71 protein-coding genes, 1 pseudogene and 1 riboswitch are annotated in these 85403 nt (G+C 74.2%); of the genes and pseudogenes, 39 read left to right on the top strand and 33 right to left on the bottom strand.

Annotation, left to right across the window (positions count from 1 at the left end; translation table 11 throughout):
* Nucleotides 1-120: 120 nt before the first annotated feature.
* The 6 genes from AC068A_RS13155 to AC068A_RS13130 all read right to left on the bottom strand — a co-directional run bounded on the left by AC068A_RS13155 (nt 121) and on the right by AC068A_RS13130 (nt 6806).
* The gene (locus AC068A_RS13155) at nt 121-1353 is read right to left on the bottom strand and encodes a histidine kinase (protein ID WP_478584348.1); all 1233 of its coding nucleotides are present in this window, start codon (nt 1351-1353) and stop codon (nt 121-123) included.
* Entirely contained in the window at nt 1350-3128 is a 1779-nt protein-coding gene (locus tag AC068A_RS13150; RefSeq protein ID WP_478584346.1) for a sodium/solute symporter, read from the bottom strand. The genes AC068A_RS13155 and AC068A_RS13150 overlap by 4 nt, the downstream gene beginning before the upstream one ends.
* A 121-nt stretch (nt 3129-3249) precedes the next feature.
* Nucleotides 3250-3525: a hypothetical protein gene (locus AC068A_RS13145; protein ID WP_478584344.1), complete on the bottom strand. Its 276-nt coding sequence runs from the start codon at nt 3523-3525 to the stop codon at nt 3250-3252.
* Nucleotides 3526-3724: 199 nt separating this feature from the next.
* Complete coding sequence (locus AC068A_RS13140) at nt 3725-4561, bottom strand: LytR/AlgR family response regulator transcription factor (RefSeq protein ID WP_478584342.1); 837 nt, start codon at nt 4559-4561, stop codon at nt 3725-3727.
* 119 nt (nt 4562-4680) lie between these two features.
* Nucleotides 4681-5664, bottom strand: coding sequence for an SCO0930 family lipoprotein (locus AC068A_RS13135; RefSeq protein WP_478584489.1), 984 nt, complete (start codon nt 5662-5664; stop codon nt 4681-4683).
* A 125-nt stretch (nt 5665-5789) separates the two neighbouring features.
* The gene (locus tag AC068A_RS13130) at nt 5790-6806 is read right to left on the bottom strand and encodes a GDSL-type esterase/lipase family protein (RefSeq protein ID WP_478584340.1); all 1017 of its coding nucleotides are present in this window, start codon (nt 6804-6806) and stop codon (nt 5790-5792) included.
* A gap of 310 nt (nt 6807-7116) precedes the next feature.
* Between AC068A_RS13130 and AC068A_RS13125 the strand changes: the two genes are divergently transcribed.
* Both AC068A_RS13125 and AC068A_RS13120 read left to right on the top strand, forming a co-directional pair.
* A complete protein-coding gene (locus AC068A_RS13125; protein WP_478584339.1) occupies nt 7117-8571 on the top strand; it encodes an amino acid permease in 1455 nt (484 codons plus the stop codon).
* 10 nt (nt 8572-8581) lie between these two features.
* Nucleotides 8582-9037: an Lrp/AsnC family transcriptional regulator gene (locus AC068A_RS13120; protein WP_179177713.1), complete on the top strand. Its 456-nt coding sequence runs from the start codon at nt 8582-8584 to the stop codon at nt 9035-9037.
* Nucleotides 9038-9261: 224 nt separating this feature from the next.
* On the opposite strand, the gene AC068A_RS13115 is transcribed toward AC068A_RS13120, so the two are convergent.
* Nucleotides 9262-9588, bottom strand: coding sequence for a WhiB family transcriptional regulator (locus AC068A_RS13115; RefSeq protein ID WP_478584336.1), 327 nt, complete (start codon nt 9586-9588; stop codon nt 9262-9264).
* A 133-nt stretch (nt 9589-9721) separates the two neighbouring features.
* A complete protein-coding gene (locus AC068A_RS13110; RefSeq protein ID WP_478584334.1) occupies nt 9722-10444 on the bottom strand; it encodes a GNAT family N-acetyltransferase in 723 nt (240 codons plus the stop codon).
* Between the two features lie 419 nt (nt 10445-10863).
* Here AC068A_RS13110 and AC068A_RS13105 point away from each other — a divergent pair, with 419 nt between their 5' ends.
* Together AC068A_RS13105 and AC068A_RS13100 are read left to right on the top strand one after the other, a co-directional pair.
* Nucleotides 10864-11664, top strand: a complete 801-nt coding sequence (locus AC068A_RS13105; protein WP_478584332.1) for a carbon-nitrogen hydrolase family protein — start codon at nt 10864-10866, stop codon at nt 11662-11664.
* 73 nt (nt 11665-11737) lie between these two features.
* Nucleotides 11738-13435: a flavin monoamine oxidase family protein gene (locus tag AC068A_RS13100; protein ID WP_478584331.1), complete on the top strand. Its 1698-nt coding sequence runs from the start codon at nt 11738-11740 to the stop codon at nt 13433-13435.
* 258 nt (nt 13436-13693) lie between these two features.
* On the opposite strand, the gene AC068A_RS13095 is transcribed toward AC068A_RS13100, so the two are convergent.
* The 3 genes from AC068A_RS13095 to AC068A_RS13085 form a co-directional block, all read right to left on the bottom strand.
* Nucleotides 13694-14344, bottom strand: a complete 651-nt coding sequence (locus AC068A_RS13095; protein ID WP_478584487.1) for a DUF5995 family protein — start codon at nt 14342-14344, stop codon at nt 13694-13696.
* A gap of 66 nt (nt 14345-14410) precedes the next feature.
* Nucleotides 14411-15817 (bottom strand): uracil-xanthine permease family protein, encoded by a 1407-nt coding sequence (locus tag AC068A_RS13090; RefSeq protein WP_478584329.1) that lies wholly within the window; start codon nt 15815-15817, stop codon nt 14411-14413.
* A gap of 84 nt (nt 15818-15901) precedes the next feature.
* Complete coding sequence (locus AC068A_RS13085) at nt 15902-17110, bottom strand: MFS transporter (protein ID WP_478584327.1); 1209 nt, start codon at nt 17108-17110, stop codon at nt 15902-15904.
* A 59-nt stretch (nt 17111-17169) separates the two neighbouring features.
* Between AC068A_RS13085 and AC068A_RS13080 the strand changes: the two genes are divergently transcribed.
* Nucleotides 17170-18321, top strand: a complete 1152-nt coding sequence (locus AC068A_RS13080; RefSeq protein ID WP_478584325.1) for an ROK family transcriptional regulator — start codon at nt 17170-17172, stop codon at nt 18319-18321.
* Between the two features lie 245 nt (nt 18322-18566).
* Here the strand turns inward: AC068A_RS13080 and AC068A_RS13075 are convergent, their stop codons facing one another.
* The 3 genes from AC068A_RS13075 to AC068A_RS13065 all read right to left on the bottom strand — a co-directional run bounded on the left by AC068A_RS13075 (nt 18567) and on the right by AC068A_RS13065 (nt 22757).
* Nucleotides 18567-19313: an SDR family oxidoreductase gene (locus AC068A_RS13075; protein ID WP_478584324.1), complete on the bottom strand. Its 747-nt coding sequence runs from the start codon at nt 19311-19313 to the stop codon at nt 18567-18569.
* 58 nt (nt 19314-19371) lie between these two features.
* Nucleotides 19372-20289, bottom strand: coding sequence for an RNA polymerase sigma factor SigJ (gene sigJ / locus AC068A_RS13070; RefSeq protein WP_478584322.1), 918 nt, complete (start codon nt 20287-20289; stop codon nt 19372-19374).
* Between the two features lie 89 nt (nt 20290-20378).
* Nucleotides 20379-22757: a chitinase C-terminal domain-containing protein gene (locus AC068A_RS13065; protein WP_478584320.1), complete on the bottom strand. Its 2379-nt coding sequence runs from the start codon at nt 22755-22757 to the stop codon at nt 20379-20381.
* Between the two features lie 271 nt (nt 22758-23028).
* A riboswitch (FMN riboswitch) is annotated at nt 23029-23158 on the top strand.
* 151 nt (nt 23159-23309) lie between these two features.
* Between AC068A_RS13065 and ribD the strand changes: the two genes are divergently transcribed.
* From ribD to AC068A_RS13015, 10 genes are all read left to right on the top strand, one after another.
* The gene (ribD, locus tag AC068A_RS13060) at nt 23310-24461 is read left to right on the top strand and encodes a bifunctional diaminohydroxyphosphoribosylaminopyrimidine deaminase/5-amino-6-(5-phosphoribosylamino)uracil reductase RibD (protein WP_478584318.1); all 1152 of its coding nucleotides are present in this window, start codon (nt 23310-23312) and stop codon (nt 24459-24461) included.
* Nucleotides 24462-25100 (top strand): riboflavin synthase, encoded by a 639-nt coding sequence (locus AC068A_RS13055; RefSeq protein WP_478584316.1) that lies wholly within the window; start codon nt 24462-24464, stop codon nt 25098-25100.
* A complete protein-coding gene (locus tag AC068A_RS13050; RefSeq protein WP_478584314.1) occupies nt 25097-25750 on the top strand; it encodes a nicotinamide mononucleotide transporter family protein in 654 nt (217 codons plus the stop codon). The genes AC068A_RS13055 and AC068A_RS13050 overlap by 4 nt, the downstream gene beginning before the upstream one ends.
* Entirely contained in the window at nt 25747-27042 is a 1296-nt protein-coding gene (locus AC068A_RS13045) for a bifunctional 3,4-dihydroxy-2-butanone-4-phosphate synthase/GTP cyclohydrolase II (RefSeq protein ID WP_478584313.1), read from the top strand. Before AC068A_RS13050 ends, AC068A_RS13045 begins: the two co-directional genes overlap by 4 nt.
* An 84-nt stretch (nt 27043-27126) precedes the next feature.
* On the top strand, nt 27127-27612 hold the full coding sequence (ribH, locus tag AC068A_RS13040) for a 6,7-dimethyl-8-ribityllumazine synthase (RefSeq protein ID WP_478584311.1): 486 nt from the start codon (nt 27127-27129) through the stop codon (nt 27610-27612).
* A 35-nt stretch (nt 27613-27647) separates the two neighbouring features.
* The gene (locus AC068A_RS13035; RefSeq protein WP_478584309.1) at nt 27648-27929 is read left to right on the top strand and encodes a phosphoribosyl-ATP diphosphatase; all 282 of its coding nucleotides are present in this window, start codon (nt 27648-27650) and stop codon (nt 27927-27929) included.
* Between the two features lie 50 nt (nt 27930-27979).
* Nucleotides 27980-28828 (top strand): ATP phosphoribosyltransferase, encoded by an 849-nt coding sequence (hisG, locus tag AC068A_RS13030; RefSeq protein ID WP_478584307.1) that lies wholly within the window; start codon nt 27980-27982, stop codon nt 28826-28828.
* 78 nt (nt 28829-28906) lie between these two features.
* A complete protein-coding gene (locus AC068A_RS13025) occupies nt 28907-29371 on the top strand; it encodes a PH domain-containing protein (protein ID WP_478584305.1) in 465 nt (154 codons plus the stop codon).
* A 207-nt stretch (nt 29372-29578) separates the two neighbouring features.
* Nucleotides 29579-30931, top strand: coding sequence for a hemolysin family protein (locus AC068A_RS13020; protein WP_478584303.1), 1353 nt, complete (start codon nt 29579-29581; stop codon nt 30929-30931).
* Nucleotides 30928-32001: a hemolysin family protein gene (locus tag AC068A_RS13015; protein WP_478584302.1), complete on the top strand. Its 1074-nt coding sequence runs from the start codon at nt 30928-30930 to the stop codon at nt 31999-32001. The genes AC068A_RS13020 and AC068A_RS13015 overlap by 4 nt, the downstream gene beginning before the upstream one ends.
* A gap of 166 nt (nt 32002-32167) precedes the next feature.
* Here AC068A_RS13015 and AC068A_RS13010 read toward each other — a convergent pair whose 3' ends face one another.
* On the bottom strand, nt 32168-34120 hold the full coding sequence (locus AC068A_RS13010; protein ID WP_478584300.1) for an AAA family ATPase: 1953 nt from the start codon (nt 34118-34120) through the stop codon (nt 32168-32170).
* Between the two features lie 377 nt (nt 34121-34497).
* Nucleotides 34498-35133, bottom strand: coding sequence for a uridine kinase family protein (locus AC068A_RS13005; RefSeq protein WP_478584298.1), 636 nt, complete (start codon nt 35131-35133; stop codon nt 34498-34500).
* 134 nt (nt 35134-35267) lie between these two features.
* Between AC068A_RS13005 and AC068A_RS13000 the strand changes: the two genes are divergently transcribed.
* From AC068A_RS13000 to AC068A_RS12985, 4 genes are all read left to right on the top strand, one after another.
* Nucleotides 35268-36737 carry a peptidase C39 family protein gene (locus tag AC068A_RS13000; RefSeq protein ID WP_478584296.1) on the top strand — a complete coding sequence of 490 codons (1470 nt, stop codon included), beginning with the start codon at nt 35268-35270 and terminating at the stop codon, nt 36735-36737.
* Between the two features lie 105 nt (nt 36738-36842).
* Nucleotides 36843-37262, top strand: coding sequence for an SPW repeat protein (locus AC068A_RS12995; protein WP_478584294.1), 420 nt, complete (start codon nt 36843-36845; stop codon nt 37260-37262).
* 265 nt (nt 37263-37527) lie between these two features.
* Nucleotides 37528-37680 (top strand): SCO1431 family membrane protein, encoded by a 153-nt coding sequence (locus tag AC068A_RS12990; protein WP_478584292.1) that lies wholly within the window; start codon nt 37528-37530, stop codon nt 37678-37680.
* A 484-nt stretch (nt 37681-38164) separates the two neighbouring features.
* Nucleotides 38165-39337, top strand: coding sequence for an acyl-CoA dehydrogenase family protein (locus AC068A_RS12985; protein ID WP_478584290.1), 1173 nt, complete (start codon nt 38165-38167; stop codon nt 39335-39337).
* Nucleotides 39338-39509: 172 nt separating this feature from the next.
* On the opposite strand, the gene AC068A_RS12980 is transcribed toward AC068A_RS12985, so the two are convergent.
* Nucleotides 39510-39737: a hypothetical protein gene (locus AC068A_RS12980; protein WP_478584289.1), complete on the bottom strand. Its 228-nt coding sequence runs from the start codon at nt 39735-39737 to the stop codon at nt 39510-39512.
* A 218-nt stretch (nt 39738-39955) separates the two neighbouring features.
* Here AC068A_RS12980 and AC068A_RS12975 point away from each other — a divergent pair, with 218 nt between their 5' ends.
* Complete coding sequence (locus AC068A_RS12975; RefSeq protein WP_478584287.1) at nt 39956-41089, top strand: Rv3169 family protein; 1134 nt, start codon at nt 39956-39958, stop codon at nt 41087-41089.
* Between the two features lie 37 nt (nt 41090-41126).
* Complete coding sequence (locus tag AC068A_RS12970) at nt 41127-42224, top strand: phosphotransferase family protein (RefSeq protein WP_478584286.1); 1098 nt, start codon at nt 41127-41129, stop codon at nt 42222-42224.
* Between the two features lie 88 nt (nt 42225-42312).
* On the opposite strand, the gene AC068A_RS12965 is transcribed toward AC068A_RS12970, so the two are convergent.
* Nucleotides 42313-42753: a hypothetical protein gene (locus AC068A_RS12965; protein ID WP_478584285.1), complete on the bottom strand. Its 441-nt coding sequence runs from the start codon at nt 42751-42753 to the stop codon at nt 42313-42315.
* Between the two features lie 218 nt (nt 42754-42971).
* On the opposite strand from AC068A_RS12965, the gene AC068A_RS12960 reads away from it, so the two are divergent.
* The 4 genes from AC068A_RS12960 (at nt 42972) to fxsA (ending at nt 46985) form a co-directional block, all read left to right on the top strand.
* A complete protein-coding gene (locus AC068A_RS12960) occupies nt 42972-43412 on the top strand; it encodes an Lrp/AsnC family transcriptional regulator (RefSeq protein WP_179178588.1) in 441 nt (146 codons plus the stop codon).
* A 132-nt stretch (nt 43413-43544) separates the two neighbouring features.
* Entirely contained in the window at nt 43545-45194 is a 1650-nt protein-coding gene (locus tag AC068A_RS12955; protein WP_478584283.1) for an amidohydrolase, read from the top strand.
* 297 nt (nt 45195-45491) lie between these two features.
* Entirely contained in the window at nt 45492-46283 is a 792-nt protein-coding gene (locus AC068A_RS12950) for a polyprenol monophosphomannose synthase (RefSeq protein ID WP_478584281.1), read from the top strand.
* 117 nt (nt 46284-46400) lie between these two features.
* Nucleotides 46401-46985, top strand: a complete 585-nt coding sequence (gene fxsA, locus AC068A_RS12945) for an FxsA family membrane protein (protein WP_478584279.1) — start codon at nt 46401-46403, stop codon at nt 46983-46985.
* Between the two features lie 179 nt (nt 46986-47164).
* Here fxsA and AC068A_RS12940 read toward each other — a convergent pair whose 3' ends face one another.
* From AC068A_RS12940 to AC068A_RS12930, 3 genes are all read right to left on the bottom strand, one after another.
* Nucleotides 47165-47539 carry an RNA polymerase-binding protein RbpA gene (locus tag AC068A_RS12940; protein ID WP_007262928.1) on the bottom strand — a complete coding sequence of 125 codons (375 nt, stop codon included), beginning with the start codon at nt 47537-47539 and terminating at the stop codon, nt 47165-47167.
* A 343-nt stretch (nt 47540-47882) separates the two neighbouring features.
* Nucleotides 47883-49265 carry an MFS transporter gene (locus AC068A_RS12935; RefSeq protein WP_478584275.1) on the bottom strand — a complete coding sequence of 461 codons (1383 nt, stop codon included), beginning with the start codon at nt 49263-49265 and terminating at the stop codon, nt 47883-47885.
* Between the two features lie 67 nt (nt 49266-49332).
* A complete protein-coding gene (locus AC068A_RS12930) occupies nt 49333-50103 on the bottom strand; it encodes a glycerophosphodiester phosphodiesterase family protein (RefSeq protein ID WP_478584273.1) in 771 nt (256 codons plus the stop codon).
* A 236-nt stretch (nt 50104-50339) separates the two neighbouring features.
* Between AC068A_RS12930 and AC068A_RS12925 the strand changes: the two genes are divergently transcribed.
* Nucleotides 50340-51842, top strand: coding sequence for an SCO1417 family PLP biosynthesis transcription factor (locus tag AC068A_RS12925; RefSeq protein ID WP_478584271.1), 1503 nt, complete (start codon nt 50340-50342; stop codon nt 51840-51842).
* Between the two features lie 87 nt (nt 51843-51929).
* Here the strand turns inward: AC068A_RS12925 and AC068A_RS12920 are convergent, their stop codons facing one another.
* Together AC068A_RS12920 and AC068A_RS12915 are read right to left on the bottom strand one after the other, a co-directional pair.
* Nucleotides 51930-53579, bottom strand: a complete 1650-nt coding sequence (locus tag AC068A_RS12920; RefSeq protein ID WP_478584270.1) for a P-loop NTPase family protein — start codon at nt 53577-53579, stop codon at nt 51930-51932.
* Nucleotides 53580-53614: 35 nt separating this feature from the next.
* Nucleotides 53615-53809 carry a hypothetical protein gene (locus AC068A_RS12915; RefSeq protein WP_114056688.1) on the bottom strand — a complete coding sequence of 65 codons (195 nt, stop codon included), beginning with the start codon at nt 53807-53809 and terminating at the stop codon, nt 53615-53617.
* A gap of 397 nt (nt 53810-54206) precedes the next feature.
* On the opposite strand from AC068A_RS12915, the gene AC068A_RS12910 reads away from it, so the two are divergent.
* Together AC068A_RS12910 and AC068A_RS12905 are read left to right on the top strand one after the other, a co-directional pair.
* Nucleotides 54207-54629 (top strand): ankyrin repeat domain-containing protein, encoded by a 423-nt coding sequence (locus AC068A_RS12910; RefSeq protein WP_478584267.1) that lies wholly within the window; start codon nt 54207-54209, stop codon nt 54627-54629.
* 353 nt (nt 54630-54982) lie between these two features.
* Nucleotides 54983-56380 (top strand): HEAT repeat domain-containing protein, encoded by a 1398-nt coding sequence (locus tag AC068A_RS12905; RefSeq protein WP_478584265.1) that lies wholly within the window; start codon nt 54983-54985, stop codon nt 56378-56380.
* A 1620-nt stretch (nt 56381-58000) separates the two neighbouring features.
* Here AC068A_RS12905 and AC068A_RS12900 read toward each other — a convergent pair.
* The 3 genes from AC068A_RS12900 to AC068A_RS12890 are packed head-to-tail and all read right to left on the bottom strand — an operon-like array spanning nt 58001 to nt 60269.
* Nucleotides 58001-58885: a 5-oxoprolinase subunit C family protein gene (locus tag AC068A_RS12900; protein WP_478584264.1), complete on the bottom strand. Its 885-nt coding sequence runs from the start codon at nt 58883-58885 to the stop codon at nt 58001-58003.
* Nucleotides 58882-59499 (bottom strand): 5-oxoprolinase subunit B family protein, encoded by a 618-nt coding sequence (locus tag AC068A_RS12895; RefSeq protein WP_478584262.1) that lies wholly within the window; start codon nt 59497-59499, stop codon nt 58882-58884. Before AC068A_RS12895 ends, AC068A_RS12900 begins: the two co-directional genes overlap by 4 nt.
* Nucleotides 59496-60269 carry a LamB/YcsF family protein gene (locus tag AC068A_RS12890; RefSeq protein ID WP_478584486.1) on the bottom strand — a complete coding sequence of 258 codons (774 nt, stop codon included), beginning with the start codon at nt 60267-60269 and terminating at the stop codon, nt 59496-59498. The genes AC068A_RS12895 and AC068A_RS12890 overlap by 4 nt, the downstream gene beginning before the upstream one ends.
* Nucleotides 60270-60457: 188 nt before the next feature.
* Between AC068A_RS12890 and AC068A_RS12885 the strand changes: the two genes are divergently transcribed.
* From AC068A_RS12885 to AC068A_RS12870, 4 genes are all read left to right on the top strand, one after another.
* Nucleotides 60458-61963, top strand: coding sequence for a hypothetical protein (locus AC068A_RS12885; protein WP_478584261.1), 1506 nt, complete (start codon nt 60458-60460; stop codon nt 61961-61963).
* Nucleotides 61960-62121 carry a hypothetical protein gene (locus tag AC068A_RS12880; protein WP_478584259.1) on the top strand — a complete coding sequence of 54 codons (162 nt, stop codon included), beginning with the start codon at nt 61960-61962 and terminating at the stop codon, nt 62119-62121. Before AC068A_RS12885 ends, AC068A_RS12880 begins: the two co-directional genes overlap by 4 nt.
* On the top strand, nt 62118-63017 hold the full coding sequence (locus AC068A_RS12875; protein ID WP_478584257.1) for a hypothetical protein: 900 nt from the start codon (nt 62118-62120) through the stop codon (nt 63015-63017). Before AC068A_RS12880 ends, AC068A_RS12875 begins: the two co-directional genes overlap by 4 nt.
* Before the next feature lie 78 nt (nt 63018-63095).
* The gene (locus AC068A_RS12870; protein WP_478584256.1) at nt 63096-67775 is read left to right on the top strand and encodes a hypothetical protein; all 4680 of its coding nucleotides are present in this window, start codon (nt 63096-63098) and stop codon (nt 67773-67775) included.
* Nucleotides 67776-67902: 127 nt separating this feature from the next.
* Here AC068A_RS12870 and AC068A_RS12865 read toward each other — a convergent pair whose 3' ends face one another.
* Nucleotides 67903-68403 (bottom strand): hypothetical protein, encoded by a 501-nt coding sequence (locus AC068A_RS12865; protein WP_478584254.1) that lies wholly within the window; start codon nt 68401-68403, stop codon nt 67903-67905.
* Nucleotides 68404-68816: 413 nt separating this feature from the next.
* On the opposite strand from AC068A_RS12865, the gene AC068A_RS12860 reads away from it, so the two are divergent.
* The 4 genes from AC068A_RS12860 to AC068A_RS12845 are packed head-to-tail and all read left to right on the top strand — an operon-like array spanning nt 68817 to nt 73233.
* On the top strand, nt 68817-71633 hold the full coding sequence (locus AC068A_RS12860) for a sensor histidine kinase (RefSeq protein WP_478584253.1): 2817 nt from the start codon (nt 68817-68819) through the stop codon (nt 71631-71633).
* Nucleotides 71630-72067 carry a roadblock/LC7 domain-containing protein gene (locus tag AC068A_RS12855; RefSeq protein ID WP_404238755.1) on the top strand — a complete coding sequence of 146 codons (438 nt, stop codon included), beginning with the start codon at nt 71630-71632 and terminating at the stop codon, nt 72065-72067. The genes AC068A_RS12860 and AC068A_RS12855 overlap by 4 nt, the downstream gene beginning before the upstream one ends.
* 10 nt (nt 72068-72077) lie before the next feature.
* A complete protein-coding gene (locus AC068A_RS12850; RefSeq protein ID WP_478584252.1) occupies nt 72078-72626 on the top strand; it encodes a DUF742 domain-containing protein in 549 nt (182 codons plus the stop codon).
* Complete coding sequence (locus AC068A_RS12845; protein ID WP_478584250.1) at nt 72607-73233, top strand: GTP-binding protein; 627 nt, start codon at nt 72607-72609, stop codon at nt 73231-73233. Before AC068A_RS12850 ends, AC068A_RS12845 begins: the two co-directional genes overlap by 20 nt.
* A gap of 240 nt (nt 73234-73473) precedes the next feature.
* Here the strand turns inward: AC068A_RS12845 and AC068A_RS12840 are convergent, their stop codons facing one another.
* Genes AC068A_RS12840 through AC068A_RS12830 form a run of 3 tightly spaced genes read right to left on the bottom strand, consistent with a single transcriptional unit; the run spans nt 73474 to nt 75931 of the window.
* The gene (locus tag AC068A_RS12840) at nt 73474-74670 is read right to left on the bottom strand and encodes a lipid-transfer protein (protein ID WP_478584248.1); all 1197 of its coding nucleotides are present in this window, start codon (nt 74668-74670) and stop codon (nt 73474-73476) included.
* Nucleotides 74667-75209 carry a Zn-ribbon domain-containing OB-fold protein gene (locus AC068A_RS12835; RefSeq protein ID WP_478584247.1) on the bottom strand — a complete coding sequence of 181 codons (543 nt, stop codon included), beginning with the start codon at nt 75207-75209 and terminating at the stop codon, nt 74667-74669. The genes AC068A_RS12840 and AC068A_RS12835 overlap by 4 nt, the downstream gene beginning before the upstream one ends.
* A gap of 38 nt (nt 75210-75247) precedes the next feature.
* The gene (locus tag AC068A_RS12830; protein ID WP_478584245.1) at nt 75248-75931 is read right to left on the bottom strand and encodes a M15 family metallopeptidase; all 684 of its coding nucleotides are present in this window, start codon (nt 75929-75931) and stop codon (nt 75248-75250) included.
* 29 nt (nt 75932-75960) lie between these two features.
* Between AC068A_RS12830 and AC068A_RS12825 the strand changes: the two genes are divergently transcribed.
* Complete coding sequence (locus AC068A_RS12825; RefSeq protein WP_478584243.1) at nt 75961-76473, top strand: NUDIX domain-containing protein; 513 nt, start codon at nt 75961-75963, stop codon at nt 76471-76473.
* Between the two features lie 259 nt (nt 76474-76732).
* Here AC068A_RS12825 and AC068A_RS12820 read toward each other — a convergent pair.
* Nucleotides 76733-79174 (bottom strand): annotated as a pseudogene (locus tag AC068A_RS12820) (glycoside hydrolase family 31 protein); the annotation flags it as partial.
* 210 nt (nt 79175-79384) lie between these two features.
* Here AC068A_RS12820 and AC068A_RS12815 point away from each other — a divergent pair.
* Entirely contained in the window at nt 79385-81382 is a 1998-nt protein-coding gene (locus AC068A_RS12815) for an acetoacetate--CoA ligase (RefSeq protein WP_478584242.1), read from the top strand.
* A gap of 62 nt (nt 81383-81444) precedes the next feature.
* The gene (locus tag AC068A_RS12810; protein WP_478584240.1) at nt 81445-82416 is read left to right on the top strand and encodes a hypothetical protein; all 972 of its coding nucleotides are present in this window, start codon (nt 81445-81447) and stop codon (nt 82414-82416) included.
* A gap of 113 nt (nt 82417-82529) precedes the next feature.
* On the opposite strand, the gene ptsP is transcribed toward AC068A_RS12810, so the two are convergent.
* Nucleotides 82530-84200, bottom strand: a complete 1671-nt coding sequence (ptsP, locus tag AC068A_RS12805; RefSeq protein WP_478584239.1) for a phosphoenolpyruvate--protein phosphotransferase — start codon at nt 84198-84200, stop codon at nt 82530-82532.
* Nucleotides 84201-84391: 191 nt separating this feature from the next.
* Nucleotides 84392-84841 (bottom strand): PTS sugar transporter subunit IIA, encoded by a 450-nt coding sequence (locus AC068A_RS12800; protein ID WP_478584237.1) that lies wholly within the window; start codon nt 84839-84841, stop codon nt 84392-84394.
* Between the last annotated feature and the right edge of the window lie 562 nt (nt 84842-85403).

The following is an 85403-nucleotide window of genomic DNA, read 5'->3' as shown; positions in this document are numbered from 1 at the left end:
CGTCCCACCCCCCCCCCCCCCCCCCCCCCCCCCCCCCCCCCCCCCCCCCCCCCCCCCCCCCCCCCCCCCCCCCCCCCCCACCGGCGTCTGCGGGGCCCGGTCGCGGGGAGAACGGGCAGGTCAGGGGCGGGGGCGCGGCTCCCCGGGGACGGAGCTGTGCACACCCGCCCGGTACTTCGGGATCCGCAGGACGACCTTCATCCCCGCCCCGATCCCCGTCTCGATCACCGGCCCGTACGCGTCCCCGTACACCTGCCGGATCCGCTCGTCCACGTTCGTCAGCCCGATCCCGGACGAGGCCCCGGCCTGCTCCCCGGCCAGGATCCGCCGCAGCAGGGCCGGATCCATCCCGACCCCGTTGTCCTCGATGCTGATCACCGCCTCCGCCCCCGCGTCCCGGGCGGCGATCGTGATCAGGCACTCCCCGGCCGAGTTCTCCAGCCCGTGCTTGACCGCGTTCTCCACCAGCGGCTGGAGGCACAGGAACGGCAGCGCCACCGGCAGCACCTCCGGAGCCACCTGAAGGGTCACCTTCAGCCGGTCCCCGAACCGCGCCCCTGCCAGGGCCAGGTACTGCTCGATGGACCGCAGTTCCTCGGCCAGCGTGGTGAACTCCCCGTGCCGCCGGAAGGAGTAGCGGGTGAAGTCGGCGAACTCCAGCAGCAGGTCACGGGCCCGCTCCGGGTCGGTCCGGACGAACGAGGCGATCGCGGCCAGGGAGTTGAAGATGAAGTGCGGGGAAATCTGCGCCCGCAGCGCCTTGATCTCCGCCTCCATCAGCCGGGTCCGCGAGCGGTCCAGCTCCGCCAGCTCCAGCTGCACCGAGACCCACCGCGCCACCTCGGTCGCCGCCCGCACCAGCACCGCCGACTCCCGCGAGCCGTACGCCACCAGCGCCCCCAGCACCCCGTCCTCCCCGGTCAGCGGGGCGACCACCGCCCACTTCAGCGGGCAGTCGGGCCGCTGGCACCCGGTCCGCACGCTCTGACTGCGCCCCGAGTCCAGCATGACCGCGACCCGCGCCATCGCCCGCCGCTGGTGGTGGTCGGCCCCCGGCCCGTCCCACGCCAGCACCGACTCCCGGTCCGTCAGGCACAGCGCCTCCGTCCCCAGCAGTGAGCGCAGCCGCCGGGCCGCCTTGCGGGCGGCGTCCTCGGTCAGCCCGGCCCGCAGCGGGGGAGCGGCCAGCGACGCGGTGTACAGGGTGTGGAACGTGGCCCGCTCCACCGGGGTGCCCAGGTCCGGCCCGGCCGCCCGCTCGCCGCGCCGGGCGTGCCACCGCCCGCCCGCCCAGCCCAGGCCCAGCAGCACGGCCCCCGACACCGCCGAGGCGGCCAGCAGTGCCGCGGTCACCGCGCACCCCCGGCGCGGGCACCGCCCGCGAGGCCGTCGCCCGGACGGCCGCCGCCCCCGGGGAGGCCGCCGGCCACGGTTTCGGGCAGGTGCAGCCGGGCCAGGGTCGCCGCCGTCCCCGCCGGGACCCGCGACCGGGTCGCCAGCGACACCAGCACCATGGTCATGAAGCCCAGCGGCACCGACCAGGCCGCCGGCCAGGCCAGCAGCGCGTGCGCCCAGCCCTCCGGGGCCAGCCCCGCCCGGGTCGCCAGCACCGCGCCCAGCGCCGCCCCGCCGCCGGTGAGCATCCCGGCCACGGCCCCCGGCGGGGTCAGCCCCCGCCACCAGATCCCCAGCACCAGCAGCGGGCAGAACGAGGAGGCCGACACCGCGAACGCCAGCCCCACCGCGTCCGCCACCGGCACGTCGGCCAGCGCCACGCTCCCCGCCAGCGGCACCAGCACCGCCACCAGCACCGCGAGGCGGAAGGCCCGCACCCCCCGCCGCGCCAGCACGTCCTGGTGCAGCACCCCGGCCACCGCCATGGTCAGCCCCGACGCCGTCGACAGGAACGCCGCGAACGCGCCCCCGGCCAGCAGCGCCCCCAGGAGGTCGCCGAGCAGCCCGCCCAGCATCCGCTCCGGCAGCACCAGCACGGCCGCGTCCGCGTCCCCGGTCAGGGCCAGTTCGGGCACGTAGGTCCGGCCGAGGGCCCCGTACACCGGTGGCAGCAGGTAGAAGAAGCCGAGCAGGGCGAGCACCGCCAGCGTGGTGCGGCGCGCGGCCGGCCCGTTGGGGCTCGTGTAGAACCGCACGGCGACGTGCGGCAGCCCCATCGTGCCGAGGAAGGTGGCCAGGATCAGCCCGTACGTCGCGTACAGGCCGAACGCCGGCCGGTCCCCGGCCAGCGGCTCCGACCAGCGCGAGGCCCCGGCCCCGGCCGCCGGCCGGGACTGCGGCACGGGGGTGCCGGGCGTGAACTCCAGCCGTGCGCCGGCCCGTACGAGGTGCTCCCCGGCCCGGAGCGCCAGCGGGGCCGCCGTGTGCGTCCGTCCGTCCACCTGCCCGGTGACCGTCACCGCGAGCGGCGCGTCCAGGGTGAGGCGGACGTCCTCGGCGAGGGTGACCGCGGTGTGCTCGCGGAAGACCGCCGGGGCGTCGAAGGAGGCCCGCGGCGCGCCGTCCCCGGCCCAGGCGGCCAGCAGGAAGAAGGCGGGCACCAGCAGCGCGGTGAGCTTGAGCCAGTACTGGAAGGCCTGCACGAAGGTGATGCTCCGCATGCCGCCGGCGGCCACGGCCGCGGTCACCACGGAGGCGACGACCACCCCGCCCACCCAGTGCGGGGCCCCGGTCAGGATCTCCAGGGTCAGCCCCGCGCCCTGGAGCTGCGGCAGCAGGTACAGCCAGCCGACCCCGACGACGAACAGCACCGCGATGCGGCGCACCGCCTGCGACTGGAGGCGGGCCTCGGCGAAGTCGGGCAGCGTGTACGCCCCCGAGCGGCGCAGCGGGGCCGCCACGAGGGCCAGCAGCACCAGGTAGCCGGCGGTGTAGCCCAGCGGATACCAGAGCATGTCGGGCCCCTGGAGCATCACCAGCCCCGCAACCCCCAGGAAGGAGGCCGCGGAGAGGTACTCCCCGCTGATCGCGGCCGCGTTGAGACGGGGGCCCACGGTGCGCGAGGCGACGTAGAAGTCGGAGGTGGTACGGGATATCCGCAGGCCCAGCGCGCCGACCAGGACCGTCACCAGGACGACGACGGTGACCGCGGTCAGCGCGTACGTCTGGTTCACCGGGGGTCCTTCGGCCGGGGAGGGGGACGGCAGGGGTGACCGGAGTCTATGCAGCGCGACCGGGCCGCAACAGGCGTGATCCGGCGCGTTCCGGGGGGCCTGCCGTCGGCCATGCGGGAGCTCAGGGGGCCGGGTCGCGGTGCTCCGTGCAGTCCCGCAGCGCGATCTCCAGCTCCACGTACGAGTCCTCGGCGCGCCGGAACGCCAGCCGCAGCGCGGCCTCCGCCCGGGGCGGCAGCTGGAGGCGGACCCCCTCGTTCGCCGCGTACAGGACGTCGGCCCAGCGGGCGGCGGCGCTGCGCAGCCGGGCGAGGAGCACCTCGGCCTCGGCGGGACCGGCCGGCCGGGTCCGGGGCAGTCCGGCCACTGCGTCGAGCAGTGCCTGGATCTCGGCCATCGGCACCCCCTTCCCTGACGAGCTGCGGTTCCACGATAGGGGCGGCCGGGGGCTCGGGTGCATGCCGCCGCCGGCCCTGCGACCGGCGGCACGGGTGGGGCGCCGTACGCGCCGTGCGACGCGACGAACGGCCGGCCCGCGCGCCGGACGGCCGGTGCGCCGGCCCGTCGCCTGGCGCAGCAGCCGGTCACCTGGCGCGTCAGCCGGTCGCCTGGCGCATCAGCAGGTCCCGCAGCTGGCGCGCGTGCCGGCGGCTGACCTGGAGTTCGGCGGCGCCGACCCGGACGCTGGTGGTGCCGGCGTCCAGCCGGAGCTCGTCGATCCGGCGCAGCGCGACCAGGTGGCGGCGGTGGATGCGGACGAACCCGCGGGCCGCCCAGCGCTCCTCCAGGGTGGACAGCGGGATGCGCACGAGGTGGCTGCCCGCGTCGGTGTGGAGCCGGGCGTAGTCGCCCTGGGCCTCGACGTAGGCGATGTCGGCGATCGCGACGAACCGGGTGACCCCGCCCAGCTCGACGGCGATCAGGTCCTGGGCGCGGTCGGCGGCGGTCGCCGCGGCGGGGCGGTACTGCGCGGGGACGGCGGGCGGAACGGCGGCGGGGCCGGCCGGCCCGGCCGGGGAGGGCGTCTGCTGCGCGGCGCTGCGGCCGAGGTGGTCGCAGGCCCGCCGGACGGCCTCGGCCAGCCGCTCCGGCCGGACCGGCTTGAGGACGTAGTCCACGGCCTTCAGGTCGAAGGCCTGCACGGCGAAGCCCTCGTGGGCGGTGACGAACACGATCGGCGGCGGCTGCGCGAACCCGGCCAGCAGCCGGGCGATGTCGAGCCCGGTCAGCCCGGCCATGTGGATGTCCAGGAAGAGCACGTCGATGGCATCGGCCCCGTCGGGCCCGCTCTCCAGCGCCCGGGTGATCCGGCGCAGCGCCCCGGTGGCGTCGCAGGCGCCTTCGGCGCTCAGGACGCGGTCGTCGGACCGCAGCAGGTAGAGGAGTTCCTCGAGGAGCGGCTTCTCGTCGTCGACGGCCAGTACGCGCAGCATGCGACGAGAGTGTAGGGAGGGGCGCGCCCCGGCGGAACGGTGCGCGGCCCGCCCGCCGGGGGAGGGGGAGGCGGGGGGCCGCGCGGCTCGGAGGGCGGGGGGAGGGGGGAGGGGGGCGGTCAGGAGGTGGTGATGAGCTTGCCGTCGGGGGCGACGGCGTACCAGGTGCCGCCGACGCCCTGGCCGTTGATGTCACCGGGCTTCTTGTCGCCGGTGAAGGTGTAGATGGGCCAGCAGTCGACGCTCTGCTGCTTCGTGCCGTCGGGGCGGTCGAGCACCGAGAAGCCCTTCTCCGTGATGCCCTTGGCGTTGGCCTTGTCCACCGGGGGCACGACCGGCCACTTGGCCAGGCAGTCGCCGGTGCAGTTGGAGGCCATCGGCCAGGCGGTGTCCTTCTTGAAACGGTAGACCGTCATGCCGTTGCCGTCGACGATGTGGTCGCCGAGCTTGGGGTCCTTGGCCACGGACAGCGCCCCTTGGGCCGGGGCGGCACCGGAGCCCGAGCCGGAGCCCGAGCCGGAGCCCTGGCCGGATCCGGAGCCCGAGCCGGCCGCCGGCTTCGCGGCCTTCTTGCCGTCGGGGGCGAGCGCGAACCAGGTGCCGCCGACGCCCTGCCCGTTCAGCTCCCCGGCCTTGGTGTCCTTGGCGTAGCGGTACACCGGCCAGCCGCCGACCGTCAGCTGCTTGCTGCCGTCGCTGCGGGCCACCTCGCCGATCACGGACGCGTCCATGCCCGCGGCGGCGGTGGCGTCGCCGGCCGGGACCGGGGGCCAGGCCTTGGCGCAGTCGCCGTCGCAGTTCGACTTCGGCGGCTTCGCGGTGTCCTTGTCGAAGCGGTAGAGGGTGAAGCCGGCGCTGTCGGTGAGGACCTGGCCGAGCTGCTCGGTCTGCGCCACCGCCAGCTGCCCGCCTGCCTTGGTGCCCGCGCCCGCGCCCGCGTCGCCGCCCGAGCCGTAATCGGAGCCGTACTCGGATCCCGCCTGCGCGGCGGCCCCCGCCGGCTTGACCGCGCCGGCCTTGGTCTCGCCCTGGCCGCAGGCCGTCGCGGTCAGTGCGACGACGACCGCCACGGTGGCCAGGGTGGTTCCGCGCTTGATGCCCATCTCGTTCTCTCCCACGTGTGGTGTTCCCGTGTCCGGCGCCTGGTGTGCGGTGCGCCGGCAACTGTGCTCAGGACACGGCCTGGGGAGCCCGGTCTGTTCACGGCGGGCGGTGTGGGGTGTTTCACTCAGCCGCCGTCGAACCCGGCCCGGCCCAGAGCCGTGACCACAGCAAGGCCCAGGGCCCGGTGTCCGGCGTCGTTGGGGTGCAGTCCGTCCGCCAGGTGCTCGGGTCCGAGCACGTCCCGGCCGGGCAGCAGGGCCAGCCGGCCGTCCCCGGCGGCCATCCGGTCCCGGGCGGCCCGCTCCATCGCGTCGCGCAGGGCGCCCAGGGTGGCGCCCAGCCGGTTCGGGGTCCGCTCGGCGTCGGGCCGCAGCACCGGGGAGACCAGCAGCAGCGGGGTGTGCGGGTGTCCTTGGCGGACCAGGTCGAGGAAGGCCCGGGTGGTCTCGTACAGCAGGGGCGCCGAATGGGGGACGCGGGACCAGCAGTTGGTGCCGAAGGCGAGGGTGAGGACGTCGGCGGGGAGTGCGGCCAGCTGCTCGGCGGTGGCGAGTTCGCCGCGCGCGGCGCCCGCGTACCCGAGGTTGACGGTGTCCCAGCCGAGGACCCGTCCGGCGACGGCCGGCCAGCCGTGGGCGGGGCGGGTCGACCACCACCCCTCGGTGATCGAGTCGCCGTGCACCACCCAGCGCGGGGCGGCCGGGGCCGGGGCGACGGGCCCGCCGACCCCGCGCAGGCCCAGGATCCGCGGCGACTGCGCCTCGGGCGGGTGGACGGTGAAGGGGCCGGGCCCGCCGGGCAGGCCGATGCGGACGACGGCCTCGGGGGCCGGGTCGGTCCAGACCTCGCGGACCACCCCGTGGCGGTCCCACAGGGCGAAGCCGTGGGCGAGGTCGCGCAGGGCGTCGGTGGGGCCGGGGACCGTGGCCCGGTAGCGGATGTCCACGGCCTGTGCCCCGTCCCCCGCGGTGAACTCCAGCCGCACCCCGATCGGCAGCCTGGCCCGCTCGCGGGTGTCCCAGGGCAGCCGCAGGGTGTCGGCCGGATCGGCCCGGACCGGGCGGCCCCGATCGAGCCAGGCGACCCCGCGCAGGAAGGGCTGCGGATCGAGCCAGGCAGTGGCCGCGGTATCGGCATCCATGGCGGCACGCTGCGGCAACTCTGACGGGCTGTCAAGAAGGGCGGTTTGGGCGATTCACGCACTGATCGATCATCTGCGTGCAACAAAGGGCCATCCGGAACGGATCCGTGCAACGATCGTGCGCCAATGTGCAAGGATGGCGCATTACGGGCGGTATCTCTCAGCTCGTAGGCTCACTCGCTGTACGTGGAGTGGCGCGGACCGCCTGCTCGGCGGTCCGCCCCATGCCCAGACGCATGTCTGTGTCCTGCTCCGGATCGCTGCGGTCGATGCCTCAACCCCCCATCCGCAGTGTCAAAGGAGTCCCCTCGTGCTCGACCACGACCAGGCGCCGCCGCTCTCGAAGGAGTCGCGGGGGCCTGTGAACCCGCTGCTCCGCCGCAAGCCCGTGGAGCAGCTCGTCGCCGAGGGCGGCCAGGGTGAGGGCGGCGTCCTGCGGCGTTCGCTCACCATGTGGCAGCTGACGATGATCAGCATCGGCGCCACGCTGGGCACCGGCATCTTCGTGGTCCTCGGCGAGGCGGCCCCCGTGGCCGGCCCCGCCGTGACGATCTCCTTCATCATCGCGGGCCTCACCGCGCTCTTCTCGGCCCTCTCCTACGCGGAGCTGGCCGGCTCCGTGCCCGTCTCCGGCTCCTCGTACTCGTACGCGTACGCCACGATGGGCGAGTTCGTCGCCTGGGTCTGCGGCTGGTGCCTGGTCCTGGAGTACGCCGTCTCCGTCGCGGCCGTGGCCGTCGGCTGGGGCCAGTACCTCAACGAGCTCCTCGACGGGATATTCGGCTTCACCATCCCCCAGAGCCTCTCCGCCCCGCTGGGCGAGGGCGGCTTCATCAACCTGCCGTCGCTGGTCGTGGTCCTGCTCGCCATGGTGTTCCTGATGCGCGGCGCCAAGGAGAGCGCCCGCATCAACACGATCATGGTCGTCGTCAAGATCGTCACGCTGCTGCTCTTCATCGGCATCGGCGTCCTGGGCATCAAGGGCGGCAACTACGCCCCGCTGGCCCCGCTCGGCATCGCCGGCATCAGCACCGCCGCCTCCACCCTCTTCTTCTCCTACATCGGCTTCGACGCCGCCTCCACCGCCGGTGAGGAAGCCAAGAACCCGAAGAAGGACCTGCCGCGCGCGATCATGCTGTCGCTGGGCATCGTCACCGCCCTGTACTGCCTCGTCGCCTTCGTCGCCGTCGGCGCCATGCCCTGGCAGGACTTCGAGGGCACCGAGGCCGCGCTCGCCCAGATCATGACCGACGTCACCGGCCACTCCTTCTGGGGCGTCGTCCTCGCCGCGGGCGCCGTCGTCGCCATCGCCTCCGTCGTCTTCGCCGTCCTGTACGGCCAGACCCGCATCCTCTTCGCGATGTCCCGCGACGGCCTCGTCCCCAAGGTCTTCGCCAAGGTCGACGAGAAGACCGGCGCCCCGCGCGCCAACGTGGTCATCGTCTCCGTCTTCTGCGGCACCCTCGCGGCCTTCATCCCGCTGAGCCACCTGGCCGACGCCACCAGCATCGGCACCCTCTTCGCCTTCGCCCTGGTCAACGTCGCCGTGGTGATCCTGCGCCGCACCAGGCCCGACATGCCGCGCACCTTCAAGGTGGCCCTCTTCCCGGTCACCCCGATCCTCGGCTTCATCGCCTGCGCGTACATGATGTACAGCCTGCCGATGCCGACCTGGATCGCGTTCGGTCTCTGGATGGTCGTCGGTGTCGTGGTGTACTTCCTGTACGGCGTCCGCCGCTCCCGACTGGCCACAGCAGAAATGTGATCCACCCGCAGTGCGACTGAACGATCTCGACGAACGCATCGTGCACGCCCTCGCCGAGGATGCCCGCCGCTCCTACGCGGACATCGGCTCCGAGGTCGGCCTCTCGGCCCCGGCCGTCAAACGGCGCGTGGACCGGCTGCGGAGCGAGGGGGCCATCACCGGCTTCACCGTCCGCGTCGACCCCGCCGCCATGGGCTGGGAGACCGAGGGGTTCATCGAGATCTACTGCCGCCACAACACCTCCCCGGACGACATCCGGCGAGGACTGGAGCGGTACCCGGAGGTGGTGTCCGCCTCGACCGTGACCGGCGATGCGGACGCCCTCGTCCAGGTCTTCGCCTCCGACATGCGGCACTTCGAGCGGGTCCTGGAGCGCATCGCGGGCGAGCCCTTCGTGGAGCGCACCAAGTCGGTGCTCGTCCTCTCCCCGCTCCTGCGCCGCTTCACCTCCGGCGCCCCCGCGTAAGAGGGCGGGCCGCAGAACGGCCCCCGCCCGTCCACGCCGCCCGGACCGCAGCGGCAGGCCCACGACAGGTACGACCGAAGGCCCCGGCATCCCCGTGCCGGGGCCTTCGGTCGTACCTGCTGCGCCGCGCCATGAGGGGTCGGCCCGCCCCGGCGACCGGCTCGCCACACCGCGCCGGGCCGACCCGGCGGCCCGCCCGCTGCACCGCAGCGGCGGGGCGCGGCTCACCGGCCGCCGCGGGCCCCGGCGGAGAGCGCGCGGCCGGCCCCGACGGCCTCCCGGCGGGCCAGCAGCGCCCGTCGCTCCTCCTCCGTCAGCCCGCCCCACACCCCGAAGGGCTCGCGCGTGCGCAGCGCGTGCTCCAGGCACGCGGCCCGCACCGGGCAGACCGCGCACACCCGCTTCGCCGCCTCGTCGCGCTCCTCCCGCTCCGCACCCCGCTCGCCGGCCGGGTGGTAGAAGCGGCCGGGGCCCAGGTTCCGGCAGGCCGCCCGCAGCTGCCACTGCCAGTGGTGGTACGCGGCCCCCGGCAGCCGTGAGACGTCGTTCATGGCGGTGTACCTCCTGTCGTCGACGAGTCCGCGTGTGACCGCTCGGCGCCCCGCCAAACTTGCCGGCTGCCGCGAGGCGCGCCGGATGGCGCGATTCCGCCCCTGCCGGGCCGGGGACCGCCCCCGGAGCCGGTCAGCCCTGCGGCGCCGCCGGGGTCCGCAGGCCGATGAAGGACGGGCGGCGGCGCAGGGTGAAGCCCATCGACTCGTACAGGGCGATCGCTCCCGCGTTGTCCGCCGCGGCATGCAGGAACGGCCGCTCGCCGCGGGCCGCGACCTCCGCCGCCACCGCCCGGATCAGCCGCGCCGCGAGCCCCCGGCCCCGGTGGTCCGGGTGGGTGCACACCGCGCTGATCTCCGACCAGCCCGGCGGCCGCATCCGCTCGCCCGCCATCGCGACGAGCCGCCCCCCGCGCCGTATGCCCAGGTAGGTGCCCAGCTCGACGGTCCGGTCCAGGAACGGCCCCGGCTTCGTCAGCTCCACCAGCTCCAGCATCTCCGGCACGTCCGCCGGGCCCAGCCGCACCGCCTCCGGCGCGGGCTCGGCCCGTACCGCCGAGCCGTCGAGCTGCACCCCCTCGACCGACTGCACCCTCGTCCACCCCGGCGGCGGGGTCAGCACCCCGGTGACCCACACCGGCGCGTCCGGCCCCAGCAGCTCCGCCAGGTCGGCCCAGGCGCGCGGATCCTGCGGGTCCGCCAATGCCCCGAACGGCGAGGTGTCGGCGGTGTAGCGGGCGGCCAGCCCGCCGGGCGCGGTCTCGGCGAAGGCACCGCCGCTCGGGCCGTTCAGCGCGGCCCAGACCGGGTTGTCCAGGACGTGGACGGGCGCTGCGGTCTCGGTTTCGGGCGACACGGGGCGGTGCACTCCTCTCCGGGGGCGGCGCGCCCCGGGCCCCGGACGGCGTCATGACGGCCCCGCGCACCGCCGACAGACTGCTCGGTACGACGGTCACCACGGTCAGCAACGGTCGCGGGTGTCTTTATGCCCCGGGGGAGGAACGGACGGGCCCACCGCCGGCGGCGCGACGGCCGATATCCTCGATGACCTGCGCCGACTCGGCGCCCGCCCGGCCTCCCGGACCGGCGCCCGAGGCCCGTTCCGGCCCGCCGGGGCGGGGAACCCCGCGGCCCTCCGCGCAACGAATCGCCGCCACGCCCGGCAAACGCGCAACGATTCGATGCGCGCAGCGCAACGGTCACGGCTTGTCCGGGTCGAACGCGTAACCGTACCTTCATAGGACACCCCACCCCATCTGCCACAGAGGTACGCCCATGCCCCCGCTGCGCACCGCTCTCCTCCAGAGCTCCGGAGTTCTCGGCGACACCGCCGTGAACCTGAAGGCGCTCGACGAGGCCGCGGCCCGCGCCGCCGAGGCAGGCACAGGCCTCCTCGTGACCTCGGAGATGTTCCTGACCGGCTACGCACTGCCGGTCGAGGACATCGCCTCCCTCGCCGAGGCCGCCGACGGCATGTCGGCCCGCGCCATCGGCGAGATCGCCCGCCGCCACGGGCTCGCCGTCCTGTACGGCTACCCGGAGCGGGACGGCGCGACGGTCTACAACTCGGCGCAGCTCATCGGCCCGGACGGGGCCCGCCTCGCGAACTACCGCAAGACCCACCTGTTCGGCTGCTTCGAGCAGGAGGCCTTCACGCTCGGCGACACCCAGGTGGTGCAGGCCGACCTGAACGGCCTCCGCATCGGCATCATGATCTGCTACGACGTGGAGTTCCCGGAGAACGTCCGGGCCCACGCGCTGGCCGGCACCGACCTCCTCCTCGTGCCGACCGCGCAGATGCACCCGTTCCAGTTCGTCGCCGAACAGCTCGTCCCGGTACGGGCCTTCGAGAGCCAGATGTACATCGCGTACGTCAACCGCACCGGCCCGGAAGGCGAGTTCGAGTTCGTCGGACTCAGCTGCCTGGCCTCCCCGGACGGGGTCACCCGGACCCGGGCCGGCCGCGGCGAGGAGATGGTGATCGGCGAGGCCGATCCCGAGCTGCTGCGGAACTCGCGCGAGAACAACCCCTACCTCCGCGACCGCCGCCCCGGGCTCTACTCCTCCCTCGTCTGAGCCACGCGGCCCCCGGCCCCCCGGCCCGCTCCGCCCTCCCCCTCTGCCCCACCCTGCAAGGAGTCGTACCCCCATGACGTCCACGGTGCCCACCACCGCCGTCCCGCACAGCGGCGGCCAGCCGCCGATCACCATGTTCGGCCCGGACTTCCCGTACGCCTACGACGACTTCCTCGCCCACGCGGCGGGCCTGGGCCAGATACCGGCGACCGAGCACGGCACCGAGGTCGCGGTCATCGGCGGCGGCCTGTCCGGCATCATCTCCGCCTACGAGCTCATGAAGATGGGCCTCAAGCCCGTCGTCTACGAGGCGGACCAGATCGGCGGCCGCCTGCGCACCGTCGGCTTCGAGGGCACCGGCACGGAGGGGCTCACCGCGGAGATGGGCGCCATGCGCTTCCCGCCCTCCTCCACCGCCCTCCAGCACTACATCGACCTCGTCGGCCTGAAGACGGAGCCGTTCCCGAACCCGCTGGCCGAGGCGACCCCCTCCACCGTCGTCGACCTCAAGGGCGAGACCCACTACGCCGAGACGATCGCCGACCTCCCGCAGGTCTACCGCGACGTCGCCGACGCGTGGAACGCCTGCCTGGAGGAGGGCGCCGACTTCTCCGACATGAACACCGCGATGCGCGAGCGCGACGTCCCGCGCATCCGCGAAATCTGGGCCAAGCTCGTCGAGAAGCTCGACAACCAGACCTTCTACGGCTACCTGTGCGAGTCGGAGGCCTTCCAGTCCTTCCGCAAGCGCGAGATTTTCGGCCAGGTCGGCTTCGGCACCGGCGGCTGGGACACCGACTTCCCGAACTCCATCCTGGAGATCCTGCGCGTCGTCTACACCGAGGCCGACGACCACCACCGCGGCATCGTCGGCGGCTCCCAGCAGCTGCCGCTGCGCCTGTGGGAGCGCGAGCCCGAGAAGATCGTCCACTGGGCGCAGGGCACCTCGCTGTCCTCCCTCCACGACGGCACCCCGCGCCCGGCGGTGACCCGCCTGCACCGCACGGCCGGCAACCGCATCACGGTGACCGACGCCTCCGGCGACATCCGCACGTACCGTGCCGCGATCTTCACGGCCCAGTCCTGGATGCTGCTCTCCAAGATCGAGTGCGACGACTCGCTGTTCCCGATCGACCACTGGACGGCGATCGAGCGCACCCACTACATGGAGTCCTCCAAGCTCTTCATCCCCGTGGACCGGCCGTTCTGGCTGGACAAGGACGAGGAGACCGGCCGCGACGTCATGTCGATGACGCTGACGGACCGGATGACCCGCGGCACCTACCTGCTGGACAACGGCCCGGACCAGCCGGCCGTGATCTGCCTGTCGTACACCTGGTGCGACGACAGCCTGAAGTGGCTGCCGCTGTCCGCGAACGAGCGGATGGAGGTCATGCTGAAGTCCCTCGGCGAGATATACCCGAAGGTCGACATCCGCCGCCACATCATCGGCAACCCGGTGACGGTCTCCTGGGAGAACGAGCCCTACTTCATGGGCGCGTTCAAGGCCAACCTCCCCGGCCACTACCGCTACCAGCGGCGCCTGTTCACCCACTTCATGCAGGACCGCCTCCCGGAGGACAAGCGCGGCATCTTCCTCGCCGGCGACGACATCTCCTGGACGGCCGGCTGGGCCGAAGGTGCCGTGCAGACGGCGCTGAACGCGGTCTGGGGCGTCATGCACCACCTCGGTGGCTCCACGGACGCCACCAACCCGGGCCCGGGCGACGTCTACGACGAGATCGCCCCGGTCGAGCTACCGGAGGACTGACCCCCGGCTCCCCGTGACCACGGGCCGCCCCCGCGTACTCAGCGCGGCGGCGGCCCGTTTTCATGCCCGTCACTTGAGCCGGGGGTCCGACAATTCCGGCCTCGGCTGCGGCTCGGCCGCCTCGTGTGACGGGAGCTCGGCACATCCGGCCCTGCCGCCGGCTGTGGCGGGAGTCCGGCCATCCAGCCTCGCCGCGCGGGCCCGGGGGCGAGCTCCATCGGCCACGCGCCGGCCGGGGAGGGCGTCAGGCCGTGGGGGTCAGGCCGTGGGGGTCAGGAGGCAGCGGCCGACCAGGCCCACGCCCGCGTCCAGTGACTCGGTGAACTCCTCCGCCAGGTCGGGGGAGCGGCGCAGCCCCCACAGCAGGCGGGCCGCCGACCAGGCGGCGCCGCGCGCCCGCTCCAGGCTCCACGAGCCGAGCAGGTGCGTCAGCGGGTCGGCGACCTCCAGCAGGTCGGGGCCAGGCATCAGGTCTTCCCGGATGCGCTCCTCCAGGCTGACCAGGGAGTCGCCGACCCGGTCGAAGTCGGCTTCCAGCGCCCGCGGTTCGCAGTCCAGGGCCCGGCAGGTGGCGACCACCGCCAGCGCCAGGTCGTGGCCGATGTGCGCGTTGATCCCGGCCAGGGCGTGCTGGAGCGGCCGTACCCCGGGGTGGCGCCGGTACTGGAGCAGGGGCCGCCAGCAGGCGGGGGCCCGGTCCGACTCCACCGCGGCCAGGTACCGCTGCGCGAACCGCACGCTGAGCGTCTCCGCCTGCCGGGGCGCGGGGAACTCCCCGCGGCGGATGCGCTCGTGCAGCGTCTGCGTCACCGTCAGGTACACCCGGTTGAAGACGGCGACGCCGTCCCGCGCGGGGAGCCGCTCGTCCAGGGCGCGCATCCGCGCCAGCACTTCTTCCACGGGAGGCAGGGTCCCAGCCGGCGGCGCGGCTCCGGGGAACTTGGCCGTGTGCTTCGCCGGTTCGGGCGAACCGGCTCAGGAGCGCCCGTCCGCGCCGCCGCCGGTCCCGGCGGCCTCGTCGTACGTGGAGGTGCCCGCGTCGAGCAGGGGCTCCTGCTCCTTCATGTGCGCGGGGGCGAAGGAGCGCAGCGTGTGGTAGCCGGTGATCACCACGAGGGTGCCGAGGGCGATCCCGCCGAGCTCGAAGGATTCGGTGAGCTGGAGCTTCACCCCGCCGACACCGATGATGATGCCCGCCGCGGCCGGCACCAGGTTCAGTGGATTGCGCAGGTCCACCCGGCCGTTCAGCCAGATTTGCGCGCCGAGCAGGCCGATCATGCCGTAGAGGATGACGGTGATCCCGCCGAGCACGCCGCCGGGGATCGCGGCCACGACCGCGCCGAACTTGGGGCACAGGCCGAAGAGGAGGGCGAAGCCGGCCGCGGCCCAGTAGGCCGCCGTCGAGTAGACCCGGGTGGCCGCCATGACGCCGATGTTCTCGGAGTAGGTGGTGTTCGGCGGGCCGCCGACCGCGGTGGACAGCATGGACGCGCCGCCGTCGGCGGCGATGGCCGTGCCGAGGGTGTCGTCGAGCGGGTCGCCGGTCATCTCGGCGACGGCCTTGATGTGCCCGGTGTTCTCGGCGATCAGGGCGATCACCACCGGCAGGGCGACCAGGATCGCCGACCACTCGAACTGCGGGGCGTGGAAGGCCGGCAGGCCGATCCAGTCGGCCTCGGCGACCCCGGAGAGGTCGAGCCGCCAGTGGTCCACGGCCTCGGTCCCGCCGGCCGGCGAGTGGATCTTGCCGAAGACCAGGTCGAAGAGGGCGGAGACCGCGTACCCGAAGACCAGGCCGAGGAAGATCGCAATGCGCGACCAGAACCCGCGCAGGCAGACCACGGCCAGCCCGGTGAACAGCATGGTCAGCAGCGCCGTCCACTGGTCCTGCGGCCAGTACGTCGAGGCCGTGACCGGCGCCAGGTTGAAGCCGATCAGCATGACCACCGCGCCCGTCACCACCGGCGGCATCGCCGCGTGGATGATCCGCGCGCCGAACCGCTGCACCGCGAGGCCGGCCAGGAACAGGGCCGCGCCCACGCTGAACAGGGCCCCGGTGACCACCGCGCTGTCCCCGCCCGATGCCCGGATCGCCGCCGCCACGCCCACGAAGGACAGCGAGCAGCCCAGGTACGAGGGCACCCGGCCGCGCGTGGCCAGCAGGAAGACGATCGTCGCAAGACCCGACATCATGATCGCCAGGTTGGGGTCCAGGCCCATCAGGACCGGAGCGACGAAACTCGCGCCGAACATCGCCACGACGTGCTGGGCGCCGAGCCCCGCCGTGCGCGGCCACGACAGCCGCTCGTCCGGCCGCACCACCGCGCCGGGGGCGGGAGTCCGCCCGTCTCCGTGCAGGTTCCAGCGCACGCCGAGGCCCATGTCCCACCCACCATTTCCATCGCGCCGGTCGATCAAGCATTCTGGCCGGGGCAGGCCGGTGATCCCGCCGAGGCCCGCGTTATATTACGGCCGCATACCAGTGGGTTCGTCCCGATTGGCGGTGGCCGCACCCTCGACCGCCGGCCGTGGCCGCAGCGCCGAGGCCCCCACCGTCAGCCCGAACGCCAGCAGGGTGACCAGCCCGAAGGACACCACCAGCGAGGTCGCGTCCGCCACCGCGCCGATCGCCGACGGGGCGATCAGTCCCGAGGTGTACGTGATCGTCGCCACCCCCGCGATGGCCTGCGCGGGCGCCGGCCCGCTGCGCCCGGCCGCCGCGAAGGCCAGCGGCACCACCACCGCGACGCCGAGCCCGATCAGCCCGAAGCCCGCCATGGCCGCCGCCGGGTGGCGGGCCGTCACCACCAGCAGGCCCCCCGCCGCGGCCACTGCCCCGCCCGCCCGGACCGTGCGTACGGCCCCGAACCGGTCCACCACCCGGTCCCCGGCGAGCCGGGCGAGCGTCATGGTGAGCGCGAAGGCGGTGGTGCTCGCGGCCGCGAGCCCGGCGTCCGCGCCCAGCACGTCCCGCAGGTAGACCGCCGACCAGTCCAGGCTCGCCCCCTCCGCGAAGACCGCGCAGAACCCGATCAGGCCGATCAGCAGCACGGACGCCGGAGGTCGGGCGAAGTGCGGCGGAGCCGGCTCGTCCGCCCCGCTGCGCAGGTCCGGCACGCCCCGTACGGCGGCCAGCCCGGCGGCGGTCAGCACCAGCGCCGCGAGCAGGTGGTGCAGCTGCGCACCGGCCCCCGCGTGGGCGGCGGCGGTACCGGCGGCCGAACCCAGCAGGGCGCCCGCGCTCCACATGCCGTGCAGCGAGGACATGATCGAGCGGCCGAGCCGGTTCTCGGTCTCCACCCCGAGCGCGTTCATCGCCACGTCCGACATCCCGGAGGCGGCCCCGTAGGCGAGGAGCGCCGCGCACAGGGCCGGCAGGTCGGGGGAGAGGGAGGGCAGCGCGAGCGACAGCGTCCACAGGGCCAGCATCACGCGCAGCGCGGACCGGGCCCCGAGGCGGTGGTTGACCCGCCCGGCCAGCGGCATGGCGAGCGCCGCGCCGAGGGCGGGGAACGCGAGGGCGAGGCCGAGGGCGCCCGACCCGAGCTGGGCGTGGTCCTGGATCCACGGGATGCGGGTGGCGAAGGAGCCGGTGACGGCCCCGTGGACGCAGAAGACGGCGGCGATGGCGAGGCGGGCGCGGCGCGCAGGGCTGAGGTCGGGTTCCCCGGTCATGGACACGAAACTATCAGGAAGGCTGCCTGATGGTAAGGGAGGGCTTTTAGGATGGGCGCGTGACTGCTGCCAAGGTCCGGCCCTCCGCCGCCCCGTCCCCCGCCTCGCCGAGCACGGCCCGGGCCATCAACGACCGCCTCGCCCTGCGCCTGCTGTGCGAGGAGGGACCCCTGACGGCCGCTCAGCTCAAGGCGCTGACCGGCCTGTCCCGCCCCTCGGTGGCCGACCTGGTCGAGCGGCTCACCGAGGCCGGGCTGATCGAGGTCGTGGGGGAGTCCGGCGAGCAGCGCCGCGGCCCCAACGCCCGCGTGTACGGGATCGTCGCCCGCCGCGCCCACCTGGCGGCCCTGGACGTACGGACCGACAGCGCGACCGCCGTGGTCACCGACCTGCTCGGCCGCCCCCTGGCCGAGCAGGCGCTGCCGGTCGACGCGGTCGAGGAGGCCGTGGACGCCCTGGAGGCGCTGGCGGGCGAAGCCGGCGCGGACCGGCTGCACACGGTGGTGGTCGGCGCCCCCGGGCTGGTCGCCCGGGCCGGCGGGGAACTGCGCAGCACCGCCGGGCTGCCGGCCTGGCACCGGGACCTGGTGGCCGCCCTCCAGCGGCGGCTGCCCGCGCAGGTCGCCGTGGAGAACGAAACCAACCTGGCCGCGCTGGCCGAGCAGCGCCTGGGCGCGGCCCGGGACGCGGACTCCTTCGTCCTGCTGTGGCTCGGCGCCGGTGTGGGCGCGGCCGTGGTCCTCGACGGCCGGCTGCGCCGGGGGGCCTCCGGCGGCGCGGGCGAGATCGGCTTCCTTCCGGTGCCGGGCACGGGGGCGCTGCCGTCCGGCACCGACTGCTCGGGCGGCTTCCACAGCCTGGCCGGCCGGGCCGCGGTGGCCGAGCTGGCCGCCGCGCACGGTTTCACCGGGCCGGTGCGGGACGCGGTGGCCGGAGCCGCGGGGGAGGCCTTCCTCGACGCCCTCGCCGAGCGACTCGCCCTGGGCGCGGCCGCGGTCACCGCCGTCCTCGACCCCGGGTGCGTGGTGCTCGGCGGCGGGATCGGCCATGCGGGCGGCCCCGCCCTCGCCGACCGGGTCGCCCGCCGTCTCGCCGCCCTGACCCCGGTGCCGACCTCCGTCCGGGCCACCGCCCTCGGCGACCCGGCGGTCCTCGCCGGCGCCCGGCTCGCGGCCGCCGACGCAGCCCAGGCGGTCCTCTTCGGCGCCTGACCGGGCTCCGGCCTGGCGCCCGGGGCGTGCCTGCCCGGCGGCCGGGCGGACTCGGGCCCGCGCTTGACCGGACCGGGCCGGCGCTCGGGCGGGCTCGGGCCGGCGCCTGGGCCGAGCCTGCCCGGGTCCGACCGGAGCCTGCCGGGGTCCGATTGGAGCCCGCCTGGGGCCGACCGGGTCCGACCGGGGCCGCCTGGGCCCGACCGGGGCTGACTGGGCCCGAAGGAGTCCAACCGGCGTGCAGGTCAGGCCCGTTCGGCCAGGAAGTCGGCGAATGTCACCTTGCCGACCGCGTGCCGCGGGGCCAGGTTGCCGCCGCGCACGAACCCCGCGTACGCCTTGCCCGCCAGCGGCAGCGCGAACACCCGGCGCCTGCGGCCCGTCGCGTCCAGGTACGCCCGCCCCAGCTCCACCAGCGTGCGCACCTCGGGCCCGCCCATGTCGGGGACCCGGCCCGCCGGGGTCGGCACCGCCAGTTCCGCCAGCCGGTCGGCGACCTCCGCCACGGAGACCGGCTGCACCCGCACCCCCTTCGGCAGCGGCACCGGCACCGGCGCGGGCACCTTCGCGACCGTCTCCGTGATCATCGCCACCAGTTCGTGGAACTGCGTCGTCCGGAGGATGGTCACGCCCAGCCCCGACTCCAGGAGCATCTGCTCCACCCGGTGCTTGACCCGGTAGTAGCCGAGCGGGACCACGTCCACGCCCACGATCGAGATGTAGACGATGTTCGTGACGGTCCCCGTCCGCCGCGCCGCGTCGATCAGGTGCCCGGCGGCCACGTCGTCACCGCCGCGCGGGTTGGACGCGCAGTGCACGACCACCTCCGCGCCCGCCATCGCCGCGTCCAGCCCGCGGCCGTCCACCAGGTCGACCGGGTGCTCCCGGGAGTGCCGGCTGAGGGCGCGCACGTCGTGGCCCGCCGCCCGCAGCCGGGCGACGACCAGGGTGCCGAGGGTTCCGGTGCCGCCCGTGACGAGGATCGTGCTCATGGTGTCCGTCCGTTCCTTCTCCGGGGAATTGCCTTCACCGGCTGGGATTGGACAGCGCTCAGGAATGTGACAGCTGCCGCTGCAGGAATTCCAGCTTGTGCGGGTTGACCACCGCCCGCACGCCCCTGACCAGCCCCTCCTCGAACTCCACCAGCAGCACCCCGGCCCCGCCGACGACCAGCGCGGGCTCCCCGTTGACCACGGCGAAGTCGAGCGGGAGGCCGGCGGCGTACTTGCGCAGCGCCCCCGCCAGGAAGCGGGCCACCCGGTCCCGGCCGACGACCGGCCGCCGGGCCGCGCTCACCACGCCGCCGCCGTCCGACACGTACCGCACGTCGGCGGCGAGCATGCCCTCCAGCCGGACCAGGTCACCGTCCCGGGCCGCCGCGAGGAAGACCTCCACCAGCCCGCGCCAGCGCTCCGGGTCCGCCTCGAAGCGCCTGCGTTCCGAGGCCGCCGACCGGCCCTCGGCGGCCCGGCCCTCCGCCACCCGGGCCGACGCCCGCCGGTAGAGCTGCCGGCAGTTGGCCTCGGACAGCTCCAGGAGCCCGGCGATCTCCCGGTGGCCGTACGCGAAGGCCTCGCGCAGCACGTACACGGCCCGCTCCACCGGAGTGAGCTGCTCCAGCAGCACCAACAGGGCCATCGAGACGCTGTCGCGCTGCTCCGCCGACTCCAGCGGCCCGAGCGCGCCGCCGTCGGTGAGGACGGGCTCCGGAAGCCAGGGGCCGACGTACTCCTCGCGCCGGGCGCGCGCCGAGGTGAGGCGGTTCAGGCACAGGTGGGTGACGGCCTTCGCCAGCCAGGCGCCGGGGCGTTCCACGTCGCCGCGGTCCGCGGCGCTCCACCGCAGCCAGGCGTCCTGGACGGTGTCCTCGGCCTCGCCGGCGGAGCCGAGCATTCGGTAGGCGATGCCGAACATCCGGGACCGGTGCTCCTCGAAGTCCGCGGTGCGGGCGGCGGCAGAAGTGATCACCGCAGCAGGGTACGGGCGAGGACCCGGTGGCCGCCGGGCCACCGGGTCCTCACGTTCTCGCCGGCCGTCCCGGCCGTGTCACACGGGTGTCAGCAGGCGCCCAGGTCCTTCCAGACGCCCCACTCGCCGGTGGTTCCGGGTTCCTCGTTCTGCGTCCACCACTGGGCCTTCCAGTTGCGGCCCTTGTGGGAGACGACCGTCCCGCCGGTGTGGACGCCGCCCGCGACGTACGCCGGGTTGGTGCACGTGCCGCCCGGCGGCGGACTGGTCGGCGGCGGGCTGGTCGGGGGCTGGCTGGTCGGGGGCTGGCTGGTGGGCGGCTGGCCGGTCGAGGGCTGCGAACCGCCGCCCGGCTCGCCGACCGCGGTGCCGCGGGCCAGGTCGCCGGCCAGGGCGTAGGTCGTGCCGGAGACGTTCACCGTCCAGTTGGAGGGGGTGGACACGGGCAGGTAGTAGTTGAACGCCAGGTCGACGGAGCCGCCCGGGGCCAGCGACTGCCAGGCCGGCAGCTTCAGCGAGACCCGGTGGAAGTCGCCCTTCAGCCCGCCCACGTTGTGGCCGGTGTGGCCGCTGCTGATCACCTTCGTGCCGAAGCCGGACTGGTCGGAGGCGTTGTCCGGGGCCGAGGTCGAGTAGTCGAACTGGAACTCGGTGCCGCCGGGCAGCGCGCTCTTCGTGTTGTTGGTGATCTTGATCTTCGGGGTGATCGGGTAGTTCGAGTCACCGAGCTTGAAGTCGGTGAACTCCACCTTCACGTCGACCGCCCGGCCCGGCAGCGCGGTGGCGCCGGCCTTCTTCGCCCCGTACGGGGTCGCGGCCCTGAACTTGTCGTACATCAGCGACGTGAGCGTGGAGCCCGTCTCGTACTGGCCCTTGGCCGCGTTCCAGGCGTAGTCGCCCGCCAGTTCCCACACCATGGTGCCGCCGATGCCCCGGTCGACCACGTAGTCGGCCTTGGCGGCGACCGACTGCTCGTCCTCCGTGGACAGGAAGACCTTCTTCTGCGCGTTCCACAGCCACGGCGCGACCAGCGTCGCGTCGTACTTGCGGACGTAGGTGCCGGTCAGCGTGGTGTCCGCCGGGAAGCCGTACCGGCCGACGTAGTCGCCGACGATCCCCTTCTCCAGGTTCTTGGCGTGCCACATGGGGTTCGAGCCCGCCGGGGACTCGTTGCCGCCTGCGTCCTTGTCGTGCCACAGGTTGTCGATGCCGACCGCGCCGTCACCGCACTTGGCCAGGCCGGAGCCGGCCGGGCAACTGGTGGCGGCCGCCTTGCCCCACAGGCCGTCGGTGCCGCCCTGCACGTTCTTGTGGCCGCGGGTGTAGTACGGCAGGCCGATGTTGATCCGGCCGGCCGGCATGGAGCCGCGGAAGTAGTGGTACGCCCAGTCGGTGTTGAGGTAGCCGATGCCGCCGTACTGCTGGGAGCCGTAGACCCCGGCGGCGGCGAGCTCGCCGTCCTTGCCGTCGTCGAAGAGGGAGGCGTTCGGGCCGACGTACTCGTTCCAGGCGCCGTGCAGGTCGTAGGACATGATGTTGACGTAGTCCAGGTACTTCTGCATCTGGTACGTCTCCATGCCGCGCAGCAGGTAGCCCGAGGACGGGGCGGCCACGGTCAGCAGGTAGTGCCTGCCGTCGGCGGCGCCGGCCCGGTCCAGCTTCTCGCGGAGGGTCTTCATCAGGGCGTCGTAGCCCTTGACCAGACCGGCCCGGCGGGGGTTCGCCAGCGACCAGTCCAGCGGGTTGCCCGCGTCCTTCATCGACGTCGGGTACTCGTAGTCGATGTCGACGCCGTTGAAGCCGTACTTCTTGACGAAGGCGACGGCGGAGTCGGCGAAGGTGTTGATGCCCGCCTGGTTGACGGAGCCGTCCGGGTTGGTGGCCATCGAGTAGAAGCCGCCGGAGTTCACCCGGGTGCCGTTGCCGTCGAAGTAGCCGCCGGTCTCGGCCCAGCCGCCCACCGAGATCAGCGTCTTCACGTCCGGGTGCTGCTTCTTGTACTTGGTCAGCAGGTTGAAGTGGCCCTGGTAGGGGAGGGCCGGGTCCATCTCGGCCCCGGCCACGCCCGGCCAGGTCATGCCGGTGGCGGCGTTGTCCGGGCCGTCCGCGCCGACCGAGATCCTGTTGTCGCCGCCGATGTGCGCGAAGGCGTAGTTGATGTGGGTGATCTTGTCCCACGGGATGTTGCTCGCGAGGTAGGCGGGCTGGCCGTTCTTGCCGGTGCGCCAGCCGGTGAAGTAACCGATCACGCGCCGCTGGTGGTCGGCGCCCATCTTCTCGCGTCCCTCGGTGTCGTAGACCGAGCAGTACGGGACGTCGACGCCGGGGGTCCGGTGGAGGCCGTCGGGCCGGCAGGCCTCGTTGTCGGCCGCGTGTGAGACGCCCGCCGAGAGCCCGCCCGCCAGCAGTCCGGCGATCGCCGCGCCGGCTGCCAGGAGCAGCGCTCTCGTACGTGTGGGGGACAGCATGGTGCCTCCTGGGGAAGGGAGGAGTGCAGGACACAACAGGCAGGGAAGTGGTGCGTGTTGGCCCGCGACGTGCGCACATCTGACGGGCTGTCTCCCGGGGAGGGTGAAGGGAACGTTAAGAGGACTAGACCAACGCGTCAATAGGTCTGGACCAATCCCGGGGGTACTTGACAGAGTCGGGCCGAACCGCCCGCCTGTGACTCAGGCCACAGCATTTCTCCTGCATGGCCCACGATCGCCCGTGGCAGACTGGCAGGAGTACCAGTACAAGCAGCGCACTCCGGGGTCGGTGTAATTCCGAACCGGCGGTATAGTCCGCGACCCGTCCGCAGCCAGCGGCCGGTTGACCAGGTGAAATTCCTGGACCGACGGTTAAAGTCCGGATGGGAGGCAGTGCGCGGCGGGCAGTCACACCGGTACGCCGCCGTCGGCGGTCCCCGTGCGTGTCCCCCCGGGACACGTGCCGAGCGGACCGTTTCTCCGGCCTCGGCGTCCCCGCGTGCCTGTACCGCTCATCTGTCGTAGCCCGGCAGACCCCGGAGTCCGTGCCCGATGAGGCAGGAGGACCCGGTGGCACCCCACGCCGCGCACGCACCGCACGACGCGGACACAGACGCCCGCGCCATGCGCCGCGCCGTCGAACTCGCGGCCCGCGGCCTCGGCTCCACCAGCCCCAACCCGGTCGTCGGCTGCGTCATCACCGACGCCTCCGGCACCGTCGTCGGCGAGGGCTGGCACCAGCGCGCCGGCGGCCCGCACGCCGAGGTCCACGCCCTGCGCGCGGCGGGCACCGCCGCCCGCGGTGCCACCGCCTACGTCACCCTCGAACCCTGCAACCACACCGGCCGCACCGGACCCTGCGCCCGGGCCCTGATCGAGGCCGGCGTCAGCCGCGTCGTCTACGCCGTCCCCGACCCGAACCCGCAGGCCAGCGGCGGCGCCGCCACGCTGCGCGCCGCCGGGATCCCCGCCGAGGGCGGGCTCCTCCGGGCCGAGGCCGAGGCCGGCAACACCGCCTGGCTGACCTCCGCACGCCTCGGCCGGCCCCACGTGACCTGGAAGTACGCCGCCACCCTTGACGGCCGCAGCGCCGCCGCCGACGGCACCAGCCGCTGGATCACCTGCCCGGAGTCCCGCGCCGACGTGCACCGCCTGCGCGCCGAGTCCGACGCCGTCCTCGTCGGCGCCGGCACCCTGCGCGCCGACGACCCGCACCTCGCCGTCCGCGGCGTCGACGGCGCCACCCAGCCGCTGCGCGTCGCCCTCGACACCCGCGCCACCCTCCTGCCGACCGCCCGCATCCTCGACGACGCGGCCCCCACCCTGCTCGTCGTCGGCGAGGACGCCGACACCCGGCACCTGCCCGGCACCGACGTGCTCCGGCTGCCCCTGCACGACGGCCGCATCGGCATCCACGACCTGCTCGCCGAGCTGTACGCCCGCGGCGTCCGCGCCCTGTTCCTCGAAGGCGGCCCCACCCTGGCCGGCGCCTTCCTCGAAGCCGGCGCCGTCGACCGCGTCGTCGGCTACATCGCCCCGGCCCTCCTCGGCGCCGGCCCCGCCGCCCTCGCCGGCGGCGGCATCACCACCATCGCCCGCGCAGTCCGCCTCGAGATCACCGAGGCCGTCCGCACCGGCACCGACCTGCGCATCACCGCCGTCCCCACCATCGCCGTCCCCACCACCGCCCCCAAGGAGCACTGAGTGTTCACCGGAATCGTCGAAGAACTGGGCGAGGTCACCGCCGTCGAGCAGCTCTCGGAGGCCTCCCGCTTCCGCCTGCGCGGCCCCCTCGTCACCGACGGCGCCAAGCACGGCGACTCCATCGCCGTCAACGGGGTCTGCCTGACCGTCGTGGACACCGCCGAGGGCGAGTTCACCGCCGACGTCATGCAGGAGACCCTCAACCGCTCCAGCCTCGGCGCCCTCCGAGCCGGCTCCCGCGTCAACCTGGAGCGCCCCATGGCCCTCGGCGGACGCCTCGGCGGGCACCTGGTCCAGGGCCACGTGGACGGCACCGGCACCATCATCTCCCGCACCCCCTCCGAGCACTGGGAGATCGTCAAGGTCTCCCTCCCGGAGAACCTCGCACGGTACGTCGTGGAGAAGGGCTCCATCACCGTCGACGGAGTCAGCCTCACCGTGGTCGAGGCCGCCGCCGACCACTTCACCATCAGCCTCATCCCCACCACCCTCGCGCTGACCACGCTCGGCATCAAGCAGCCCGGCGACCCGGTCAACCTGGAGGTCGACGTCCTCGCCAAGTACGTCGAGCGCCTGCTCGCCGCCGGCGTGAACCCCCTCGCCGCGAGCGCCGACGAAGCCGAGGAGACGCACCGGTGACCGCCCTGAGCTGGCTCAACGCCGAGGCCTTCACCGTCTTCGGCCAGAAGGTCATCTGGTCCGACATGATCGGCAACCTGATGGGCCTCGCCGCCCTCGCCCTCGGCTGGCGCCGCTCCATCTGGACCTGGCCCGCCCAACTGCTGTCCGGCCTCATCCTCGTCGCCGCCTACGCCTCCGCGCACCTCGCCGGCGGCATCGGCAAGCAGCTCCTCGTCATCGGCGTCGCCGCCTGGGGCTGGCGCGCCTGGCACCTCGGCAAGCGGCAGGCCCAGGACGGCACCCTCGCCGTGCGCACCGGAACCTGGGCCGAGCGCGGACTGCTCCTGGCCGGAGCGGCCCTCGGCACCCTCGCCGTCGGCGGCCTGTTCACCCTCTACCCGAACCTGTCGTGGAGCCCGTGGGCCGACGCCTACATCTTCGTCGGCACGGTCGTCGCGATGGTCGCCCAGGCCCGCGGCCTCGTGGAGTTCTGGTTCGCCTGGCTCCTCGTCGACCTCGTCGGCGTCCCCCTCGCCTTCACCGGCGGGCTGGCGTTCTCCGGCCTCGTCTACGTCGTCTACTTCGCGCTCGTCCTGTGGGGCGCCCACGACTGGTACCAGCGCTCGCGCACCACCACCGCCCCGGCCCTGGAAGGAGCAACGGCATGACCACCCATCTGCCCGTCCCCGACTTCGACGCCCTCCTCGAGGAGTCCTTCCGGCTCGACCCGGTCGAGCAGGCCATCCGCGACATCGCGGCCGGCCGGCCGGTGGTCGTCGTCGACGACGAGGACCGCGAGAACGAGGGCGACCTCGTCGTCGCCGCCGAGAAGATCACCCCCGAGATCGTCGCGTTCATGATGAGCGAGTGCCGCGGGCTGATCTGCGCCCCCATGGAGGGCCCCGAACTCGACCGGCTCGAACTGCCCCAGATGGTGCAGCACAACACCGAGTCGATGAAGACCGCCTTCACCGTCTCCGTCGACGCGACCGCCGCCCACGGCGTCACCACCGGCATCTCCGCCGCCGACCGCGCCACCACCCTGCGCCTGCTCGCCGACGGCGCCTGCGAGCCCTCCGACTTCGTCCGCCCCGGCCACATCTTCCCGCTGCGCGCCAAGCCCGGCGGCGTCCTCGTCCGCAACGGCCACACCGAGGCCGCCGTCGACCTCGCCCGCCTCGCGGGCCTGCGCCCCGTCGGCGCGATCGTCGAGATCGCCGGCGAGGACGGCGTCATGCTCCGCCTGCCCGAGCTGATCCCCTTCGCCCGCAAGCACGGCCTGTCGATCATCTCCATCGCGGACCTGATCGACTACCTCCGCTCCGCCGAGCCGACCGTGCGCCGCGAGGCCGAGGTCAGCCTGCCGACCTCCTTCGGCGACTTCACCGCGTACGGCTACCGCTCCACCGTCGACGGCGTCGAGCACGTCGCCCTCGTCCACGGCGAGGTCGGCGACGGCGAGGACGTCCTCGTCCGGGTCCACTCCGAATGCCTGACCGGCGACATCTTCCACTCCCTGCGCTGCGACTGCGGCCCCCAGCTGCACGCCTCCATGGCCCGCATCAAGGAGGAGGGCCGCGGTGTCGTCGTCTACCTCCGCGGCCACGAGGGACGCGGCATCGGACTGGTGTCCAAGCTGCGTGCATACGAGCTCCAGGAGCGCGGCCGTGACACCCTCGACGCCAACCTGGAACTCGGCCTCCCGGCCGACGCCCGCGACTACGCCGCCGGCGCGCAGGTCCTCGCCGACCTCGGCGTGAAGAGCGTCCGGCTGCTGACCAACAACCCCGACAAGTCCGCGGCCCTCGTCCGGCACGGCATCGCCGTCAACGACCGGGAGCCGATGCCCGTCGAGGCGGGCGAGCACAATCTGCGGTACCTGCGCACCAAGCGGGACCGCATGGGCCACGACCTGCCCTGGCTGGGCGAGACCGTGCCGGCCGCCTGCGGCAACCAGTAGGACGACACCCGTACACCCGTACACCCGTTACACCCGGACCACGCACCATCACCCACGAAACACGAACCACCGAGGAGCACAGCAGTGAGCGGCAAGGGCGCACCCGAACTGAGCGTGAGGAACTGCGGAGACCTGCGGATCGCCGTCATCGCGGCGCAGTGGCACGAGAAGGTCATGGACGGTCTCGTCGACGGCGCCCTGCGCGCCCTGCACGAGCTGGGCATCGACGAGCCCACCGTGCTCCGCGTCCCCGGCAGCTTCGAGCTCCCGGTCGTGGCAAAGGTACTCGCCGGTCGCGGTTACGATGCCATCGTCGCCCTCGGAGTGGTCATCCGCGGCGGCACCCCGCACTTCGACTACGTCTGCCAGGGCGTCACCCAGGGCCTGGTACAGGTGTCGATCGACACCGGAGTCCCCGTCGGCTTCGGCGTCCTGACCTGCGACAACGAGGAACAGGCGCTGGACCGCGCCGGCCTCGAGGGGTCGAACGAGGACAAGGGGCACGAAGCGGTCATCGCCGCCGTCTCCACCGCAGCAACCCTGCGGTCCGTCAGCGAACCCTGGCGCTGAGTCACGGCGGACAACCCCGTATTCTGAGGACCATCATGGCGAACGAACCCCTCAAGACCTTCGAAGAGCTCTTCACCGAGCTCCAGGCCAAGGCCGCTGCCGGCGATCCCGGCACCTCCCGCACCGCCGAACTGGTCGCCAAGGGCGTCCACGCCATCGGCAAGAAGGTCGTCGAGGAGGCCGCAGAGGTCTGGATGGCCGCAGAGTACGAGGGCAAGGAAGCCGCCGCCGAGGAGATTTCCCAGCTGCTGTACCACGTCCAGGTGATGATGGTGGCGCGCGGGATCTCCCTCGACGAGGTCTACAAGCACCTCTAGACCCACCCACAGCACACACACCCATCGCATCTCGCACTGAAGGAAGCCTCATGCTGCGCATCGCCGTCCCCAACAAGGGCTCACTCTCCGGAGCGGCGTCGGCGATGCTCCATGAGGCCGGATACCGCCAGCGCAAGGAGTCCAAGGAGCTCGTGGTCGTCGACCTCGAGAACGAGGTGGAGTTCTTCTACCTCCGCCCCAAGGACATCGCGATCTACGTCGCCTCCGGCCGGCTCGACGTGGGCATCACCGGCCGCGACCTGCTGCTCGACTCGGGCGCCAACGCCGAGGAGATCCTTCCCCTCGGCTTCGGCAGGTCCACCTTCCGCTACGCCACCAAGCCCGGCACCGCGAAGGGCCCCGAGGACTTCCACGGCATGACGATCGCCACCTCCTACGAGGGCATCGTCGCCAAGCACCTCGCCGACCAGGGCATCGACGCCTCCGTCGTGCACTTGGACGGCGCGGTCGAGACCGCCATCCAGCTCGGCGTCGCCGAGATCATCGCGGACGTCGTCGAGACCGGCACCAGCCTGCGCAACGCCGGCCTCGAGGTCATCGGCGAGCCGATCCTGAAGTCCGAGGCCATCGTCATCCGGCAGGGCGGCGCCGACACGGACAACCCGCAGGTGCAGCAGTTCCTGCGGCGCCTCCAGGGCGTCCTCGTCGCCCGCAGCTACGTGATGATGGACTACGACATCCGCGCCGAGCACCTGGAGCGCGCCGTCGCCCTCACCCCGGGCCTGGAGTCCCCGACGGTCTCCCCGCTGCACAACGAGGGCTGGGTCGCCGTCCGCGCGATGGTCCCCGCCAGGGACGCCCAGCGGATCATGGACGACCTGTACGAGCTCGGCGCCCGCGCGATCCTCACCACCTCGATCCACGCCTGCCGCCTGTGACGCGTACGCAGACCCGTACGCCCACCCGTACGCCGTCGCCCGACCCGTACGCCCCCTGAAGAAGGCACCTCCAGCACCATGGCCGAGTCCGCCGCCCAGCCCGCACTGCCCGACCTGCCGGTCACCTTCCGGCCGACCCGCACCCGGGTCGTCCTGCTGAGCGTCGGGCTCGCCATGTTCGCGACGATCACCGCGATCGCCCTCCTGCTGGAGAGCCTCAGCGGCGGGGAGCGCATCAGCTTCATCTTCACCGCCGCCCTGATGGCCTCCGTCCTCGTCCTGCTCAGCCGCCCCAAGGTGGTCGCGGACGAGACGGGCGTCACCGTGGTCAACCTCACCACCACCCGGCGCCTGGAGTGGGCGCAGATCCTGCGCGTCAACCTCCGCCCGGGTGACCCCTGGGTGTTCCTGGACCTCAGCGACGGCACCAGCCTGCCCGCCCTGGGCATCCAGCCCGGCGTGGCCAAGCGGCAGGCCATCGGCGACGCCCGCGCCCTGCGCGCCCTCGCCGAAGCCCGTGGAACCGGGCGCCACGACCACTGAGACGGCCGCCGCCGACAAGCGGACCGCTGCGTCCCATTGCGGCGGCGATCTCAATGACTACCCTGGTGGCGGGCGCAGCCGTGCGCCCTCCCACCGGCCCCGGGACCCCGAGGCCCGCGGGCACCTGCAACTCGAGGAGTGACTCCCTCCGGCAATGGACGGACCGTCCGGTAGTACCCGCGCCGCCCTCCCCGCGGAGGCGGCCGCATGACCATCCCGCTACTCCTGCTCCTTGCGGCCTTCGCCCTGATCCTCGCCAACGGCTTCTTCGTGGCGGCCGAGTTCGGCCTCGTCACGGTGGAGCGGCCCGAGGCCGAACGCGCCGCAGCCGACGGGGACCGCCGTGCCCGAACGGTGGTCACGGCCCTGAGGGAGCTGTCGTTCCAGCTCTCCGGCACCCAGCTCGGCATCACCATCACCTCCCTCGTGGTCGGCATGCTCGCCGAACCGGCGCTCGCCGCACTGCTGGCCCGGCCGCTCGCGGCGACCGGCCTGCCCTCCGGGGCCGTCCCCGGCGTCGCCGTGGGCATCGGCATGCTGCTCGCCTCGGCCGTCCAGATGGTCGTCGGCGAGCTCGTCCCGAAGAACTGGGCGGTCTCCCGGCCGCTCCAGGTGGCACGCTTCGTGGCCGGCCCGCAGACACTGTTCTCCCGCACCTTCCGGCCGGTCATCGCCGGCCTCAACGCCGTCGCCAACCGCCTCGTACGGGCCCTCGGCGTCGAACCGGCCGAGGAGATCGCCTCCGCCCGCACCCCCGGCGAACTGGTCTCCCTGGTCCGCCACTCGGCGCAGGCCGGCGCCCTCGAACAGGACACCGCCGACCTCTTCGTACGGACCCTCTCGCTGGGCGAGCTCACGGCCCAGCACGTGATGACCCCCCGGGTGAAGGTCAGCGCCCTCCAGCACACGGCCACCGCCGCCGACGTGCTCAACCTCACCCGCGCCACCGGCCTGTCCCGCTTCCCGGTGTACCGCGAACGCATCGACGAGGTCACCGGCGTCGTCCACCTCAAGGACGCCCTCGCCGTGCCCGAAGCCGAACGCGCCCGCACCACCGTGGGCCGGATCTGCGTCCCCCCGCTGCTGGTGCCCGGCTCCCTGCCGGTGCAGCCGCTGCTGGAGCGGCTGCGCAGCGAACAGCCGATGGCCGTGGTCGTCGACGAGTACGGCGGCACCGCCGGCGTGGTCACCCTGGAGGACATCGTGGAAGAGCTCGTGGGCGAGGTCCGCGACGAGCACGACTTCGCCGAGGACGGCGGACCCGAACTCGCCGCCGTACCCGCCGAGGACGGCCGGCCCTCCTGGGAGGCCGACGGCAGCTGCCGCGTGCACACCCTGCGCCGCATAGGCCTCGAGGTGCCCGACGGCCCGTACGAGACCGTCGCCGGCCTCGTCGCCGACCTCCTCGGCCGCATCCCCGCCCCCGGGGACCGCGCCGAACTCCCCGGCTGGAAGCTCTCCGTCCGCCAGGTCGGCCGCTACCGCGCCGAACGGGTCCGCCTGGTGCGCACCGCGCCCAGTCCGGCCGTTCCGGCCGAACTCGAGGCGGCGGGCCGGTGAACGCGCTCCAACTCCTGTTCGCCCTGCTCCTGGTCCTCGCCAACGGCTTCTTCGTCGGCGCCGAGTTCGCCCTCGTCTCCGTACGCCGCAGCCAGATCGAGCCCCTCGCAGCCGAGTCCAAACGGGCCCGCCAGGTCCTCCACGGCCTGGAGAACCTGCCGCGGATGATGGCCGCCGCCCAGTTCGGCATCACGCTGTGCTCGCTCACCCTCGGCGCCGTCGCCGAACCCACCGTGGCCCGGCTGCTGGAGCCCGTCTTCCACGCCGCCCACATCCCGCAGGGCCTGATCCACCCCCTCGGATACGCCGTCGCGCTCTCCGCCGTGGTCTTCCTGCACCTGGTCATCGGCGAGATGGTCCCCAAGAACCTCGCGATGGCCGCCCCCGAGCGGACCGCCCTGTGGTTCAGCCCCGGCCTGGTCGCCTTCGCCCGCCTGTGCGGGCCGATCACGACCGCCCTCGGGGCCTGCGCCGCCGTCGTCCTCCGGCTCTTCAAGGTCGAGCCGAAGGACGAGGTGGAAGCCGTCTACACCAGCGCCCAGCTCGGCCGGCTCGTCGAGGACTCCCGGCAGGCCGGGCTCCTCGAACCGAGGGAGCAGGAGCGCCTGGAGGACGCCCTGGAACTGGGCAGCCGCCCGGTCACCGACGTCCTGCTCGCCCGCGACCGGCTGGTCACGGTCGGCCCCGGGGCGACGCCCCGGCAGATCGAGCAGCTGACCGTCCGCACCGGCTACTCCCGCTTCCCCGTCCGCTCCGAAGGCGGCGCCTTCATGGGCTACGTGCACGTGAAGGACGTCCTCGAGCTGGAGGAGCGGGAGCGGGCGGTGCCGCAGCGGGTGTGGCGGCGGATGCCGACGCTGTCGTCGACGCTCCCGCTGGACGACGCCCTCAGCGTCATGCGGCACGACGCCACCCACCTGGCCCAGGTCGCGGAGCCGACCGGCCGGATCCTCGGCCTCGTCGCCCTGGAGGACGTCCTGGAGATGCTGGTCGGCGAGGTCCGCGACCCCGCCCACCGCATCCCGGCCCGCCGCCCCCGCCCCCGCCAGGAACGCGCCCTGACCGCCTGACCCGACCTGTGCGGGGCTGCCCCGGCTGTATGTATCCGGCCCCGCCGGCGTTTGAGGCGCGGGGTCCGGGGGCTCCGCCCCCGGTTCCGGGAAGGGGCGGGGGTGGGGAACGGCTCCGCGCAGCGGCCCCGGCGCCCCGGCGCCACGGCGGCGGCAGGTGCGGCAGCTACAGCGGCGGGGGCGGGGCCTCCGGGCGGTCGCGGTCCTGGGGGCCGCGGCCCGAGAGGACCTCCCCGTACGCCTGCATGAGGTCCGGCAGCCGCAGTGTCGCCAGATCCTCCCGCGACGGCTCGCCGGGAAACCCGGCCAGCCGCAGATCCCGGTACGCGCAGCTCTTCTCGTACAGCGTGCGCAGGAACCGCCCGTTCCCCAGCTCGTCGATCCAGGCCTGTTCCACCACGTGCGCGCTGATGCTCCGCAGTTCGTCCAGCGCCTCCTCGTCCCAGCAGTCGCCGTTCGCCTCGGCCAGCACCTCCCCGATGGCGGTCAGTTCCGGCGGCCGGTAGCTGGGGAAGTCCACCCGGGTGGTGAACCGCGAGGACAGGCCGGGGTTGGTGGACAGCAGCCGGTCCATTCCGGCGGGGTAGCCGGCCAGGATGACCACCAGGTGGTCCCGATTGTCCTCGGCCCGTTTCAGCAGGACCTGCAGCGCTTCGTCCCCGTACGCGTCGCCTTTGCTGTAGCCCGAGTTGGACAGGCTGTAGGCCTCGTCCACGAACAGCACCCCGCCGATCGCCGAGTCGATCAGCTCGTTGGCCTTGACCGCGGTCTGCCCGAGGAACTCGCCCACCAGGTCTGCCCGCTGGGCCTCGACCAGGTGGTCGCCGCCCAGCAGCCCGAGCGCGTAGAACACCCGGCCGAGGATCCGGGCCACGGTCGTCTTGCCCGTGCCGGAGGGGCCGGAGAACACGAAGTGCCGTTTCGGGGGCTGCACGGGCAGCCCCTGGCCGGCCCGCAGCCGCGCCATGTGCAGTTGCGCCGACAGCGCCTTGACCTGCCGCTTCACCGGTTCCAGGCCGACCATCCGCTCCAGCTCCGCGAGCGCCTCGGCCAGCAGCTCCGGATCGGCCGGCCCGGCCGGCAGCCCTCCCGGCACGCCCTGCGCGGGGAGCGACACCTTGCGCCGTACGCCCTCGCCCCGGCCCGGGGCCGGCCCGCCGAACGGCGGTCCCGGCGGGTCGGGGACGGCGAGCGGGTCCGGCGGTTCCGGCTGCCCGTCGGCGGCGACGCCCAGGTCCTGGACCGGGCCGCCGCCCAGGGTCACCGCCGCGAAGCCGCCGGCCTGCGTCACGCCGTGGCCGCCGTACGCCTCCCAGCTGCCCGTTCCGGCGTACCCGGCGTACCCGTCGCAGTCCTCGCTGTCTTCGATGGCCGTCAGCCGCGCCGCGGTGTCCATGAACGCGGGGTCCACCCGGTGCACCGCCCGGTACAGCGGGAGCGCCGCGGCGCTGCGCCCGGTTCCCTCGTGGGCCCGGGCCAGCCAGTACCGCAGTTCCTTGCGCTGCGGCTGCTCGCTGCGGCAGCGCATCAGCGCGGCCGAGAGCATCGGCTCGGCCTGCCCGTACATCTCCAGCCGGACGCGGGCCATCCCGCCGAAAAGGCCGGCTTCGATGCCGAGCAGCGGATCGTCGACCAGCGGTTCGGTGTGCCGGACCAACTGCTCCCAGTCCTTGACCAGATAGGCCCGGCAGGCGTGCAGGAAGCGGACCTGCGGATCGGTGTCCACGGGCGGCAGCGCAGCCAGCGCCTGGTCCAGTTCGGGCACGTGGCGGCCGTCCAGCCAGTGGGAGGCGTGGGCCAGCAGCAGGTCCCGCCTGCTCTCCAGCACCGGCTGGACCCACCAGCCCAGCCAGTACCAGGAGTTCAGGGTCCGCCGGTGCCTGGCCCGCTGTTCGCCGAAGCGGTCGCGGTGGGTGTACATGCGCAATAACGCGGTCGTGGTGTCCACGCGCAGTGCGTGCAGGCCGAGCCAGGCATCGGCCATTGTGGGATCGAGCCGGACGGCCGCCCGGAACTCCTCCTCGGCCTGCGGGTAGGCGCCCATGGTGCAGGCGTCCACCCCGCGCAGCCAGGCGAGTTCGGCCGGGGCGTGCACACTGCCCGGCGTCCCGAAATCCATCACGTCCCCCACAAGCCTGCCCCCGTGGTGCCCGGCAACCCCCGCTTCGCTTCAGCGAGTTGTCCGCCGTGCCGATGAAATCAGGGCTGCATCGTACCTGCGGCGACGCACCTTACGTAGGGTGCGGCGGGTACGGGTCCTGAGCGTCCCGGCCGGGCCCGATGTGACTCAGGGTGAAGATCCCGGGGAGTCCGCGCGCGGCGGCGGGGGCGTGGAACGCGGCCGGGACAGAACGAAGCCCCCGATCACGGGGGAACAATCGGGGGCTTCGCGTCCGCTGCGGCCTGGAAAGACCACGCATTCAGAACGTAAGGCCGGTGTGGGGCCCAGGTCAAGCAGGCCGGTGAACGCCTGCGCAAGCGGTTTTCCAGCGGGGCTCAGGCCCGGGGGAGTCCGTCACCTTCAGTGACGGAAGCCGTCCTTCCGACGGTCACTCCCGCCCCGGAAGACCACTCGTATCCCGTACCACTCTGGCGCACCAGCGTGTCCGCGAAGGGGCGCGAAGGATCATCCGAGAAGTGTGCGCGCTCCGCGCGCTCCCATCCGTCCCAGAAATCGGAGAGCTCGTGCCCGTCCCGGTGCCGCCCCCGCCCCCAGGACTCGACGCGCGGGGTCTCCATCCACAGCAGCCGGGCCAGGTGCGGCCGCAGCGCGCGCCGGCCGGCCCCCACGCCCTCGACGAGCAGCACCGGTGCCGGCTCCAGCACCCGCTCGGGACCGAAGCGCCGCGCCACCCAGTCGTACGGGGCCCAGTGGGCCGGGCGCCCGGCGGCGAGCGGCTCCAGCACCTGCGCGCGCAGCCGGTCCGGCCAGGCGAAGAGCTCCTCGTGGGTGGCCACGTCGTCCAGATGCAGTACGGGCGCCCCGCCCAGGGCCGCGGCGAGCCGCCCGGCGAAGGTGCTCTTCCCGGACCCGGCGTGCCCGTCGATCCCGATCAGCCGTACGGGGCCGAGGGACGGGGGCAGGGCGCTGATCTCGCGCGCGAGCGGCGCGAGCGGCTGGTGTGACTCCACCCGGCCAGCGTACGGCCGGACCCGCCGCACACGGGTTCACCCCGACACGGGCCCCGGGCGTCGGCGCCGGGCCGCCGGGAACTGGAAGGGTGGAGGAGCCGATCCGCCTCACCGACCCACTGGGGGATTCCGCGATGACCGCACCCACACCACGCAGGGCCGTCCTGGCCATCGCCCTCGCGGCCGCCGCCGCGGCCACCGTGCCCGGCGGCAGGGCCTCGGCGGCCGCCGGGAGCCCGCGCGGCACGGCGCAGCCGACCGCCGGGGCCGGGGCCGCCGACGCCGCGGGGGCCGCCGGCGAGGCCGCGGCGGGCTCCGGGGCCGAGGCGCGGGCCGATGCCCGGGCGGATGCCGGGGACGCCGGCCCCACCGTGGACAACCGGTTCTGGTTCTCCCTCGGCCACTGGCAGGCCGGCACCCACCAGGGCACCGCCGCCCTGGCCGGCGCCCGCCCCGGCCTGCGGATCGCGGCCCCGGCCGGCCGCACCGAGTACGCCGACCCGCACACGGGGAGGAAGGCCACCTGGGAGTACGCCGTGTGGACCTCGCCGCTGCACCGCTCGGCCGTCCCCGGAACCGAGGTCATCGCCTCCTGGAACGCCGCCACCCCCGCCGGCACCTGGATCCGGGCCGATCTCCGCGCCACCTACGGCGACGGCTCCGCGAGCCCCTGGTACGTCATGGCCTGCTGGGCCTCCGGCGACGCGGACATCCGCCGGACCTCCGTCGACGGGCAGACCGACGGCCGGTCCACCGTGTGGACCGACACCCTCGCCGTCGACGCCCCGGCCCGGGCGGCCGGACTGCGGATCGCGGCCTCGCAGCTGCGCCTCACCCTGCACCGCAAGCCGGGCGCCGCGGAGGGACCCACGGTGTGGCTGGCCGGGGCCATGACCTCGGACGTCCCGGAGCGCTTCACCGTGGCCGCCTCCACCCCCTCCGGGCGGGCCCACGAGCTGAAGGTGCCGCGCTACTCGCAGGAGGTGCACGCCGGCCGGTACCCCGAGTACGACAACGGCGGGGAGGCCTGGTGCAGCCCGACCTCCTCCCAGATGGTCATCGAGTACTGGGGCCGCGCGCCCTCCGCGAAGGACCTGGAGTGGGTGGACCGCGGCTACAGCGACCCGCAGGTCTGCCACGCGGCCCGCGCCACGTATGACAGCGCCTACCGGGGATGCGGGAACTGGCCCTTCAACGCCGCCTACGCCGCCACCTACGACGGGCTCGCCGGTGTCGTCACCCGGCTCCGCTCCCTCGCCGATCTGGAGACGCTGATCCGCTCCGGCATCCCCGTGATCACCTCGCAGTCCTTCCGCGCCGAGGAGCTCACCGGGGCGGGCTACGGCACCGCCGGCCACCTGATGACGGTCGTGGGCTTCACCGAGGCCGGCGACATCGTCGCCAACGACCCGAACTCGCGGGACAACGCCGCCGTGCGCCGGGTGTACGAGCGCCGCGAGTGGGAGAACATCTGGCTGCGCACCCAGCGCCACAACGCCGCGGGCAAGGTCGTCTCCGGCTCGGGAGGGGTCTGCTACCTCTACGCCCCGGCGCGCCCGTCCCCCGCCCAGATCCTGGCCCTCAAGGCGGTCGGGGTGCTCTGAGAGCGACCCCCGAGAGGGCTGCCGCTCCCCGTTGACCTGGAGAAAGGACAAGCGCAACATAAAGACATAAAGGGCACATAAGTCTTCTACAGGAGGCGGCCCGCCATGACCACCCACAGCATCGAACACCACCCCGACCTCGCCGAGATGCGCTCGCGGTTCGAGCGGGTCACCATCACGCCGGCAGCCCAGGCCGTGGAGGCGCTGGCCCTCGTCACGGGCCTGTACCTGGCGGCATCGCCGTGGATCGCGGGATTCAGCGGTCTCACCTCGCTGGCGGTGAACAACCTGATAGCCGGCCTCGCCTACTGCCTGTGCATGAGCGGGCTCGGCTCGGCCTACGAACGCACCCACGCCATGGCGTGGACGGCGGTCGCGATCGGAGCCTGGACGATCCTGGCCCCGTGGGCCATCTCCGGCAACGTCGACACGACCCGCACCGTGGTCAGCAACGTCATCGCGGGCGGCGTCGCCCTGCTGCTGGCGCTGGCCATGGCAGGCATGGCGGGCCGCAACCGCGCCTGAGCCGTCCGGCCCCGGCGCCGGACGCCCCGGCGCCGGGCAGCCGACACGGCACACCGGGCGCACCGGCACACCGGGCCCCGGCCGTCCGACGGCCGGGGCCCGGCGACGTGAGGCAGGACAGGGCGCGGGACATGAGATGCGACCAGCTGCCGTGCGACGTGCCGGACGTGTGACATGACGTGCGGCGCGATGCGCGACGTGACGCGCGCCACCAGTGACCCTCGTCTCTACCGCGAAAGCCGCGAACGCTGGCACATTGGACGGCATGACCGCACACAGCGCCGCCCCCACCGCCCCCGTCCGGACCCGGGTCCGCGCCGGAGGCCCGAAGGACGACTCCTCCTGGCTGGAGCACGTGCTCGGCTGGACCCTCGTGGTGGTCGTCGCCATGTTCGTCACCCAGCTCGGCTGGCTCTGACCGACCCGGGCCCCCGCAGGGCCTGCGGAGCCCCGCACCCGCCCCGGACCGCCGCGCGTGATGCCGGCCCTGGAAGGCCGAACTCCCGCCCGCCGCACGGCTGCTGTCCGCCGCGCCCCCGTCACGCGCCCCCCGTCACGCGCCCCGCACGGACGGGCGCCCCGGGCGGCCCGTACCGCCCGGGATCGGTCGCCCTTCCCGGCCTGTCGGACAGGAGGGGCCCGTCACCCCGCCCCGGCGTCGCCGGCGGCTGCCGCGGGTTCGTCCCGGAGTGTCCGCAACCGCCCGCTACCTGCGATTTCTCCGGTGATCTTGCCCCGGTGACGGGAAGCCCCTGATCGGGCATACTCATGCCGCCGCAGCCACTGAACTGCCCCTTCCGCGATCCGGGAGGGCAGTATCGGCTGTAAGAGCACCGTTACCCGGCGGCGCGTCCCACACCTCACGCGTCGCCGCCGCGCCCACGAGGGAGGAGAGCGCCGCCATGACCGACCGCGCCCCGCAGCCGGTGGACCGTCAGCTGCCCACCGAGGAGTCCCGGGACCTCCTCGCGCTCGTACGAGAGATCACCCAGCGGGAGATTAGCCCCCGGGCCGCCGAAGAGGAGGAGGCCGGGCGCTTCCCGCGCGAGGTCTTCACCCTTTTGTCGGAGTCCGGTCTGCTCGGTCTGCCGTACGGCGGCGAGTACGGCGGCGGCGACCAGCCCTACGAGGTCTACCTCCAGGTCCTGGAGGAGCTCGCCGCAGCCCGCCTGACCGTCGGCCTCGGCGTCAGTGTCCACTCCCTGGCCTGCCACGGCCTGGCCGGCTACGGCACCAAGGAGCAGCGGGCCGCCCACCTGCCCGACATGCTCGGCGGCGGACTGCTCGGCGCGTACTGCCTCTCCGAGCCGGCCGCCGGTTCCGATGCCGCCTCCCTCGCCACCAAGGCCGTCCGCGACGGCGACGACTGGATCATCAGCGGCACCAAGGCGTGGATCACCCACGGCGGGGTCGCCGACTTCTACACCGTCCTCGCCCGCACCGGCGGCGAGGGGCCCAAGGGCATCACCGCCTTCCTCGTGCCGGGCGACGTCGAGGGCCTCTCGGCGGCCGTCCCCGAGAAGAAGATGGGCATGAAGGGCTCGCCCACCGCCCAGCTGCACTTCGACGGCGTCCGCGTCCCCGATGCCCGCCGCATCGGCGAGGAGGGCCAGGGCTTCACCATCGCGCTGGCCGCGCTCGACGCCGGCCGCCTCGGCATCGCCGCCTGCGCCATCGGCGTCGCCCAGGCCGCCCTGGACGAGGCCCTCGCCTACGCACAGGGCCGCACGCAGTTCGGCCGCCCCATCTCCGACTTCCAGGGGCTGCGGTTCATGCTCGCCGACATGGCGACCCGGATCGAGGCGGGCCGGGCCCTGTACCTGGCGGCGGCGCGGCTGCGCGACGCGGGCAAGCCGTTCTCCCGGCAGGCGGCGATGGCCAAGCTGTTCTGCACGGACGCCGCCATGGCCGTCACCACGGACGCGGTCCAGGTCCTCGGCGGCTACGGCTACACGCAGGACTTCCCGGTGGAGCGCCTGATGCGCGAGGCCAAGGTGCTCCAGATCGTCGAGGGCACCAACCAGATCCAGCGCATGGTCATCGCCCGCCACCTGGCCGGCCCCGAAACCCGCTGACGCCGCCCCTGCCCCCCGGACGCGTGCCCGGCCCCGAGCGGCGCGAACGAGCTGTTCGCGGCCGCCGTCCGGCCGGGCCTGCTCCGTCCGGGGAGCGCGTCCGCAACGCGCCCCACCGGGTGAGCGGACTTCCGCCGCCGAGGTGGACCCGCGCGCTCGGCACCGGCTTGGGTCACGCTTCGAACAACGGCCCCGTCGGCCAGATCGGGGACGTCGCGACGCGGGACCACTCCGGGTCGCGGTAGCCCGGCAGGGTGCGCCCGTCCTCGGCCCAGAGGGCCAGCAGCGCGCGGTAGATCGGCGGGTCGGACTGCCGGTGCCGAACCGATTCTCCGGCGGTGCGGGGCGCCGGGTGGCGGCGTCGGGCCGTTCTCGGTGCGGGCGTGTCGACTGCGGTCATACCCGGACCAACGCGCCGCCCGACCGGCGGGTAACCGTGCCCGCCCTCCGGGTTTCCGTTCGAGGTGTCCCCGTACGGCCTTGCGCGGCATACGGAGGCGGGGCCAGGCGTGCCGGGGGTCAGGGAATGACAGAAGTGTGGGCGCGGGCATGGTTTCTGACGTACCGTCAAATCCCTTGAAGCGCACTGCCCCGCCCCCGCGCCCCTGGAGCTGCGCCATGCCCGTGGACCGCCCGATCCCCCTGGACGAGTACCCCATCCACCAGGCCCCGCTGTCGATGAAGCACGTCGTCACCGGCGACCGCAACGCCTACGACCGCTGCATCTTCCACGTCTTCGACCACGCCGGCCGGGCCGTCCTCATCGCCGGCCTCGGCGTCTACCCCAACACCGGCGTCATCGACGCCTACGCCACCCTCCGCACCGGAGACCGGCTCCTCGCCGTCCGCGCCTCCGACGCCCTCGCCGACGACCGCATGAACCTCGCCGTCGGCCCGCTGCGCATCACCGTCGAGGAACCCCTGCAGCGGATCGGCCTGCACTGCGACCCCGACCCCGCCGACCCCGACGGCCTCTCCTTCGACCTCACCTGGACCGCCGAGTTCCCAGCCGTCTGGGAACCGCACCACACCCAGCGGCGCGGCGACCGGCTCATCCTCGAAGGCCGCCGCTTCGTCCAGGCCGGCCACGTCACCGGCACCCTGCGCGCGGACGGCGAGGAGCACATCCTCACCCCCGACGCGTGGACCGGCACCCGCGACCGCAGCTGGGGCGTCCGCCCGATCCCCGGCGAGGACGGCGGCCGGGCCGCCGAGGAACACCGGACCGAGGGCTTCCACTGGCTCTGGATCCCCGTCCGCTTCCCGGACCGGTTCGTCATGGTCATCGTCCAGGAGGACGCCGACGGCCACCGCACCCTCAACGAGGCCGTCCAGGTCTTCCCCGAGGGCAGCGGCCGCCCCGACGTCCAACTCGGCTGGCCCCGCACCGACATCCGCTACCGCCCCGGCACCCGGCACCCCGAGAGCGCCGTCGTCCACCTCACCGACCCCGCCCGCAAACCCCTCGAACTCGGCGTGGAGATCCTCGGCTCCTCCCCGCTCGCCGTCGGCGCCGGCTACCCGCCCGCCGCCGACTGGCAGCACGGCACCTGGCAGGGCCGCGGCTGGACCGACCGCCGCGTCCTCGACCTCTCCGACCCCGCCGCCCACCCCATGGCCGCCTACGGCGTCACCGACCACGCGGCCCGCTTCACCCTCGACGGGCGCACCGGCCACGGCATCTTCGAACACGGCAGCTTCGGCCGCCACGACCCCAGCGGCTTCACCGACTACGCCTCGGTCGCCCCGTAACGACAGCCGGCAGCAGCACACAGGAAGAGGGGGAGTCATGGCAGCAGCACCGGCACCACGTCCCCGCACCTCCACCCGGCAGCCCGAGGAACTCGCCCGGCGCCTGACCGCCTGGCTCGACGGCCGCCTCCCCGGCGCCCGCGTGTCCGGCGTCCGCGTTCCCGCCTCCAACGGCATGTCCAGCGAAACCCTGCTCTTCGACATCGAGCACCCCGACACCCCGGCCCGCGCCTGCGCCCTGCGCCTCGCCGCCGACCCGGCCGCCTACACCGTCTTCCCCGCCTACGACATGCCCCGCCAGCACCGGGTGATGAGCCTGGTCGCCGCCCACACCGACGTGCCGGTCCCGCGTGTGCTCTGGCTGGAGGAGGACCCCGGACCGCTCGGCGCCCCCTTCTTCGTCATGACCCGCGCCGAGGGCCGGGTCCCGCCCGACGTGATGCCCTACACCTACGAGGGCAACTGGCTGCACGACGCCACCGACGCGGAACGCGCCGCCCTCCAGGAGGCGAGCATCTCCCTCCTCGCCCGCCTGCACGACCAATTCCCCGCCGAGGAAGCGGAGTTCCTCATCCCGGACGGGTCCGGCAGCCCGCTGCGCCAGCATGTCGACGCCCAACGTGCCTACTACGCCTGGGTGGTGGACGGACACGCCCCGTCCCCGCTGCTGGAGCGCTGCTTCGACCGCCTGGAGGAGCTGTGGCCCGCCGACGCGGGCCCCGCCGTCCTCAACTGGGGCGACGCCCGCATCGGGAACATCGTCTACGACGGCTTCGAGCCGGTCGCCGTACTCGACTGGGAGATGGCCGCCTGCGCCCCGCGCGAGGTCGACCTCGGCTGGACCGTCTACCTCCACCGCTTCTTCCAGGACCTGACCGCCGGCTTCGGCCAGAGCGGCCTGCCCGGCTTCCTGCGCCGCGAGGACCTGGAGCGCCGGTACGCCGAACTCACCGGGCACACCCCGCGCGACATGGAGTTCCACACCCTGTACGCCGCCCTGCGGCACGGGATCGTCATGCTGCGCATCGCCTACCGGCAGGCCCACTTCGGGGAGGTGGAGGTCCCGGCCGACCCCGACCGGCTGATCCTGCACCACGCCACCCTCGAGGCCATGGTGCGGGGCGCGTACTGGTAGCCCCTCCACACGGCTGAGGCCCGGGCCGCAGCGGCCCGGGCCCGGTCATCGGCCCGCCGCGACCGCGCGGCAGACCCTCCCGCCCCGGTCAGGCGGCCTGCGCGTGCCGGCTCCGCTGCAGCGGAACCGCGGCCCCGAGCCGTACCGGACGCGAGCCAGGACCGCCCACGTGCGAGAACGGCTGGGTACGCCAGTCCAGGCCCTGAGGCAGCGTCAGCATGACGACCCCCAGCTCCGGGGGGGACTCCGCGCCCGCGTCCACGGCGGGCGGCGCGTCGGCGGCCGGGCGGCCCGTGCCCGCGCAGACGGTCAGCCCGAACGGATTCCACGGGCTCAGGCAGAGCGCGTGCTCCGGCAGGTACTCCTCGTCCGCGACGAGGGCGATCGACCGGCCGCAGTCGGGGCAGATCGCGTGGCGGATCTCGAACCCCTCGCCGTCGTCGAGGTAGTCGGCGTCGTCGGCGTAGCCGACCGCGCCGGGTTCCAGGGGCTCCGGTTCGGTGCGACCGGTGCGCTTGGTGTTCTGCATGGATGTACTCCCCCTTGGGTGGGCCGGGCGGGCAACGTTCTTCGGCCTCGGCCACAGCAAGCACTTCCCGTCGCGCGGCACGAGTAACCACAACAACCCGGCGCAGTAGGACATACCCTTGTGGCTTTGGTCACATGCCCGCCGCAGGTGCCACTTGTGGGCGGACAGTACTGTGCCCGGAGCGCTTTCGGGCCGTAGGTTGAGCGGCTATGAGCGCTATGGAGGAGCTGGACCGCCAGATCGTGGATCTGCTGGTGCGGGACGGGCGGATGAGCTACACGGACCTGGGCAAGGCCACGGGACTGTCCACGTCGGCGGTCCACCAGCGGGTGCGCCGCCTGGAGCAGCGCGGCGTGATCCGCGGCTACGCGGCCGTGGTCGACCCCGAGGCCGTCGGCCTGCCCCTCACCGCCTTCATCTCCGTGAAGCCCTTCGACCCCAGCGCCCCCGACGACATCGCCGACCGGCTGGCCGGCGTACCGGAGATCGAGGCCTGCCACAGCGTCGCCGGCGACGAGAACTACATCCTGAAGGTCAGGGTCGCCACCCCGCTGGAACTCGAGGACCTGCTCGGCCGCCTGCGCGCCCTCGCCCACGTCTCGACCCGCACCACCGTCGTCCTGTCCACCCCGTACGAGGCCCGCCCGCCCCGCATCTAGCCGCAACCGGCGGCCCGCCGGCGGGGGAGCGGGCCGGGACGCAGGGGGCGGGGGCCCGGACGCAGGGGGAGCGGGCCCGGACGCAGGGGGGCGCGGTCGAACCGGCCCCCGCGAACCGGGAGACTGGTGGGCATGACTGACCGCACCGCCCACTCCGCCGACGACGCCGGAGCATTCGCATCCGCCTCGGCCCCCGACCGGACCGTCCTCCTGCGCGGCGGCGAGGTACACAGCCCCGCAGACCCCTTCGCCACGGCGATGGTCGTCGAGCGGGGCCACATCGCCTGGGTCGGCTCCGAAGGCGCCGCCGACGCCTTCGCGCAGGGCGTGGACGAGGTCGTCGACCTCGGCGGAGCGCTCGTCACCCCCGCGTTCACCGACGCGCACGTGCACACCACCTCCGCCGGCCTGGCCCTGACCGGGCTGGACCTCTCCGCGGCCGCCTCCCTCGCCGAGGCCCTCCGGCTCGTCCGCGCCTACGCCGCCCGCCGCCCCGGCGACCGCGTCCTGCTCGGCCACGGCTGGGACGCCGCCCGCTGGCCCGAGCGCCGCGCCCCCCGCCGCGCCGAGCTCGACGAGGCCGCCGGCGGCCGCCCGCTCTATCTCAGCCGCATCGACGTGCACTCCGCCGTCGTCACCACTGCTCTGCTGGACCTCGTCCCGGCCGTCACGGTCCGCGGCGACGAGCCGCTGACCCGCGACGACCACCACGCCGTCCGCAAGGCCGCGCTCGCCGCCGTCACCCCCGGGCAGCGCGCCGAGGCCCAGCGGGCCGCCCTCGACCACGCCGCCTCCCTCGGCATCGGTTCCGTCCACGAGTGCGGCGGCCCCGACATCTCCTCCGCCGAGGACTTCGCCGATCTTCTGGGCCTCGCCCGGGAGCGGCCCGGACCGCGGGTCTTCGGCTACTGGGCCGACCGCGACCTGGAGCAGGCCAAGGCCCTCGGCGCCATCGGAGCCGCCGGCGACCTCTTCGCGGACGGCGCCCTCGGCTCCCACACCGCCTGCCTGCACGACCCGTACGCCGACGCCGCGCACACCACCGGCACCGGCTACCTCGACGCGGCCGAGATCGCCGAGCACGTCACCGCCTGCACGGAGGCGGGCCTCCAGGCCGGCTTCCACGCCATCGGCGACGCCGCCCTCACCGCGGTCGTCGAGGGCTTCCGCACGGCCGCCGACCGGCTCGGCCCGGCCCGCGTCCGCGCCGCACGGCACCGCATCGAGCACGCCGAGATGATGACCCCCGAGACCATCGCCGCGTTCGCCGAGCTGGGCCTGACCGCGTCCGTGCAGCCCGCCTTCGACGCCGCCTGGGGCGGCGAGGACGGCATGTACGCGGACCGGCTCGGCGCCGAGCGCGCCCGTACGCTCAACCCGTTCGCCGCCCTGCTCAAGGCCGGGGTGCCGCTGGCCTTCGGCTCCGACGCCCCCGTCACCCCCTTCGACCCCTGGGGCACCGTCCGGGCCGCCGCCTTCCACCGCACCCCCGAGCACCGCATCTCCGTACGCGCCGCCTTCACCGCCCACACGCGGGGCGGCTGGCGGGCCCTCGGCCGCGACGGAGCGGGCGTGCTGGTGCCCGGCGCCCCCGCCGACTACGCGGTCTGGCAGACCGGCGAGCTGATCGTCCAGGCCCCCGACGACCGGGTCGCCCGCTGGTCCACCGACCCCCGCTCCGGCACCCCCGGGCTGCCCGACCTGACCCCGGGCCGGGACCTCCCGGTGTGCCTCGCGACCGTCGTCGGCGGCCGTGAGGTATTCGTGCGGTCACAGGGGTGATCCGCCGGTCCCCGGCTCGTGGGCGCCGCCCGGCCCGGAAAGGTTCGGCCGGGCCCGCCACCGCACGTCCGGGTGACCCGGCGGATCCCCTGCCCCGTGCGCCCGCACCCCGGGGGCGGCCGAAGGTTCCGCCGGGCGGCGGGCGGCCCGTGCCGGGGGCCCCGCGGTCCAGTGGACAGCGGTCGGGCCCGCCCGCAGCCGGCGGGAGCCGTACCGGCCCGAAGGACCGCGGGCCCCGCCCACTGTTCTAAAGTCATCCCCTGTGACAGGACGTACAAGAACACGAAGGCGGACCCAGTGAGCGACGGCGGACAGCGAGGCCACGGACCGCTCGGCACGACCTTGGTGATCATCCCGACCTACAACGAGGCGGAGAACATCGGGCCGATCGTCGCCCGCGTGCGCGCGGCCGTGCCCGACGCCCACATCCTGGTCGCGGACGACAACAGCCCCGACGGCACCGGCAAGCTCGCCGACGAGCTGGCGGCCGGCGACGACCACGTGCACGTCCTGCACCGCAAGGGAAAGGAGGGGCTGGGCGCCGCCTACCTGGCGGGCTTCTCCTGGGGCCTGGAGCGCGACTACGGCGTCCTCGTCGAGATGGACGCCGACGGCTCCCACCAGCCGGAGGAGCTGCCGCGCCTGCTCACCGCACTGGCCGGCGCCGACCTGGTGCTCGGCTCGCGCTGGGTGCCGGGCGGCCGGGTCGTGAACTGGCCCAAGAGCCGGAAGTTCCTCTCGCGCGGCGGCTCGACGTACTCCCGGCTGATGCTGGACGTCCCGATCCGCGATGTGACCGGCGGCTACCGCGCCTTCCGCCGCGAGACCCTGGAGGGGCTGGGCCTGGAGCAGGTCGCCTCCGCCGGGTACTGCTTCCAGGTGGACCTGGCGCGCCGGGCCGTGCGCGCCGGCTTCCGCGTCGTGGAGGTGCCGATCACCTTCGTCGAGCGGGAGTTCGGCGACAGCAAGATGAGCCGGGACATCGTGGTCGAGGCCCTGTGGCGGGTCACCCAGTGGGGCATCCAGTCGCACGCGGCCAAGCTGACGGGCCTGGACAGGGGCCGCTCCCGGGGCAAGGGCAGGCCCTGAGGCGCCGGCGGCCTGCCGCTTGCCCGCCGGGCAGCCCGCTCGCCGGGCAGCCCCTAGGGGAAGCCCGGTACCTCCGGCTGAGCCCGCTTTTACGCAGGTCGGGGCAGACTGGATGACATGACGACCGGCGCACCCACTTCGACGGCCCACCGGCGGCGCTCGCCTGCCCGTACGTTCCTGCCCCTGGCGATCGCCGTCTGGCTGATCCTGGAGGTCTGGCTGCTCGGCCTGGTCGCCGACGCGGCGGGCGGTCTCACCGTCGCCGCGCTGATCGCCGGCGGAATCGTGCTCGGCGCCGTGGTCATCAAGCGGGCCGGGCGCCGCGCCTTCAAGAACCTGTCCGACACCTTCCAGCAGGCCCAGCAGGGGCAGCCGCCCGCCGCCCGGCAGTCCGGCACGGGCAACGCCCTCACCATGCTGGCCGGCCTGCTCCTGATCCTGCCGGGCCTGCTCTCCGACGTCGCGGCCCTGCTGTGCCTGACCCCGCCGGTCCGGAAGTGGATCGGCCGCCGCGCCGGCCGCCTCCTGGAGCGCAGGATGGCCGCGGCGCGGCCCGGCAGCCTCGCCGACGCCTTCCAGCAGACCCGCATCCACCAGCCGGACGGCAAGGTGGTCCAGGGCGAGGTCATCCGCGAGGACCGGACGGACGAGCGGGACCGGCCCGGCTCCGACACGGGGTACCGGCCGCCGCTGGCGCCCTGATCCGCGTAATACCGGGCCCGGCCGCTGTAATACCGGGCCCGCCGCCACGACCTCAGCGGGCAGAGAAACGGAACAAGCCGGAGACGGAACAAGCCGAGGGCCCCCGCCACCAGATGTGGCGGGGGCCCTCGGCTTGTTCTCCTCGTCCGACGTCAGGCGGCGGACGTGTCGTCCGGCCGTCAGGCGGACTTGCGGCTGTCCCGCGGATGCACGGCGATGTTCATGGCACCGGAGCGCAGGACCGCCAGCCTCTCGGCCAGCACCTCCTCCAGCTCCTCGCGGGTGCGCCGCTCCATGAGCATGTCCCAGTGCGTTCGCGCAGGCTTGCCCTTCTTCTCCTCGGGCCCGTCCCCGTCCACCAGGAGTGCCATGGCGCCGCACGCCTTGCACTCCCACTCCGGCGGAATCTCTGCCTCAACCGAGAACGGCATCTCGAATCGATGTCCGTTCTGGCATGCGTACTCCACCGCCTGGCGCGGGGCCAGATCGATGCCGCGGTCCGTCTCGTAGCTGGTAACCACGAGCCGCGTACCGCGGAGAGCTCGCTCACTCATGAATCGTGCCTCCCGGGCTTGTCGCCCACAGGACAGGTGTCGCTGTCGTCGTCATCCGGTCAACGTCCGGTCGGCGGTATAGATTCCCGCTCCGGGTGATGCGTCGCCCGTCGTGCCGCCCCTTGTTGTACCCACCAATGCCCGTTTTGTCACATCTGGCAGCAGATGTCACCCAACGTCTTCACTTCTTCAGCACGCAGTAACGGTCCGCCTGGCAGGCCAAAGGCGTACACTACCGGCCCTTCGCTGCAACGTCGAAATCCGTTCGGAAATCGCATGAAGATCCGGCCTCCGACCGCCTGCCGGACGGGCCCCGGCCGTGTCCTGATCACGGCCGCCGCCCTCAGATCCGCTCCGGAACAGGATTGCCCGCCGCCTCGACCGCGCGCCGCACCGGCACCCGAGCCAGCAGCACGAAACCCAGTGCGAAGAAGACCACCAACGAGATGATCGCATCCCGGTAGCTGCCTGTGACCTGGTACGTGAGCCCGAACACCAGCGGCCCGATCCAGCTCAGCCCGCGGTCGCTCATCTCGTACGCGGAGAAGTACTCCGCCTCCTTGCCCGCCGGCACCAGGTGCGAGAACAGCGACCGCGACAGTGCCTGGCTGCCGCCCAGCACCAGCCCGATCATCGCGGCGAGTGCGAAGAACCACACCGGGGTCCGCGCCGGCAGGAAGTACCCGGCCCCCAGCGTCAGCGCCCACGCGGCCAGCGAACCCAGGATCGTGCGCTTGGCGCCGTACCGCACCGCCAGCCGGCCCATCGCCAGGGCCCCCGCCACCGCCAGCACCTGCACCAGCAGCACCGCGGCGATCAGGGTGGACTGCTCCAGCTCCAGCTCCTCCGCGCCGTAGACCGAGGCCTGCGAGATCACCGTCTGCACCCCGTCGTTGTAGATCAGGTACGCCAGCAGGAAGGACAGGGTCAGCGGATAGCGCCGCATGTCCTTCAGCGTGGCGACGAGCTGCTTCCAGCCGCTGACCGCCGGAGCCGCACCCGGCTCCGGCACGACCGCCCGGTCCCGCAGCCGGCGCAGCGGGATCAGTGCGAAGGCCCCCCACCACAGGCCCGCCGATGCGAGGCAGATCCGCACCGCCGTGCCCTCGGACAGCCCGAAGGAGTCGTGGCCCAGGTAGAGCGCGAGGTTGGCGACCAGCATCAGCGAGCCCGCGGTGTACCCGAAGGCCCAGCCCCGCGAGGAGACGGTGTCGCGCTCGTCCGGGGTGGAAATCTGCGGCAGGTACGCGTTGTAGAGCACCATCGACACCGACAGCGCGGCATTCGCGACGACCAGCAGCAGCCCGCCCAGCAGGTAGCGGTCCCCCTCGAGGAAGAACATGCCGGTCGTGGCCGTCGCGCCCACGTACGCGCAGACCGCCAGCAGCGGCTTCTTCCGGCCCGTCCGGTCCGCGAGCGCCCCCACCAGCGGCATCAGCAGCACCGCCAGGACCACCGACGCCGACACCGTGTACGCGAAGTACGAGCCGGCCCGCACCGGGATACCCAGCGGGTACACGAACCCCTCGGCGTCCGCGGCCGCCTTCGCCACGGAGGTCAGGTACGGCCCGAGGAACAGGGTCAGCACGCTCGCCGAGTACACCGACACGGCGAAGTCGTAGAAGTACCAGCCCTGCTGTTCGCGCCTGCGCGCGGCGGTCGCCGCTGCGGCCGGTCTGCCGTCCTCGGAACCGGTTCCCGCCCCGTCTGCCGTCTGCGCACTCATGAGTGCCCCCTTGCTGGTCCCCGTGACGCGCGGCCCCACCGGCCCGCGCGGCGGCCCCGCAGCCCTGTCAGGCCCAGGCCCCACGCCGGTCCAGCACCGCGCGCAAGATGTCGATCCGGTCGGTCATGATGCCATCGACCCCCAGGTCGAGGAGAGTCTCCATACGTTCCGGTTCGTTCACGGTCCACACGTGGACCTGGAGCCCCCGCTCGTGCGCGGCGCGGACGAACCTCCGGTCGACCACCCGGATCCCGCCCTGCGTCTCGGGCACCTGCGCCGCCACCGCGCCGGCCCGCAGCGCCGCCGGAATCGCGAACGAGCGCAGCCGCAGCCCGAGGACCCCGCGCACCCCGTACGAGGTCGCCAGCCGCGGCCCGGCGATCTTGTGGGCCCGCGCCACCCGGCTCTCCGAGAACGAGCCCACGCACACCCGGTCCCACACCCGCGCCCGGGCGATCAGGTTGACCAGCGGGTGCAGCGCCGACTCGGCCTTGATGTCGACGTTCCACCGGGCGTCGGGGAACTCCTCCAGCAGCTCCTCGAACAGGGCGAGCGGCTCGCTGCCGCCCACCCGGACCCGCCGCAGGCCCTTCCACTGCTGCTCCGAGATCCGGCCCCGGCCGTCGGTCACCCGGTCCAGCGTCGCGTCGTGGAAGGCGACCAGCTTGCCGTCGGCCGTGGCGTGCACATCGGTCTCGAAGTACCGGTACCCGGCCTCGGCGGCCCGCCGGAAGGCGGCGGCGGTGTTCTCCAGCCCGTCCGCGGCCCCGCCCCGGTGGGCGAAGGGGATCGGAGCGGGGTGGTCCAGATACGGATGGCGAAGGCTTGCGTGCGTCACTGCCGCAGTATGCCCCCTCCTCACGGCGGCCCGGCAGCCGTGCCGTGGAGCCCCGGTGAACGCCGGGGCAGCTCCCGGGTGCGGGCCCCCGCCGACGGGAGGCCTCCGGGCCGGGACCGGCACCCGGCCCTGGCCCGGGCGGACCGCCCGTGGCACCCTGAGGCTTCACAGGCAATCCAATCCGGGGGCGGTCCCGCCCCCGGAGGGGCCAATCCGAGGAAGGTGGACCGGACGCAATGGCGGAGTGGACCTCGGCAGTGGGTGCGGCGCAGCTCGCGCGGCTCATCACCTCCCAGCAGCAGCGGCCCGGCGTCCCCGGCACGCGCAAGCCGCCCGCGTACCGCTCCCTGGCCGACGGCATCCGCCTGCTCGTCCTCGAGGGACGCGTGCCGGTCGCGGCCCGGCTGCCCGCCGAGCGCGAGCTCGCCGTCGCCCTCTCCGTCTCCCGCACCACCGTCGCCGCCGCCTACGAGGCCCTGCGCGGCGAGGGCTTCCTCGAATCCCGCCGCGGCGCCGGCAGCTGGACCTCCGTCCCGGCCGGCAACCCGCTGCCCGCCCGCGGCCTGGAACCGCTGCCGCCCGAGTCCCTCGGCTCGATGATCGACCTCGGCTGCGCCGCGCTCCCGGCCCCCGAGCCCTGGCTCACCAAGGCCGTACAGGGCGCACTGGAGGAACTGCCCCCGTACGCGCACACCCACGGCGACTACCCGGCCGGGCTGCCCGCCCTGCGGCGGATGCTCGCCGACCGGTACACCGAGCAGGGCATCCCCACCATGCCCGAGCAGATCATGGTCACCACCGGGGCCATGGGCGCCATGGACGCCATCTGCAGCCTCTTCGCGGGGCGCGGCGAGCGCATCGCCGTGGAGTCCCCCTCCTACGCCAACATCCTCCAGCTGATGCGCGCCGCCGGCCTCAGGCTCGTACCGGTCGCCATGGCCGACGGGCTGGCCGGCTGGGACCTGGCCGTGTGGCGGCAGGTCCTGCGCGACGCCGCCCCCCGCCTCGCCTACGTCGTCGCCGACTTCCACAACCCGACCGGCGCGCTGGCCTCCGCGGAACAGCGCCGGGCCATGGTGGAGGCCGCGCGCTCCGCCGGCACCGTGCTCGTCGTCGACGAGACCATGGCCGAGCTGCGGCTGGACCCCGCCCTGGACATGCCCCGGCCCGTCTGCTCCTTCGACCCGTCCGGCTCCACCGTGGTCACCGTCGGCTCCGCCAGCAAGGCCTTCTGGGCCGGCCTGCGGATCGGCTGGGTCCGCGCCGCCCCCGACGTCATCCGCAGCCTCGTCGCGGCCCGCGCATACGCCGACCTGGGCACACCGGTGCTGGAGCAGCTCGCCCTGAACTGGCTGATGCGGACCGGCGGCTGGCAGGAGGCCGTGCGGCTCCGCCGCGAGCAGGCCAGGGAGAACCGGGACGCGCTGGTCGCCGCGGTGCGCCGGGAGCTTCCCGACTGGGAGTTCGAGGTCCCGCACGGCGGGCTGACCCTGTGGGCCCGGGCCGGCGGGCTGTCCGGCTCGCGGCTGGCCGAGGTGGGCGAGCGGGTCGGCGTACGCGTCCCCTCGGGCCCCCGGTTCGGTGTGGACGGGGCCTTCGAGGGTTACGTCCGGCTGCCCTTCACCGTCGGCGGGCCGGTGGCCGACGAGGCCGCGGTCCGGCTCGCGGCGGCGGCCCGGCTGGTCGGCACGGGCGCGGGCGGAAGCGGGACCGAGCCCCCGCGCACCTTCGTGGCCTGAGCGGCCCCGGTGTTCTGTCCCGGGGCCGTGGACGGGTGATGCGGGTCCCGGCTGAGGGGCCGTGAACGACCGAAGCCGCTCAGCGGCTCACGGAGCCTCCGCCGGGACCTCCGGGGGCCGGTCCGCGGTGTCGGCCTCCGGTCCCTGCGGCTGTGCCGGGGGCTGGACCTGGAACGACCTGGCCGGGGCGGGCGGCCGGCCGCCCGGGTTGCCGCCGCCCAGGGGCGTCTGCGCGCGGGCCGGCAGCAGCTCCAGGACCGCCTGCCGGTGCGCCGGGTCCGCGTCCTCGTCGTACGGGTCCGGAGCCGCGGGCACCTGAAGGCGGTGCACCGGCCCGAAGCCGAGCCGGGCGTACCCGCGGCCCGGCGGCACCTGCGCGGTCGGGGTGGTGTGCGGCGGCAGCCCCAGCACCTCGCCGATCTGCCGGGCCGGGGCGGGGCCGAGCACGACCCGGGCCCGGGTGTGCTGCCAGACGGCGTCGCCCAGCAGCTCCAGGTGGTCGAACTGCTCGGCCACCACCACCGTGACGTGTGCGGCGCGGCCGTGCCGCAGCGGCACCTGGAGCCGGACGAACAGGTCGGGGGCCCCCTCGGCCGCCGCGGCATGGGCCAGCGCACCGGGCCGGTCCAGCAGGATCCACAGCGGGCGCCGGACGTCCTCGGGGACGGGGCGTCCCGCCTCGCGCGCCCGATGCGTGGCGACGAGGCGGCGCTCGGTCTCGTGCGCGGCCCACTCCAGTGCGGCCAGCGCCCCGGCCGGCCCGCACTCCACGGCCGGTACGCCGCAGCGGCCGGACAGGCAGGCGAACTCGCCGCTGCCGCCGCCCTCCACGACCAGGACCTCGCCGCCGTGCCGCAGTGCCTGGAGGGCGATCGAGCGCAGCAGGGTGGACGTGCCGCTGCCCGGCCGGCCGACGGCCAGCAGGTGCGGCTCGGGGGACCGCGGCCCGGTGCGCCAGATCACCGGCGGCACGTCGCGCTGCTCGCCGCCCTCCACCACGGGCAGGGTGCGCTGCACGCCGTCCGCGTCGGTGAAGCCCAGCACGGTCTCGCCGGGCGAGGTGACGAACGGCTGGGCGGGGATGCCCGTCGGCAGGGGCTCCAGGACCCTCAGGTCCAGCTGGTTGCCCTCCTCGTCCCAGTCGAAGAGGTACTCCCGGCCGCGCCCGGACTTCGCGTGCAGCAGGGCCTCGATCCGGGCCCGGGAGCCGGGCTCGCCGTCCGTGAAGTACGCCGGGTAGCGGATCCGGAGCTGGGTGATCCGGCCTGCTTCGTCGAAGGCGTATCCGCTGAAGGCCTGCTGCCACTCCCCGCCGTGCGCGAAGAGCGGACTGGGGTCCTCCGGGGTGGAGAAGTACGGCACGAGCGCCTGGTAGAGGGAGCCGAGACGCTCGAGCTCGGCGGCGCCGGGCCCGGCCTTGACCGGGGTGCGCTCGCGTCCCTGCCAGGCCGCGGCCGCCATGAGGGCGGCCAGGCCGAGCACCGGCCCGTACGGGACGAGCACGAGGACCAGGATGACGGCGGTGCCCAGGAACAGGGCGGGGCCGCGCTTGTCCTTGGGGGCGGCGGCCCATCTGCGCCGGGCGGCCGCGGCCAGGATGCGCAGGCCGCGCCCGATGACCAGGAGCGGATGGAGGACGTCCGTGGCACTGACGGCGGCCGTTCGGGCGAACTCGCGTCCCCGGGCGGGCGACAGGATGCCGCTGCCGAAGAGGCGGGGGAGTGGGCGCCGGGCCACGGGCGTCTCCTGGATCTGCGGTGGGGCGGGGGCGGCTAGAGCTTGATCCCGCCGAGCAGGCTCGCGAGGCTCGCCGTGCTCGCCGTGATGCTGGGGGCGATGGCGGAACCGGCGAGGAAGAACCCGAACAGCGCGCAGACGAAGGCGTGGCTGAGCTTCATCCCGTCCTTCTTGAAGAAGAGGAAGGCGATCACACCGAGCAGGACGACGCCCGAAATGGAGAGGATCATGAGAGTTTCTCCTGGTGAGTGGGGACAGTCACCATCAGTTGTCCCAGGCTCACAGGAAGTATCAATGCGATAAAAGGTGCGTACGGGTGAAATTCCTGTTCTTTCACTTGACCGGCTCAGCCCGAGGGGTGAACCGGCCCTCCGCGGGGCGTCCCTGCCGGCCGGCGGGCGCCCGTGCCGTGGACGCGGACCCCGTCGGCGCAGGTCGGGGCGCTACCCTGGCGATTCACCCGAATGGACGCGCACGGAACCCGGCGCCCGGAGCCGACGGCCCCGGAGCCGGCGAGTACGGGGCCGACGAGTGCGGAGCCGGCGAGTACGGGGCCGACGAGTGCGGAGCCGGCGGACAGGGAGCCGGTGCGCACGTGAGCAACGAGTGGAAGGCGGAACGCGACCGATGAGCGAGCACCAGCCCACCGACAGGGGCCCCGAGGACGCCCCCGACGCGGACGTCATCGAGCTGGCCAGCAAGGTCTTCGACCTCGCCCGCCAAGGCGAGACCGCCCTGCTCGCCGCCTACCTCGACGCCGGCGTCCCGGCCAACCTCACCAACGACCGCGGCGACACCCTCGTCATGCTGGCCGCCTACCACGGCCACGCCGACACCGTCACCGCACTGCTCCAGCGCGGTGCCGAGGCCGACCGCGCCAACGACCGCGGCCAGACCCCGCTCGCCGGAGCGGTCTTCAAGGGGGAGGAGGCCGTCATCCGCGCCCTCCTCGCCGCTGGCGCCGACCCGCACGCCGGGACCCCCTCCGCCGTGGACACCGCGCGCATGTTCGCCAAGGCGGACCTGCTCGAACTTTTCGGAGTCAAGTAGTCCGCTTTCGGTCGTGACCTGGCATGGTGTGACCCGGCACCGACCTCATGGCTTGGTCACGGCGGCCGTAAATGTGGTCGCGGCGCACAAAGCGGCTGGGTCATCATGGCGTCGGATTCGATTCGCGAGCACGGCGGACGGGCAGGAGGGGGCAGGACACGACGACCGTGTCCCGGCCCACCCCCTGCGGAACCCCCCCGGCCGGCCCTGGTCGCGAAGCACCGACGAGAGTGAGAAGGCAATGGTCTACATCGAGCGGAACAAGACGACGGCGGACGTCCTCACATGCTGTTACGCGGCCCTGTGAATCCCGATTCCCGGTTGCGTCCCCAGCTTGATTTGAGGCCATTCCCATGTTCGAACCAGTCATAGCGCCAAGCGGCACCCTGCTCGGGCTCCTCCAGCGGGGCCGCGGCGACGGCACCCTGCACGCACTCGCGGCCCCCCGGGCCGAGGCCCTCCAGGCCCTCAACCAGTGCGTGCTCCGTGACCCGCGCCAGGACTGGCAGGTGGAGAACCGCTCCCTGTACTACGCCCGCCTGTACCTGGACCTCGACGGTCTCCTGGGCGAGATCGAGAGCCACCTCTTCAGCGCCGACGACCTCGTCGACGACAGCGATCACCGGACCGGCCTCGCCCTGTCCGTCCTGGGCCACCTGGCCTCGTACGGACGCGACGACGCACTCATCCTGCTGCGCCGGTACGCCGCCTCCGGCGCCAACTGGGCCTGGGCCCTCGACGAGCTCGCCCTGCGCGACGACGACGAGGGCCTGCTGTCCCTGGCCGCGCCCGTGCTCGCCCGCTTCCCCGCCACGGCGGAGGGCGAGGCGCGGCTGGCCGCTACCGTCCGCGACGCCTACGAGCCCCGCCCCTGGCGCCTGTGGGAGGAGACCGCCGAGTACGGCGCCCGCCTCGGCGCGGCACGCCGCCAGGGCTCCTTCGACCGCTGGCAGCGCCAGCTCACCCCCCACGGCCCCCGCCCCGGCTGGGGCGTCCAGGCCGTCTTCGACTGGGCCGCCGACGGCCTGCGCCGCGGCACCCCGTTGCACGTGCCCGCCGCGCGCTGTCTCGCCGCCGTGGCCTCCCCCGAGGACCGCGGCACCATCCTCGCCGCGGCCGCCGGCGCCGCCGGCCCCGCCGCCCGGGCCACCGCCCTGCACCACCTCGTCCTCGCCGAGCCGGAGAACCCGGTCGTCCTGGACCTCATCGAGGCCGCCGCCGACGAACCCGCCGTCGCCGCCTACGAACGCATGACCGGCCCCGCCGCCCTCGACCGGGCCCGCAGCTGGATCCAGCGCCCCGACGCCCTCGGCGAGGCCGCCGCCGCCCTCCTCGCCGCCCACGGCGAAACCGAGGACGCAGGCCTGGTCCTCGGCGCCCTCCGCTCCACCGTCCGCGGCTCCGGCCCGGACTCCCCCCGCCTGTACGCCCTGGTCGACGGCGCCGGCCGGCTCTCCATCGGCTGCGCGGCGCCCGTGCTGCGGCACATCTACCGCGAGACGGCCTCCTCCCACCTCCGCGGCCGCGCGGCCCGCGCCCTCGCGGGCACGGACCCCACCTTCGCGTCGGGCTTCGCGGTGGAGTGCCTGTGGGACTGCGAGGAGACCACCCGCGAGGTGGCGGCCCTCCACGCGGAGACCGCCGACGCCCGCGTCGCCCCGAGGCTCCGCCGCCTTGCCTCCGATCCGGCGGAGGAGGAGGACGTCCAGTCCGCCGTCCGCAGCCGCATCGCCCCGGAGACGGCCCTGTAGCAGCACCCCGGCCCCACGCCGCCGTCATGGGCGGTGCCCGCCCGACAAGGCGGGCACCGCCCATGCGCGTCCAGCGGGGCGGGAGTGAGGGGTGGGAGTGAGGGGTGGGGCCGAGCGGAGCGAGAGGGGAGGGGCGGGGGCAGGAGCGGGAGCGGGGCGGGGGCAAGAGCAGGGCGGGGGCGAGAGCAGGGCGGGAGCGGGAGCAGGAGCAGGGCGGGAGCAGGAGCAGGAGCAGGAGCAGGGTCGAACGGCCCGCGGTCGGGAACGACCCGCGAGGCGGGAGCCGAGGGGCGGGGGCATGATCGACCGGCGTCGGAGGAGTATCCGGGGGTTTCCCGGCGGCCCATTGTCCTTCCGGTTCGGGCCGGCCGGTCAAGGGCGCTCCTCCTTCGTCGTCGCGTCGCTTCGCGATGTCGCTGCTCTCCACCCTTGACAGTCCGACCCGCCCCGGAATGCCAACAGACTGCCGGGAAACCCCCGAAGGATGGCCAGGGGGACCCTTCAGGGACGGCCCGTCAGAGAAGCGGGCCCCTGCTGCGGCTTGCCGCGCCCCCTGCGCCCGGGACTGACGGGCTTGGTCGGCGCCGGGGCCCGGGCACGAAAAAGCCGTTCGCGGAACGGATATGGGGGCCGCTCGCGGTCGGAGTGGGGCCAACCTGCACGGAATGTCGATCAGAAGCCCATCGGGACACCCAGCCGCCCCAGATCGCTACGCGCTCCTCATCGCTCGGCGGCCGACCGCCGTCCGGGGCGGGGAACGCGGCAGATCGCTGGGCACGTCCCCTTCCTCAGCGACTCGACTGACGATCGTCCCGGGCAGGGAACGCGACAGTTCGCTACGCGCTCCTCACCCCTCGGCGGCCGACCGCCGTCCGGGGCCGGGGGCAAGCAGATCGCTATGCCCTGTGTCCGACGGCCGTCCCGAGCAAGCGGTACGCGAGAACGCGCCTTAACGCGTTCGGCTCGGTGTCTGGCTGCTGGAGCAGGCAGCAGGCGCGATGTCGGCTACAAGCCCATTTCTCGGCCCTGACGGCCGTCAGTCGCTGAGACATGGGGAGTACGTAGCAATCTGCTGCGCTTCCCGGCCCCGGACGGCGGCAAGCCGCTGAGACATGGAGAGCAGGTAGCAATCCGGGGCGCTTCCCGGCCCCGGACGGCCGTCAGTCGCCGAGCAGAGAGGAGCGCGTAGCGATCTGGGGCGTGTGGTGTGTGCCGCCGGGCCTCTGGTCGACAGTTCCTGCAGGGTCGGCCTGCCCCGCTCCTGACCGCGCCCGCCGGTCCCGGACGCAGGGGGCGCGGCAAGGCGCAGCCGCGGCCCGCTTCTCTGATGGGCCGTTTCCGGCTTCTCTGCCCCCTGGCCATCCTTCGGGGCTTCCCGGCAGTCTGTTGGCATTCCGGTTCGGGCCGGCCCGTCAAGGGTGGCCGAAGGCCATCGCGAAGCGACGCGACGACGAAGGAGGAGCGCCCTTGACGGGCCGGCCCGAACCGGAAGGACAATAAGCGGCCGGGAAACCCCGTACACCTCACGGAGCCTGCCGTGAGGTCGCTCCGTCCCAGCCTCCCCCCGCCTCCCCTCGCCTCACCCCGGCCACCCTGCCCCCGGTCACCCCCTCGCGGGGCTCACCACGCCTGCCTCACGAACCGCACCGGAACCCCCGGCCGGGCCTGCGCCGCGGCATCCAGCGCCGGGCCCGGCGGGACCACGCCCACCACCGGGTAGCCGCCTGTCACCGGGTGGTCCGCCAGGAACACCACCGGCAGCCCGTCCGGCGGCACCTGCACCGCGCCCAGCACCATGCCCTCGCTCGGCAGCTCCCCGGCGCGGGCGCGGGCCAGCGGCGCCCCTGCATCCGTGCGCAGCCCGATCCGGTTCGACGCCGGAGACACCCGGTACGCCGAACGCCACAGCGCGGCGAGCGAAGCCGGCGCGAACCAGTCCGCCCGCGGGCCCGGGCGGAGCGGCAGCACCAGCTCCGCCGGAGCCCCCGGCACCGGCAGCACGTCCGCCCCGCACACCGGATCCGGCCCGGCCGGTCCCACCGGCAGCACGGTCCCGCCCGCCGGCGCGGCCGGGCCCAGCCCCGACAGCAGGTCCGTCGAGCGACTGCCCAGCACCGGCGGCACGGCGAAGCCGCCCCGCACGGCCACGTAGCTGCGCACCCCCGACTCCGCCCGGCCCACCTCCAGCACCGCCCCCGCCGGGACCGGGACCGGCGCCCCCCAGGCCACCGGGCGGCCTGCCACCCGTACCGCGCAGGGCGCGCCCGTGACCGCCACCGTCACCGCACCCGCGGACCCGGCCCGCAGCCCCACCCCGTCCAGGGTGGTCTCCAGGACGGCCGCGTCCGGCGGATTGCCCACCAGCCGGTTGGCCAGGGCGTACGCGGCCGCGTCCAGCGCGCCCGACCTCGGCACCCCCAGGTGCGCGTACCCGGGCCGGCCCGCGTCCTGGACCGTGGTCAGCGCCCCCGGCCGGACCACCTCCAGCGCCCTTGCGCCGCTCACCCGGCCGCCTCCTCGAACCGCACCCGCACCCCCGGCGCGAAGAGGGCCGCCGGCTCCCGCGCCGGATCCCACAGCACCGCGTCCGCGGTGCCGACCAGCCGCCAGCCGCCGGGGGAGGAGCGCGGGTACACCCCGGCGTACTCGCCCGCCAGCGCCAGCGAACCCGCCGGGACCGCGGTGCGCGGCGTCTCCCGCCGGGGCAGGTGGAAGCGCTCCGGCAGCCCGGTCAGGTACCCGAACCCGGGCGCGAACCCGCAGAACGCCACCCGGAAGACGACCGACCCGACGACCTCCGCCACCTCCCGCTCCCGCATCCGCCACAGCCCGGCCACCTCCGCCAGGTCCGGCCCGTCGTACCGCACCGGGACGCTGACCAGCGGCCCCTCCGCCTCCGCGAGCGGCGGCACCTCCCAGCGCACGATCCGCTCCGCCAGCGCCCGCGGCTCCCGCACCCCGTCCAGCAGGACCGTCCGCGCGGCCGGTACGACGTCCCGCACGGGCCCCAGCCCGCCCGCGTCGCGCCGGCGCAGCACCTCGGCGTGGAGCGCGGCCGCCTCCGCCGCCGAGTCCAGCTCGACCAGCACCGCCTCGCCGCCTGCCACCAGGGCCCTCACGCGAAGGCCTCCACCCGCACGCCCGCCGCGTCCAGGGCCTGCCGCACGCGCCGCGCGAGCCCGGCCGCCCCCGGGGTGTCCCCGTGCAGGCACAGCGAGCGCGCCGACACCGCGATCCGCGAGCCGTCCGCGGCCGCCACCGCGCCGTCGGCGGCCAGGGCCGCCGCCCGCGCGACCACCGCGTCCGGGTCGTGCAGCACCGCCCCCGGCTCCCCGCGCGGCACCAGCGTCCCGGCCGGCGTGTACGCCCGGTCCGCGAACGCCTCCGCGACGGGCGTCAGCCCGGCCGCCTCCGCCGCGCTCAGCAGCAGCGACCCCGGCAGGCCCAGCACCGGCAGGTCGCCCTCCGGCCCCGCCGCCGTACGGACACCGGCGACGACCGCGGCCGCCTGACCGGCGTCGTGCACGGTGCGGTTGTACAGCGCGCCGTGCGGTTTCACGTACGACACCCGGGAGCCGGCCGCCCGCGCGAACACCTCCAGCGCCCCGATCTGGTAGGCGATCTCGTCCGCCAGCTCGTCCGCCGGCACGTCCATCGCGCGCCGCCCGAAGCCCGCCAGATCGCGGTACGAGACCTGCGCGCCGATCCGCACCCCCCGCTGCGCGGCCAGCTCGCACACCCGGCGCATGATGGACGGGTCCCCGGCGTGGAAGCCGCAGGCGACGTTCGCGCTGGTCACGACGGACAGCAGGGCTTCGTCCTCGGTGAGCGCCCAGCGCCCGAACCCCTCACCCAGGTCGGCATTGAGATCGATCAGGGGTGTGGTCATGGAAGCCATGGCGTGAGCCTAGAGCAGGCCCGCCCGGTGCGGCGGCCCCCCTGCGGCCTGTGCTGCGGGCCCTGCTGGGGGCGCCGTCCGCGGGCGCCGGCCGCGGCGCACCCCGGTCGGGGACCGACCGGATCACGCCGAACCATGCCGTTTGGGCTGTTGTCCCTGTCAGCGCCTAATCTTTGTCCGTGACTCTCCCTGCCCCGGCGAAGACCCCTCCGTCCCCGGCGCCGGGCCCGGCCGCCGACGAGGGCCTGGCCCGGCGGCTGCGCGCGCTCGCCTGCACCGCCCCGCTCCATGACCTCGACGTACGCAAGGCCAACCTCGCCGGCGAGTACGGGATCTACGCGATGGCCGAAGTCGCCCTCGCCGCGATCGACCTGGTCACCCTCCACATGGACTTCGACACCGGAGCCGACCACGACCAGATAATGGCCCGGCTGCTGCCGCGCGTGGCCGCCCAGGCCCCCGACCGCCCCACGGCCGAGCACGAGCGCGTCGCCCGCTGGGTCCTCGAGAACCTGATCAACGTCGGCAGCGTCGACCGCGGCTTCCGCGCGATCTACGGCACCTTCGGCCCCGACGGCGTCTACGTCCGCCGCGACTACGACTTCAAACTGCTCGAGGAAGTCCCCGGCCACGGCGGCGCCGTCTACCTGCGCACCACCGACGAGGCCGTCAACGTCCTCGTCGGCGCCCTCGACACCGACGTCACCAGCGCCCAGATCGCCGCCGAGGTCAAACTCGAGGTCCTGGTCAGCCGCGGCCGCCTCGCGGACGCCCAGCTCGCCGCCGAACAGGCCCGGTACCGCACCGTCCAGTACGCCGAGACCCTGCGCCGCACCCTGGAGGCGACCCGGCGCAACGTCCGCGCCGTCGACTGGCTCCAGTTCGTGCCCGACATGATCGAGGAGGCCCTCGACCACGTCGCCGACCGCTACCGGCACGAGAACGCCATCCTGACGAACATCCGCAAGGTCCGAGACGAGGCCGAGGAGCCCGAGAACAAGCGGCGCGCCGCCGAACTCGTCGACATCGTCAAGGACTGCATCCGCCGCCACACCCAGCTCCAGTCGCGGCTGCTCGAAGCCGGCCCGCTGTTCCGCGCCGAGCAGGACCGGCAGGCCTTCGCCGCCCCCGCGCCGCGCTCCGGGATCGACCTCCACGGGCAGCTGGTGGCCCCGCTGCTGCCGCTCCCCGTTGCCGAGGCGACGCGCGTCACCGACGCCTTCTTCGCCTCCGGGACCGGCCTGCGCACCCCCGTCTCCGTACGCGTCGCCGACCTGGTCGACATCCTGCTGACCCCGCCCGTCGAACGGGAGCACCTCGGCGCCGAGATGCCCGAGCCGGACCTCATCGCCACCCCCGACGACAGCCGCTTCAGCGAGGAGCAGCTCGCCGCCGCGACGGAACTCCTGGACCTGCCGCACGACGCCCCGCGCCGCCTGTCCGGCCTGCTCGCCGAGGCCCGCCGCACCGACCCCGACCTGCCCTACCTGGTGGCCCTGCTCGCCGTCCACGCCGCGAGCCCCGCCGTCGGAACGGCGTACCGGCAGGGCGAGGAGCGGCTCCTGTTCGCGGTGGACGACGGCACCGAGCTCGACGACCCCGAGTTCGGCGGCGCCGACCTGATCGTCGGTACCGCCCTGCTCGACGCGGCGGCGATGACCGCGGACCGCACGGAGGCCGCATGACCCCCCGCGGCGGCATCCGGTCCCGCGCCGGCACCCGGCCCCGCACCCCCGCCCCGTCCCGCCCCGTCGTCCCGCACCACCACCGGCCGCACGCCGCCGACCCGGCCGCCCCGCGCGCCCGCACCACCACCGCACACCACGAGAGGCAGTACCCGTGAGCGACCACCACGCCGAGCACCCCGCGTGGAGCGACGCCGACGCCCCGGCAGCGCCGTCCGCCCCGGCCCGCTCACCCATGACCCCCGCAGACGCCGCCGACGCGGCCCGGCTCGTCGCCTTCGGACTCCAGCCCAAGCTGCTGCCCGCCCGCGACGCCGAATACGCCGAACTGCTGCGCCGCTACCGCGAGGACCCCGCCTTCGGCCGCCTCGCCGACGCCGTCGCCACCGGCCTCGGGCTCATCGTCCTGGAGGTGTCCCCGCGCGCCGGCATGGCCGTCGCCGCCGGCGAGGACTCCGTCTTCGCCGTCCGCATGGGCGACTACGCCCGCCGTACCACGGCCGACTCCGGCGACCGCTTCCTGCACGGCCTCGCCCACCTCGCCCTCGCCGCCCTCGCCTTCCCCCGTCCCGAGGACCTCGCCGACGACGGCTACATCGGCCGCGTCACCGTCAACGGCGTCGACGCCTTCGTCCGCCAGGCCTGCCGCCGCCTCGAGGAACGGGCCGAGGAGACCGGCGAGAACACCGACCCGGCCACCGACGCCCCCGGCCTGGAAGCCGCCTGGCGCGTCTACGCCCGCCGCAGCGCCACCGGCGCCACCAAGGACGCCCGCCGCCTCGCCGGCTCCACCACCGGCATCATCGGCAAGGCCGCCGCCTTCCTGACGGACTCCGGCTTCCTCCAGCGCACCGGCGACGACGCCGGCGGCACCTACCGCACCACCCCCCGCTACCAGCTCCAGGTCCGCGACATGGCGGGCAGCGCGGCCATGGCCGAACTCCTGGAACTCGGCGTGGTCCCCGTCAGCGACGGCACCGCCAGCCTCCTCCCGCCGCCCGAGGGCGACGACCTGGAGCTCGCCCCCGACGCCGGCCTGCCCTTCCACGCCTGAGCCCCGCGCTCGCCCGGGCCCCGCCCCCCCGCCGCACATCCCGTACCGCCCACCAGACACCACGAGAGCCCCGCCGCCATGTACGAGCTGTCCCGGATCCGCCTCTACTCCATCGGGCCCGCCGGCGCACGCTACGCCGACACCGTGCTCGACCTGCGCGGAGTCGGCGAGCCGGTGCCCCACCCGGCGCCCACCCAGGCGGAGTTCTTCCAGGACGAGCCCGTCGGCCCGCCGCGCCGCCCCGCCCCCGCCGGCGTGCTCTTCCTGGAGAACGGCGGCGGCAAGTCCGTCCTGCTCAAACTGATCTTCTCGGTGATGCTGCCCGGCCACCGCAACACCCTCGGCGGCGCCAGCTCCGGCGTGCTGCGCAAGTTCCTGCTCGCCGACGACTGCGGCCACGTCGCCCTGGAATGGCAGCACACCCTGACCGGCGAATGCGTCGTCGTCGGCAAGGTCAGCGAATGGCGCGGCCGCCAGGTGTCCAACGACCCCCGCAAGTTCGCCGAGGCCTGGTACTCCTTCCGCCCCGGCCCCGGCCTCAGCCTCGACAACCTGCCCGTCGCCGAGTCCACCGCCGTCCGCCCGCCCGTCGAGGGCGCCTCCGGAGCCCAGGGCCGCCGCCGCACCATGAAGGGCTTCCGCGACGCCCTCACCGAGGCCGGCAAGGCGTACCCGCACCTCGAGGTGTACTTCGAGGAGATCCACGACCGCTGGAACGAGCACCTCACCGAACTCGGCCTCGACCCCGAACTCTTCCGCTACCAGCGCGAGATGAACGCCGACGAGGGCGAGGCCGCCGGCCTCTTCGCGGTCAAGAAGGACTCCGACTTCACCGACCTCCTGCTGCGCGCCGTCACCGACACCCGCGACACAGACGGCCTCGCCGACCTCGTCCACGGCTTCGGCAACAAGCTCGGCCGCCGCGCCGAGCTCATGGCGGAACGGGACTTCACCGCCGGCTCCGTGGACCTCCTCACCAAGATCGTCGAGGCTGCGGAGACCCGCTCCCGGCTCCGCGACATCCACGCCGGAGCCGAGCGCCGCACCCGCACCCTCGCCCGGCGGCTGTCCGCGCGCGCCGCCGAGGAACGCGGCCGCGCCGCCGACCTCGCCCAGCGCGTCACCGGCGCCGCCCACGCCGTCACCGCCGCCGAGGCCGCCCGGGACCGCAGCGCCGCCATCGCCGCCGAACTCGCCTACCGGCACGCCTCGCTGGCCCTGACCGTCGCCGACAAGGCCGCCACCGCCCAGCGCCGCGAACTCCTCGAGGCCCGCACCCTGCACGCCGCTTGGCAGGCCGCCGAGATCGTGCTGCGCCACCGCGCCGCCGCCGACCGCTCCGCCCGCGTCGCCGCCGCCATCCTGGAGGCCGAGCGGGACGCCGCCCCGGCCCTCGCCGCCCGTGCCTCGGCCGCCGCCGCCCTCGTACGGGCCCTGCACACCGCCGCCGAACAGGGCGAGAACGTCGCCAACGAGGAGGAGGAACGCTCCGCCGCCCTCCAGGCCGCCGGTGAGGCCGCCCACCGCGACGCCACCGCCGCCGCCACCGCCGCCCAGCGAGCCCGCAGCGAGGCCGAACACCTGCGGGCCCGCCTCGCCGAGGTCCAGCAGGAGACCGCCGAGGCCGTCCGCGCCGGCTGGCTCGACGACTCCGCGCCCGACGCCGACCCGGCCCGCGCCGCCCTCGCCGCCAGCGACGCCGAAACCGTCGCCGTCGCCGCCTGGGACGAGGCCCGCGACGCCGCCCGCACCGCCGCCGACGCCGCCCGGGAGGCCGCCGCCGCGGAATCCCGCGCCGAACTCACCGCCGCCCGCGCCGCGGACGCCGCGGCCGCCGCCGAGGCCGCCCACGCCGCCGAGCAGCTGGCCGCCGCCTCCCTGGCCGAGTCCCCCCGCCTCGCCGAACTCCTCGGCCTCCCGTCCTCCGCCCGGCCCGCCACCGTCCCCCGCCCGCGCGGCGCGGACGGCACCCCGGCCGCCGCCACCGACACCGACCCGGCCCACGACCCGGCCTCCGGCGGACTCTCGGCCGCCGATCTCGACCGGAACGCCGAGGACCTCCGCACCCTCCTCGCCGACGCCGTCGCCTCCGCCGAACGCCAGCTCTTCGACCTGCGCACCGCCGCCGCCGACGACGCCCGCATCCTCGGCGCCCTCGGCGACGGCGGCCTCCTGCCGCCCGGCCCCGACGTCCTCGCCACCGTCGAATACCTCGGCGAGCACGGGATCCCCGCCCTGCCCGGCTGGCGCTACCTCGCCCAGTCCGTCGACCCCGCCGACCACGCCGCCGTCCTCGCAGCCCGCCCCGAACTCGTCGACGGCGTCATCATCACCGACCCCGACACCCACTCCCGGGCCCGCGAGGTCCTCGGCGGCGCCGCCCTGCTGCCCCGCTCCACCGTCGCCGTCGGCACCGCCGCGGCCCTCCTCGCCCCCGTCCCCCCGGCCGGCGCCGACCCGGCCGGCAGCGCCTCCGGCATCTTCATCGTCCCGCCGAACCCGGCCATGCACGACGAGCACGCCGCCGACGAGGAACGCCAGGCCCTGCGCGCCCGCGCCACCGCGCGCGACACCGAGATCCGCGACCTCGCCGCCCGCCTCGCCGGCGACCGGGAACTCGCCGCCCGGCTCGCCTCCTGGCGCACCGGCTGCCCGCCCGGCCGCCTCACCGAACTCGCCGAGCAGGCCACGGCCGCCCGCACCTTCGCCGAGGAGGCCGACGCCGAACTCGCCGAGGCCCGCACCGCCCGCGCCGAGGCCGAGGAGGCCGCCGCCGACGCCGCCCGCGTCCGCGACGAGCGCCAGGACGCCGCCCAGCGCGCGCGCCGCGCCGCCGACGCCCTCGCCGGCCTCGCCTTCCGCCTGCGCGAACGCGCCGGCTGGCAGGCCAAGGCCCGCGAACTCGCCGACGAGGCAGCCGAGTGCGAGGCCCGCGCCGATATCTGCCTCGACCGGGCCCGCGCCGCCGACGAGGACCGCCGCGCCGCCCAGCGCGCCGCCGACGACGCCCGCCGCACGGCCCGCGCCCTGCGCGCCGAACGGGCCGAGATCGCCGGCGCCCCCGAAACCCTCCCCGAGGACGAGACCGCCGCCCAGGACGGCCAGCGCCCGCTGCCCGACCTCCGCGAGGCCTACCGGGCCGCCTCCCGGCTCTACGAGAAGGTCGGCGTCGGCGCCGACCTGCGCGCCGAACAGGCCCGTGCCGAGAGCGACGAGAGCGCCGCCCTCGCCGAACTCGACCGGCTCACCAACAAGGTCCGCACCCGCGCCGCCCAGCTCCTCGAAGGCACCGACGGCGCCGACGGCCCCTCCCGCCAGGCCGCCGCCGCCCGCGCCGAGGCCCTCGTCCAGATGCTGGAGAGCCGCGCCTCCACGGCCAGTGAGCAGCTCGGCAGGCTCCGCGGCGAGGCCGAACGGCACGCACCCGCCGACGGCGAGGCCCACACCGACCTGCCCGAGGAGATGATCCCCGAGGACGTCGAACAGGCCCAGGTACTGCTGCGCACCGCCACCGCGCAGCTCGCCGCGCACACCGCCGCCGTGGAAGCGGCCCGCGCCGCCCACACCGACCTGCTGCGCGCCCACCGCGCCGCCGAGGACGGCGCCGGCGGCTTCGACGAGACCGCCGCCCTCCTGCGGGACCTGCTGCGCGACCACACCCCGCACGAGGACGAGCAGGAGCCGACCGCCCACCCCGGCACCCTGGAGGAGGCCCGGCAGTCCGCCGCCGAGACCCGCCGCTCGCTGCGCGCCGCGGCCGCGGACCTCTCCGCCGCCGAGGCCGCCGTCCGCGAGGCGAGCGACATCCTCGTCCGGCACGCGAACGCGAACCGCTACGAGCAGGTACGCACCCCCGCGCGCCAGCAGATCCGCGAACTGCCCGCCTCCGCCCTGCCCGAGCACGCCGCGGCCTGGGCGGCCGCCTTCGCGCCCCGCCTGCGCGTCCTCACCGACGAGCTCGCCCAGCTGGAACGCAACCGTGACAGCATCGTCGACCGGCTCCGCGGACTGGTGGAGTCCGCCCTGGCCACCCTGCACTCCGCCCAGCGGCTCTCCCGCCTCCCCGAGGGCCTCGGCGAATGGTCGGGCCAGGAGTTCCTGCGCATCCGCTTCGAGGAACCCGACCAGGCCACCCTCACGGAACGCCTCGGCGAGGTCATCGACGACGCCACCCGCTCGGCGGTCAAGAAGAACGCCGCCTTCGGCGAGGGCCGCCGCGACGGCATGTCCCTGCTGCTCCACGGAGTCCAGGCAGCCCTGGAACCCAAGGGCGTCGCGGTGGAGATCCTGAAGCCGGACGCCGTGCTGCGCGCCGAGCGCGTCCCCGTCGGCCAGATGGGCGACGTCTTCTCCGGCGGCCAGCTGCTGACCGCCGCGATCGCGCTGTACTGCACCATGGCGGCGCTGCGCAGCAACGACCGCGGCCGCGACAAGCACCGCCACGCGGGCACGCTGTTCCTCGACAACCCCATCGGCCGCGCCAACGCCACCTACCTGCTGGAACTCCAGCGGGCCGTCTCCGACGCGCTCGGCGTCCAGCTGCTGTACACCACCGGCCTGTTCGACACGACGGCCCTCGCCGAGTTCCCGCTGGTCATCCGGCTGCGCAACGACGCGGACCTGCGGGCCGGCCTGAAGTACATCAGCGTCGAGGAGCACCTGCGCCCCGGCCTGCCCCAGCCGTCCGCCGAGGGCGAGACGATCCACGGCGAGATCACGGCGACCCGCATGTTCCGCCGCACCGGCGCGGCCACCTGACCACCCGCGCCCCCGCCCGCGGGCCGGCCTGCCCGGCCCGCGCGCGGCACCGGGCCCGTCAGCCGACGGGCCGGCCGGGCGCGCCCGGCACGGTCGGGCCCCGCCGCCCCTGCGGCCGGGCGGCGGCTCAGCCCCGGCCGGCCGCCCCGTAGCGGGAGTCCGCGGCCGCGGACGGCCACGCGGCCGGCGGCCTGCCGTTCCGCGGTATTCGGTCGGCCGACCGGGCCGCCCGCCGAGCCCGGCGCGCCTCGCGCCGCGAGCTCCGCGCCGTGCTGCTCGGCTCCGACACGACCCCGTGCCGCTGGTTCCACATCTGCCGCGTGATCAACACGTCCAGTACGGACCACGTCGCCACCACGGTCCCGGCTATCGACGCGAGTGCCATCGGGAAGGCCAGCCAGGAACCGGTGAGCGTGAGGAAGAAGGTGATCGTCGCCCCGGTCAGCGTGACGGCCACGATCAGCACCGCCCGCACCGCCGACGCCCGCACCGGATCCGGCAGCCGTCGCCGCCCGACCGGCTCCTCCTGCCACAGCGACGGCCTCGGCGCACCCGGGCCCGCGCCCCCGGCCGCCCCCGCGCCGGCGCCCTGTCCGGCTTCCGCGCCCGTGCCCTCGTACATCCCCATGGCCCGCGCCCTCCCCTCCGCACTGCCGGTGATGTCTACCCGGCCGCCCCCGGCCGAACGACCCCTGCCCGACGAATCCCCTCGAACAGGTAGACGTACGACGACGCCGAGAGATTCCCGCATCGCGGACTTCCTCCCACCCCGCCGATCCCCGCCGAGCCCGCCGGAACAAAGAATTCCAGCCATCCGTCACCTCGGTGGAACCGCGGCCCCACGGAGTGTCATCTGCCACATAACGGGCCGCACTTGACCGGAAGTATCGGACAACTCGTGATCTTCGCCAAGGCGTCCGGCCGAAAACGTCCGGACACGCCTTCGAAGCCGTCGGGCGGCAGTAGTAGGCTCACGCCGTTTGAACGACGGAACACCAATTCCCTGTACGGGGGTTGATCTGGGGGAGGCTGGGGGAGGCCATGCGGCTTCGCGGGAAGTCCATCCGCCGGAAGATCGTGGCGCTGCTGCTCGTGCCGCTCGTCTCCCTCACCGCGCTCTGGGGTTTCTCCACCGTCGTCACCGGCCGCGAGGCCCTCCAACTCCTCGACGTCGCCTACGTCATCGACAAGGTCGGCTACCCCATCGAGGACGTCGTCCGCGTCCTCCAGAAGGAACGCCGCCAGACCCTGGTCGTCATCGGCGACCCCCGCGCCTCCGCCGCCACCACCGAACTCGCCAAGCGGCGCGCCGCCACCGACGAACTCGTCGACCGCATCGGCAAGAACGCCAAGGACCCCGAGGTCGCCGAGGAACTCACACCCCCGGCCGCCCAGCGGCTGGACTCCATCCTCGACGCCTTCCACGGCATCGGCGCCCTGCGCCGCTCCGTCGACCAGAACACCCTCGACCCCAACCAGGCGCTCGAGCTCTACAGCCGCCTCGTCGACCCCTGCTACGACTTCCTCATGAACCTCCACGCCCTGGAGAACGTGGAGATGGACAAGCAGGGCCGCGCCCTCGTCGGCATCACCCGCGCCCGCGAGACGCTCTCCCGCGAGGACGCCGTCATCGCCTCCGCCCTCGCCGCCCGCAACGTCGGCACCGCCGACCTCCGGCACGTCTCGGACTTCGCCGCCAACCGCAACCTGCTCTACGACTTCAACCTCGCCATCCTCCCCGCCGCCGACCGGGAGATATTCGAGCAGTACTGGAAAGGCCCCCAGACCAAGCCGCTGCGCGACGCCGAGGAGCGGTTCCTCGCCGGCGGCGCCGGAAAGAACCTGCGCAGCCTCACCCCCGCCCAGTGGGACGAGGCAGCGAACAAGGTCCTCGACGACCTCGCCGCCATGGGCACGGCCGCGGGCGACCGCTACCAGAAGCGGGTCGAGCCCGTCGCCATGGGCGTCCTCCTCCAGGCGGCCGTCGCCGGCATCCTCGGCTTCCTCGCCCTCCTCACCTCCGTGATCCTCTCCGTGCGCATCGGCCGCGACCTCGTCCGCGACCTGTCCCGGCTGCGCAAGGAGGCCCACGAGGTATCCGGCGTCCGGCTGCCCGCCGTCATGCGCCGCCTCGCCGCCGGCGAACACGTCGACGTCGAGACCGAGGCGCCCCGCCTGGAGTACGAGAAGGACGAGGTCGGCCAGGTCGGCCAGGCCCTCAACACCCTCCAGCGCGCGGCCGTCGAAGCCGCCGTCAAGCAGGCCGAACTCCGCAAGGGCGTCTCCGAGGTCTTCGTCAACCTCGCCCGCCGCAACCAGGTGCTCCTGCACCGCCAGCTGACCCTGCTCGACACGATGGAACGGCGCACCGAGGACGCCGAGGAACTCGCCGACCTCTTCCGCCTCGACCACATGACCACCCGCATGCGCCGCCACGCCGAGGGCCTCGTGATCCTCTCCGGCGCCGCCCCCTCCCGCCAGTGGCGCAAGCCCGTCCAGCTCATGGACGTCGTCCGCGCCGCCGTCGCCGAGGTGGAGGACTACGAGCGCATCGAGGTACGCCGCCTGCCGCGCCTCGGCATCGCCGGCCCCGCCGTCGCCGACGTCACCCACCTCGTCGCCGAGCTCCTCGAGAACGCCACCGTCTTCTCGCCCCCGCACACCGCCGTCCAGGTCCACGGCGAGCACGTCGCCAACGGCTTCACCCTGGAGATCCACGACCGCGGCCTCGGCATGAACCCCGAGGCCCTGCTCGACGCGAACCTCCGGCTCGCCGAGACCCCCGAGTTCGAGCTCTCCGACACCGACCGCCTCGGCCTGTTCGTCGTCAGCCGCCTCGCCCAGCGCCACAGCATCAAGGTGGTCCTCCAGCCCAGCCCGTACGGGGGCACCACCGCCGTGGTCTTCCTCCCCGCCGCCCTGCTGACCGAAGCCCCCGACACCAACGGCACCGGCCTCCGCGTCGGCGACGGCAAGCACGGCAGGCCCGGCACCGCGCCCGGCGCCGCCGGCAAGCGGCCCGCCCGCACGGCCCCGACGGCCCTGCGGCACGGCCCCGCCGCCGGCCGCCCCCTGCGCTCCGGCGAACGCCGCCCGGTCGAGCTGGAGGCCCCCCTCGGCGCGGTCGGCCTCGACGGTCCCGACAGCCCCGCCGCCCTGGACGAGATGACCACCGGCCTCGGCGGACGCACCGGCGCCGGCGGCCGCCCCGCCATGGCCACCCTCGACGACGAGACCCCGCCCCACGGCACCCCGCGCAGCGCCCTGCTGGGCCTGCGCCCCGCCGACCGGTCGCACCCCGACCGCAGGACGACCCGCGACCGCGACCGCGACCGCGAACGCGAACGGGATCCGCTGGCCCCCACCGGCCCGGTCCGGCTCGACAGCCACCGCTCCGACCCGCTGCGCGGCTCCCGCCCGGACGGTGCCCGGGGCTCCGGCCCCGTGCCGCTGCCGCGCCGCCGCCCCACCCCGACGCTCGTCGCCGAACACGGCCGCCGGGTGGAGCCCCGCCCGGTCTCCGCGGTCCCGCAGAACCCGCGGCCCGCGGGCGAGCCCGAGCCGGCGCCCGGGCAGGCCACCGGCCCCGGCGGGCTGCCCAAGCGCATCCGCCAGGCCAGCCTGGCGCCCCAGCTGAAGAAGAAGACCCCGGGCGCGGCAGCCGCCGAAGCCGCCGCGGACCCGTTGGCCGACCGGGACGCCGAGGAAGTACGTACGCGCATGTCCGCACTCCAGCGAGGCTGGACGGCGGGCCGCAAGCAGCAGGCACAGCAGCAGCCCGAGGCCGGGACGGGCACCAGCGCCGCCACCGGTCCCGCGCACAAGAGCGAGAACGAGAACGAGGGGGACGGTCGATGACCGCACCGCAGACCGGCAACGACACCCGGAGCCGCGGCTCCGGTCAGCTCAACTGGCTGCTCGACGAACTCGTCGACCGGGTCGGCAGCATCCGCAAGGCAGTGATCCTCTCCGGGGACGGCCTGCCCACCGGCAGCTCCAAGGACCTGACCCGCGAGGACAGCGAGCACCTGGCCGCCGTGGCCTCCGGCTTCCACAGCCTCGCCAAGGGCGTCGGCCGCCACTTCGACTCCGGCGGTGTCCGCCAGACCGTGGTCGAACTGGACGAGGCCTTCCTCTTCGTCATGGCCGCGGGGGAAGGCAGCTGCCTGGCCGTGCTCTCGGACGCCGACTCCGACGTGGGGCAGGTCGCGTACGAGATGACCTTGATGGTCAAGCGGGTGGGCGACCACCTGTCGACCGCACCGCGCTCCGGGCTGCCAGCCGGGGGGTGAAACGGACGGTATGAGCGATCCAGGCCAGGACCACCCGGACTACCGGGACCAGCCGGACCACACTGACCACGGGGACTACCGGGATTACGGGGTCTACGCGGACTACGGGGACTACGGGGGCCCCGGCGGCAACGGCGCGGCCCCCACCGGGTCCCCCGGCGCGGGCGGCGCACCGGACCCCGCCCACCCCCACTGGTTCGACGACGAAGCCGGTCCCGTCGTCCGCCCGTACGCGATGACCCGCGGCCGGACCAGCCACGCCGCCGGGCACCGGCTCGACCTGATCGCGCTCGTCGTCGCCGAACCGGCGGCCGACGACCCGGTCTGGGAGATGACCCTGTCCCCGGAGCACGCCCACATCCTCGACCTGTGCCGCGAGCGGCCGCAGTCGGTCGCCGAGCTCGCGGCCGGACTCGACCTCGCGGTCGGCGTCGTACGGGTCCTGATCGGGGACCTGGCCGACGAGGAACTGGTCCATGTGACCCGGCCGGTACCGCCGGCCGAACTGCCCGATGAATCCATTCTGCGTGAGGTGATCGATGGCCTTCGGGCGCTCTAGCCGCACCGGCGCCATGCACGCCGTGTCCCCGGTCGAGCCGCTGACCCTGAAGATCCTCGTCGCCGGCGGCTTCGGGGTCGGCAAGACCACCCTGGTCGGCGCCGTCAGCGAGATCAGACCGCTCCGCACCGAGGAGGACCTCTCCCAGCCCGGCGTCGGCATCGACGACACCGGGGGAGTGGAGAGCAAGAGCACCACCACCGTGGCCATGGACTTCGGGCGCATCACCCTGCGCGAGGACCTGGTCCTGTACCTCTTCGGCACCCCCGGACAGGACCGCTTCTGGTTCCTCTGGGACGAACTGGCCCAGGGCGCCCTCGGCGCGGTGATCCTCGCCGACACCCGCCGGCTCGCCGACTGCTTCGCGGCCGTCGACTACTTCGAGCGCCGCGAGATCCCGTTCACGGTCGCCGTCAACTGCTTCGACGGCGCCGAACGCCACCCGGTGGTGTCCGTGCGCGAGGCGCTCGACCTCGAGCCCGGGGTGCCGGTGCTGCTGTGCGACGCGCGCGACCGGGAGTCCGTCAAGGACGTCCTCGTCGGGGTCGTGGAGCACGCGATGTCCCTGGCCCGCGCCCGCCGCCGGAGCCTGCCCGCGGGCACCTGAGCGCGGGGCGCCGGGCATCCCGCCCGCGGCGTACGGAGGCGGCCCGTACCCCCGCCGACTGGGGTACGGGCCGCAGCTCTCATGGGGGGTTCCGGGGCGGGTTGCGGGGTCTGCCGCGCGAGACCGTGGAGCGAGTGTGAACCCGCCGCCGGGGGCCGTCAAGCACGAGCACAGCACTCGTTTCCGGCGGCCCTCCGCCGACCTTCCGCCGACCTTCCGCCGACCCTCGGCCGGTGGTCGTCACCGTACGGCGACGACCGCCGACCCGTGCCCGAACAGCCCCTGGTTCGCGGTGATCCCGACCCGCGCCCCCGGCACCTGCCGCTCCCCGGCCGTACCGCGCAACTGCCACGTCAGCTCGCACACCTGCGCGATCGCCTGCGCCGGCACCGCCTCCCCGAAGGAGGCCAGCCCGCCGCTGGTGTTGACGGGCACCCGCCCGCCCTGCGCGGTCACCCCCTTGCGCAGCAGCGCCGCCCCCTCACCCTCCCCGCACAGGCCGATGTCCTCGTACCACTGGAGCTCCAGCGCGGTGGACAGGTCGTACACCTCGGCCAGCGAGAGGTCCTCCGGCCCGACCCCGGCCTCCTCGTACGCGGCGCGGGCGATGGACGCCCGGAACGAGCCGGGCGCCGGCGCCGCGCCCGTCACCGAGTCGGTGGCGATGTCCGGCAGGTCCAGGAACGTACGCGGATACACCGGCGTCACCGTCGACACCGCCCGGATCCGCACCGCGTCCGCCACTCCGCGCGCACGCGCGAAGTCCATGCTGCTCAGCACCAGCGCCGCACCCCCGTCCGAGGTCGCGCAGATGTCGAGCAGCCGCAGCGGATCGGCGACCACGGCCGACGCCGCCACCTCCCCGGCGGTCACCGCCTTGCGGTAGCGGGCGAGGGGGTTGAGCGCACCGGCCGCCGCGTTCTTGACCTTGACCCGGGCGAAGTCCTCAGGCGTGTCCCCGTACATGGCCATGCGGCGGCGGGCGTACAAGGCGAAATAGGCCGGGTTGGTGGCGCCCAGCAGCCGGAACCGCAGCCAGTCCGGATCGTCCGGCCGCTCCCCGCCCGCAGGGGCGAAGAACCCCTTGGGCGCCGCGTCCGCCCCGACCACCAGCACCACGTCGGCGAGCCCCGCCAGGATCTGCGCCCGGGCCGCACCGATGGCCTGGGCCCCCGAGGCGCACGCCGCGTACACGCTGGTCACCCGCGCGCCCTGCCAGCCCAGCGCCTGGGCGAAGGTCGCGCCGGCCACATAGCCCGGGTAGCCGGACCGCACCGTGTCCGCCCCCACCACGGACTGCACGTCGGTCCAGTCCAGCCCGGCGTCGGCGAGGGCGGCCCGCGCGGCCACCCGCCCGTACGCGACGAAACTGCGGCCCCACTTGCCCCACGGATGCATCCCGGCCCCGAGCACGGCGACGTCGGCGGGCCCGCTCACGAGGCACCCCCGGCCCCGGGCCCGGCCACCGCCTCCGGCCCGGCCCCGGGCCCGGCCCCGGCCACGGGCCGGAACCGCCAGGTCGTCCAACCGTCCCCGGCGTCCCCACCGCTCCCGCCGGTCCCGCCGTCCCCACCGGCCCCGTCGAGTACCCCGGCCACCACCTCGACCTCCATCCCGACCGCCAGATCGGCGACCGTGACCCCGGGCGCCGCCTGCCCCAGCACCACCATCCCCTCGGCCTCCAGCTCCACCGCGACCAGGGTGTACGGCTCCCAGGGCGCGTCCGGATCCGACACGTACGGTGCGGGCGGCCGGTAGCGCCCGTCTGTGTACGACCACACCCGGCCCCGCGGCGACAGCGGCACCTCGGTCGGCACGCCGTCGCCGGGGCAGCGGGGGTTGCGGCAGTACGCGTCCTCGCGCGGGAAGAACACCGCGGCGCAGGCGGAGCACCGGGTGCCGAGCAGCCGGAAGCCGCCCTCCGCGCCCGGGTCGGTGAACCACCCGTCCACGACGGGTGTGCGTGTGCGTTCCAAGACCCCTCCCAAGAGCCGCAGAGCTATCTGACGAACCGTCAGGAGTCTGCCACGCCACGCACGGAACGCACAGCGACCGGAAAGTCGAAGTAAGTATCGGGAAACGCCTCGGGCTTGAAGGAGTAGTGCCACCACTCCTCGGGCAGGTTCACGAACCCCTCCGCCCCGAGCACCTGCCTGAGCAACTGCCGATTGGCCCGGGCGGCCGCCGGGACCCGCGGGTCGTCGGTGTGCGACAGCGGGTCGAACAGGTCGAACGGCGTCCCCATGTCCACGGCACGCCGCAGCGGAAGCCGCACCAGCGTCACGTCCACCGTGCTCCCGCGACTGTGCCCGGACCGCTCGGCGATGTACCCGTCCGGGATCAGCCGCGCCTTGTCGACCCGCGGATAGAACGCCGCCTTCGTACCCTGGTCGCCCGGGTCCGCGGCCCACCGCACGAACCGGTCCACGGCCCGCTGCGGCCGGTAGCAGTCGTACACCAGCAGCGAGTACCCCCGCGCCAGCAGCACCCGCTGAGCCCTCCGCAGCGCCTCGGCCGCCGGCCGGGCCAGCAGGCAGGCCGGCTCCTCGTACCCCTCGACGACACGGCCGGTGAAGTTGTGCGGGGTGGCGTACCGGATGTCCTGGCCGATGGTCGGATCCACATCCGCCAGCACCGCGAACCCCGGCGCGCCCGACCCGCCGGCCAGCACCGCCACACACCCCGCAACCACCGCCATGCGCATGCCCCTTGGCATACCATCGCGGGATGCCGGCGCACCTGAGGGACTCGCACTGCTCCACCTGCGGAGCCTCGTTCGACACCGCCGACTGGCCCCGCACGTGCGGCGCCTGCGGCGCCGTCACCTACCGCAACCCGCTGCCGGTGGCCGTCGCCCTGCTCCCGGTCGAGGACGCCTCCGGCACCGGCCTGCTGGTGATCACCCGCACCATCGAGCCGGCCCTGGGCGGGATCGCCCTCCCGGGCGGCTTCATGGACTTCGGCGAGGACTGGCGCGAGGCGGTCGTCCGCGAACTCCGCGAGGAGACGGGCGTCCACGCCCGGCCCGACGACGTCGCCCTGGCCGACGCCATGAGCTCCCCGGGCGGCCACCTCCTCCTCTTCGGCCTCCTGCCACCCCGCCCGGTGAGGTCCCTGCCACCGTCGACGCCCACGGCCGAAACCACGGGCTGGCACATCCTCCGCGGCCCCACGGCACTGGCCTTCCCCCTGCACACCCGCGCGGCAGCGGCTTGGTTCGCGGGCGCCTACACCCCGTGACGCCCGCAGCCTGGGGACGTACGGTCGCGCAGGCCTCATCGGGCCCGCCAAGACCATGGCCAACCCCGGATCGACCTGATCGAACCGCTCCGACGGCAGCACGGCCGGTCCGCCGCGCTCGGGCAGGTTCCCCGGGGACCTATAGCGGACCTGCATCGTCCACGGAGTCAGGCCCGTAGCCGAGAGCACCAGCCGTATCCGTACGCGCAACGACGTCCACTCCACCGCCTCCGCCACGCCCACCGACCCCAAGCCCACCAACCCCCCGCACCACAGCCCCCCCGACCCGCCCCCCGCCCTCGTCCTCCACCACCACCGCATCCCCGACCCACCGCACCGTGTACCGCTCCACCTCGCCCGGCTCGAAGCCCGGCCCCGTGTCCCGGATCAGCACCCCGCCCCCCGTGCGCCCCCGCGCCGGGGCCCACGCCTCCAGGGCCACCCCGTCGCCCTCCGGCCCGCGGACCGGGAGCACGGCCCCGGCCCGGACCAGGACCGGGATCCGGCCGGGCGGGGCGTCGAGCAGGATCTGGCCCGGGCCCTCGTACGCCGCCCCGGTCGCGGAGTCGTACCAGAGCCCCCGCGGCAGCCGGACCGCCCGCCGGTCCGCGCCGGGCTCCAGCACCGGCGCCACCAGCAGCGCGTCCCCCAGCAGGAAGGCGTCCTCGCAGTCCCGCAGCGCCCGGTCCTCCGGAGCCCCCCACCACAGCGGCCGCACGTACGGCGCCCCGGTCCGCCGGGCCAGCTGGGCCAGCGTCAGGAAGTACGGCCGCAGCCGCTCCCGCTCCGCCAGGACGGCCCCCGCATGCCGCTCCACCTCGGGCCCGAACTCCCAGGGCTCCCGCCGCCCCGCCCAGATCGCCGAGTGCGTCCGGAACAGCGGCAGGTACGCCCCCAGTTGCAACCACCGCAGGTACAGCTCCGGCGACGGCGAACCGCCGAACCCGCCCACATCCGGGCCCGAGTACGGCACCCCGCACAACCCCAGCCCCAACACCAGCGCCAGCGAGGCCCGCAGCCCCTCCCAGCCGGTCTCCACGTCCCCCGACCAGGTGCCCCCGTACCGCTGCATGCCCGCCCACCCGGACCGCGAGAACAGGAACGGCCGCTCGGCGGGCCGCAGCCGGACCAGGCCCTCCCACCCTGCCCGCGCCATCCCGAGCGCGTACACGTTGTGCGCGGACCGGTGGTCCCCGCCGGCCCCGTCCATGGCGTGCCGGGCCGACCTGGGCAGCGTCGCGTCCCCGAACGGGGCGAAGGAGACGGGCTCGTTCATGTCGTGCCACACCCCGGAGAACCCCTGGGCCAGCCGCTCCGCGTACAGCCCGCCCCACCATTCGCGCACCGCCGGATCCGTGAAGTCCGGGTACGCGCACGCGCCCGGCCAGACCTCGCCCCGCACCTCCTCCCCCCGGGCGTCCCGCACGAACGCCCCGGCAGGCCCCACCGCCCGGCCGGCGGTGTGCACGGGGTCGCCGACCTTCACCGCCGGGTCGACGATCGACACCAGGCGTACGCCCTGCTCCCGCAACTCCCTTGCCAGCCCGGGCAGGTCCGGGAACCGCTCACCGTCCACGGTGAACACCCGGTGCTGCGCGTAGTGGTCGATGTCCAGGTGTACGGCCGACAGCGCGAGCCCGCGCGCCCGGTAGCCGGACACGACGCGCCGCACCTCCTCGGCGCTTCCGAAGCCCCACCGCGCGTGCTGGTAGCCCAGCGCCCACGCGGGCGGTACGGCGGGCGCGCCGGTCAGTGCCGACCAGCCCTGGAGCACCCGCGCCGGCGTCCCCGCCAGCACCCAGCACCGCAACGGCCCGCCGTCCATCCGCAGCTCGCACGTCCCGGGCCGGTCGGGACCCGAGCCGGCGCCTTCCTCGCCCTCCCGGAGCAGCACGCGCCCGTCCCACGGGTTGTCGTGGAACACCAGGTGCGTTCCCGCGTCCGCGACCACCATCTGTACGGGCATGGTGATGTAGAGGGGGTCGTCGCCGGGCCCGAAGCCGCCCTTGGGGTCGGTGTTCCACAGCCGGTACACGCCGTCGCGCAGCCGCGGCCCCGCGGCGCGCCCGCCGAGCCCGAAGAACCGGGCGTCCGCGGGCACCTCGGCCCGCACCGCCCAACGCGCCTCACCCCCGGCACTTTCAACAGCACCCCCACCTGCCGTACCACCAGCACCCCCCAGACCACCCGCACGACCCGCACCGCCCACATCACCCGCATCATCCGCAGCCCCCACCCCCACCGGCTCCCACCACCGCGGCGGCAGTTCCCGGCGCAGCACCACCCCGCCCGGTGTGCGCACCTCCACCGCCCCGTGCCGGGACACCGCCACCGTCACCCGCTCCGACACCACCCGCCAGCCGCCGCCGGTGTCCGGCTCCAGCACCGCCCGCGGGTCGGGCTCCGGCCCGTCGCCCACCACGGCGTACGAGGGCGTCGTCCCGGCCCCGTCCCAACCCCAGAACACGGCCCCGCCCGCCGCGACCCGTACGAGCAGCTCCGACCGGGCGAACCGCAGCACCCCGCCGCCCGGCCGCGGCTCCGTACCCGTCAGCACCCCCGGCACGCGCGCCCGCTCCGGCCCCCGGCGCGGGAGCCCCACCGCGTCCGCGCGCCGGTGGCGCAGCGCCGAACGCCATGCGCGCCGCCCGCGCTCCGTACCGATCTCCTTCACCGCACGCACCAGATCGCGACCGTTCATGCTGATCACCCTGCCACCGGCCGCCGACCGCGCGGGCTGCGTTCAACTTCCGTTCACCCGTCCATCCACCTCCCTGGCACCTCTGGTGCGGAGGTGGATCACATGGCATCGTCCCTGTGTGCCGCCGCGCGCACACCCACCGCGCGATGGCACCGTACGCACATCCCGCGCGCACCCCGCGCGAGCCGCAGACTGACCGGGAGCCGACCCATGACCTCGACCACCCAGCCGGAACCCCTCTGGTCCCCGGGGCCCGACCGGATCGCCGGGGCCCGCATCACCGCCTTCCAGGCCTGGGCCGCCGAGCGCCACGGCGCCCCCGCGGACGGCGGATACCCCGCACTGCACGCCTGGTCCGTCGCCGAGCTCGACACCTTCTGGGGGGCCGTCGCCGAATGGTTCGACGTACGGTTCACCACCCCGTACGAATCCGTCCTCGCCGACCGCTCCATGCCGGGCGCGCGCTGGTTCACCGGCGCCACCCTCAACTACGCCGAGCACGCCCTGCGCGCCGCCGAGAACCCGGCGCGCGCCGAGGACGCCGCCCTGCTGTACGTGGACGAGACGCACGAGGCCACCCCCATCACCTGGGCCGAGCTCCGCGGCCAGGTCGGCGCGCTCGCCGCCGAGCTGCGCGCCCTCGGCGTGCGCCCCGGCGACCGGGTCAGCGGCTACCTGCCCAACATCCCCGAGGCCGTCGTCGCGCTCCTCGCCACCGCCGCCGTCGGCGGCGTGTGGACCTCCTGCGCCCCCGACTTCGGCGCCCGCAGCGTGCTCGACCGCTTCCAGCAGGTCGAGCCGGTCGTCCTGTTCACCGTCGACGGCTACCGCTACGGCGGCAAGGAGCACGACCGCCGCGACACCGTCGCCGAGCTCCGCGCGGACCTGCCCTCGCTGCGCGCGGTCGTCCACATCCCGCTGCTCGGCACACCGGCCCCCGACGGCGCCCTGGCCTGGGCGGACCTGACCTCCGCCCGCACCGAGCCGGTCTTCGAACCGGTCCCGTTCGACCACCCGCTGTGGGTGCTGTACTCCTCCGGCACCACCGGTCTGCCCAAGGCGATCGTGCAGTCCCAGGGCGGCATCCTCCTGGAGCACCTCAAGCAGCTCGGCCTGCACTGCGACCTCGGCCCCGAGGACCGGTTCTTCTGGTACACCTCCACCGGCTGGATGATGTGGAACTTCCTCGTCTCCGGCCTGCTCACCGGTACCACGGTCGTCCTGTACGACGGCAGCCCCGGCTACCCCGACACCGGGGCCCAGTGGAGCATCGCCGAGCGGACCCGGGCCACTCTGTACGGAACCTCGGCCGCCTACGTCATGGCCTGCCGCAAGGCCGGGGTCCACCCCTCGCGCGACCACGACCTCTCCGCCGTGAAGTGCGTGGCGACCACGGGCTCGCCGCTGCCGCCCGACGGCTTCCGCTGGCTGCACGACGAGTTCGCAGAAAGCGCGATGGACCTGTGGATCGCCTCCGTCAGCGGCGGCACGGACGTCTGCAGCTGCTTCGCCGGCGCCGTCCCCACCCTCCCCGTCCACATCGGCGAACTCCAGGCCCCCTGCCTGGGCACGGACCTGCAGGCGTGGGACCCGTCCGGCAAGCCGCTCACCGGGGAGGTCGGCGAGCTGGTCGTCACCAACCCCATGCCCTCCATGCCGATCTACTTCTGGAACGACCCGGACGGCAGCCGCTACCGCGACAGCTACTTCGAGATGTTCCCCGGCATCTGGCGGCACGGGGACTGGATCACCCTCACCGACCACGGCTCGGTGGTCATCCACGGCCGCTCCGACTCCACCCTCAACCGGCAGGGCGTCCGCATGGGCTCCGCCGACATCTACGAGGCCGTCGAGCGCCTCCCCGAGATCAAGGAATCCCTGGTCATCGGCCTGGAGGAGCCGAACGGCGGCTACTGGATGCCGCTGTTCGTGCACCTCGCCCCCGGCGCCACCCTCGACGACGACCTGCGCGGCCGCATCAAGGCCACCATCCGCGAGGAGCTCTCCCCGCGGCACGTGCCCGACGAGGTCATCGAGGTGCCGGGCATCCCGCACACCCTCACCGGCAAGCGGATCGAGGTCCCGGTCAAGCGCCTGCTCCAGGGCACGCCCATGGAGAAGGCCGTCAACCCGGGCTCGGTCGACAACCTCGACCTCCTGGGCTTCTACGAGGAGCTCGCCCGCACCCGCAGCAGCGCCCGGTCCTGAGCCCGCTGTCAGTGGTCGTCGTTACTCTGAGTGAGCAATTGACTGCGCACTCAGGGGGAAGCATGTCCAGCACGCACCGCACCACCACCGACGACACCACCGACCGCACCAGCCGCTCGGCCAAGCGCCGCATGCTGCGCCGCGAGATCCCCGGCACCGTCGGCCTCCTCGCCGACCCCGGGGATTTCGCGGCCATGCGCCGCTACCGCAGCTTCGCCTTCGACGACCACCAGGACTACCTGCGCCACGTCGACGACCTCCTCAGGTCCCTCGCCGCCCAGGGCATCCACACCACCGTGGCCCTCTTCGACGCCGAGGAGTACGCGGAGTTCTGCGCCGAGCAGCGCCTCGACCCGGACAGCGCCGCATCCCGCAGCCGCTTCACCGCCGAACTCGCCGGCACCGGCCCCGGACTGCCCTACACCGGCCGCCCCATCGAGGAGATCGTCCCGCTCCTGATCGACGAGGCAGTTCGCCAGGACACCTGGGAGTACGCCACCATGCTCCTCGCCGATCTCGGTACCTGCGCCGACTGCGGCGAGGACATCGGCCGCTCCTCCTTCGAACGGGCCGCCGACGTGCTCACCCGCCTCGTCCGGGGAGCCGGACCGGGCCACCACCATCTCGTCTGCAGCATCCCCACCAAGGACCAGCAGCTCGTGGCGGTGCTCCACACCGAGACCTCCGCAGAGCCGCCCGGGCATCCACCCGCGGCCGCAGGCCCGGACGGCCCGGACGGCACACCGTGGCTCGACGGCCGCGAGAGCCTCGACTTCGTGACCGTCCTGGCCGCCGGCCTCGCCCTCGGCGGCCCCGGGGGACTGGTGTTGCGCACCACCGGTGCCGGCCCCGGCGACCGTGTCCACGGATGGCGGCTCGACCGGGGGCGCCTGGTGCCGCTCTCCGCGGCAGCGGTCTTCAATGCGTACTGCACCGACGCCGACACCGGGGAACCCGTGGCTCCGGAGCACGGCGTCGAGTACTGCCCCGGATTCGAGGTGGACGGCCCCGACCCGCACCACCGAAACAGGTAGCCGTCCGGCCCCGGAGCCCATGGGCGGAGGACCGAACGGTCGAGGGGCCTCCGCCATGGCGAAGGCCCCTCGACCGGCATCACACCGACACCGAAACCGGCTGCTCGAACCGGCTACTCGCCGGACAGCACGGCCTGCGCGGCCACCCGTGCCTCCTCGGCGCTGTCTGCCGCACGCGCCGCGGCCGCGGCGCGCTCGCACTGGGCCAGCGTGTACTTGGCGAGCGTCGCCCGCACGTAGGCGATCGAAGCGGCACCCATCGACAGGGAGGTGACACCCAGACCCGTCAGCACACACGCCAGCAGCGGATCGGAAGCGGCCTCACCGCAGACACCGCAGCTCTTGCCCTCCGCCCTGGCGGCCTCGGCGGCCAGGGCGATCAGGTCGAGCAGCGCCGGCTGCCAGGGGTCCTGGAGCCGCGACACCGCACCGACCTGCCGGTCGGCGGCGAAGGTGTACTGCGCCAGGTCATTGGTGCCCAGCGACAGGAACTCGACCTCCTGGAGGATCGAGCGCGCCCGCAGCGCGGCGGAGGGGATCTCCACCATCGCCCCGAACTTCGCCTGCAGCCCGGCCGCACGGCACGCGTCGGCGAACGCCTTCGCGTCGGCCCGGTCGGCCACCATGGGCGCCATGACCTCCAGGTGGACCGGTAGGCCGTCGGCCGCCTTGGCCAGCGCGGTGAGCTGGGTCCGCAGCACCTCGGGGTGGTCCAGCAGGGTGCGCAGGCCGCGCACGCCCAGCGCCGGGTTCGGCTCGTCCGCCGGCGTCAGGAAGTCCAGCGGCTTGTCGGCGCCGGCATCCAGAACGCGGACGACGACCCGGCCCTCGGGGAAGGCTTCGAGCACCTTGCGGTAGGACTCGACCTGCTTCTCCTCGGACGGCGCCTTCTTGCTGTCGTCCAGGAACAGGAACTCGGTGCGGAACAGGCCCACACCCTCGGCCCCGGCCTCGACGGCCGCCGGGACGTCCGCCGGCCCGCCGACGTTGGCGAGGAGCGGCACCTTGTGCCCGTCGGACGTCGCGCCCGGACCGGACGAGGCAGCCAGGGCGGCCTTGCGCTCGGCGGCCGCGGCCTCCAGTTCGGCCTTCTTCTCGTCGCTCGGCTCGACGAAGACCTCGCCCGTCGAACCGTCGACGGCGATCACGGTGCCCTCGGCGATCTCGCAGGCTCCCGGCAGCGCCACGACCGCGGGCACCCCGAGCGCCCGCGCGAGGATGGCGCTGTGGCTGGTCGGGCCACCCTCCTCGGTGACGAAGCCGAGGACCAGCGACGGGTCGAGCAGCGCCGTGTCGGCGGGCGCCAGGTCCCGCGCGATCAGCACGTACGGCTCGTTGCTGTCCGGCACACCCGGCATCGGCACACCCAGCAGGCGCGCGACGATGCGGTTGCGTACGTCGTCCAGGTCGGCCACCCGCCCCGCCATGTACTCCCCGGCCCCCGCGAGCAGGTCGCGGTAGGCGGCGAACGCGTCGTATACGCCGCGCTCGGCGGTGCTGCCGACGGCGATCCGCCGGTCGACGTCCGCCATGAGCTCCGGGTCCTCAGCGATCATGGCCTGGGCCTCGAGCACGTGCTGTGCCTCGCCCCCCGCCAGCTGGCCGCGCGCGATCAGGTCGGCCGCGACGGCGCTCACGGCCTGACGGGCGCGCCCCTGTTCGCGCTCCGCCTCGTCCGCAGTGATCTGCCTGGCCGGCGGCTCCAGAACCGCCGTTCCCATGTGCCGCACCTCGCCGATCGCCACACCATGGCTCACGCCGACGCCTCGCAGCGTTGTCTCCATCAGTCTTCCCTGGCCTGTAGTTGTCTTTTCACACCCCGTAAGGGGTCGGTTCGGGCTGGACCGCAACCCTCGGGTCGGAAGCCCGCCGCTTCAGCGGTGGGTGGAGTCACTTCACCCGTTCTTCCGATTGAGCGGGCGGCCGGCCGGGCGCCGGGCGGATCTCCGAACCGCCGGCACCCCCGCCGGACGCGTCAGGCCCAGCCGAAGAGCTGGTCGCCGGCCTTGACGTCGCCGTCCTCGCGGACGTCACCGAGGGAGTCGGCGGTGGCCTCCAGCGCCACGACGGGGCAGATCGGCGACTTGCCGGCCTCTTCGACGGCAGCGGGGTTCCAGCGGATGACGGCCTGGCCGCGGGTCACGGTGTCGCCCTTGTTGATGAGCAGCTCGAAGCCCTCGCCGTTCAGCTGAACGGTGTCGATCCCCAGGTGGGTGAGGACGCCGTGTCCTTCGGCGTCGACGACGACGTACGCGTGCGGGTGCAGGGAGACGACCACACCGTCGACAGGGGAGACCGCCTCCGAGAGCTCGCGGACGGGATCAACGGCGGTGCCCGGACCCACCATCGCGCCGGAGAACACCGGATCCGGCACAGCCGCGAGTCCGATGGCACGCCCGGCAAGTGGGGACGTCACGCTGGTCATGGGGGCCTCCCAGGGGTGGGGCTTCGTAGTGCCGCCGTCACTGCCTGTCCTCGACAGCGCACTTTCGAAGGGTATGTCATGAGATGTCCGGGTTCCGCGAAACGAACCTCCTGCTGAGGGCCGTGACGCGCTCCCGCGACACCGTAGTGGACTAGACCATACGCCTGATTCGATTTGCCTGTGAACCACCAGGCCTGTACTGTCGTGACTCCCGCCAGGACGTCCCATGTGAACTTCTCGCGAACGGACGATGGACGGGGAACCAACCCTTCAGCTGCTGATCTTGAGCTCATGTGCTCAGTCGTTTCGTCGTCTCGATGAACCGGCCGAGTTGCAGAGCAAGGGAAAGACACTGATAAGGTCGGAATCGCCGAAAGGGAAAACGCGAAAGCGGAGACCCGGAAAGCGAACGGAAAAGACTCTGATAGAGTCGGAAACGAAGAACGAAAGCCCGGAGGAAAGCCCGAGAGGGTGAGTACGAAGGAAGCGTCCGTTCCTTGAGAACTCAACAGCGTGCCAAAAATCAACGCCAGAAGTTGATACCCCGTCCACTCCGGTGGAT

Source organism: Streptomyces sp. NPDC043854, from assembly GCF_056436005.1.
The sequence above is the reverse complement of the archived record's forward strand: the minus strand, read 5'-3'. Positions and strand labels throughout refer to the sequence as shown.

Excerpts from the sequence above, each read along its gene's own strand:
- AC068A_RS13135 (WP_478584489.1), bottom strand. The coding sequence starts at position 5,664 with ATGGGCATCAAGCGCGGAACCACCCTGGCCACCGTGGCGGTCGTCGTC.
- AC068A_RS12890 (WP_478584486.1), bottom strand. The coding sequence starts at position 60,269 with ATGACCACACCCCTGATCGATCTCAATGCCGACCTGGGTGAGGGGTTC.
- AC068A_RS12800 (WP_478584237.1), bottom strand. The coding sequence starts at position 84,841 with ATGACCAGCGTGACGTCCCCACTTGCCGGGCGTGCCATCGGACTCGCG.
- AC068A_RS13105 (WP_478584332.1), top strand. The coding sequence starts at position 10,864 with ATGCCCCCGCTGCGCACCGCTCTCCTCCAGAGCTCCGGAGTTCTCGGC.
- AC068A_RS12915 (WP_114056688.1), bottom strand. The coding sequence starts at position 53,809 with ATGATCCTCTCCATTTCGGGCGTCGTCCTGCTCGGTGTGATCGCCTTC.
- ptsP (WP_478584239.1), bottom strand. The coding sequence starts at position 84,200 with ATGGAGACAACGCTGCGAGGCGTCGGCGTGAGCCATGGTGTGGCGATC.
- AC068A_RS12860 (WP_478584253.1), top strand. The coding sequence starts at position 68,817 with ATGCGGCTTCGCGGGAAGTCCATCCGCCGGAAGATCGTGGCGCTGCTG.
- hisG (WP_478584307.1), top strand. The coding sequence starts at position 27,980 with ATGCTGCGCATCGCCGTCCCCAACAAGGGCTCACTCTCCGGAGCGGCG.
- AC068A_RS12975 (WP_478584287.1), top strand. The coding sequence starts at position 39,956 with ATGCCCGTGGACCGCCCGATCCCCCTGGACGAGTACCCCATCCACCAG.
- AC068A_RS12955 (WP_478584283.1), top strand. The coding sequence starts at position 43,545 with ATGACTGACCGCACCGCCCACTCCGCCGACGACGCCGGAGCATTCGCA.
- AC068A_RS12905 (WP_478584265.1), top strand. The coding sequence starts at position 54,983 with ATGTTCGAACCAGTCATAGCGCCAAGCGGCACCCTGCTCGGGCTCCTC.
- AC068A_RS12960 (WP_179178588.1), top strand. The coding sequence starts at position 42,972 with ATGGAGGAGCTGGACCGCCAGATCGTGGATCTGCTGGTGCGGGACGGG.
- AC068A_RS12990 (WP_478584292.1), top strand. The coding sequence starts at position 37,528 with ATGACCGCACACAGCGCCGCCCCCACCGCCCCCGTCCGGACCCGGGTC.
- AC068A_RS13130 (WP_478584340.1), bottom strand. The coding sequence starts at position 6,806 with ATGGATGCCGATACCGCGGCCACTGCCTGGCTCGATCCGCAGCCCTTC.
- AC068A_RS12985 (WP_478584290.1), top strand. The coding sequence starts at position 38,165 with ATGACCGACCGCGCCCCGCAGCCGGTGGACCGTCAGCTGCCCACCGAG.
- AC068A_RS13115 (WP_478584336.1), bottom strand. The coding sequence starts at position 9,588 with ATGAACGACGTCTCACGGCTGCCGGGGGCCGCGTACCACCACTGGCAG.
- AC068A_RS12870 (WP_478584256.1), top strand. The coding sequence starts at position 63,096 with ATGTACGAGCTGTCCCGGATCCGCCTCTACTCCATCGGGCCCGCCGGC.
- AC068A_RS12880 (WP_478584259.1), top strand. The coding sequence starts at position 61,960 with ATGACCCCCCGCGGCGGCATCCGGTCCCGCGCCGGCACCCGGCCCCGC.
- AC068A_RS12865 (WP_478584254.1), bottom strand. The coding sequence starts at position 68,403 with ATGGGGATGTACGAGGGCACGGGCGCGGAAGCCGGACAGGGCGCCGGC.
- AC068A_RS12995 (WP_478584294.1), top strand. The coding sequence starts at position 36,843 with ATGACCACCCACAGCATCGAACACCACCCCGACCTCGCCGAGATGCGC.
- AC068A_RS12815 (WP_478584242.1), top strand. The coding sequence starts at position 79,385 with ATGACCTCGACCACCCAGCCGGAACCCCTCTGGTCCCCGGGGCCCGAC.
- AC068A_RS12925 (WP_478584271.1), top strand. The coding sequence starts at position 50,340 with ATGGCGGAGTGGACCTCGGCAGTGGGTGCGGCGCAGCTCGCGCGGCTC.
- AC068A_RS13100 (WP_478584331.1), top strand. The coding sequence starts at position 11,738 with ATGACGTCCACGGTGCCCACCACCGCCGTCCCGCACAGCGGCGGCCAG.
- AC068A_RS13145 (WP_478584344.1), bottom strand. The coding sequence starts at position 3,525 with ATGGCCGAGATCCAGGCACTGCTCGACGCAGTGGCCGGACTGCCCCGG.
- fxsA (WP_478584279.1), top strand. The coding sequence starts at position 46,401 with ATGACGACCGGCGCACCCACTTCGACGGCCCACCGGCGGCGCTCGCCT.
- AC068A_RS12970 (WP_478584286.1), top strand. The coding sequence starts at position 41,127 with ATGGCAGCAGCACCGGCACCACGTCCCCGCACCTCCACCCGGCAGCCC.
- AC068A_RS12855 (WP_404238755.1), top strand. The coding sequence starts at position 71,630 with ATGACCGCACCGCAGACCGGCAACGACACCCGGAGCCGCGGCTCCGGT.
- AC068A_RS13075 (WP_478584324.1), bottom strand. The coding sequence starts at position 19,313 with ATGAGCACGATCCTCGTCACGGGCGGCACCGGAACCCTCGGCACCCTG.
- AC068A_RS13010 (WP_478584300.1), bottom strand. The coding sequence starts at position 34,120 with ATGGATTTCGGGACGCCGGGCAGTGTGCACGCCCCGGCCGAACTCGCC.
- AC068A_RS13085 (WP_478584327.1), bottom strand. The coding sequence starts at position 17,110 with ATGACCGGGGAACCCGACCTCAGCCCTGCGCGCCGCGCCCGCCTCGCC.
- AC068A_RS13020 (WP_478584303.1), top strand. The coding sequence starts at position 29,579 with ATGACCATCCCGCTACTCCTGCTCCTTGCGGCCTTCGCCCTGATCCTC.
- AC068A_RS12935 (WP_478584275.1), bottom strand. The coding sequence starts at position 49,265 with ATGAGTGCGCAGACGGCAGACGGGGCGGGAACCGGTTCCGAGGACGGC.
- AC068A_RS13035 (WP_478584309.1), top strand. The coding sequence starts at position 27,648 with ATGGCGAACGAACCCCTCAAGACCTTCGAAGAGCTCTTCACCGAGCTC.
- ribD (WP_478584318.1), top strand. The coding sequence starts at position 23,310 with ATGAGGCAGGAGGACCCGGTGGCACCCCACGCCGCGCACGCACCGCAC.
- AC068A_RS12845 (WP_478584250.1), top strand. The coding sequence starts at position 72,607 with ATGGCCTTCGGGCGCTCTAGCCGCACCGGCGCCATGCACGCCGTGTCC.
- AC068A_RS12940 (WP_007262928.1), bottom strand. The coding sequence starts at position 47,539 with ATGAGTGAGCGAGCTCTCCGCGGTACGCGGCTCGTGGTTACCAGCTAC.
- AC068A_RS12965 (WP_478584285.1), bottom strand. The coding sequence starts at position 42,753 with ATGCAGAACACCAAGCGCACCGGTCGCACCGAACCGGAGCCCCTGGAA.
- AC068A_RS12830 (WP_478584245.1), bottom strand. The coding sequence starts at position 75,931 with ATGGCGGTGGTTGCGGGGTGTGTGGCGGTGCTGGCCGGCGGGTCGGGC.
- AC068A_RS13065 (WP_478584320.1), bottom strand. The coding sequence starts at position 22,757 with ATGCTGTCCCCCACACGTACGAGAGCGCTGCTCCTGGCAGCCGGCGCG.
- AC068A_RS12850 (WP_478584252.1), top strand. The coding sequence starts at position 72,078 with ATGAGCGATCCAGGCCAGGACCACCCGGACTACCGGGACCAGCCGGAC.
- AC068A_RS13045 (WP_478584313.1), top strand. The coding sequence starts at position 25,747 with ATGACCACCCATCTGCCCGTCCCCGACTTCGACGCCCTCCTCGAGGAG.
- AC068A_RS13025 (WP_478584305.1), top strand. The coding sequence starts at position 28,907 with ATGGCCGAGTCCGCCGCCCAGCCCGCACTGCCCGACCTGCCGGTCACC.
- AC068A_RS13140 (WP_478584342.1), bottom strand. The coding sequence starts at position 4,561 with ATGCTGCGCGTACTGGCCGTCGACGACGAGAAGCCGCTCCTCGAGGAA.
- AC068A_RS12825 (WP_478584243.1), top strand. The coding sequence starts at position 75,961 with ATGCCGGCGCACCTGAGGGACTCGCACTGCTCCACCTGCGGAGCCTCG.
- AC068A_RS13090 (WP_478584329.1), bottom strand. The coding sequence starts at position 15,817 with ATGGGCCTCGGCGTGCGCTGGAACCTGCACGGAGACGGGCGGACTCCC.
- AC068A_RS12980 (WP_478584289.1), bottom strand. The coding sequence starts at position 39,737 with ATGACCGCAGTCGACACGCCCGCACCGAGAACGGCCCGACGCCGCCAC.
- AC068A_RS13000 (WP_478584296.1), top strand. The coding sequence starts at position 35,268 with ATGACCGCACCCACACCACGCAGGGCCGTCCTGGCCATCGCCCTCGCG.
- AC068A_RS12810 (WP_478584240.1), top strand. The coding sequence starts at position 81,445 with ATGTCCAGCACGCACCGCACCACCACCGACGACACCACCGACCGCACC.
- AC068A_RS12910 (WP_478584267.1), top strand. The coding sequence starts at position 54,207 with ATGAGCGAGCACCAGCCCACCGACAGGGGCCCCGAGGACGCCCCCGAC.